112 protein-coding genes, 2 pseudogenes and 1 other annotated feature (2 of these 115 running past the window's edge) are annotated in these 115,343 nt (G+C 32.7%); of the genes and pseudogenes, 53 read left to right on the forward strand and 61 right to left on the reverse strand.

What is annotated here, in order from left to right:
- The 18 genes from HMPREF0391_RS01990 to HMPREF0391_RS02075 form a co-directional block, all read right to left on the reverse strand.
- Positions 1-711 carry the 5' portion of an ABC transporter permease gene (locus HMPREF0391_RS01990; RefSeq protein ID WP_002835179.1) on the reverse strand. It extends 207 nt beyond the left edge of the window, so 711 of the gene's 918 nt are visible here — the first part of the coding sequence; it begins with the start codon at positions 709-711; its stop codon lies off the left edge, out of view.
- A gap of 9 nt (positions 712-720) precedes the next feature.
- A complete protein-coding gene (locus HMPREF0391_RS01995; protein WP_002835180.1) occupies positions 721-1,647 on the reverse strand; it encodes an ABC transporter permease in 927 nt (308 codons plus the stop codon).
- 103 nt (positions 1,648-1,750) lie between these two features.
- On the reverse strand, positions 1,751-3,403 hold the full coding sequence (locus HMPREF0391_RS02000) for a peptide ABC transporter substrate-binding protein (RefSeq protein ID WP_002835181.1): 1,653 nt from the start codon (positions 3,401-3,403) through the stop codon (positions 1,751-1,753).
- Between the two features lie 537 nt (positions 3,404-3,940).
- Complete coding sequence (locus tag HMPREF0391_RS02005) at positions 3,941-4,957, reverse strand: threonine aldolase family protein (protein WP_002835183.1); 1,017 nt, start codon at positions 4,955-4,957, stop codon at positions 3,941-3,943.
- An 89-nt stretch (positions 4,958-5,046) separates the two neighbouring features.
- The gene (locus HMPREF0391_RS02010) at positions 5,047-6,807 is read right to left on the reverse strand and encodes a DUF4153 domain-containing protein (protein WP_002835184.1); all 1,761 of its coding nucleotides are present in this window, start codon (positions 6,805-6,807) and stop codon (positions 5,047-5,049) included.
- Between the two features lie 145 nt (positions 6,808-6,952).
- Positions 6,953-7,369, reverse strand: coding sequence for a methylated-DNA--[protein]-cysteine S-methyltransferase (locus HMPREF0391_RS02015; RefSeq protein WP_002835185.1), 417 nt, complete (start codon positions 7,367-7,369; stop codon positions 6,953-6,955).
- Positions 7,370-7,402: 33 nt separating this feature from the next.
- Positions 7,403-8,101, reverse strand: a complete 699-nt coding sequence (locus tag HMPREF0391_RS02020) for a hypothetical protein (RefSeq protein WP_002835186.1) — start codon at positions 8,099-8,101, stop codon at positions 7,403-7,405.
- Positions 8,067-8,954 carry a hypothetical protein gene (locus tag HMPREF0391_RS02025; RefSeq protein WP_002835187.1) on the reverse strand — a complete coding sequence of 296 codons (888 nt, stop codon included), beginning with the start codon at positions 8,952-8,954 and terminating at the stop codon, positions 8,067-8,069. The genes HMPREF0391_RS02020 and HMPREF0391_RS02025 overlap by 35 nt, the downstream gene beginning before the upstream one ends.
- A gap of 8 nt (positions 8,955-8,962) precedes the next feature.
- Positions 8,963-9,475 (reverse strand): phosphatidylglycerophosphatase A, encoded by a 513-nt coding sequence (locus tag HMPREF0391_RS02030; protein ID WP_002835188.1) that lies wholly within the window; start codon positions 9,473-9,475, stop codon positions 8,963-8,965.
- A gap of 57 nt (positions 9,476-9,532) precedes the next feature.
- Positions 9,533-10,465: an ABC transporter ATP-binding protein gene (locus HMPREF0391_RS02035; RefSeq protein WP_002835189.1), complete on the reverse strand. Its 933-nt coding sequence runs from the start codon at positions 10,463-10,465 to the stop codon at positions 9,533-9,535.
- Complete coding sequence (locus HMPREF0391_RS02040) at positions 10,462-12,057, reverse strand: ABC transporter permease (RefSeq protein ID WP_002835190.1); 1,596 nt, start codon at positions 12,055-12,057, stop codon at positions 10,462-10,464. The genes HMPREF0391_RS02035 and HMPREF0391_RS02040 overlap by 4 nt, the downstream gene beginning before the upstream one ends.
- A gap of 78 nt (positions 12,058-12,135) precedes the next feature.
- The gene (locus HMPREF0391_RS02045; protein ID WP_002835191.1) at positions 12,136-13,209 is read right to left on the reverse strand and encodes an ABC transporter substrate-binding protein; all 1,074 of its coding nucleotides are present in this window, start codon (positions 13,207-13,209) and stop codon (positions 12,136-12,138) included.
- Positions 13,210-13,314: 105 nt separating this feature from the next.
- Positions 13,315-14,037, reverse strand: a complete 723-nt coding sequence (locus tag HMPREF0391_RS02050) for a hypothetical protein (protein ID WP_230454530.1) — start codon at positions 14,035-14,037, stop codon at positions 13,315-13,317.
- Between the two features lie 111 nt (positions 14,038-14,148).
- Positions 14,149-16,488, reverse strand: a complete 2,340-nt coding sequence (locus HMPREF0391_RS02055) for a cell wall-binding repeat-containing protein (RefSeq protein ID WP_002835193.1) — start codon at positions 16,486-16,488, stop codon at positions 14,149-14,151.
- Positions 16,488-17,603 carry a YibE/F family protein gene (locus HMPREF0391_RS02060; RefSeq protein ID WP_002835194.1) on the reverse strand — a complete coding sequence of 372 codons (1,116 nt, stop codon included), beginning with the start codon at positions 17,601-17,603 and terminating at the stop codon, positions 16,488-16,490. Before HMPREF0391_RS02060 ends, HMPREF0391_RS02055 begins: the two co-directional genes overlap by 1 nt.
- A 102-nt stretch (positions 17,604-17,705) precedes the next feature.
- On the reverse strand, positions 17,706-18,845 hold the full coding sequence (locus HMPREF0391_RS02065; RefSeq protein ID WP_002835195.1) for a YibE/F family protein: 1,140 nt from the start codon (positions 18,843-18,845) through the stop codon (positions 17,706-17,708).
- A gap of 112 nt (positions 18,846-18,957) precedes the next feature.
- The gene (locus HMPREF0391_RS02070) at positions 18,958-19,461 is read right to left on the reverse strand and encodes an iron hydrogenase small subunit (protein ID WP_002835196.1); all 504 of its coding nucleotides are present in this window, start codon (positions 19,459-19,461) and stop codon (positions 18,958-18,960) included.
- Between the two features lie 36 nt (positions 19,462-19,497).
- Positions 19,498-21,072, reverse strand: coding sequence for an ATP-binding cassette domain-containing protein (locus HMPREF0391_RS02075; protein ID WP_002835197.1), 1,575 nt, complete (start codon positions 21,070-21,072; stop codon positions 19,498-19,500).
- Positions 21,073-21,295: 223 nt separating this feature from the next.
- Here HMPREF0391_RS02075 and HMPREF0391_RS02080 point away from each other — a divergent pair, with 223 nt between their 5' ends.
- A complete protein-coding gene (locus tag HMPREF0391_RS02080; RefSeq protein WP_002835198.1) occupies positions 21,296-22,738 on the forward strand; it encodes a threonine synthase in 1,443 nt (480 codons plus the stop codon).
- Between the two features lie 91 nt (positions 22,739-22,829).
- Complete coding sequence (locus tag HMPREF0391_RS02085) at positions 22,830-23,981, forward strand: iron-containing alcohol dehydrogenase (RefSeq protein ID WP_035109115.1); 1,152 nt, start codon at positions 22,830-22,832, stop codon at positions 23,979-23,981.
- Positions 23,982-24,013: 32 nt separating this feature from the next.
- Here the strand turns inward: HMPREF0391_RS02085 and HMPREF0391_RS09280 are convergent, their stop codons facing one another.
- Entirely contained in the window at positions 24,014-24,511 is a 498-nt protein-coding gene (locus HMPREF0391_RS09280; protein ID WP_080545246.1) for an ATP-binding cassette domain-containing protein, read from the reverse strand.
- 330 nt (positions 24,512-24,841) lie between these two features.
- Between HMPREF0391_RS09280 and HMPREF0391_RS02095 the strand changes: the two genes are divergently transcribed.
- From HMPREF0391_RS02095 to HMPREF0391_RS09290, 15 genes are all read left to right on the forward strand, one after another.
- Positions 24,842-25,156, forward strand: a complete 315-nt coding sequence (locus HMPREF0391_RS02095; protein WP_000420682.1) for a YdcP family protein — start codon at positions 24,842-24,844, stop codon at positions 25,154-25,156.
- Between the two features lie 15 nt (positions 25,157-25,171).
- On the forward strand, positions 25,172-25,558 hold the full coding sequence (locus HMPREF0391_RS02100; protein WP_000985015.1) for a YdcP family protein: 387 nt from the start codon (positions 25,172-25,174) through the stop codon (positions 25,556-25,558).
- 28 nt (positions 25,559-25,586) lie between these two features.
- Entirely contained in the window at positions 25,587-26,972 is a 1,386-nt protein-coding gene (locus tag HMPREF0391_RS02105; protein WP_000813488.1) for an FtsK/SpoIIIE domain-containing protein, read from the forward strand.
- Positions 26,973-26,974: 2 nt separating this feature from the next.
- Positions 26,975-27,127: a hypothetical protein gene (locus HMPREF0391_RS02110; protein ID WP_000879507.1), complete on the forward strand. Its 153-nt coding sequence runs from the start codon at positions 26,975-26,977 to the stop codon at positions 27,125-27,127.
- 22 nt (positions 27,128-27,149) lie between these two features.
- Positions 27,150-28,355, forward strand: coding sequence for a MobT family relaxase (gene mobT / locus HMPREF0391_RS02115; protein WP_000398284.1), 1,206 nt, complete (start codon positions 27,150-27,152; stop codon positions 28,353-28,355).
- A gap of 42 nt (positions 28,356-28,397) precedes the next feature.
- A complete protein-coding gene (locus HMPREF0391_RS02120) occupies positions 28,398-28,619 on the forward strand; it encodes a hypothetical protein (protein ID WP_001009056.1) in 222 nt (73 codons plus the stop codon).
- A gap of 116 nt (positions 28,620-28,735) precedes the next feature.
- Entirely contained in the window at positions 28,736-29,233 is a 498-nt protein-coding gene (locus tag HMPREF0391_RS02125; protein ID WP_000342539.1) for an antirestriction protein ArdA, read from the forward strand.
- An 88-nt stretch (positions 29,234-29,321) separates the two neighbouring features.
- Positions 29,322-29,714 carry a conjugal transfer protein gene (locus HMPREF0391_RS02130; RefSeq protein WP_000723888.1) on the forward strand — a complete coding sequence of 131 codons (393 nt, stop codon included), beginning with the start codon at positions 29,322-29,324 and terminating at the stop codon, positions 29,712-29,714.
- The gene (locus HMPREF0391_RS02135) at positions 29,698-32,145 is read left to right on the forward strand and encodes an ATP-binding protein (protein ID WP_000331160.1); all 2,448 of its coding nucleotides are present in this window, start codon (positions 29,698-29,700) and stop codon (positions 32,143-32,145) included. The genes HMPREF0391_RS02130 and HMPREF0391_RS02135 overlap by 17 nt, the downstream gene beginning before the upstream one ends.
- Before the next feature lie 2 nt (positions 32,146-32,147).
- On the forward strand, positions 32,148-34,325 hold the full coding sequence (locus HMPREF0391_RS02140; RefSeq protein WP_000804748.1) for a CD3337/EF1877 family mobilome membrane protein: 2,178 nt from the start codon (positions 32,148-32,150) through the stop codon (positions 34,323-34,325).
- Positions 34,322-35,323: a lysozyme family protein gene (locus HMPREF0391_RS02145; RefSeq protein WP_000769868.1), complete on the forward strand. Its 1,002-nt coding sequence runs from the start codon at positions 34,322-34,324 to the stop codon at positions 35,321-35,323. The genes HMPREF0391_RS02140 and HMPREF0391_RS02145 overlap by 4 nt, the downstream gene beginning before the upstream one ends.
- Positions 35,320-36,255 (forward strand): conjugal transfer protein, encoded by a 936-nt coding sequence (locus tag HMPREF0391_RS02150; protein WP_001224320.1) that lies wholly within the window; start codon positions 35,320-35,322, stop codon positions 36,253-36,255. Before HMPREF0391_RS02145 ends, HMPREF0391_RS02150 begins: the two co-directional genes overlap by 4 nt.
- 244 nt (positions 36,256-36,499) lie before the next feature.
- Positions 36,500-36,616 carry a tetracycline resistance determinant leader peptide gene (locus tag HMPREF0391_RS09285; RefSeq protein WP_001791010.1) on the forward strand — a complete coding sequence of 39 codons (117 nt, stop codon included), beginning with the start codon at positions 36,500-36,502 and terminating at the stop codon, positions 36,614-36,616.
- 15 nt (positions 36,617-36,631) lie between these two features.
- Complete coding sequence (gene tet(M) / locus HMPREF0391_RS02155) at positions 36,632-38,551, forward strand: tetracycline resistance ribosomal protection protein Tet(M) (RefSeq protein WP_000691736.1); 1,920 nt, start codon at positions 36,632-36,634, stop codon at positions 38,549-38,551.
- 118 nt (positions 38,552-38,669) lie between these two features.
- Entirely contained in the window at positions 38,670-38,837 is a 168-nt protein-coding gene (locus HMPREF0391_RS09290; protein WP_000336323.1) for a cysteine-rich KTR domain-containing protein, read from the forward strand.
- Positions 38,838-38,896: 59 nt separating this feature from the next.
- Here HMPREF0391_RS09290 and HMPREF0391_RS02165 read toward each other — a convergent pair whose 3' ends face one another.
- Positions 38,897-39,250, reverse strand: a complete 354-nt coding sequence (locus HMPREF0391_RS02165) for a helix-turn-helix transcriptional regulator (RefSeq protein WP_001227347.1) — start codon at positions 39,248-39,250, stop codon at positions 38,897-38,899.
- A gap of 504 nt (positions 39,251-39,754) precedes the next feature.
- Between HMPREF0391_RS02165 and HMPREF0391_RS02170 the strand changes: the two genes are divergently transcribed.
- The gene (locus HMPREF0391_RS02170) at positions 39,755-40,177 is read left to right on the forward strand and encodes a sigma-70 family RNA polymerase sigma factor (RefSeq protein ID WP_000804599.1); all 423 of its coding nucleotides are present in this window, start codon (positions 39,755-39,757) and stop codon (positions 40,175-40,177) included.
- Complete coding sequence (locus tag HMPREF0391_RS02175) at positions 40,174-40,404, forward strand: helix-turn-helix domain-containing protein (RefSeq protein WP_000857133.1); 231 nt, start codon at positions 40,174-40,176, stop codon at positions 40,402-40,404. The genes HMPREF0391_RS02170 and HMPREF0391_RS02175 overlap by 4 nt, the downstream gene beginning before the upstream one ends.
- A 224-nt stretch (positions 40,405-40,628) precedes the next feature.
- Here the strand turns inward: HMPREF0391_RS02175 and HMPREF0391_RS09540 are convergent.
- Positions 40,629-40,877: pseudogene (locus HMPREF0391_RS09540) on the reverse strand (hypothetical protein).
- On the opposite strand from HMPREF0391_RS09540, the gene HMPREF0391_RS02180 reads away from it, so the two are divergent.
- Both HMPREF0391_RS02180 and HMPREF0391_RS02185 read left to right on the forward strand, forming a co-directional pair.
- Positions 40,861-41,064 (forward strand): excisionase, encoded by a 204-nt coding sequence (locus tag HMPREF0391_RS02180; protein ID WP_000814512.1) that lies wholly within the window; start codon positions 40,861-40,863, stop codon positions 41,062-41,064. The pseudogene HMPREF0391_RS09540 and the gene HMPREF0391_RS02180 overlap by 17 nt on opposite strands.
- Before the next feature lie 81 nt (positions 41,065-41,145).
- Positions 41,146-42,363: a tyrosine-type recombinase/integrase gene (locus HMPREF0391_RS02185; RefSeq protein ID WP_002835202.1), complete on the forward strand. Its 1,218-nt coding sequence runs from the start codon at positions 41,146-41,148 to the stop codon at positions 42,361-42,363.
- Positions 42,364-42,524: 161 nt separating this feature from the next.
- Here the strand turns inward: HMPREF0391_RS02185 and HMPREF0391_RS02190 are convergent, their stop codons facing one another.
- Both HMPREF0391_RS02190 and HMPREF0391_RS02195 read right to left on the reverse strand, forming a co-directional pair.
- The gene (locus HMPREF0391_RS02190) at positions 42,525-43,580 is read right to left on the reverse strand and encodes a hypothetical protein (protein ID WP_002835203.1); all 1,056 of its coding nucleotides are present in this window, start codon (positions 43,578-43,580) and stop codon (positions 42,525-42,527) included.
- The gene (locus tag HMPREF0391_RS02195; RefSeq protein ID WP_002835204.1) at positions 43,573-45,114 is read right to left on the reverse strand and encodes an ABC transporter ATP-binding protein; all 1,542 of its coding nucleotides are present in this window, start codon (positions 45,112-45,114) and stop codon (positions 43,573-43,575) included. Before HMPREF0391_RS02195 ends, HMPREF0391_RS02190 begins: the two co-directional genes overlap by 8 nt.
- A 112-nt stretch (positions 45,115-45,226) precedes the next feature.
- On the opposite strand from HMPREF0391_RS02195, the gene HMPREF0391_RS02200 reads away from it, so the two are divergent.
- Positions 45,227-46,135 carry a DMT family transporter gene (locus HMPREF0391_RS02200; RefSeq protein ID WP_002835205.1) on the forward strand — a complete coding sequence of 303 codons (909 nt, stop codon included), beginning with the start codon at positions 45,227-45,229 and terminating at the stop codon, positions 46,133-46,135.
- A gap of 2 nt (positions 46,136-46,137) precedes the next feature.
- Here HMPREF0391_RS02200 and HMPREF0391_RS02205 read toward each other — a convergent pair whose 3' ends face one another.
- The 6 genes from HMPREF0391_RS02205 to HMPREF0391_RS02230 all read right to left on the reverse strand — a co-directional run bounded on the left by HMPREF0391_RS02205 (position 46,138) and on the right by HMPREF0391_RS02230 (position 52,953).
- On the reverse strand, positions 46,138-47,607 hold the full coding sequence (locus HMPREF0391_RS02205) for an ATP-binding cassette domain-containing protein (protein ID WP_002835206.1): 1,470 nt from the start codon (positions 47,605-47,607) through the stop codon (positions 46,138-46,140).
- A 288-nt stretch (positions 47,608-47,895) separates the two neighbouring features.
- The gene (locus HMPREF0391_RS02210; RefSeq protein WP_230454531.1) at positions 47,896-48,666 is read right to left on the reverse strand and encodes an ABC transporter permease; all 771 of its coding nucleotides are present in this window, start codon (positions 48,664-48,666) and stop codon (positions 47,896-47,898) included.
- Between the two features lies 1 nt (position 48,667).
- Entirely contained in the window at positions 48,668-49,438 is a 771-nt protein-coding gene (locus HMPREF0391_RS02215) for an ABC transporter permease (protein WP_002835209.1), read from the reverse strand.
- Positions 49,435-50,352, reverse strand: a complete 918-nt coding sequence (locus HMPREF0391_RS02220) for an ABC transporter ATP-binding protein (RefSeq protein ID WP_035109139.1) — start codon at positions 50,350-50,352, stop codon at positions 49,435-49,437. The genes HMPREF0391_RS02215 and HMPREF0391_RS02220 overlap by 4 nt, the downstream gene beginning before the upstream one ends.
- A gap of 149 nt (positions 50,353-50,501) precedes the next feature.
- Positions 50,502-51,314, reverse strand: a complete 813-nt coding sequence (locus HMPREF0391_RS02225; RefSeq protein ID WP_002835212.1) for a hypothetical protein — start codon at positions 51,312-51,314, stop codon at positions 50,502-50,504.
- A 19-nt stretch (positions 51,315-51,333) separates the two neighbouring features.
- Positions 51,334-52,953 carry an ATP-binding cassette domain-containing protein gene (locus HMPREF0391_RS02230; protein WP_230454532.1) on the reverse strand — a complete coding sequence of 540 codons (1,620 nt, stop codon included), beginning with the start codon at positions 52,951-52,953 and terminating at the stop codon, positions 51,334-51,336.
- Positions 52,954-53,084: 131 nt separating this feature from the next.
- On the opposite strand from HMPREF0391_RS02230, the gene scfA reads away from it, so the two are divergent.
- The 7 genes from scfA (at position 53,085) to HMPREF0391_RS02255 (ending at position 57,915) form a co-directional block, all read left to right on the forward strand.
- A complete protein-coding gene (gene scfA, locus HMPREF0391_RS09300; protein ID WP_002835215.1) occupies positions 53,085-53,234 on the forward strand; it encodes a six-cysteine ranthipeptide SCIFF in 150 nt (49 codons plus the stop codon).
- 148 nt (positions 53,235-53,382) lie between these two features.
- The gene (gene scfB, locus HMPREF0391_RS02235; RefSeq protein WP_002835216.1) at positions 53,383-54,741 is read left to right on the forward strand and encodes a thioether cross-link-forming SCIFF peptide maturase; all 1,359 of its coding nucleotides are present in this window, start codon (positions 53,383-53,385) and stop codon (positions 54,739-54,741) included.
- A complete protein-coding gene (locus tag HMPREF0391_RS02240) occupies positions 54,734-55,978 on the forward strand; it encodes an aminotransferase class V-fold PLP-dependent enzyme (RefSeq protein ID WP_002835217.1) in 1,245 nt (414 codons plus the stop codon). The genes scfB and HMPREF0391_RS02240 overlap by 8 nt, the downstream gene beginning before the upstream one ends.
- Positions 55,979-56,038: 60 nt before the next feature.
- A complete protein-coding gene (locus tag HMPREF0391_RS02245) occupies positions 56,039-56,395 on the forward strand; it encodes a GntR family transcriptional regulator (RefSeq protein WP_002835218.1) in 357 nt (118 codons plus the stop codon).
- Complete coding sequence (locus tag HMPREF0391_RS02250; RefSeq protein ID WP_002835219.1) at positions 56,392-56,919, forward strand: ABC transporter ATP-binding protein; 528 nt, start codon at positions 56,392-56,394, stop codon at positions 56,917-56,919. The genes HMPREF0391_RS02245 and HMPREF0391_RS02250 overlap by 4 nt, the downstream gene beginning before the upstream one ends.
- Positions 56,919-57,086, forward strand: coding sequence for a hypothetical protein (locus HMPREF0391_RS09545; protein ID WP_002835220.1), 168 nt, complete (start codon positions 56,919-56,921; stop codon positions 57,084-57,086). The genes HMPREF0391_RS02250 and HMPREF0391_RS09545 overlap by 1 nt, the downstream gene beginning before the upstream one ends.
- Positions 57,079-57,915, forward strand: coding sequence for a hypothetical protein (locus tag HMPREF0391_RS02255; RefSeq protein ID WP_002835221.1), 837 nt, complete (start codon positions 57,079-57,081; stop codon positions 57,913-57,915). The genes HMPREF0391_RS09545 and HMPREF0391_RS02255 overlap by 8 nt, the downstream gene beginning before the upstream one ends.
- Before the next feature lie 30 nt (positions 57,916-57,945).
- Here the strand turns inward: HMPREF0391_RS02255 and HMPREF0391_RS02260 are convergent, their stop codons facing one another.
- The 5 genes from HMPREF0391_RS02260 to pfkB form a co-directional block, all read right to left on the reverse strand.
- Positions 57,946-58,497, reverse strand: a complete 552-nt coding sequence (locus tag HMPREF0391_RS02260) for a chromate transporter (RefSeq protein ID WP_002835222.1) — start codon at positions 58,495-58,497, stop codon at positions 57,946-57,948.
- Positions 58,484-59,047 carry a chromate transporter gene (locus HMPREF0391_RS02265; protein ID WP_002835223.1) on the reverse strand — a complete coding sequence of 188 codons (564 nt, stop codon included), beginning with the start codon at positions 59,045-59,047 and terminating at the stop codon, positions 58,484-58,486. Before HMPREF0391_RS02265 ends, HMPREF0391_RS02260 begins: the two co-directional genes overlap by 14 nt.
- A gap of 93 nt (positions 59,048-59,140) precedes the next feature.
- On the reverse strand, positions 59,141-60,007 hold the full coding sequence (gene fba, locus HMPREF0391_RS02270) for a class II fructose-1,6-bisphosphate aldolase (protein WP_002835224.1): 867 nt from the start codon (positions 60,005-60,007) through the stop codon (positions 59,141-59,143).
- 52 nt (positions 60,008-60,059) lie between these two features.
- Positions 60,060-61,931, reverse strand: a complete 1,872-nt coding sequence (locus HMPREF0391_RS02275) for a PTS fructose transporter subunit IIABC (protein WP_002835225.1) — start codon at positions 61,929-61,931, stop codon at positions 60,060-60,062.
- Positions 61,921-62,844 (reverse strand): 1-phosphofructokinase, encoded by a 924-nt coding sequence (gene pfkB / locus HMPREF0391_RS02280; RefSeq protein ID WP_002835226.1) that lies wholly within the window; start codon positions 62,842-62,844, stop codon positions 61,921-61,923. Before pfkB ends, HMPREF0391_RS02275 begins: the two co-directional genes overlap by 11 nt.
- A 70-nt stretch (positions 62,845-62,914) precedes the next feature.
- Between pfkB and HMPREF0391_RS02285 the strand changes: the two genes are divergently transcribed.
- Positions 62,915-63,553, forward strand: coding sequence for a Maf family protein (locus tag HMPREF0391_RS02285; protein WP_002835227.1), 639 nt, complete (start codon positions 62,915-62,917; stop codon positions 63,551-63,553).
- Between the two features lie 11 nt (positions 63,554-63,564).
- On the forward strand, positions 63,565-64,002 hold the full coding sequence (locus HMPREF0391_RS02290; protein ID WP_002835228.1) for a DUF523 domain-containing protein: 438 nt from the start codon (positions 63,565-63,567) through the stop codon (positions 64,000-64,002).
- A gap of 215 nt (positions 64,003-64,217) precedes the next feature.
- Here HMPREF0391_RS02290 and HMPREF0391_RS02295 read toward each other — a convergent pair whose 3' ends face one another.
- The 5 genes from HMPREF0391_RS02295 to HMPREF0391_RS02315 all read right to left on the reverse strand — a co-directional run bounded on the left by HMPREF0391_RS02295 (position 64,218) and on the right by HMPREF0391_RS02315 (position 69,184).
- Positions 64,218-65,243, reverse strand: coding sequence for a YeiH family protein (locus HMPREF0391_RS02295; protein WP_002835229.1), 1,026 nt, complete (start codon positions 65,241-65,243; stop codon positions 64,218-64,220).
- Positions 65,244-65,348: 105 nt separating this feature from the next.
- Positions 65,349-66,890: an ABC transporter ATP-binding protein/permease gene (locus HMPREF0391_RS02300; protein WP_035109145.1), complete on the reverse strand. Its 1,542-nt coding sequence runs from the start codon at positions 66,888-66,890 to the stop codon at positions 65,349-65,351.
- A 46-nt stretch (positions 66,891-66,936) separates the two neighbouring features.
- Positions 66,937-67,800, reverse strand: coding sequence for a lipoyl synthase (gene lipA / locus HMPREF0391_RS02305; RefSeq protein WP_035109146.1), 864 nt, complete (start codon positions 67,798-67,800; stop codon positions 66,937-66,939).
- Positions 67,793-68,755, reverse strand: a complete 963-nt coding sequence (locus tag HMPREF0391_RS02310) for a lipoate--protein ligase (RefSeq protein WP_002835233.1) — start codon at positions 68,753-68,755, stop codon at positions 67,793-67,795. The genes lipA and HMPREF0391_RS02310 overlap by 8 nt, the downstream gene beginning before the upstream one ends.
- Positions 68,756-68,764: 9 nt before the next feature.
- Positions 68,765-69,184: a PPC domain-containing DNA-binding protein gene (locus HMPREF0391_RS02315; protein ID WP_002835234.1), complete on the reverse strand. Its 420-nt coding sequence runs from the start codon at positions 69,182-69,184 to the stop codon at positions 68,765-68,767.
- A gap of 145 nt (positions 69,185-69,329) precedes the next feature.
- Here HMPREF0391_RS02315 and HMPREF0391_RS02320 point away from each other — a divergent pair, with 145 nt between their 5' ends.
- From HMPREF0391_RS02320 to HMPREF0391_RS02340, 5 genes are all read left to right on the forward strand, one after another.
- Positions 69,330-69,800 carry an acyl-CoA thioesterase gene (locus HMPREF0391_RS02320; RefSeq protein ID WP_002835235.1) on the forward strand — a complete coding sequence of 157 codons (471 nt, stop codon included), beginning with the start codon at positions 69,330-69,332 and terminating at the stop codon, positions 69,798-69,800.
- Entirely contained in the window at positions 69,797-72,043 is a 2,247-nt protein-coding gene (locus HMPREF0391_RS02325; RefSeq protein WP_002835236.1) for an ATP-dependent DNA helicase, read from the forward strand. Before HMPREF0391_RS02320 ends, HMPREF0391_RS02325 begins: the two co-directional genes overlap by 4 nt.
- A 78-nt stretch (positions 72,044-72,121) precedes the next feature.
- Entirely contained in the window at positions 72,122-72,382 is a 261-nt protein-coding gene (locus tag HMPREF0391_RS02330) for a hypothetical protein (protein WP_002835237.1), read from the forward strand.
- Positions 72,382-73,710, forward strand: a complete 1,329-nt coding sequence (gene rlmD, locus HMPREF0391_RS02335; protein ID WP_002835238.1) for a 23S rRNA (uracil(1939)-C(5))-methyltransferase RlmD — start codon at positions 72,382-72,384, stop codon at positions 73,708-73,710. The genes HMPREF0391_RS02330 and rlmD overlap by 1 nt, the downstream gene beginning before the upstream one ends.
- Positions 73,711-73,880: 170 nt before the next feature.
- On the forward strand, positions 73,881-74,405 hold the full coding sequence (locus HMPREF0391_RS02340) for a GNAT family N-acetyltransferase (RefSeq protein ID WP_002835239.1): 525 nt from the start codon (positions 73,881-73,883) through the stop codon (positions 74,403-74,405).
- Between the two features lie 175 nt (positions 74,406-74,580).
- Here the strand turns inward: HMPREF0391_RS02340 and HMPREF0391_RS02345 are convergent, their stop codons facing one another.
- Together HMPREF0391_RS02345 and HMPREF0391_RS09550 are read right to left on the reverse strand one after the other, a co-directional pair.
- Positions 74,581-75,219, reverse strand: coding sequence for an Abi family protein (locus HMPREF0391_RS02345; protein ID WP_230454545.1), 639 nt, complete (start codon positions 75,217-75,219; stop codon positions 74,581-74,583).
- Positions 75,220-75,259: 40 nt separating this feature from the next.
- Complete coding sequence (locus HMPREF0391_RS09550) at positions 75,260-75,535, reverse strand: Abi family protein (protein WP_002835241.1); 276 nt, start codon at positions 75,533-75,535, stop codon at positions 75,260-75,262.
- A 295-nt stretch (positions 75,536-75,830) separates the two neighbouring features.
- Between HMPREF0391_RS09550 and HMPREF0391_RS02350 the strand changes: the two genes are divergently transcribed.
- The 12 genes from HMPREF0391_RS02350 (at position 75,831) to HMPREF0391_RS02400 (ending at position 84,563) form a co-directional block, all read left to right on the forward strand.
- Positions 75,831-76,223, forward strand: coding sequence for a ferritin family protein (locus HMPREF0391_RS02350; protein WP_002835242.1), 393 nt, complete (start codon positions 75,831-75,833; stop codon positions 76,221-76,223).
- 71 nt (positions 76,224-76,294) lie between these two features.
- A complete protein-coding gene (locus tag HMPREF0391_RS02355; RefSeq protein ID WP_035109149.1) occupies positions 76,295-76,606 on the forward strand; it encodes a hypothetical protein in 312 nt (103 codons plus the stop codon).
- 14 nt (positions 76,607-76,620) lie between these two features.
- Entirely contained in the window at positions 76,621-76,764 is a 144-nt protein-coding gene (locus tag HMPREF0391_RS09415) for a hypothetical protein (RefSeq protein ID WP_002835244.1), read from the forward strand.
- 678 nt (positions 76,765-77,442) lie between these two features.
- The gene (locus HMPREF0391_RS09555; protein ID WP_002835245.1) at positions 77,443-77,700 is read left to right on the forward strand and encodes a hypothetical protein; all 258 of its coding nucleotides are present in this window, start codon (positions 77,443-77,445) and stop codon (positions 77,698-77,700) included.
- A gap of 63 nt (positions 77,701-77,763) precedes the next feature.
- On the forward strand, positions 77,764-78,204 hold the full coding sequence (locus tag HMPREF0391_RS02365) for a GNAT family N-acetyltransferase (protein ID WP_002835246.1): 441 nt from the start codon (positions 77,764-77,766) through the stop codon (positions 78,202-78,204).
- A gap of 162 nt (positions 78,205-78,366) precedes the next feature.
- A complete protein-coding gene (locus HMPREF0391_RS02370; protein ID WP_002835247.1) occupies positions 78,367-79,743 on the forward strand; it encodes an ATP-binding protein in 1,377 nt (458 codons plus the stop codon).
- Positions 79,744-79,836: 93 nt separating this feature from the next.
- Positions 79,837-80,244 (forward strand): nuclear transport factor 2 family protein, encoded by a 408-nt coding sequence (locus tag HMPREF0391_RS02375; RefSeq protein WP_035109150.1) that lies wholly within the window; start codon positions 79,837-79,839, stop codon positions 80,242-80,244.
- A 9-nt stretch (positions 80,245-80,253) separates the two neighbouring features.
- Positions 80,254-81,120, forward strand: coding sequence for a hypothetical protein (locus tag HMPREF0391_RS02380; RefSeq protein WP_002835250.1), 867 nt, complete (start codon positions 80,254-80,256; stop codon positions 81,118-81,120).
- Positions 81,121-81,144: 24 nt separating this feature from the next.
- Positions 81,145-81,561: a hypothetical protein gene (locus HMPREF0391_RS02385; RefSeq protein ID WP_035109152.1), complete on the forward strand. Its 417-nt coding sequence runs from the start codon at positions 81,145-81,147 to the stop codon at positions 81,559-81,561.
- Positions 81,562-81,570: 9 nt separating this feature from the next.
- Positions 81,571-82,110, forward strand: a complete 540-nt coding sequence (locus HMPREF0391_RS02390) for a DUF3783 domain-containing protein (RefSeq protein WP_002835252.1) — start codon at positions 81,571-81,573, stop codon at positions 82,108-82,110.
- Positions 82,111-82,261: 151 nt separating this feature from the next.
- Positions 82,262-83,002 carry an ABC transporter ATP-binding protein gene (locus tag HMPREF0391_RS02395; RefSeq protein ID WP_035109155.1) on the forward strand — a complete coding sequence of 247 codons (741 nt, stop codon included), beginning with the start codon at positions 82,262-82,264 and terminating at the stop codon, positions 83,000-83,002.
- On the forward strand, positions 82,989-84,563 hold the full coding sequence (locus HMPREF0391_RS02400; protein ID WP_002835254.1) for a hypothetical protein: 1,575 nt from the start codon (positions 82,989-82,991) through the stop codon (positions 84,561-84,563). The genes HMPREF0391_RS02395 and HMPREF0391_RS02400 overlap by 14 nt, the downstream gene beginning before the upstream one ends.
- A gap of 59 nt (positions 84,564-84,622) precedes the next feature.
- Here the strand turns inward: HMPREF0391_RS02400 and HMPREF0391_RS02405 are convergent, their stop codons facing one another.
- The gene (locus HMPREF0391_RS02405; RefSeq protein WP_035109158.1) at positions 84,623-85,720 is read right to left on the reverse strand and encodes a glycerol dehydrogenase; all 1,098 of its coding nucleotides are present in this window, start codon (positions 85,718-85,720) and stop codon (positions 84,623-84,625) included.
- 160 nt (positions 85,721-85,880) lie between these two features.
- On the opposite strand from HMPREF0391_RS02405, the gene HMPREF0391_RS02410 reads away from it, so the two are divergent.
- Together HMPREF0391_RS02410 and HMPREF0391_RS02415 are read left to right on the forward strand one after the other, a co-directional pair.
- On the forward strand, positions 85,881-86,447 hold the full coding sequence (locus tag HMPREF0391_RS02410) for a helix-turn-helix domain-containing protein (RefSeq protein WP_035109160.1): 567 nt from the start codon (positions 85,881-85,883) through the stop codon (positions 86,445-86,447).
- Positions 86,411-87,265, forward strand: coding sequence for an IS3 family transposase (locus HMPREF0391_RS02415; protein ID WP_035109162.1), 855 nt, complete (start codon positions 86,411-86,413; stop codon positions 87,263-87,265). Before HMPREF0391_RS02410 ends, HMPREF0391_RS02415 begins: the two co-directional genes overlap by 37 nt.
- A 63-nt stretch (positions 87,266-87,328) precedes the next feature.
- Here HMPREF0391_RS02415 and HMPREF0391_RS02420 read toward each other — a convergent pair whose 3' ends face one another.
- The 3 genes from HMPREF0391_RS02420 to cysK all read right to left on the reverse strand — a co-directional run bounded on the left by HMPREF0391_RS02420 (position 87,329) and on the right by cysK (position 89,829).
- Positions 87,329-88,330 (reverse strand): hypothetical protein, encoded by a 1,002-nt coding sequence (locus tag HMPREF0391_RS02420; protein ID WP_002835259.1) that lies wholly within the window; start codon positions 88,328-88,330, stop codon positions 87,329-87,331.
- A gap of 91 nt (positions 88,331-88,421) precedes the next feature.
- Positions 88,422-88,946: a serine O-acetyltransferase EpsC gene (gene epsC / locus HMPREF0391_RS02425; protein WP_002835261.1), complete on the reverse strand. Its 525-nt coding sequence runs from the start codon at positions 88,944-88,946 to the stop codon at positions 88,422-88,424.
- Complete coding sequence (gene cysK, locus HMPREF0391_RS02430; protein WP_035109164.1) at positions 88,933-89,829, reverse strand: cysteine synthase A; 897 nt, start codon at positions 89,827-89,829, stop codon at positions 88,933-88,935. The genes epsC and cysK overlap by 14 nt, the downstream gene beginning before the upstream one ends.
- A gap of 108 nt (positions 89,830-89,937) precedes the next feature.
- Here cysK and HMPREF0391_RS02435 point away from each other — a divergent pair, with 108 nt between their 5' ends.
- Positions 89,938-90,603: a Crp/Fnr family transcriptional regulator gene (locus tag HMPREF0391_RS02435; protein WP_002835263.1), complete on the forward strand. Its 666-nt coding sequence runs from the start codon at positions 89,938-89,940 to the stop codon at positions 90,601-90,603.
- Positions 90,604-91,584: 981 nt separating this feature from the next.
- Here HMPREF0391_RS02435 and fusA read toward each other — a convergent pair.
- The 9 genes from fusA to HMPREF0391_RS02480 form a co-directional block, all read right to left on the reverse strand.
- On the reverse strand, positions 91,585-93,642 hold the full coding sequence (fusA, locus tag HMPREF0391_RS02440; RefSeq protein WP_002835264.1) for an elongation factor G: 2,058 nt from the start codon (positions 93,640-93,642) through the stop codon (positions 91,585-91,587).
- A 296-nt stretch (positions 93,643-93,938) separates the two neighbouring features.
- Complete coding sequence (locus tag HMPREF0391_RS02445; RefSeq protein WP_002835265.1) at positions 93,939-95,054, reverse strand: 5-methyltetrahydropteroyltriglutamate--homocysteine S-methyltransferase; 1,116 nt, start codon at positions 95,052-95,054, stop codon at positions 93,939-93,941.
- Between the two features lie 24 nt (positions 95,055-95,078).
- Positions 95,079-95,921: a MetQ/NlpA family ABC transporter substrate-binding protein gene (locus HMPREF0391_RS02450; protein WP_035109166.1), complete on the reverse strand. Its 843-nt coding sequence runs from the start codon at positions 95,919-95,921 to the stop codon at positions 95,079-95,081.
- Positions 95,922-95,932: 11 nt separating this feature from the next.
- Positions 95,933-96,589, reverse strand: a complete 657-nt coding sequence (locus HMPREF0391_RS02455) for a methionine ABC transporter permease (RefSeq protein ID WP_002835267.1) — start codon at positions 96,587-96,589, stop codon at positions 95,933-95,935.
- Positions 96,589-97,593, reverse strand: coding sequence for a methionine ABC transporter ATP-binding protein (locus tag HMPREF0391_RS02460; RefSeq protein WP_002835268.1), 1,005 nt, complete (start codon positions 97,591-97,593; stop codon positions 96,589-96,591). The genes HMPREF0391_RS02455 and HMPREF0391_RS02460 overlap by 1 nt, the downstream gene beginning before the upstream one ends.
- Positions 97,594-97,643: 50 nt before the next feature.
- Positions 97,644-97,904: a binding site (T-box leader), on the reverse strand.
- Positions 97,905-98,005: 101 nt separating this feature from the next.
- Entirely contained in the window at positions 98,006-99,073 is a 1,068-nt protein-coding gene (locus HMPREF0391_RS02465) for a hypothetical protein (protein WP_002835269.1), read from the reverse strand.
- Positions 99,074-99,078: 5 nt separating this feature from the next.
- Positions 99,079-101,607, reverse strand: a complete 2,529-nt coding sequence (locus HMPREF0391_RS02470; RefSeq protein ID WP_002835270.1) for a ribonucleoside-diphosphate reductase subunit alpha — start codon at positions 101,605-101,607, stop codon at positions 99,079-99,081.
- Positions 101,608-101,775: 168 nt separating this feature from the next.
- Complete coding sequence (locus HMPREF0391_RS02475; protein ID WP_002835271.1) at positions 101,776-102,381, reverse strand: hypothetical protein; 606 nt, start codon at positions 102,379-102,381, stop codon at positions 101,776-101,778.
- 2 nt (positions 102,382-102,383) lie between these two features.
- On the reverse strand, positions 102,384-104,069 hold the full coding sequence (locus tag HMPREF0391_RS02480) for a hypothetical protein (protein ID WP_002835272.1): 1,686 nt from the start codon (positions 104,067-104,069) through the stop codon (positions 102,384-102,386).
- A gap of 191 nt (positions 104,070-104,260) precedes the next feature.
- Here HMPREF0391_RS02480 and HMPREF0391_RS02485 point away from each other — a divergent pair, with 191 nt between their 5' ends.
- The gene (locus tag HMPREF0391_RS02485) at positions 104,261-104,950 is read left to right on the forward strand and encodes a DUF554 domain-containing protein (RefSeq protein WP_035109168.1); all 690 of its coding nucleotides are present in this window, start codon (positions 104,261-104,263) and stop codon (positions 104,948-104,950) included.
- Between the two features lie 826 nt (positions 104,951-105,776).
- On the opposite strand, the gene HMPREF0391_RS02490 is transcribed toward HMPREF0391_RS02485, so the two are convergent.
- The 3 genes from HMPREF0391_RS02490 to HMPREF0391_RS02500 form a co-directional block, all read right to left on the reverse strand.
- Complete coding sequence (locus HMPREF0391_RS02490) at positions 105,777-105,980, reverse strand: hypothetical protein (RefSeq protein ID WP_035109206.1); 204 nt, start codon at positions 105,978-105,980, stop codon at positions 105,777-105,779.
- Positions 105,981-106,943: 963 nt separating this feature from the next.
- Positions 106,944-107,288: a PqqD family protein gene (locus HMPREF0391_RS02495; protein WP_002835276.1), complete on the reverse strand. Its 345-nt coding sequence runs from the start codon at positions 107,286-107,288 to the stop codon at positions 106,944-106,946.
- On the reverse strand, positions 107,275-109,203 hold the full coding sequence (locus HMPREF0391_RS02500) for an OPT family oligopeptide transporter (protein ID WP_035109210.1): 1,929 nt from the start codon (positions 109,201-109,203) through the stop codon (positions 107,275-107,277). The genes HMPREF0391_RS02495 and HMPREF0391_RS02500 overlap by 14 nt, the downstream gene beginning before the upstream one ends.
- Positions 109,204-109,419: 216 nt before the next feature.
- Between HMPREF0391_RS02500 and HMPREF0391_RS02505 the strand changes: the two genes are divergently transcribed.
- Positions 109,420-110,025, forward strand: a complete 606-nt coding sequence (locus HMPREF0391_RS02505; RefSeq protein WP_002835278.1) for a hypothetical protein — start codon at positions 109,420-109,422, stop codon at positions 110,023-110,025.
- Positions 110,026-110,388: 363 nt separating this feature from the next.
- On the opposite strand, the pseudogene HMPREF0391_RS02510 reads toward HMPREF0391_RS02505, so the two are convergent.
- From HMPREF0391_RS02510 to HMPREF0391_RS02530, 4 genes and pseudogenes are all read right to left on the reverse strand, one after another.
- A pseudogene (locus tag HMPREF0391_RS02510) lies at positions 110,389-111,602 on the reverse strand (IS256 family transposase).
- A 598-nt stretch (positions 111,603-112,200) separates the two neighbouring features.
- Positions 112,201-113,484, reverse strand: a complete 1,284-nt coding sequence (locus tag HMPREF0391_RS02520) for a hypothetical protein (protein ID WP_002835281.1) — start codon at positions 113,482-113,484, stop codon at positions 112,201-112,203.
- 2 nt (positions 113,485-113,486) lie between these two features.
- Positions 113,487-114,785, reverse strand: a complete 1,299-nt coding sequence (locus HMPREF0391_RS02525; protein WP_002835283.1) for a type IV secretory system conjugative DNA transfer family protein — start codon at positions 114,783-114,785, stop codon at positions 113,487-113,489.
- A 12-nt stretch (positions 114,786-114,797) separates the two neighbouring features.
- Positions 114,798-115,343: the 3' portion of a hypothetical protein gene (locus HMPREF0391_RS02530; RefSeq protein WP_002835284.1), read on the reverse strand. It continues 204 nt past the right edge of the window; only the last 546 of its 750 coding nucleotides appear in the window; the start codon falls outside the window, past its right edge — the gene reads right to left on this strand; its stop codon occupies positions 114,798-114,800.

Here is a 115,343-nt window from a genome sequence, read left to right on the forward strand (position 1 = left end):
AAATATATATCCTGGAATATCAAATGAAATTGATACAAGTATTACGTTCAAAGTATTTGGAATAAGGTGTTTGATAATGATGTCTTTGTTGCTTACTCCCAATACACGAGCTGCCATGATATAGTCTTGTTCTTTTAATGAAAGAATTTGACCTCTTACAAGTCTTGCAAGACCACACCATCCTGTGATAGTCATGGCTAAGATAAGTGTACCTACACCATTTGAGTTTAATGCTAATCTTAAAATAATTACTAATAATAGATAAGGAATAGAAATCAAAATCTCTACAATTCTCATCATTATTGTGTCAACTCTTCCACCAAAGAATGCAGAAGCTGCACCATAAATAGAACCTATAACAGTACCAATAATAGCACCTGCAAGACCTATTATGATGGAAATTCTACCACCTCTCCAAATTCTTGTGAAGATATCTCTTCCAAGTTCGTCAGTACCGAACCAGAATTTTGAACTTGGTGATAAGTTAATATCTCCAACTAATTGTTCGTGAGAGTATCCTGTTAGCATTGGTCCGATGATAACCATTACAATTAAAAATACTAATATAATAAATGCAACTAAAGCTGCCTTGTTTTCTTTAAATCTTCTCCAAGCGTCAGACCAGTATGTTACTACAGGTCTTGCTATAAACTCAGATGTTCTATCGTCATCTGTTAGTCTTTGAAATTTGCTTTGATCTATTTTTTCCATACTAATCCCCTAATCTACTATTTTAATTCTTGGATCTGCTATTCCGTATAAGATATCTACAACTAATTGAGAGATTAAGAACAAGAATGCATAGAAAATTGTTGTACCTATAATCATAGGATAATCTCTGGCAGTTATAGAGTTTACAAAGTAGCTTCCTAATCCTGGTATAGAATACATACTTTCAATAATGAAAGATCCTGTAAAGATACCAACGATTTGTGGTGCTATTATTGTGATGATAGGAAGTATAGCATTTCTGAATACGTGTTTTCTAATTACATTGAAGCCTGATACACCTTTTGCTTTTGCAGTTAGTATGTAGTCTTCGTTTAAAACTTCCAATACATTACTTCTCATGTATCTAGCATAAGTAGCTATTGAACCAAAGCATAATGCTATTGAAGGCAAAATTGTATACTTGATTTCGTCTCCGTAGCCTGAAGTTGGAAACCAATTTAGTTTTACTGCGAAAGCGTATTGTAAAAGAGCCCCCAAAATAAATACAGGTATCGTAATACCCAAAATAGCTAATACACTGATAATATAATCTGGCACTTTACCCCTGTTTAAGGCCGCAAGAATACCAAAAATAATACCAATAGTAATACCTATTACCATGGCTTGTCCACCAATTCTTCCAGATACTGGAGCAGTTTGAGCGATTGTAGCTTTTACTTCTCTACCTGGATATTTGTATGAAGCACCTAAATCTCCATGTAATGCATTTTTCAAAAATATTGCATATTGTGTTGATACTGGTTTATCCAAACCATATCTAGCTTTATAATTTTTTATTGTTTGCTCTGGAAGAGTTTTACCCATAGCAGACAATGGATCCCCTTGAATATTATGCATCAAGAAGAATGTTGCTGTTGTGATTACAAATAATGTAAGCACCATATACAAGATTCTCTTTATAAGATATTTTAACATGAGTCCTCCTATATACAATTAGTAGGCTGTTACAAATTATTTGTAACAGCCTGCCATTTTGATATGTACCCTCTTTACTGGACATCCAGTAAGGAGGGTATTTTTATTTTTTTTCTAAATAAGTGTCTTTGTATCCTGCTGTTGAGAATTGGTTTAAGTTAATATTCTTTACATAATCTTGATAGTACATGTTAGTAGTACCAGAAATGATTGGGATAATAACTGTTTCATCAGCTAGGATTTGTTCAGCTTTCTTATATAATTCAACTTGTTTGTTTTTGTCTTTTTCTTTGGCAGCGTCTCTGATTAATTTATCGTATTCTTCGCTCTTCCATCCAGTTCTAACTGCGTTAGCACTTGAAGTGAATAGAGACATCATTGCTGATGGGTGGTTGTAGTCAGCAGTCCATGCTAAGTAACCCATTTGGTAATTACCTTTGTTGATTTTACCAGAAAGGATAGCCCATTCCATCATTTCCAATTTAACCTTAACACCAAGTTTGTTTTGGAAGTTTTGTTGGAAATATTCACCGAATTTTTTCAAGTCTGGTGAGTTAGTCATAATTAAGCTTACTTCTAATTTAGATGGATCTGGATCCATTCCTAATTCTTTAAGACCTTCAGATAATAAAGCTTTTGGATCGCCTAATTTGTCAGCCATTTCTTTAACAGGGTTTCCTGCCATATCTCTGTATTTCAAATCTTCAATTGTAATAGCTTTTGGTACCCAGAAATAAGCTGGAGCTGATTTTCCTTTAAGAACTGTTTCGTTGAAGCCTTCTCTGTCTAAAGCGATGTTGAATGCTTGTCTAACTTTTTTGTTCTTAAATAATTTATCTTTGTGGTTAACTGCGAAGTAATCTACTGCTGGAATATCAATTTTTTGAGTCTTAGTGCCTTCTCTCTTATCAAACTTAGAAGTCCATTCTGGTTTGTTAGTACTTACACTCATAACTTCTCCAGATTGGAAAGCGTTCATCATTGTGTTTGTATCAGTGATTACTCTGATGTTTACTTTTTCTAATTTAACTTTGTCTTTGTTCCAGTAGTCTGGGTTCTTTTCAAGAACTAATTTAGAGTTGTGAGTCCATTCAGTTAATTTGAAAGGTCCGCAACCTACGATTGTGTTAGCTTCAGAACCAAATTGTTCACCGTGTTTTTCAACTATGTCTTTTCTTTGTGGGAAACATACTCTGAAAGGTACGATGTTAATGAAATATTGTGCTGGGGCACTTAATTTGATTTCCAATGTTTTATCGTCAAGTGCTTTAACTCCTAATTTATCTAATGGAGCTTTTCCTTCGTTAACTTCTTGGAAGTTAGCGATATCAGCTAATAAGAATGATGAACCAGAACCTGTCTTAGGATCTGCTGTTCTCTTAATACCATATTCAAAGTCTTTTGCTGTTAATGGTTGACCATCTTCCCATTTTAAACCATCACGTAATTTGAATGTGTAAGTCATAGCATCTTCAGAAACTGTCCATTCTTCAGCTGCTGCTGCTTCTGGTTTCAATGTTAAATCTTCGTTTTGAACCAATCTGATAAGTGGTTCATATACGTTATTAACAACTGTATTACCATAGCTGTCGCTACCTTTTTGAGCATCGATAGAGTCAGGGTCTGCACTTAAGAAAGTATTATATACTGTGTTTTCTCCTTTTTCTCCACCTTTTGAGCCTCCATTTCCACATGCTGTACCAGCAACCATAAGGCCGGCTAACATCAAGGCAACAAACCTTTTCTTGTTTCTCATTTACAATTCCTCCTTAAATATTTTAATCATATGAGAAAATCCGAATTAATCGTGAATACATATTTGAAAATATATAAGTTCTAGTCTTCACGTTTTTCGTAATTTCATTATAACATGAATTTATGAAAATGATAACATAAACAACGTTTTTTCAAAATATTTTAATATTATATTGTTATATAATTATCTTGTTCTGTTTTTTTATAAATTTTTTCGTTTTAATTTATCTTTACAGTATTGTATACTTTTCGTAATAATCGCTATTTTATTGAAATATTGTTTTCATAAATTTCTCATTTGATATTTGTTATCATGTCCGTTCTGAGTGAAATATTTTTACATTTTTTGGCGATATTTTTATTATTTTTGTGTGAAAAATTTAATAAACGGATTTAAACAAATAAAAGATGAGATATTTTAGGAATTTATACCACAAAAGTATTTAGTAGTTTTTTGTAAATCATTGTAACTTTTTTGTAATATTTTTTTATTTTTAAAAAATCTCTATTAAAAAAGCGACCATTTAAGGTCGCAATTTTATAAGTCATTTATCAATTCATCTACCATGTGCTCTTCCGTAGACCATGATGTACAAATTCTTACATTTATGTAATCATTTGTTTTGTAATTTTCGCAAAAATTATATTTGTGTTTTAATCTGTGGTATCTTTCATAATCCATGTTTACGAATATTGTATTGGTAGTAGATTGAGTAGCTAACACATAGTTTTGTTCTTTTAATCTTCGTCTGATTCTGTCAGCCTGTTCATCTGCTTTTTCAGCTAATTTGAAAATTAAATCATCAGTAAATAATTCTCTAAATTGAATTCCCAAAAATCTGGATTTGGCAATCAACATTCCAGAGCCTTTAATGTAGTTTTTAAAATGAAGCTTGAAGTCATCGTTGTTTAATATCAACGCTTCTCCAAACATAGCCCCGCATTTTGTTCCTCCTACATATGTCGCATCGACAATATCACAAATTTCTTTTAATGTTAAATCATTATTTTTTGCAGCTAATGCATATGCAAGTCTTGCACCATCCATGAATAAATACAGTCCATGTTTGTCGCAGACTTTTTTTATTTCCATAAGTCTTTGTTTAGTGTAGATTGTTCCCGATTCTGATGAATTGGTTATGTAAACCATTTTTGGAATTGGTTTGTGAAAATATGCAGGATCATTCATTCTTTCTGAGACGAACTTGTCTATTACTTCTGGAATTAATAATCCATCTTCATCTTCTACTATTTCTATTTTGTGACCAATATCTTCAATAGCCCCTGTTTCTAATGTATTAATGTGAGCATTATCACATGCGATAACACTTTCAAAAGGTCTTAGCGATGTTTTGATAACAAGTTTGTTACAAGCTGTAGAACCATGTAGGAAATAAACGTCTTGATCAGAAATCTTTTTTCTGATAAGTTCTTTTGCTTGATGAGTGTATTCATCGTTGCAATAGCCTTGTTGTTGAACCATATTGGTTTCTTCAAGTGCTTTTATGATATTTGGATGAACTCCTTCTAGATAATCACAGTTAAAATTATACATAATTTTTCTCCTCAATCGACAATAATTAATTTGTTAAAATACAGATTTATTATAACACTTGATAATTTTTTGTAAAGAATATTATTCACTTATTTTGTGTATAAGCATTTGATGTAATATGTCATTTTTTGTCCATTATCATAAATGCATTCCGCTCTTTCAAGTATCGTCTTGTATTTACGATTGTTAATTACACCTTCATCTTTTATTAAATTGTCAGGATCTTCTGTGTTAATATCAGGACCTTGTAGATTCCACAATTCTTCTAATCTGTTATTAAATATTTCTATGTTGAATTTGCCAATTGTTTCATTTTTGTATTTTATAACAACAATATTTGATTTTTTGGAAAACGTAACGTTTTGATTTCCTAAATTTTCGATATTTTGTGTGTTGGAATCGTATTGAAATTGAATATTTTCCAATAAACGGTCGTAGTTTGTCGTATTAATTTCTAACCTATCATTGACAAAGGATCTGATTTGTCCGTATAGTGACTCAAATTCGTTTCCTCTGAATCCAAATACACGATTCATATCCTCTTGTGAAGTTGTAAATTTATCACCCAAATAAGGAAGTTCTTTTGCGCTATGTTTGACTACAAAATAGTCAAGTTTGTCTTTTATTTCCTTTATTTTAGCTGGATTTACATTGCTTTGAGGTTTTATTTTGCCATCTACAAGCAGATTTTCTTCAACTAGCATTTTTTCTAATTTGGCTTTTTGGTCTATTCTACTGATATTATATGCAGAAAGAGGTCCCACCGAAGAAATCAATGCCAATATCAAAAACGTCGTCGGTATCGTGATGTATGTCTTCTTGTTGAAGAATAAATAGTAAATCATTGATATAACAATGAATATTCCGCCAACTACCACAAGATATCTTTCTTCCGTAACTCCATAATATGATATTCTGATTCCTATTGAGTAAAACATCATAACAGAAAGTATCAATAATATTATAGGTTGAATTTTATTGTAAACATTTATGAATTTGTCTTCTACAGTTTTTAATATGAACAAGACCACTACTGAAAGCAATCCATACCACAAAATAAGATTTGTGATGATATTGTTAGGTATCGTCTTTAAAACTACTACCTTTATTATATATAGAAGTAAAATAAAACCGTATATCAAAAATATCGGAGCAATAATTCTCGTAAATAAAAACTTAAAAGGCAAAAGCCATTTGATTTTTAGATTTTCGTCACTATATTTCAACGGGAATTTTGATAAAATTATAGATGCATTTAGCAATAGAAAAATTACCGCTGCACATGATACTATGACATTGCTAAGATTAAATTGTAGTTTGAACAGTTCCTTTGTCGTGAACAAAATGGCAACAATTCCTATAAAAATCGTCACGCAATAAATCAACGATTCTATTATTGATAAAACTATTTTAACTGCGTAATCAGCATAGTCAACTCTCACATTAAAGTGTCCTGCTACAAACATTCCAACAAAAAGCGTAACAAATAATCCAATCTGAGTGATTTGATTTCTAAGTACGAAGGACTTATCTACCTTTATTATTAGGAAATAGCACACTAATCCCATAATCACTGAAACAATTGTATATACCAAAGCTTTTTTGCCCTTGGTGATTTCTATGTTTTTGTCAGTGATTATCAGCTTTACAATCATGTAGCTCATCGCAAAATAAAGCAAAGAAATAAGTAAATCCGCTGTTAAAGTGCTATTTAATGCACCGATTTCGATATACCATATCCCCATAATTGCAAATATCGTAGCAATAAATATGGCAAGTAATACCATTGGATATAGCTTTATTGTTTTCTTTAAGTTTTTAAGTTTCGATTTAAAAATATCTAACCTCATAATTTCCTCCTGCTTTTCTTAATTATATCACGACAAATATCTTAAAAATCGCTTAAAAACATTTGTTGCAATTTCGTAAACATTGCTCAAATATTTACAAAAGGTTTGTTATTTTGTTCCAAATCTAATAAATACTTTTTCTTTTCTATTCCAAATTTATATCCAGTAAGAGCATTGTTTTTCCAATCACTCTGTGGCAAGGTACTAAAATCATCAAATCGTTTGAGCCAACAGCTCTTCCAACTGCTCTTGCTGATGTTTTAGTGCTGTAGATTTCTTCGTATTTTTCTTTGATGTCGGTATATGTTGCAATCATTCCATACGGAATTTCACACACTAACTTCAATATCTTAGTTGTGTAATCTGATTTATCGATTAATATATCGTCAAATTGCCCTGTAATTTTACCCGAAAAATAATCGTCTAAATAATTCTTACATTTTTCAATTATTTCATCATTCCCCTGTTCTACAAAAAAATCTGTAAATTCACATTTTGTTATATTTTTTCCGTCACTTTCGATAAGAATATTTCCTAATTTTGATTTGTAAATATCTCTCATATAAAAAGCTCGGATAAATCCGAGCCATCTCCTTTATTTTACATTTAAGCTTTTGATGAAGTTAGTAAATAATACAGACAATATAAGTGCTATTACTCCAACTCCCAAATAGATATACATGTTAAGTCCACTAAATAATTTGAATGCTGATATCAAATATTTTGAGAAAAATACATTTACAGCGACTACAATAGCTGTAAATAAAATAAATATTTTCACAGCTCCAAATTTGTAAGCTAAAAATATTAAGGACGTGAATGCTAAGCTACACAATGATGAAATCACAAAAACTATAGGCATATATGATAATAAAGATCCTTTTGTGTAGATTCCAATCTTGTCGTAATATGTTTCTATCTGTCTAGCATGCAATAATCCCGACATTATCCTTGTCAAATAAATTATTCCAATTATCACACCAAAAACTAATGCCACATTGAAAATTCTTTCAAATATTGTAGCTTTTTTGATTTGTTTTCTGTGGTATGATGATTCGATATTTATTCCAAAATCTTGAAAATAATCCTTACTTGCTATTAATAAAAAGTAGAAGGTGTTTAACAAAAACATTGGCACAACGTAAGTGAACAATGGTAATTTGCTAAAATCGAATTTCCAAATTTTAAAATAAGAAAGTCCTCCTATTATAGCCAATATTACAACAGACACGAGAAGAGTGTAAAATAAATAAGATATACTAGCCGATAGCTTCTGTCTTAACAGTCTTTTCATAATTTCCCTCCTCAATCATTGTAATTAGTTCGTCTAACGGTAATTGTTTTACTACACATCCGTTATTTTCAAGTAAAAGGCGTTCATCTTCGTTGATGCTATCAAACATTTTTATTTCATCTTCGAGTCCATCAGAAGTTCTAGTCAATATTCTCTTGTAATTCATCGCCGATATGATTTCTTTTGGTCCACGAATCACCTTAGCATTTGTCAGTATATTGTGCTTGGAGTCTTTGAATTTAATTCTACCATCTTGCATTAAAATCAAATAATCGAAGAACACTTCCTCTACTATTGGCGATGAAATCAAAACCGTATTTCTGATTAATTCTTGTCGTTTTTTCATAATGTCAATAAATTCCAATGAAAGCTTCCTATCGGCTATTTCAAAGTTTTTAAGAATTACTATCTTTTTGTTTGTAGCCAAAGCAGCCGTCATCAACACAATATTGCAGTAATCTTCCTTCAAATCTTCTAACCTTGCAAACTCGTCAATTGCAAAACCTTTGAGTACAGAATCTACAAATTGTTCATCGAAATAAGGATTCAACTTCTTTTTTAATTTAAGATACTTTTTCACTTTCATTGATGAGTTGTAATCTTGTAAAAATGTTGAAAATTCTACTTCATTTGTTAGTTTTGGAGTCTTAAGTACATTTTCTTTGTCTTCGAAACCATACAAAAACTCCCCATTGTATTTAGTTGTAAAAGATCCTAAAATATCAAACAATTCATCAATATTTTTGTCGTGACCTGTAAACAAATATATGTAACCTTCTTCTATTTCAAGGCTACAATCCAAGTCAATTTTTTTGAATCTTCTTTTTTTGTTTATGTTATCTATCGTATACATAAAATCTCCTATTTAAATCTCGAATGAGATAGTCTACTTGCCGCAGCCGCTGCAATCGCAGCCACTATATCATCCAAAAATGTGTTAACACAATCAGTTTTCTCCACATCTAACTCTTTGATAATTCCGATTTTTTCCTTATCCAAATACCCAAAATTAGTGAAACCTATTGACCCATAAACGTTTATAATCGACAAAGCCAACACTTCGTCAATTCCATAAAGGCTCTCATCAGATTCAATAATTTTTTGAATTGGATCATCAAACAGTTTCTTATCACAAGCTTTATCAATTGCAATTCCAGTTAAAACGCATTGTAGCACTTCTCTTTTTTCCAAAACTTTCTCCACATTTTCAATGCATAACTCCATTGTCAAATTAGGATAGTATTTTTCTTGTAAAGTGAACACTATTTTTGCAATTTCTTCTATCTCAACGCCTCTTTCTTGTAATTGGCGAATCGTAATCTCTTTCAATTCTTGAATAGTATAAGGATATTCAGAAACTTTTTTTCTACCCATGTTGCCTCCTTTATTTTTCCCTATACTATATTTTACCCAAATTTCAAGCGTTTTACTCTAATTTGTCGGTAATTTTCTTTTAGAATATATAACTTTTACTTTATCTCCAATTTCATTTTTAAAATCATTGTTGAGCATATAAGAATCGATAGTTTTGTCATCTAATTGTATCTCAACTTTTACGCTTGAGCCTTGGAACACAATATCCTTGATAATACCATCTTCTCCTTGGTCTGAAATTTTTACATCTTCTGGTCTAACGTAATATCCTTCAAAAATATTTTTATCACCGATAAAATTCAACACGAAATTATTTTTCGGATTTCTGTAGATATCCAAAGGATAGGAATGTTGTTCAATTTTACCTTTATTCATCAAAATAATATCGTCAGCCAATTCAAAAGCTTCATTTTGATCATGAGTTACAAAAATCATCGAAGTTCCCAAATTTTTTTGGATATTTTTTATAAGAAGTCTCATGCTAACTCTCAATTTTTGGTCCAAGTTACTCAAAGGCTCGTCCAATAATAAAAGTTTCGGACTCAAAACCAATGACCTCGCAAGGGCAACTCTTTGTCTTTGACCGCCAGATAATTCATCAATCATTTTTTTCTCATGACCTTTTAGGCCTACCAAATCTATCATTTCGTTGACCTTTTTCTCAATACTAGATTTGTCCATGTTTTTGAATTTCAAACCATAAGCGACATTTTTGAACACATTCATGTGGTAAAAAAGCCCATAAGATTGAAATACAGTTGTTATATCTCTTTTTTCTGCTGTCAAACGAGTGATATCTTCTCCATCCAAAATAATTTGTCCGGAATTTGGCTTCACAAAGCCACCTATCATGTTTAGTATCGTGCTTTTGCCACAACCTGAAGGCCCCAAAATACACAACATTTTCCCTTTTTCCAAATCAAATTCCACATTATCGACTACTGTTTTATCTTCGTAAATTTTAGTAAGGTTTTTAACACTCAAAATCATTTTTTATCTCCTATTTTTGTTAACAAATAATATCCACCGTTTACAACAAGACATATCAAAATTATTATTAACGCAATCACTGAACCTATATTGTAATTGCCACTGTTTATAACATCAAACATCACAAGCGTTAAAACTTTTTGACCTGGATAAACCAAGAAAATAATAGAACCTATTGTAGTCATAGTAGCTGTGAATGCGTTGATAAATGTCACTGTAAATCCTTTTTTGGTAAGAGGAAGCACAATATCTTTAAAAACATAAATAAAATTTGCACCCAAATCCTGTGCAGAATTAATTTCATCTTCACTGATTGATAATACGTGACTGTTCATAACTTTTGTTGAAAACGGCATTTGTTTGAATAAAACATTCAAAACCACAATTGCACTCGTTCCTACTAAAAGCAATGGTTTGTGATTGAATGCCAATAAATATCCCAACCCAAAGAAAGTTCCTGGCAAAATATATGGCAAATTTGAAATATAATCTGCAACTTTAATCACCTTACTCTTCTTAATTATAGAATAGTATGCCATCAAAAGCCCTATCATACTTCCAAAGAACGCACTAATCAAAGAGTACACAATACTTCTTGTAATTGTGTTTGTAATGTAAGATTTGGAATTTCTGAAGTTTTCCAAAGTAAATATAAGTTCGTTGTTTTTCATTTTCGTAAATGCTGACAAAATAATTGACGCATATTGAATCACAAGCCAACTCAACAAAAACACACTAATAACACACAAGAAATAAAATACAGCAGATTTTTTGTCAATAATTGCACTTTGTGAAGAATTAGAATTGATATTGCTTTTTCTCATAGACTTCGAATAAATGATAAACATAATAACAGAAGGAATCAAAATCATTATATTGATAACTGCCGCAGTTTTAATATCTCCTTTGCTAATGACCGACATGTATCCTTCACTTGCCAGAACGTTAAACTTACCACCTATAATTGCAGGAGTTCCAAAATCCGCAATCGAACGAATAAATGTGAGAAAAAACACAGAAATCAATGTATTTTTTAATTGTGGAATTAAAATATCGATTACTACATGGTTCGTATTCGCCCCCAAATCAATTGCTGAATTGATAGAAGCTGTATCCAAATTATTAAGATAAGATATAACCATTAAACAACTCAACGACAAAAATCCCAAAGTTTCCATTAATATAATTCCCGTCATTCCATAAGGATTGGTGTTTAATTTCAACAAATTGTACGTGATGAACCCTCTTCTACCGAATAAATTTATGTAAGACAAACTTGTTACAAAAGGAGGCGTAATCATCGTCACCAATAAAATTGCACTGATGATTTTTTGATGGATTTTACCACTCAAAAAGCAATACAATCCAATTATTGCAGAAAAAACAGTCGTTAAAACCGATACAATAAAACCAACAGTAATTGAATTCACAAACAGATTTTTGTTCTCTTTAAATACATTTAATATAAAATCTATTGAATTGCCTCCATCTGCAGTGAATGCTTCTTTAAATACATACAAAAATGGAAGTCCAATAAAAACGAATATGAGTAGGAAAATTATGTATTTAATAAATTTATCTAATATTTTCATAATTTACTCCATTTAAAACAAGCACCCGTTAAGGTGCTAGTAAAATGGGAGAAACCTGATAGATTTCTCCCTATTAAATTACTTATTTTTTACAAATTCTGAGAATTTATTTAAAATAGCTTCTCTCTTTTCACCAAAAGTAGACAAATCTTGTTTGATTAAGTTTTCTTTTTTCAACCCTAAATCAAGACCTTTGATTCCATCTTTAACCATTTGGTTAGAATCTTTTCCGTCTATTTCTGCTAACATTTGTAAAGATTCATCTTCTAACATGAAATCGATGAATGCTTTTGCAACTTCAGTGTTAGGTGAATTTTTGAAAATAGCTACTCCTTCTGGAACCCATGGAATACCATCTTCAGGATAAACAACAGTTAAGTTGTTATCTTTTGCTGTATCAAACGCTGATTTGTCAACTGGAATAATACCAATTCCAAATTCTCCAGCTGCTGTTTTTTCTTGAGGATCTTTTCCTCTTTTGCCGTAGAAGCTAATATTATCATTTAATTTAGATAAATAATCCCAACCTTTTTCTTCGCCGTATTTGTCCAATAATCCTTTAACTGCTGCGTAGTTTGTACCAGAGATTGAAGGATCGCTCATGATTACTTCGCCTTTGTATTTTGGATCTGCTAATTCATCCCAAGTTTTTGGAACTTCTAAGTTTTTAGATTTTAATACTTCGTTGTTTGCTAAGAAACCAACAACTGTGATTCCTTTTGATAACCAATAACCATCTTTGTCTTTGTAATCGTCTGGAATTTGTTTCAAAGCTTCAGATTCATATTTTTCTAACATATCGTCTGATTTAGCTTTCATGAAAGCGTCGATTCCGCCTCCAAACCATACATCAGCCATTGCTTTACCTTCAGCCTTAGCTCTCGATAAAACTTCACCACTTGACATAGATAAGAATTCAACCTTAGCTCCTGTTTTTTCAGTGAACTTGTCAAATAATTTTACGTATTTGTCGCTTGTAGCAACAACGTTCAAAGTTTTACCTTCAAACTTTTTAGCGTCGTCTACTTTTTCTTCAGTTTTTGTAGATTCTTTTGATGTTGTTTCTTTTGAATTATCTTTTGATTGACAAGCAGTCAACGCAAAAATTAACATTAAAGAAAGACTTAACATCTTTAAAAATTTGTTTTTCATAATCCCTCCATATTTTTTAATTATATCATTAGATAGTATATATTATTTTGAAATATTTTACAAATACACAAAATGACTCCAATTTTTGGAGTCATTTCGTGTAAATTATTTCTCAATATATGATTTTATAAAGTAATTTCCGTCCTTATTTTCAAGTGTAAGAGTCGCATAGTTGTTTTTTAATACCAAATCATTTCCCTTAATTTCTCCTTCATTTGGATAAAAAGTGCCTATCGCAACATCGCTTACAAATGTATAATAAGCGTTGTTTTCTTTCAAATACAAGCATTTTTCTTTGTTTTTAACATCGTCTGAAACAATTCCTGCGTATTTTTCCAACGTAGCATCTACAAGATTCTTGTCGATTTCTACAAGTGGCATATTTTTGCTTGAAAATTCAAATTCTGAAAAACTATCTAGTTTTTTCAATTTTTCTATTATAGCTTTATGCTCATCTGAATTTTCTTCATAATTTTTCGATGGAAAATATTTGATAAAACCATCCAAATCTATTTCTTTTGGATCGTTGTAACTTCCTGCCTTGAAGAAATTCGAAGTTATGTTTTTAATTTCATCAAATTCTGATCCAGGCCTTTTCTCCACAAAAACTTTTTTAATTTGATTTACCTCGTCATCTGTAAGCTTTCTATCTTTTCCTGATTTTATTCCTTTAAAAGCTTCTTCAAAGTAATTTCCAACCCATTTTTGTTGTTCTTCAGTTAGTTTTATTTCTTCTTTTTCAGCATTATTTTTACTACAAGATGCTAGAAAAATTATCGCAAATAATAAAACAACCGAAAATTTTAAAAATTTATGTAATCTTTTCATACATACTCCCCCTTTATTTGGTTTATTTATACCCTGATTTTTAAAATTCATAACAAAAATATCCCCTCAATATAAATTGAGAGGATACCTAAAATTTAGAAGTTTATGGGATTACTTTATGATACTTGTTAATTGAGTAATTACATCTTCAGATACTGATTTTTCTCCACCAATTACATAAGATTTGTTGAATTTAGTATCTTTGATGAATTGTTCTGCGTTTTGTCCTAATTTGTCTTTGTTAGTAAGAAGGATTGCGCCTTTTTGTTTTGCTGAGAATGGTGCTGCAACTAATGCATCTGCAAAGTTTTCTCCACTTGCTACTACGACAACTTCTTTTGCTCCAGAATATTTTGCAAGAAGAATACTTGTTTCGTATCTGTCAGCTCCGCCAATTCTGTTAACTGTAGCATTGGAGATTTTTTTGATGTTGGCTTTTGTGCTTTCAGATACTGATTTTTCACGACCAGCTATATTTATTAATGATGCTTTTGATGATTTGATAACATCTTCAACTGATTTGTCGATAGCGTTAACTCTTACTAAAAGTATTGGAGCTTTGTCTTTTTCTGCTGCGTTGTTAAGTGATAATGCATCGGCATAATTTTCACCACTTGCGATTTCTAATGTTGTTGTCTTATCGTCGATAAGTTTAGCTGCGATTTGTGCACTTGTTTTGTATCTGTCAGCTCCAGAAAGTCTGTCAACTTTGAAATTTCTCTTTTCTAATTCTTTTTTCAATCCTTCATCTACAGATTTTTCTCCACCGATAATAGTGATTTCTTTTGCTTTTAATCTAGCAATTTCACTCATTACTTCTTTACTAATTGAGTTAGAAGATACATACAACAAGGATGCGTTGTTTGCTTTTGCAAATGGAGCAGCCGTCAAAACGTCAGAATAATTATCTTGGTTAGCTAATACGACTTTGTTAGTTCCTTCTTTGAACATTTTCTTAGAAACTTCGATAGCTGTTTGTACTCTGTTTTCTCCAGAAATTCTTTGAACATTTTCATTTGTAGTGTTCGCAGTTGATTTTTCGATCTCAACTTGATCAACAACTTTTAATGAATCTGTTTCATATGTTGTGGCTACAATTGATTTGTCAGTCACTTTAACTTCTGTGAAGTTTGGTTTGTAATGTTGGTCTCTAACTGCCATGTAGTCTTTGAATTCTACTAAATCATAGTGTTTTGAACCTGATGCAGAGTTTGCAGTTAAATATAATTGTCCTTTTGGGTTTACATATTTTGATGGAACTTTACCTTCTTCTTTTGATTTGTCAGTAAAGTTTCTTTCGCTTTCAATAGCTACTCCGCCATTCATCATTCTACTTCTTGTGTAAACGTGGTCGTGACCAGATACTATTAAATCAATACCGTATTGTTTCATCAATGCTGGATATTCCGCTCTTCTCTTGATGATATCGTCGTCATTCGCATGAGTCGCTGCAGAATAAATAGCGTGGTGGAAACCAACTACTTTCCATTTGATGTTTTGATTTTTTGTCATTTCAATTGCTTTTTCAATTGTAGCTTTGTGTTCAGCAGTATTCATGTTGTTAGAATTTAATTGAATGAATAACGTATTATTGTACACGAAATAATAGTTGGAACCTGCTTCTGTTTTTCCTTCAGCTTGAAGGTTAGGAAGTGCAAAGTGTTGTGAATAAGAATTTGCTTGTGAATCGTGGTTACCAATTAACGTTGCAAATGTAATTCCTTTTGCGTTTTCTCTTTCAATATATCCACTGTATTCTAATTCTGATTTAGATGTATATTCGTTGACTTGGTCTCCCAAACTGTACAAGAAACTCATTTGTGGAACTTGTTTTTTGATAGTTCCCAATGCTTTTTCCCATTTGTCTCTGTCTGCGTAGAATTTACCGGCACCAATTTGAGGGTCCCCTGCTAATACAAATGTAAAGCCTCCTTTTGGTTGAGTTGTAAATTCGAATACTTGAGATTTTTTGCCATTACCATTGTAAACTCTGTACATGTATTTAGTGTTTGGTTTCAAGTTTTTGATATTTACTTGAGAGTTTGACATATCTTTAAGTTCATACAAATCTTTTAAAGCTTGATCTTTCTTATCTTTTTCGATTTTTACTTTTGCGTTTGATTTGTCATTGATATCAAATGTTGTGTTCTTGTCAGAAGTTACAGCTTTGATTTTCGTTGCATTTGAAAAATCTTTTTGATCATTTGCTTCTACTATTTCCAAATAACCTTGTTCTTTGCTCTTGCTGTACCAAGTGAAGTTTCTTTCACTTTGGTCTTTACCTATAGTCAAGATTGGAAATCTTATTTGAGATTCTTCTTGAGTTTGTGTTGCTGTTGTGCTAACATCATTTTTTACATTAGTTTCAGCAAATGTAGTTGTGTATGTAGCTGTTGTAGCTATAGAAAATACCATACCCAGTGCTAATAACGCTTTTGCCGTTTTGTTCATTAATTTTCCCCCTTAAGATTATATATAATTGATGAGAATAATGATGTCACTGGCACCATTATAATCACAACGACCGTACCTATCAGCCCTTTTGTGATTTCTACTGAAAAGAAATCAGAATTTACAAGCTGATTAAAACTTACTCCATGCGATATCAAAACCATAATCGTCACTAGAGAAGACCCTATAAATGCAAACACCAAAGTGTTTACCATTGTTCCAATAATATCTTTACCTATATTCATTCCGCTTTGAAAAAGCTTCCTGCTATCCAAATCTGTATTTAATGATTTAATTTCTTTCAAAGAAGATGAAATCGACACACTAACATCCATTGAAGCACCAAGAGATGCTATGGAAACTGCAGAGAATAATAAGTTCTCAATCCTAAGTCCCCATGTTTTTCCTACCAAAATCAAAGTTTCTACATTTTCCATATTGTGTCCAGAAACATACAAAACTTTTCCAATGATTTTGACCATAATTGCCGCTATCAAAAATGAAGTTCCTATCGATATCATATTTACCAAAGTCATTTTACTGTATCCATACAACACCACTAGAGAATAGACTGCACACAAAATTACCGTTATAATCGTAACCAAAATATTATTGTATCCATTCATCAAAAGCGCCACATCAAAAAATAAAATTATATAAATACTTACAAATAAAGCTATCGCACTTTTGAAGCCTTTTATCCCAGCAATCACAGCCAAAAATATTACAAATAATGCTATAATCACAAAAATTCTTATACTTCTATCGTAGTTGTACACGGAATAGTAATAATCATCAGTTGAACCTGAATTTTGATTTTGAATTAGAATAACATTACTTCCTTTGTGAACTTTAATGCTGTGTGTGTTCACAAGTTCGTTATCCAACTCCACAACTTTTCCAGTTTTTAAAATCTTAGCTTTAATCTTCTGAACGCCGACAGGTTTAGAATTGTCCGGATAATCTAGCGATTCATCCACAACTTCCACAACCTTCGCCCTCAGATATTCCACACCCTTGTAACTAATCAAGCTTTCATTTACATCTAGCTTTCTATTCAAAAAGAAAATTCCAATCAATAGCAAGATTAAAATTACATTAACAATTTTCTTCAATATTTCATCACCAAATACATTGTACGATTAAAATATTAAATTTATGTTTTTCAAAGTTAATAAAATGTAAAAATTTGTTAAAAAAACATTAAAAAAAGCATATCATTTGATATGCTTATAAAAACTATTCTCATTGTATATTTTCGATGCAATAAAAGAAGTCACTGGAACCATTATAATCACAACGCTTATTCCAATTAACGCTTTCGTAATTTCCACCGCAAAAAAATCAGAACTCACAACTCTATTAAAAGTATTTGTTCCGTGCAATATAAAAATCATTATGCTCACAAGTGATGATCCAATAAATGCAAATACTAATGTGTTGACCATTGTTCCAATAATATCTCGACCAATACTCATCCCACTTTTAAATAATTTTTTACTCGATACATCTTTATTTAACGACTGAATTTCTCTTAATGCAGAAGCTATCGATACACTTACATCCATTGACGCTCCCAAAGCTGAAATAGCAACAGTGGAAAACAGTAAATTTTCGATATTTAATTTCCATACCTTTCCTATCACAAGTATCAATTCCCCGACATTTTCCAGATTATACCCCGAAATATTAAGTCCGATACTCATTAGCTTAACCAAAATACTCACAAATACAAATGATACCGAAACAGAAATCATATTGATTAAACTCATTTTAGAATAACCATATAAAATCAAAGTGGAATATATTGTGCACAAAATCACAGTTAAAATTGTAATCACAATATTATTAAATCCATTCATGATAAGCGAAATATCAAAAAACAAAATTATGTATATACTAATCACAAGAGCAATCGTGCTTTTTATTCCTCTACTTCCTGCAACAAGTGCTATGAAAATTATAAATATCCCTATCCATAAGATTGTACTAAAACTTCTATCGTAATTATACATCCTGTAAAAAGTTTCAGAATTGTGATGAGGATTTCTACTTTTCGCCAGAATCACCTTGTCGTTCTTTTTTACTAAAACACTATGCGATGCTTCTAGTTTGTTCTCCACATCCACAATTTCTCCAGTTTTTCTAATTTTCGCTTTGATGTTTTGTATTCCTACAGGTTTTGAATTATAAGGATAATCCAGCGTTTCATCTACAATATCTACTACAGTAGCTTTTACATAATCAAGTTCAATTCCATCATAGCTTACCAAATGGTCATTATTTCCCCATTTTAAATTTATTATAAAAATCAGGGCCAAAATCAATCCCAAAAATATATTACAAATTTTTTTCAATTATTCACCAACTCCATCTATATATAATACTATAATTTTTTTAGTTTGATAATTGGTTTTAATAAAAAAGTTCCTCGGCAATCGCCAAAGAACTTTTTCAAAAATTATTCAATTAATATTTTGCTCTTGAAGAATATTCAGTGTGAAGCAAATGATGTGCTTTTTCTGAACCAGGAGCATCCAAATACTCATTGTAAATCTTTTTGATAGATTTATTTTCGTATGATCTTCTGATTGGTTTGTCCCTGTCTTCTTTATGAATAGCATTCATTCTCTTTTCTAATTTCGAAACATTCCCTCTAAGAAGTGGTTGTCCAGCTCCACCGATACATCCACCAGGGCACGCCATGATTTCTATAATATCGTAGTGAGCTTTTCCATCTCTGATGCTTTCCAAAAGCCTTCTAGCATTTGCGAGTCCACTTGCAACAGCAACTTTAACTTCTTTTCCTAAAATTTCTATTCTGGATTCTTTGATGCCTCTCATTTCTTTAAGTTCTTCGAACTCTAATTGTTTAAGGTCATCACCAGTTAACATATTGTAAGCAGTTCTTACAGCAGCTTCTAATACAACACCACTTGATCCGAAAATCAATAAAATATTAGACAGAATCACATATTAAAAACGAGCTAAATTTGAATCAGCTCGTTTTTATTTTACATGCATTGTTTTGTTGCAATATTTTTGTACTTTTTTATCGTGGCTAATAATGAACACGATTTTATTGTCGATATCTTTAATAAAATTCGAGAAGAAATCTTCCTGTGATTCTGAATCCAAGTTGCTAGTTATTTCGTCAAAAATATAAACATCAGCATCTCTCATAAGACTTCTAACGATGGATACTCTTTGTTTTTCTCCTCCAGACAAGTTTTCTCCATTTGCCAAAATTTCCGAATCCAGGTTTTTATTCTTCAATACAGGCTTCAAAACATCCATTGACAATATTTTTTCATCGATAGATTTGTCTTTGACTGTATCCACCAAAATATTTTCCCTCAGACTTGCAGGAATGATAAGTGGATTTTGTGGAACGTATGCGACTTTTTCTCTTAATTCATCCAAAGATAATGAATTGACTGACTTTTCGTTAATAGATATTCCATCAACATCTCTAATATTCAACAACGAGCGTAGAAGTGTACTTTTACCAGCGCCACTTTTTGCGTCTATGTATACGATATCTGAAGGATAAAATTCTTCATTAATTTCAAATTTGAACTCAGTATCCAAAATATTCACAACTGGATTTTCAAATTTAACTTTGCTTATTGTATTTTCAATTGCAACGCCATTTTTGTTTTCCAAATTATCTAAAATATTTTCCTTATAAAATCCAGAATCCACCTTCAAATTCGTTAAGTCGATATTTACTCCATTTAATGAATACAATGAGTCGAAGAATACATTGATTACCAAAGTAAACACCACAATTGAGTATAACTTAGCATTTCCAATCGTAACATTATAACTTATCCATATCAACAAAGCGTTTTGCACAAGCTCGTTAAACATTCTAATACTACTACTTGCTGCACCTGCGAATTGATTAACGCTTTTGTGTGCTTCAAAAATTTCCACGATTTTCTTGTTGATAAGATTATCAAAACCATCAAACTTGGAGTATTGTTTCAAAAAATCTGGATTACTGTAAATATTATTAAAATCTTGGTAGTTTTTGGAAGTAATTGCAGATAGTGATACGCATTTTTCAGATAGTTTTTTATTGATTAATTTAAATCCGAAAAATGTAAATGGTATTATCGCTAATAAAATCAAACCATAATAAATATTTTGAATAGAAACAAAAATCAAAGCTCCAATAATTATCAAAATCGAACTAACCATTGTGTTTACATCGTCAATCAAAAAACTGTAAATAGAATTAGTCAACTTAGAAATCTTCGTAATCAGTGAATTGTTTCCCAAATTAATCATAGTGTCGTATTTCACATGAAATAAATCCTGCATAAAATTATCTAAGTTTTCTGAATTCACATTCACCGCTACTTTTTCTTTTAACAAAATCAGCCCTATTTGAATAAAATAATTTAACACCATTATCCCAAACAATAAGTACAAATCACTTCTTTGAATGTTGGTAATATCTCTGAAGATCTTGTTACTTAAAAACGGTACGGACAGCGTCGCCACAACCATAATTAAACTCATAATCAAAGATACTGCCATAAACTTGATGTTCTTTTTAAGAATTACTTTTATCATAATTCCCTCTCTCCTTCAATTTTATAATTCTTACCCAAAGCTACAATCAATTCTATTAATTAGAAAACGCTTTACTATTATTATACTCTTCAAAAACAAATAAACAATAGTTATAAGCTTCTCGTTATATTTTCGGCATTTTTTACTCAAATTTTATCGAAATTTAAAAAGATTAACTTAAATCTCATAAAATGATATAATTAGAATAATATTAGGAGGAAATATGAAATTTATTAGCACTAGGGATAATTCAATAACTATCGATTCTCAAGAAGTAATCTTCAATTGTATAAATGATGATATTTACGTTCCTTTGAATTTAGATAATTTGTACGATATTGATGTGCTTAGAGATATGACATATAACGAACTTGCTATATATATTTTGAAGCATTTTTTAACTGATATTGACGAAGATTCAATATCAAGCATTGTAAATAACGCTTACGATGGAGATGAGCCTAATGTTTTTTTGAGAAAAACAAATGATAGATGTTACGTTGAACTTTTCAACAACAAAAGTCTGTCTTATAGGGACTTGTCATTGAGTATTATCTCTAAATTTATAGATATTAATTTGAATAATAATGAAGATGTGAAAAACTTATATCTGTTCACAGCTTCCACTGATATCTCTGTGTCTACGATTGAGAATTTCAAAAAGATGAACACAAAAGTTTTCGTGTTTTACCCAAATAATATCTCAGATATCGAAAAATCAAAATTATTATCCACACTTTCCGATAATGTCTGTGCAATTGGCGTAGATGGTGATTTTTATAAATGTAAAAAATTGGTGGATAGTTTGATAAATGATTCTGATATAAAAGATTTGATTGCACAAAAAGAATCGGTGATTTCTACGTGCAATTCTTTGAATATAATCAGAGTTCTCACTCAAGTTATTTATTATTTTTACAGTTATGTGACAATGGTAAAATACGGAGAGATAGAAGCTGGAAAAAGAATCAACGTAAGTATTCCTACGGAAAATTTCGGCAATATAATGGCTTGTTTCTATGCAAAAAGAATGGGACTTCCTATTAATAAAATAATTTGTGCAACAAAAAGTCCATTGTCTTTCAAAAAATTCTTGGATACGGGAGAATTTGTCTATGACGAAGTTTTCGGTGAAGAATCCACATCATTTGAAAGATTGGTCTTGGCGAATATTGAAAGATTGTTACATCATTTGATAAATAATCAAGATAGAATAAGAGAGATTTACACAGATTTTAGAGAAAAAAATAAATTCACTTTATATCCTGAAGAACTACAAAAATTGAGTTGTATTGAAACGTACAGCTTGACAAGTGATGAGGTTAGTCAGAAAATTTTGAGATTATTTTTGGAATGTCAGTATCCATTATCCCCTCAAACTGCAATGGCTTCTCTTGCTTACGACAAATATGTCATCGATTCTTATGATTACACGCCTTCAATAATTATGGCTACAACTTCTCCATATTCATCTACAGATAAGCTTTTGAAATCATTTGGATACAATGAAGATTTGGATATAAATATGGCATTGGAAAAACTAAACTCCTTTATAAAATCGCCTATTCCCGATAATTTACAAAACATCAAAAAAGTTGACACTACAATTTTCGATTCATCAGAAATCAAAAATATGATTTACAAAAAAATACAAGAAATGAATTAAGCGGCGTAACTTTACGCTGCTTTTGTTTTAAATACGCAATTAACGGATATATATTTATATGAGTAAATTTGAAATAAAACAAGGGGGCATTATGAACAATTTTACATTTTACAATCCAGTAAGAGTACATTTCGGTAAAGGTCAAGTTACAAATCTAGCCGATGAATTAAAGGATTACAATAAAATTTTAGTAACTTATGGTGGAGGAAGCATCAAGAAAAATGGCGTCTACGATGATGTTATGAAAAATTTGAAAGGCAAAGAAGTTTTCGAACTTTCTGGAATCACTCCAAACCCAAGAACTGACAAAGTTTATGAAGGAATCAAAATCTGCAAGGAAAATGACATTGATTTTATTCTAGCTGTCGGCGGCGGATCTACATTGGACTGCTCAAAAGCAATCGCAATGGGTGCAAAAACTGATGAAGATTTCTGGGATTATTTCTTCGAAGAAAAAAACAAACCAACAGACGCTATCAAACTGGGAACAGTAATTACAATGGCTGGAACTGGTAGTGAAATGGACGGTAGTTGTGTAATTTCCAATATAGAAAGAAAGAAAAAATACGGCTACGGGCACAGATTATTGTATCCAGTATTTTCAATAATCGACCCAACATACACATATTCACTTCCAAAATATCAATTAATCAGTGGAACTTGCGATATGTTCAGCCACATAATGGAAGAATATTTTTCAGAACCAGATTACGAAAACACAACAGATAATATATCAGAAAGCTTGATGAAAACTGTAATCGACAGTATCAGAGTAGCTCTCAAAAATCCTGAAGATTACCAAGCTAGAAGCAATCTAATGTGGGTAAGTACACTTGCAATCAACGGACTTACTGCCACTGGCAAAAGCTCAGATTGGCTAAGCCACAAATTGGAACACACATTATCCGCATATTTTGATGTAACTCACGGAATGGGACTTGCAGTAGTTCATCCAAATTATTTGAAATTTGTCTACAAAAATCATCTGGAAAAATTCAGAAGCTTTGCAATAAACGTGTGGAATATAGATCCAGAAGGAAAACCAGATGAAAAATTAGCACTAGAATCAATCGTTGCACTACAAAACTTCTTCAAAGAAATCGGAGCTCCAACTACACTTCGTGAACTTGACATTCCAAAAGACAAAATCAAAGAAATGGCTGAAAACACACCTGCATATAAAACAAGCTACTCTGATTTGTCAACATCAGACATCGAAACAATTTACAATAACGCATATTAAAACTAAAATCTGCCTTGAAACAGGCAGATTTTTTAGTGAGATAAAATTATTTCTTTATTGTAGTTTTTAATTATATTTTTATGGTCGACAAAAATAACTATTCCTTCAATTTCATCAAAAACTTTCAGAAATTTTTCGGTTGATTCGCTATCCAAGTGATTGAGTGGTTCGTCAAATATAAATATATTTGAGTTTCCTATTAGCGCCCTATCTAAAGTTATTTTGTGTTTTTCCCCACCAGATAGATCATTCACATTTGTTTTCATTAGTAACTTATTATCTGTGAATACAGTATCTATTTTTTTCTTCCCTAGGAAAATATTCTCTTTCACAGTAGTTGGAAAAACATAAGAGTTTTGACAAAAATAATTTATGTTGATATCCTTCGCATTATTTAACTCTGTGTTGTTAATACTAATATTTCCATTATAATCGGTATAAATGTTACTTAAAATTTTAATTAAAGTTGTTTTTCCAGTTCCATTTTCTCCAGATATTTTAACTTTATCTCCTTTTTTTAAATAAAAAATAGCATAAAAATCTAGTTATCCGCATAAAAACTGGACTTATCACACTTTATCAAGGTCAAAACCACTCAATTTACTACTAATTTACTACTTATGAATGAGCTTTGATACGACGATTTATCCTTGAAAAGTGAAGATATAAAGATACTTCCAATAAAATTTGAATATTTAATAGGTAGACACTTCAAAAAATGAGGTGTCTATTTTTTTACCCGATTTTGAAAGGAAGTGAACTTATGAAAACAAAAAATCAAGAATCAAAAGGTCGTTCCCCACTCTTTAAGACCATCAAACATTCATTCAGCCAATAAAAAAGAAAGGATAGGTAAAAATATGGAACTTAAATTTGTGATTCCCAACATGGAAAAAACATTCGGCAATTTAGAATTTGCTGGCGAGGATAAAGTCGTTCAGCGAAGAATCAACGGACGGCTAACTGTCTTATCAAGAAGCTATAATCTCTATTCTGATGTTCAAAGAGCAGATGATATTGTGGTGGTGCTTCCTGCTGAAGCTGGCGAAAAACATTTCGGCTTTGAGGAACGTGTGAAGTTAGTCAATCCACGTATTACCGCAGAGGGCTACAAAATCGGCACTCGTGGTTTTACAAATTACCTTTTACATGCTGACGACATGATAAAAGAATAAAGAAAGAGAGGAAAAATGATGAGATTAGCAAATGGCATTGTATTAGATAAAGACACGACTTTTGGAGAATTGAAATTCTCTGCTCTACGTCGTGAAGTGAGAATCCAAAATGAAGACGGGTCGGTTTCAGATGAAATCAAGGAACGTACCTATGACTTAAAATCCAAAGGACAAGGACGCATGATTCAAGTAAGTATTCCTGCCAGCGTGCCTTTGAAAGAGTTTGATTATAACGCACGGGTGGAACTTATCAATCCCATTGCGGACACCGTTGCTACTGCCACCTATCAAGGAGCAGATGTTGACTGGTATATCAAGGCAGACGATATTGTGCTGACAAAGGATTCTAGTTCATTCAAAGCTCAACCACAAGCAAAGAAAGAACCGACACAAGACAAATAGTCGCTAGGTAGAAAGGAGACTTTTTCGCATGAAACAGCGTGGTAAAAGGATTCGCCCATCTGGTAAAGATTTAGTCTTTCATTTTACGATAGCGTCACTCCTGCCTGTTTTCCTGCTGGTTGTCGGACTGTTTCATGTGAAGACAATCCAGCAGATCAACTGGCAGGATTTTAACCTATCACAAGCAGATAAGATTGACATTCCCTATTTAATTATCAGTTTCAGTGTCGCAATTCTTATCTGCTTGCTGGTAGCGTTTGTATTCAAACGGGTTCGCTATGATACGGTTAAACAACTTTACCACCGTCAAAAACTGGCAAAGATGATACTTGAAAACAAGTGGTATGAATCTGAACAGGTCAAAACAGAGGGTTTCTTTAAAGATAGTGCTGGTCGTACAAAGGAAAAGATAACCTACTTCCCTAAAATGTATTATCGACTTAAAAATGGCTTGATACAGATACGGGTGGAAATCACGCTGGGAAAATATCAAGACCAACTCTTACACTTGGAAAAGAAATTAGAGAGTGGCTTGTACTGTGAGCTGACGGATAAAGAGTTAAAGGATTCCTATGTGGAATATACTTTGCTCTATGACACCATAGCCAGTCGTATTTCTATTGATGAAGTAGAAGCTAAAGATGGTAAACTTCGCTTAATGAAAAACGTATGGTGGGAATATGATAAGCTCCCTCATATGTTGATTGCTGGTGGTACAGGTGGCGGTAAAACTTACTTTATACTGACACTGATTGAAGCCTTGCTTCATACAGATTCAAAACTGTATATTCTTGACCCGAAAAATGCTGACCTTGCGGACTTAGGTTCTGTGATGGCAAATGTCTACTATAGAAAAGAAGACTTGCTTTCTTGCATTGAAACATTCTATGAAGAAATGATGAAACGTAGTGAGGAAATGAAGCAGATGAAGAACTATAAGACTGGCAAAAATTATGCTTACTTAGGTCTCCCGGCACACTTCTTAATCTTTGATGAATACGTCGCTTTCATGGAAATGCTGGGAACAAAAGAAAACACCGCAGTTATGAATAAGCTGAAACAGATTGTCATGTTAGGTCGTCAAGCTGGCTTCTTTCTAATACTGGCTTGTCAACGTCCAGACGCAAAATATTTAGGCGACGGAATCCGTGATCAGTTTAATTTCAGAGTGGCTTTAGGTCGTATGTCTGAAATGGGCTATGGCATGATGTTTGGCAGTGACGTACAAAAGGATTTCTTCTTAAAGCGAATCAAAGGTCGTGGCTATGTTGATGTAGGAACAAGTGTCATATCAGAGTTTTATACTCCCCTTGTACCAAAAGGATATGATTTCTTGGAGGAAATTAAAAAGTTATCCAACAGCAGACAGTCCACGCAGGCGACGTGCGAAGCGGAAGTCGCAGGTGTGGACTGATCTTGCTGGCTGGTGTGGCAATAGCCACGCCAGCACTTAACCCCCCGTATCTAACAGGGGGGTACAAATCGACAGGAAACAGTCAAAAAAACATTAGAAAATCCTTTGGTTACAAGGGATTTACAAAATTTCAGCGTATGTCAAATGGGCTTTAAAAGTTGACATACGCCTTTTTGATTGGAGGGATTTTTACTGAATGAACAAACTTGGTTACAGCATTTAAAAGAAAAACGCTTGGCTTATGGACTATCTCAAAACCGTTTAGCTGTTGCGACTGGTATTACAAGGCAGTATCTAAGCGATATTGAAACAGGAAAAGTCAAGCCATCAGAGGATTTACAGCAGTCCCTTTGGGAAGCTCTGGAACGCTTCAATCCCGACGCTCCCCTTGAAATGCTGTTTGATTATGTAAGGATTCGCTTTCCGACAACAGACGTACAGCAGGTGGTCGAAAACATCTTACAACTGAAACTGTCCTATTTTCTTCATGAGGACTATGGTTTCTATTCTTATTCAGAGCATTATGCTTTAGGCGACATATTCGTCCTTTGCTCCCATGAACTGGACAAAGGAGTTCTGGTGGAATTGAAAGGTCGTGGGTGCAGACAATTTGAAAGCTATCTTCTGGCACAACAAAGAAGCTGGTATGAGTTCTTTATGGACGTTTTGGTGGCTGGCGGTGTGATGAAACGCCTTGACCTTGCCATTAACGATAAGACAGGGATTTTGAATATCCCTGTACTCACTGAAAAGTGCCAACAGGAAGAATGTATCTCCGTCTTCCGCAGTTTTAAAAGCTATCGCAGTGGCGAACTGGTACGCAAAGAGGAAAAGGAATGTATGGGAAACACCCTCTATATCGGTTCATTACAAAGTGAAGTTTATTTCTGTATCTATGAAAAGGACTACGAGCAGTACAAGAAAAATGATATTCCCATTGAAGACGCAGAAGTAAAAAACCGTTTTGAGATTCGATTGAAAAATGAGCGTGCCTATTATGCAGTCCGTGATTTACTCGTCTATGACAATCCAGAGCATACCGCCTTTAAAATTATCAATCGGTATATCCGTTTTGTAGATAAAGACGATTCCAAACCTCGTTCTGATTGGAAACTGAATGAAGAATGGGCTTGGTTTATTGGGAACAATCGTGAACGATTAAAACTAACCACAAAACCAGAGCCTTACTCCTTCCAAAGGACGCTGAACTGGCTATCTCATCAAGTTGCCCCGACCTTAAAGGTTGCGATTAAACTTGATGAAATCAACCAGACGCAGGTTGTAAAAGACATTCTCGACCATGCGAAACTGACAGACCGACACAAGCAGATTTTGAAGCAACAGTCAGTAAAAGAACAGGACGTGATAACAACAAAAAAATAACTCAAATACAAATTCATTGAATATAGAGAGGAGAACATTTTTATGAATTTTGGACAAAACCTTTATAACTGGTTTCTATCAAACGCTCAATCACTGGTGCTTTTAGCAATCGTTGTGATTGGCTTGTATCTTGGCTTCAAGCGTGAGTTTAGCAAACTGATTGGCTTTTTAATTATTGCGATTATTGCGGTTGGCTTAGTCTTCAACGCTGCTGGAGTAAAAGACATTTTACTAGAGCTATTCAATCGCATTATTGGTGCTTAAATAAAACCGTTCTTTTGTGGAATATAAGTGGTTTTCTTATGTTCCGCAAAGGAATGGTACACCAAACGAAGTGCGGTAGGGATTTTTGAATCTCTACAAAGAAAGGACGTGAATATATGGACGATATGCAAGTCTATATTGCGAATTTAGGCAAATACAATGAGGGCGAATTGGTCGGTGCGTGGTTTACCTTTCCCATTGACTTTGAGGAAGTCAAAGAGAAAATCGGCTTGAATGATGAATATGAGGAATACGCCATTCATGACTACGAGTTACCCTTTACGGTTGACGAATACACTTCCATTGGCGAACTCAATCGACTATGGGAAATGGTATCGGAATTACCCGAAGAATTACAATCGGAGCTATCTGCTCTGCTCACTCATTTTTCAAGCATTGAAGAACTAAGCGAACATCAAGAGGATATTATCATTCATTCCGATTGTGATGATATGTATGACGTGGCACGCTACTACATTGAAGAAACGGGTGCTTTAGGCGAAGTACCAGCTAGTCTTCAAAACTATATTGATTATCAAGCCTATGGTCGGGATTTAGACCTTTCAGGAACGTTTATCTCAACCAATCATGGGATTTTTGAAATCGTCTATTAAATCTGTCGGTACATTACTACTGGCAGATTTTCTATTTTACGGGGTGGCTCAATCAGCTACCCCTATTTTTTATGAAAGGATTGATTACATGAAGAAAATACGAAGCTATACCAGTATCTGGTCTGTGGAAAAGGTACTGTATTCTATCAATGATTTTAGACTTCCGTTTCCCATAACCTTTACGCAAATGACATGGTTTGTCGTGTCACTCTTTGCAGTGATGATACTTGGCAACTTGCCCCCTCTTTCCATGATAGAGGGAGCATTTCTCAAATACTTTGGGATTCCTGTGGCTTTCACATGGTTTATGTCTACAAAAACTTTTGATGGTAAAAAGCCTTATGGATTTTTGAAGTCTGTCATTGCTTATGCACTGCGACCAAAGCTGACCTATGCAGGAAAAAAAGTAACGCTTGGCAGAAACCAGCCACAAGAAGCCATTACAGCAGTTAGGAGTGAATTTTATGGCATATCCAATTAAATACATTGAAAACAATCTCGTCTGGAATAAAGACGGGGAATGTTATGCTTACTATGAGCTTGTTCCTTACAATTACTCATTTCTAAGTCCAGAACAGAAAATACAAGTGCATGATTCTTTCAGACAGCTTATCGCACAAAATCGTGATGGCAAAATTCATGCTTTACAAATCAGTACAGAATCCAGCATACGTTCTGCACAAGAGCGTTCCAAAAATGAAGTCACTGGCAAGCTCAAAGCGGTTGCCTATGACAAAATCGACCAACAGACAGACGCTTTAATATCCATGATTGGCGAAAATCAAGTGAACTACCGTTTCTTTATCGGCTTTAAGTTGCTTCTCAACGATCAGGAGTTTTCTATGAAAAGTCTTACCGTTGAAGCAAAAAATGCTTTGTCTGATTTTGTCTATGATGTGAACCATAAGCTGATGGGCGATTTTGTTAGTATGAGTAATGATGAAATCCTGCGTTTTCAGAAGATGGAAAAGCTCTTAGAAAATAAAATCTCTCGTCGTTTCAAAATCCGCAGGTTAGATAAGGACGACTTCGGCTATCTGATTGAACACCTTTACGGACAGACAGGCACTGCCTATGAAGAGTATGAGTACCATCTATCAAAGAAAAAGCTGGATAATGAAACGCTGATTAAATACTATGACTTGATTAAGCCTACTCGCTGTTTGGTGGAAGAAAAACAGCGATATTTGAAAATCCAGCAGGAAGATGAAACCGTCTATGTAGCTTACTTTACCATTAACAGCATTGTCGGAGAACTGGACTTCCCGTCCTCTGAAATCTTCTACTACCAGCAACAGCAATTTACATTCCCGATTGATACGTCAATGAATGTGGAAATTGTAGCGAATCGTAAAGCCCTATCTACTGTCCGCAATAAAAAGAAAGAACTGAAAGACTTGGATAACCACGCTTGGCAAAGTGATAATGAAACCAGCTCCAATGTGGCGGAAGCTCTGGAAAGTGTGAATGAGCTGGAAACCAATTTAGACCAAAGCAAGGAATCTATGTACAAGCTGTCTTATGTGGTAAGGGTATCAGCAAATGATCTTGACGAACTCAAACGTCGTTGTAATGAAGTGAAAGATTTTTATGACGATTTAAGCGTAAAACTGGTACGACCATTTGGGGATATGCTCGGCTTACATGAAGAATTTTTACCTGCCAGCAAGCGTTATATGAATGATTATATTCAATACGTGACCTCTGATTTCCTCGCTGGTTTAGGTTTTGGTGCTACTCAAATGCTGGGGGAAAATGAGGGGATTTATGTTGGCTACAGCTTAGATACTGGACGCAATGTCTATCTGAAACCTGCTCTTGCCAGTCAAGGGGTTAAGGGTTCAGTAACCAATGCGTTAGCGTCGGCTTTTGTTGGTTCGCTGGGTGGTGGTAAATCCTTTGCGAATAACCTTATCGTCTATTATGCGGTGCTTTATGGGGCACAAGCAGTGATTGTAGACCCAAAAGCAGAACGTGGCAGATGGAAAGAAACCTTGCCAGAGATTTCCCATGAAATCAATATCGTCACTCTGACTTCTGATGAGAAAAACAAAGGCTTACTTGACCCTTATGTGATTATGAAAAATCCCAAAGATTCTGAATCACTGGCTATTGATATTCTGACATTCCTTACGGGGATTTCCTCTCGTGATGGGGAACGCTTCCCAATCCTTAGAAAAGCCATTCGTGCAGTAACCAATAGTGAAGTACGAGGGTTGATGAAAGTGATTGAGGAATTACGGGTTGAGAATACGCCACTAAGTACCAGTATAGCCGACCATATCGAAAGTTTTACAGACTATGACTTTGCACATTTATTATTCAGTAATGGTTATGTGGAGCAGTCTATCAGCTTAGAAAAACAACTGAACATTATACAGGTTGCGGACTTGGTACTTCCCGACAAGGAAACTTCCTTTGAGGAATATACCACTATGGAGCTTTTATCCGTTGCTATGCTGATTGTCATTAGTACCTTTGCTTTAGACTTTATCCATACAGACCGAAGCATTTTCAAGATTGTAGATTTAGACGAAGCATGGAGCTTTTTACAGGTAGCACAAGGAAAAACACTATCTATGAAGCTGGTTCGGGCTGGTCGTGCTATGAACGCTGGGGTATATTTCGTGACCCAAAATACAGACGACCTCTTAGATGAAAAACTGAAAAATAACCTCGGCTTAAAATTTGCATTTCGTTCCACTGACCTTAACGAGATTAAAAAGACCTTAGCCTTTTTTGGTGTAGACCCAGAGGACGAAAACAATCAGAAGCGATTGCGTGATTTGGAAAACGGGCAATGCCTTATCAGTGATTTATATGGTCGTGTCGGTGTGATACAGTTCCACCCTGTATTTGAAGAACTGCTCCATGCCTTTGATACCAGACCACCTGTGCGAAAAGAGGTGTAAATGTGAAACCATCAATAGTAAACAGAATAAAATCAAACTGGACGCTGAAACGTCTAGGTAAAGTGGCAATGACAGTGGCTTTCACACTTGTGATTGCCATTTTTCTTTTAGCCATGCTGGGAACGGTGGTTCAAGCTGCGGGCTTGGTAGATGATACGGTCAATGTGGCAAATGAATACAGCCGATACCCACTTGAAAACTATCAACTGGATTTTTATGTGGATAATAGCTGGGGCTGGCTTCCGTGGAACTGGTCGGACGGGATTGGAAAACAGGTCATGTATGGACTATATGCCATTACCAATTTTATTTGGACAATCAGTTTGTATGTTTCCAATGCGACAGGTTACTTAGTACAGGAAGCCTATTCCTTAGACTTCATTTCCGCTACAGCAGATTCCATTGGTAAGAATATGCAGACCTTAGCTGGTGTGAGTGCAAACGGATTTTCAACAGAGGGTTTCTATGTTGGATTCCTCTTACTCTTGATTTTGGTTCTTGGGGTTTATGTTGCCTATACGGGACTGATAAAGAGAGAAACCACAAAGGCAATTCATGCCATTATGAATTTTGTGCTGGTGTTTATCCTATCGGCTTCCTTTATTGCCTACGCTCCCGACTACATTAAAAAAATCAATGACTTTTCATCAGACATCAGTAATGCCAGTTTATCACTTGGCACGAAGATTGTCATGCCCCATTCCGATAGTCAAGGCAAGGACAGCGTGGACTTAATCAGAGATAGCCTGTTTTCCATACAGGTTCAGCAACCGTGGCTACTGCTTCAATACAACAGTTCAGACATTGAAAGTATCGGTATTGACCGTGTGGAAAGCCTGCTCTCCACCAGCCCAGATTCCAACAATGGCGAAGACAGAGAAAAAATTGTTGCGGAAGAAATTGAAGACAGAAGCAATACCAATCTAACCATTACAAAGACCATTAACCGTTTAGGTACAGTCTTCTTCCTATTTGTCTTCAATATTGGGATTTCCATATTTGTATTCCTATTAACAGGAATCATGATTTTCTCGCAGGTACTTTTTATCATCTATGCTATGTTTCTGCCTGTGAGCTTTATTTTAAGCATGATTCCATCATTTGATGGTATGTCAAAACGAGCCATAACAAAGCTCTTTAATACCATTTTGACACGAGCTGGAATCACATTGATTATTACGACAGCATTTAGTATTTCAACCATGCTCTATACCTTATCGGCTGGTTATCCGTTCTTTTTGATTGCTTTTCTACAGATTGTGACCTTTGCAGGAATCTACTTCAAGCTGGGCGATTTAATGAGTATGTTTTCTCTACAGAGTAACGATTCTCAAAGTGTGGGAAGTCGTGTGATGAGAAAACCTCGTATGCTTATGCACGCTCACATGCACCGTCTACAGCGGAAACTTGGACGTTCCATGACTACTCTAGGGGCTGGGTCTGCCATTGTTACAGGTAAAAAAGGACAGTCGGGTTCGGGGAGTTCTGCAAGGACACAAGCAGATCACTCCCGACCAGACGGAAAGGAAAAATCAACACTTGGAAAACGTATCGGTCAAACCATCGGTACAGTAGCTGATACCAAAGACAGAATGGTAGACACTGCTAGTGGTTTGAAAGAACAGGTTAAAGATTTGCCGACCAATGCAAGATATGCAGTATATCAAGGAAAATCCAAAGTAAAAGAGAATGTCCGTGATTTAACCAGTAGTATTTCTCAAACCAAAGCGGACAGAGCCAGTGGACGCAAGGAACAGCAGGAACAAAGGCGAAAAACCATTGCGAAGCGTCGCTCTGAAATGGAACAGGTCAAACAGAAAAAACAGCCTGCTTCTTCTGTTCATGAAAGACCGACTACAAGACAAGAACAATATCATGATGAACAGACCTCAAAACAGTCTAATATTCAGACTTCATATAAGGAATCTCAACAAGCCAAACAAGAGCGTCCAGCAGTTAAGTCCGATTTTTCAAGTCCAAAAGTGGAACGCCAAGGCAATACCGTTCAAGAAAAAACCGTTCAAAAGCCAGCAACTTCAACCACTACAGCAGATAGAACTTCACAACGTCCAATCACAAAAGAACGTCCGTCTACTGTTCAAAGAGTACCACTACAAAATACAAGAAGTAGACCACCAATCAAAACCGCCACCATTAAGAAAGTCGGTAAGAAACCATGAAGTTGAAAACTTTAGTGATTGGTGGTTCTGGATTATTCTTGATGGTCTTCTCACTGCTTCTGTTTGTTGCCATTTTATTTTCAGATGAACAGGACAGCGGAATTTCCAATATTCATTATGGAGGTGTGAATGTTTCCGCAGAAGTGCTGGCTCATAAGCCTATGGTAGAAAAATATGCCAAAGAATATGGCGTTGAAGAATATGTCAACATACTTCTTGCGATTATACAGGTGGAATCGGGCGGTACTGCGGAAGATGTTATGCAGTCCTCGGAATCCCTCGGTCTTCCACCTAATTCATTGAGTACAGAAGAATCCATTAAGCAAGGTGTGAAGTATTTCAGTGAATTATTAGCCAGTAGCGAAAGGCTCAGTGTAGATTTAGAATCGGTTATCCAGTCCTACAATTATGGTGGTGGTTTCTTAGGGTATGTGGCTAATCGTGGAAATAAATATACCTTTGAACTGGCTCAAAGTTTCTCAAAAGAGTATTCAGGTGGCGAAAAAGTGTCTTACCCCAATCCCATAGCCATACCTATCAATGGGGGCTGGCGATACAACTATGGCAATATGTTTTATGTGCAACTGGTAACGCAGTATCTTGTCACAACAGAGTTTGATGATGATACGGTACAAGCCATCATGGACGAAGCACTGAAATATGAGGGCTGGCGATACGTTTACGGTGGAGCTTCCCCGACTACTTCTTTTGATTGTAGCGGACTGACACAATGGACGTATGGAAAAGCTGGAATTAACTTACCACGAACCGCACAACAGCAATATGATGTGACCCAGCATATCCCACTATCGGAAGCACAAGCTGGCGATTTGGTTTTCTTTCATTCTACCTATAACGCTGGCTCTTATATTACTCATGTTGGGATATACCTTGGCAATAACCGTATGTTTCATGCAGGCGACCCAATCGGTTATGCCGACTTAACAAGCCCCTACTGGCAACAGCATTTAGTGGGAGCAGGACGAATCAAACAATGAGAAAGGAAGATTTAATGATGAAATTTAGAAAAAATCAGAATAAAGAAAAACAGATACCAAAGGAAAAGAAACCTCGTGTCTACTATAAGGTCAATCCTCATAAAAAGGTTGTGATTGCCTTGTGGGTACTTTTAGGGCTTAGTTTCAGCTTTGCGATATTCAAGCACTTTACAGCTATAGATACTCATACTATTCACGAAACAACTATCATAGAAAAGGAATACGTTGATACTCATCATGTAGAAAATTTTGTAGAGAACTTTGCGAAAGTCTACTATTCATGGGAGCAATCCGATAAGTCCATTGATAATCGAATGGAAAGTCTAAAAGGCTATCTGACAGATGAACTTCAAGCTCTCAATGTTGATACAGTACGCAAAGATATTCCTGTATCGTCTTCTGTAAGAGGATTTCAGATATGGACGGTAGAGCCAACTGGCGACAATGAGTTTAATGTAACCTACAGTGTAGACCAGCTCATTACAGAGGGAGAAAATACAAAGACCGTCCACTCTGCTTATATAGTGAGTGTCTATGTAGATGGTTCTGGAAATATGGTACTGGTTAAGAATCCGACCATTACCAACATACCTAAGAAATCAAGTTATAAACCAAAAGCCATTGAAAGTGAGGGGACGGTTGATTCCATTACAACCAATGAAATCAATGAGTTTTTAACGACGTTCTTCAAGCTCTATCCTACAGCGACAGCCAGTGAACTTTCCTACTATGTGAATGACGGGATATTAAAACCAATCGGAAAAGAGTACATCTTTCAAGAACTGGTAAATCCTATTCACAATCGTAAGGATAATCAAGTCACGGTATCGCTGACAGTGGAGTATATCGACCAGCAGACCAAAGCAACGCAGGTATCTCAATTTGATTTGGTACTTGAAAAGAACGGGAGTAATTGGAAGATTATAGAATAACAAATATTGGTACATTATTACAGCTATTTTGTAATCACGTACTCTCTTTGATAAAAAATTGGAGATTCCTTTACAAATATGCTCTTACGTGCTATTATTTAAGTATCTATTTAAAAGGAGTTAATAAATATGCGGCAAGGTATTCTTAAATAAACTGTCAATTTGATAGTGGGAACAAATAATTGGATGTCCTTTTTTAGGAGGGCTTAGTTTTTTGTACCCAGTTTAAGAATACCTTTATCATGTGATTCTAAAGTATCCAGAGAATATCTGTATGCTTTGTATACCTATGGTTATGCATAAAAATCCCAGTGATAAAAGTATTTATCACTGGGATTTTTATGCCCTTTTGGGTTTTTGAATGGAGGAAAATCACATGAAAATTATTAATATTGGAGTTTTAGCTCATGTTGATGCAGGAAAAACTACCTTAACAGAAAGCTTATTATATAACAGTGGAGCGATTACAGAATTAGGAAGCGTGGACAAAGGTACAACGAGGACGGATAATACGCTTTTAGAACGTCAGAGAGGAATTACAATTCAGACAGGAATAACCTCTTTTCAGTGGGAAAATACGAAGGTGAACATCATAGACACGCCAGGACATATGGATTTCTTAGCAGAAGTATATCGTTCATTATCAGTTTTAGATGGGGCAATTCTACTGATTTCTGCAAAAGATGGCGTACAAGCACAAACTCGTATATTATTTCATGCACTTAGGAAAATGGGGATTCCCACAATCTTTTTTATCAATAAGATTGACCAAAATGGAATTGATTTATCAACGGTTTATCAGGATATTAAAGAGAAACTTTCTGCCGAAATTGTAATCAAACAGAAGGTAGAACTGTATCCTAATATGTGTGTGACGAACTTTACCGAATCTGAACAATGGGATACGGTAATAGAGGGAAACGATGACCTTTTAGAGAAATATATGTCCGGTAAATCATTAGAAGCATTGGAACTCGAACAAGAGGAAAGCATAAGATTTCAGAATTGTTCTCTGTTCCCTCTTTATCATGGAAGTGCAAAAAGTAATATAGGGATTGATAACCTTATAGAAGTTATTACTAATAAATTTTATTCATCAACACATCGAGGTCCGTCTGAACTTTGCGGAAATGTTTTCAAAATTGAATATACAAAAAAAAGACAACGTCTTGCATATATACGCCTTTATAGTGGAGTACTACATTTACGAGATTCGGTTAGAGTATCAGAAAAAGAAAAAATAAAAGTTACAGAAATGTATACTTCAATAAATGGTGAATTATGTAAGATTGATAGAGCTTATTCTGGAGAAATTGTTATTTTGCAAAATGAGTTTTTGAAGTTAAATAGTGTTCTTGGAGATACAAAACTATTGCCACAGAGAAAAAAGATTGAAAATCCGCACCCTCTACTACAAACAACTGTTGAACCGAGTAAACCTGAACAGAGAGAAATGTTGCTTGATGCCCTTTTGGAAATCTCAGATAGTGATCCGCTTCTACGATATTACGTGGATTCTACGACACATGAAATTATACTTTCTTTCTTAGGGAAAGTACAAATGGAAGTGATTAGTGCACTGTTGCAAGAAAAGTATCATGTGGAGATAGAACTAAAAGAGCCTACAGTCATTTATATGGAGAGACCGTTAAAAAATGCAGAATATACCATTCACATCGAAGTGCCGCCAAATCCTTTCTGGGCTTCCATTGGTTTATCTGTATCACCGCTTCCGTTGGGAAGTGGAATGCAGTATGAGAGCTCGGTTTCTCTTGGATACTTAAATCAATCATTTCAAAATGCAGTTATGGAAGGGATACGCTATGGTTGCGAACAAGGATTATATGGTTGGAATGTGACGGACTGTAAAATCTGTTTTAAGTATGGCTTATACTATAGCCCTGTTAGTACCCCAGCAGATTTTCGAATGCTTGCTCCTATTGTATTGGAACAAGTCTTAAAAAAAGCTGGAACAGAATTGTTAGAGCCATATCTTAGTTTTAAAATTTATGCGCCACAGGAATATCTTTCACGAGCATACAACGATGCTCCTAAATATTGTGCGAACATCGTAGACACTCAATTGAAAAATAATGAGGTCATTCTTAGTGGAGAAATCCCTGCTCGATGTATTCAAGAATATCGTAGTGATTTAACTTTCTTTACAAATGGACGTAGTGTTTGTTTAACAGAGTTAAAAGGGTACCATGTTACTACCGGTGAACCTGTTTGCCAGCCCCGTCGTCCAAATAGTAGGATAGATAAAGTACGATATATGTTCAATAAAATAACTTAGTGTATTTTATGTTGTTATATAAATATGGTTTCTTGTTAAATAAGATGAAATATTCTTTAATAAAGATTTGAATTAAAGTGTAAAGCAGGAGATAGTTATTATAAACTACAAGTGGATATTGTGTCCTGTATGTGGAAATAAAACACGATTAAAGATAAGGGAAGATACTGAATTAAAAAAATTCCCCCTCTATTGTCCGAAATGCAGACAAGAAAATTTAATTGAAATAAAGCAGTTCAAAGTAACTGTGATTACAGAGCCAGACGCAAAGACGCAGAGCCGATAAAATGAGATTAATACAATCTCATTTTATCGGCTCTTTCCGTTATGTATGGATTCTTTTAATTAGTCTTCGATGTTTCTTGCTTCGTTGATACCGCTGGCTAAAGATTCCATTAAGGATAGTTCTTTGTCTGTAAAGCTATCCATGTATTTCTCTATCTGTAATCGTCGGGTGCTTTTTACCAAGTTATTAGCAGGTAAGAAAAATTCATCAACGGAAACATGAAGTAACGATACAAGGTCATAAAGAACTTGTATGCTGGGGTGTTGCCCCTTATTTTCAATATTAGTTAAGTAACGTGGGTCAATTTCAATCAATGCTCCCACTTGTTCACGAGTTAAACCTCGTTTCAATCGAGCTTCTTTAATGGCTAAACCAAAGGCTCTAAAATCATATTTATCTTCTTTTTTACGCATAGTAGACCACCTCTATACATTTTACTGTTCCTATTGAATTAGAAACAGGTATAGAAAAACATGTTATATAGTTTATAGGTTCATATTTAATAAAAAGCACTACTAAACGCCAATAAAAAAAACCGTTATATGGTAGTGCTATTTATGCTGTTAAAATATTGTATCTTACTTCCAAATGGCGGTTTGTTGGAGGTCAAAGTCGCCATGAAGTATATCACATACAATCAAGTTCCCCACATTGAGTATTTATCAAAAAAAGTCGTCTATCTGCAATAGATAAGTACGTCCACCAATGTGGTTTTATAAATCATATAGATAGAAAAATAAAAGCATGTAAACAGAGAAATCAATCTGTTTGTGTGCTTTTTTGGTTATTCAGAACTTTTTTACAAAGTTTATTCATCAGTAATGCAACAAATCCCCCTTTCACATTGGGACTAAGAGTGAAAGGAGATAAAAGAGCAAGGCTCACTTCCTTTCCTAGACAGAAAGGGGGTGAGAAACATGAAACCATCTTTTTTTCAGACCACAATAGAAAATCAGTTTGACTATATCTGTAAACGTGCTATGGAAGACGAGCGAAAGAATTATCTGCTTTATCTTTCAAGGATCGCAAAGCGTGAAGTGTCCTTTTCTGATGTTGGCGATTATCTTGTTAGCCAGTTTGCGACAACAGATAACTATTCAACTGACTTTCAGATTTTTACACTCAATGGAATATCAGTTGGTGTTGAAAATGATTTATTGAGTGAAGCATTACGTGAGTTGCCAGACAAGAAACGTGAAATTCTACTGCTGTTTTACTTTATGGACATGAGCGATTCAGAAATTGCAGACCTGTTGAAATTGAACCGTTCTACTGTCTATCGGCATAGAACCAGTGGACTAGCCTTAATCAAAAAGTTTATGGAGGAATTTGAAGAATGAAAACACAATATCCTATGATTCCCTTTCCTCTCATTGTAAAGGCAACAGATGGCGATACAGAAGCGATTAACCAGATTCTACATCATTACAGAGGGTACATAACGAAACGTTCCCTACGACTTATGAAAGATGAATATGGCAATCAAAGTATGGTCGTTGATGAAGTCTTACGTGGAAGAATGGAAACCAGACTGATTACAAAGATTCTGTCATTTGAAATTAAGTAATAACCTCTCTCTTTTCGTGGAAGCGTGCCATACTATTCCACGCTTCCCGAACAGGGAGGTTTGTTATTCCATCAAAGCATATTGAGCTTTCAATGTGTTTTGATAGGCTAACGAGCCATTGTTCTTTGAAAACTGAATAAAAGTAATTGAATACGTTTCGATAAGAAAAGAGCCAACGGAGCTAACCGCCATGACCTATATTCTAAAGATAGCGAGCGTTTCAGTTAGTGTTCCGAAAAACAATCTTTAGCAGGATTGCCAGCGACGACTTTCTTATCGTGATAATGATACTCCCATACAGTCAATAGTCCGAGCGTTAAAAGCGTCGCAGGCAATGAGTATGGCTACATGAGAACCATGCAGGGGTGGAACTCCCGTGAGCTTTGCTAGAGCTGTTCGATTGCTTGTAAAACAACTTTTATGAAATCCAATAAGTGATTTGGAAAGGAGGATTTTATGAAGCAGACTGACATTCCGATTTGGGAGCGTTATACCCTAACTATTGAAGAAGCGTCAAAATATTTTCGTATTGGCGAAAACAAGCTGCGTCGTTTGGCAGAAGAAAATAAAAATGCAAACTGGCTGATTATGAATGGCAATCGTATTCAGGTTAAACGAAAACAATTTGAAAAAATTATAGATACATTGAATGCAATCTAGCGTAGCCAAAGGGTCTTGTATATGATAAAATAGTATTAAGTCGTATCAGGGCTCTTTCCATAATGGAAAGGAGCAAATGCCATGTCAGAAAAAAGACGTGACAATAAAGGTCGAATTTTAAAGACTGGAGAGAGCCAACGAAAAGACGGAAGATACTTATACAAATATACAGATTCATTTGGAGAACCGCAATTTGTTTACTCGTGGAAACTTGTGGCTACAGACAGAGTACCAGCAGGAAAGCGTGATTGTATCTCACTTAGGGAGAAAATCGCAGAGTTACAGAAAGACATTCATGATGGTATTGATGTTGTAGGAAAGAAAATGACACTCTGCCAGCTTTACGCAAAACAGAACGCTCAAAGACCAAAGGTTAGAAAAAATACTGAAACTGGACGCAAATATCTTATGGATATTTTGAAGAAAGACAAGTTAGGTGCAAGAAGTATTGATAGTATTAAACCATCAGACGCTAAAGAATGGGCGATTAGAATGAGTGAAAATGGTTATGCCTATCAAACCATCAATAACTATAAACGTTCTTTAAAGGCTTCATTCTACATTGCGATACAAGATGATTGTGTTCGGAAGAATCCATTTGACTTTCAACTGAATGCAGTTCTTGATGATGATACTGTCCCTAAGACCGTACTAACAGGAGAACAGGAAGAAAAACTGTTAGCCTTTGCGAAAGCTGATAAAACCTACAGCAAAAATTATGATGAAATTCTGATACTCTTAAAAACAGGTCTTCGTATTTCAGAGTTTGGTGGTTTGACACTTCCAGATTTAGATTTTGAGAATCGTCTTGTCAATATAGACCATCAGCTATTGAGAGATACTGAAATTGGGTACTACATTGAAACACCAAAGACCAAAAGTGGTGAACGTCAAGTTCCTATGGTTGAAGAAGCCTATCAAGCATTTAAGCGAGTGTTAGCGAATCGAAAGAATGATAAGCGTGTTGAGATTGATGGATATAGTGATTTCCTCTTTCTTAATAGAAAGAACTATCCAAAAGTGGCGAGTGACTATAATGGTATGATGAAAGGTCTTGTTAAGAAATACAACAAGTATAATGATGATAAGTTACCACACATCACTCCACATAGTTTGCGACATACATTCTGTACCAACTATGCAAATGCAGGAATGAACCCAAAAGCATTACAATACATTATGGGGCATGCAAATATAGCCATGACGCTGAACTATTACGCACACGCAACATTTGATTCCGCAATGTCAGAGATGAAACGCTTGAATAAAGAGAAGCAACAGGAGCGTCTTGTTGCTTAGTAGTACAAATGAATTTACTACTTATTTACCACTTCTGACAGCTAAGACATGAGGAAATATGCAAAGAAACGTGAAGTATCTTCCTACAGTAAAAATACTCGAAAGCACATAGAATAAGGCTTTACGAGCATTTAAGAAAATATAAAAAGATAATTAGAAATTTATACTTTGTTTATAATAAAATTTACAGGTTTTAAAATATTTTTGTCATTTACCGTGTAACTTAGATTTTCAGCAATAATTTCAATATGATTTGTTTTATTATCAAAATTCTTCTTTTGAGAAATATCTGAATAAAATTTTCCAACATTAACTTTTAAACTTTTTAATTGAATAAATGAGTCCACGGACTTTTTCACACAATCAAAAAATTTATTGATAACAACAGACATAGCTAAAACTTTTATTATTGAATTTATGCCTATAATTTGCTTAGAGCATAGAATAATTCCAAATCCCACTACTAGTATTAAAAACAATCCATCTGCTAAATTTCTTACTGCGTTTTGAGTTTTTGTATACATTTCTCCTCTTGCTACTTTATCTTTCACAAATTCATCAAATAATTCTTTGTATACCTGTATGAATTTTGCGTACAAATTATTAAATTTCAACCAATCTTTTTCAAAAGAGCAAGAAAATAATATTTTTCTTTCATTTTCTTTAAATGTATATTTATCTCTTGTATATTCAGAAACTTCATTCTTAAAAGTAGTAAATGATACAAATCTTAAAAATCCCATAGCAACTATGAATATGAAATAATAAATTGGTAATTCTTTCAAGCTTATTATCAAAATTAAAACTATTATTAAAGCTTCTGAAATATTTTGAAATGCCCATATAAAGTTCAATCTAAGCATAGTTGCTTCTTTTTCTATAATATTGTCAAATTTATATGATTTTATTTCTCTTAAAATACTTTCATCAAATTTTAAGTATTTGTCTATTAGCAAATTTTCGTGAGTAAAACTATTTTTCAGGATAATTTTATTTGATAAAATCTGAAAAATAGGTATCAAAACTACAGTAATCAAAATAGCAATGAGCAACTTATATATTGAAGATTTCATCATTTTTATATCTGAATTCAATACTGCAGATGTAAAAGTTCCCAAAACAGTCGCTATGAAAACTGCTGACACATCTTGAATTATATTGCTAATCAGTCCTAATATTGCGCCAAGTCTCATAGACTTGAATAAATCCTTATACATAATTATCACCGCTATCTAAATCTAAAGTTTTATTGCATATTTTATTTAACCTTTTATCATGACTAATTACAATCATTTCTCGTGAATCAGATCTTAAAATACCGATTAGTTTTTCCACTGATTTATCATCTAAATGATTTGTCGGTTCATCTAACAAAAGTATATTCTTATCAGATGCCAGACAAACTGCTAATGCGAATTTTTTCCTTTCTCCACCTGATAATTCATCTAAGTATTTACCCCAATCAAGCTCCTTAATCCCAAAATAATTGCAGAGTTCTTGGACTTTTTTAACGTATTCTTTTCCTTCAAGCATACCCATAATCTCTCTCATTGTAAAAGAAATACATAAATCATTTTGATTTAAATAACTTATAAGTCTTTCTGGAATATCTCTAATAACCAATTTGCTATTTGAGTGTAAAAGTCCTAAAATCAAATTGAAAATGGTTGTTTTCCCTTTGCCATTACTCCCAGAAATTAGAATTTTATCTCCTTTTTCTAATTTAAGATTTGTTCCATTTAAATTTTGACAAAAATCTAAATCTTCAATTTTTAAATCTATTAGAGAATCAGTATCTGAAACTGTTACATCGTTACTATTAATATCTTTATTTAAAATATTATTTATTCTAGTTTTTGATACATTGAATTCTTGAACCTTCGAAATATATTTTGTTATATTCTCAAAATTGGAATAAAACGTACTCAGTAACATAATCATAAACACCGAATCAGCAATGGTAATTTCCTGATTATAGATTGCTATACCTATAATTGCATAACTAACTATTTTTAAAATCAAATCTAACAGAGAATACATAGCATTTTCAAGAGCAAATGCAATTTCAGCCTTAGTACCAGCATTTACATTCAGTTCATCTAAATTTCTTTTATTTTTAAAATACCAATCAGTCGCATTAAAAGTTTTCAAAACATCTCTTCCTTCTGATGCTGAAATAATCCAGTTAGTAGTATCTTGTTCTATTTTTCTAGTATCCATGTAAATCTTATATAAACTATTTTTAGTAATTATTGGCGGTATTATTTGCAAAATAGCTAATAAAACAAAAATAAAAGTCACCTTATAACTTAAAACCAAAAATGAAATAAGTACCATCGCAAAAATAAATAATGAAGAAAAAAATTCTACTAAATATTCAAACCTAAAACTTGCTACGATGTCGCTATCCTTATCTACAATTTGCAAAACTTGCTCTCCTGTCAATTCGAACAATAATTCTTTTCGTAAATTGTAAATATCTCTAAGTATGTTGTTTTTTAACTGAAATTTTAATTGATGTTTTATCAATTCTATTCTATAAGGTATTAGTTTTTCTAATAAAAACTTCACACCAAATACTAGTATGATAATTAACATAGTTTTTATTGTATTTTGAAATTCTACTGTTTTGAGTTTTACAAATTCGTCTGCAAAATTTGATGTAATTACAGACACTAAAAAATCAAGCACAAAAATAAATACATAAAACAAACTTGAATAAATAAAATATTTCTTCGCTTTAGTTTTCATATCACAAATTCCTCTCTTTTTTGATTATACCACCTAATAAACTCTTGCGAAATAGAATAAATTTCAATTCTACATTGTTTTATGATATCATTTATTAATACGGAGGTAATAAATGAATAATAGAACTAAAGGTATTATAGCAATATTATTGTCAGCATTTGGATTTGCTCTTATGAATTTATTCATACCACTTGCTGGAGATTTGCCAACTATACAAAAAAGTTTTTTCAGAAATTTGATTGCTTTTTTGGTGGCATTCGCGCTTTTATTGAAATCAAATAAAAAAGAAGAAGTAAAAGAACTTCACGATATTAAATCAATCCCATGGAAAACTTTGATTTTGAGAGCAAGTTTGGGTACTGCAGGAATTTTTTGTAATTATTACGCGTTGGATCATCTTTTCATTTCAGATGCATCAGTTCTCAACAAACTCGCTCCTTTTGCGACTTTGATTTTGTCTTGGATTTTCCTAAAAGAAGATTTGAGAAAGGAACACATAATTTCGATTTTGATAGCATTTGTAGGGGTTTTATTCGTTGTAAAACCTACACTACAAATCCAAGAAATCCTTCCATATTTAATAGGAATTTTGGGTGGAATTTGTGCAGGTGGAGCTTACACTTGCGTTAGAAAATTGAACACTCTAGGAGTGAATAGTTCGTTTATCGTTGCTTTTTTCTCAGGATTTTCGAGTATAGTATGTATTCCTTTTATGATATTTAATTTTGTTCCAATGGGAACATCATCAATCCTTGCTCTTATCGGCGTTGGACTTGCAGCCCTTATCGGACAATTTGGAATAACATTGGCTTACAAATTCGCTCCTGCTTCTGAAATTTCAGTGTTTGATTATTCGACGATAATTTTTACAGGATTGTTCGGATTTTTATTCTTACATCAAATTCCTGATTATTTAAGTATAATCGGATATATTTTAATATTCAGTGGAGCTTTGATTAATTTTATGAACAATCGAAGAAAACAAAGAATGCTAATAAATGAAAAATCTGCACGAGTATAATCTCATGCAGATTTTTTTAAAAAATACATTTTCTTATTTTTTATCATATTAATAATTTCGCTATCATGCGTAATCAAAATCACTATTTTCCTTTTAAAATACAACTCATTTATCATATTCGCTATTTTGATTTTATTTTCTTCATCCAAAAAATTAGTAGGTTCATCTATTATATAAACACTCTTATCCGTATTTAATGCTAACTCTATTTGTGCTTTTTTCTTTTGTCCAGAAGAAAAATTTATTTTATCAGATAACAATCCAAAATTAGATATATTATAATCAGATGATATGTACACCATATCATAGTAGCTCTCTTTTAATATTCTTCCATTTATTAATATATCTCCATTGTATCTATCAGTATAATTCAAAATAGATTCTATCACAGTTGTTTTTCCTACACCATTATCTCCAGAAATTATATTTATATTTTTATTATCAAATTTCATAGAAATTTTTTCATTTAATACTTTCCCTTTATTACTCAAACATTCAAAATTCACCAATTCTATTTCTTTTATAATATCATAATTGTATCTTGTTTTTTTTACTTCCATAAAATTCATAAAACTATTTATTGCTGGCTTTGCTGTTAAATATTGATTTCTTATGTCAAACAAATATTCTACTGGTGTCCAAAATCTAGACACATAAAGTTGTGTAGCATAAAAAGTACCTATTGTAATCATATTTCTATACACATAATATCCAGAAATCAAATACATAGAAATTATTACACCATTTAAAACAAAATAAATCATCATATTATTTACAAGAGATTCTAATTTATATTTTTTATTTAATGTATTTTTATAATTTTCTAATAAAATTTTTATATCAAACATCTGTCTTTTTTTTAAAAGTCTTTCTGACTTTGTAATAGAATATTTATCTAGCAGATATCCCTTAATATCTCTATTATTCGTTAAATCCTTTTCCGAATAATCTGAAATCAAATAACCTAATTTATATGATATATATGCACCTACTGGGACTACAATTATCATAACTAATGCTAAGCTAATAGACAATTTTAACATTATTAAAAATATTGCTATCATAGTAATAATAGAAAATACAATACTAACAGGTATATCTACAATAAAGCCTTTTATTAATGTAAGATTATTTGTTATTTCTTGATTAATCCTATCTCTATTAATTGAATGTTCTTTTACTCTATATGTATCCAAATTTTCATTTACCTCTTTGAAAATATTAGATATTGCTGATGTTTCTACTTTTTTACTGAAAATATCAAATATATAAGATACAACCTGAGTTAATACAAATAAGAAAACATCTATCAGTCCAAAAATCAACATATTATTAAAATTTTTATTCATTGCATTATCTATAAACTTTTTTGCAACAAGTGGAGATACTAAAAACAAAATTTTTAATAGACCATTTATCAAACAATAAATGGCAAGGCTTTTATTTGAAACATATCTTTTTAATTTCAACATTATTTATCATCTCCAATGCGTTTTTATTTAATAAAGTATAACTCTTGTACTCATTATAAAAAAGAGGAAACATTTTGAACTGATTCCCAAAAATTAGATATAAAAACAATTTCAAGAATATTCGCTCATTTTGATACGTACCTTCTTTTTATATTTTAATATTTAAGCTCTTTTTGGACATTTATCTTTTCTGCCACTGCTATCTTCTCTTAATACTGTAAACATAAATAATCTCACCGTCATTAATATTTACAGTATCATATAGATTATTTAATGTCAAAGACAGATTTAACCACCTTGTGATTCGTAATGTTTTATTCCTCTTCTCCACATAAAATAAATTATTACGGAAAAAATCACGATGTAAATTACTTGTTCCAAAATCAAAGCTTTCATATTGTTTGAGTTAATTATGTTTGCAGGGATATAATAAATTCCGGCAAGTGGATTGTGTTGTATAATTTCAAATTTGCCGGAGAAAAATGCCAATGGAACTACTTCTCCTGAAAATATTGCCAGAATATACCAGAAAATATCTCTGAGACTAAGTACAGATTTTAACCAAAATGTTAGTAATCCTAAAATGCATAGCACTTGGAACATCAAACAAAATCCTAGAAACAAGGATATTATAAAATAACCAAGTGATGCAAATGAAAACTTGTCAAAATACAACTGAACTGCTATCCAAAAAGCTATGCCCAAAGGCATTGATATTACAACTCTTCCTAGAGATATGCAAAATCTAGTAAGAGGATAATAAATTGGCTTAGTTATCAGAGTATCAATATTTCCCGAATTTATATCTTGAAATATGTAATAAGTTTCAGCCATTGTATTTGATATTGAATTTTTCACTACCAAAATCGTCATGAAATACGCAATTACATCGTCAAAATTCATTCCTGCTATATCAGCTTGTTCTTTCATTATGAATTTCCACAAAAAATAATAAACAATTATTGTAATTGGTATATAAAATATGGAGGAAACAAAAGAAATAAAGTATTCTTTTGAATTTAGGTATTCTATTTTCAAAGACGCTAAGTATTTTTTCATTCTAACCTCCATTTGAAGAATATCTTCTAAGCCCACGATTGTACACAATGTATAAAACCATCAAACTCACTGCTAAAAAAATTAATATTAGAGGAAAATATCTAGTAGGTTTTCCGCTTAAAGCTAGTGTTGGAACAAATGCTATCAATGAAACAGGAACTACATAAGTCAGAAATTTTCTCAAAAAATTCGGAAAAATTGTAGTGGGATAATTTTTTGAAAAATTAAAATTGAAAATCAAATCCCTTAATGTCGATATTTTTTCAAATCTTAAACTCAGCATCGTTATTGTCGCATAAATCGTTTGATAATACACGTTCCCTATTACTAAAAGAATTATCATCTTTAATACAGCTACAAAAGAAATCGCGATATCAAATTTCACTACTACCAAAATTATTCCAACAATTCCAAGCACTAGTTGTTCAATGAATGCAACAAGAGGAATATTTTCTATCATTATCATAAACAAAGTATTTTGAGGGCGATACAAATACCTATCCAAACTTCCGTCACGCACTAACCACTCAAAATCTCTGAGTCCGAAAAACATTTCTTCGATGGCTGACGATAACATCCCGACCATTGCCAACAAATATATGAAAGATTTGTCGTATCCAAAAGAATCTACATTGTCAAATAACACAACCCAAAACAAAATTGTCGACAATAATTGGAAAAGGCTGTGAAAAAATATCATGATTATTTCATTTGGATAAGCAAACATCTTTTTCAGAGCGATTCTTAGAGAACAAGCAAATAATTTCATCATTCAACCCTCAATTTAGTTTTCAAAACATCTTCCAAGCTCAATTCTTCGATGGTGAATTCGGACTTAGAAAAGTTTGAAATATCTACACTATTTAACTGATCGGTTGTCAATAAAACTGTCGCCTTCTCATTTTCGATGTCTGGATTAAAATCCTTCAAATACTCAACGTATTTAGAAGATACGGTTAGTTTTCTGTACTTATCTCTATCCAAAAATTTATTGCACCTTCCATCGTAAATCACTTCTCCATGATTTAGCACTATAATTCTAGGGCAAAATTTATCTATATTTTCTATCTCATGTGTGGTCAATATGATCGTAGAATTGTATTTTTGGTTTATCATATTCAAAAACTCAAATATATTTTCTTGAACCACAACATCAAGACCAATAGTAGGCTCATCCAAAAATATTGTTCGCGGCAAATGAATAAGGCTCACCGCCAATTCACACTTCATCCTCTGACCGAAAGACAATTTTCTTACAGGAGTATGTAAAAGTTGCGAAAGTCCAAGAACTTTATCAAATTCTTGTAATCTTTCCTCAAAATCCTCATCTGAAATTTCATAAACTTCTTTGAAATACTTGAAAGATTCTATCACATCAATATCGTAAAACATACACGAACGTTGTCCCATTGATACTCCAATCTCATTCAAGAATTCCTTTTTCCTATCAGACGGAGTGAATCCATTCACTTTTATGAAACCATCCGTTGGATACAAAATTCCCGTCATCATTTTAATCGTAGTAGTCTTTCCAGCTCCATTAAGCCCTATGAGTCCGACTCTTTCTCCATCTTCAATTTTAAAAGAAATCTTCTTCACTGCATTCACGATAGTTCTTTCTTTGTTTAATAAACTTTTTCTCTTAATTATTTCATAATCTTTTTTCAAGTTGTTTATCTCTATCATATTCCGCTCCATAATTATACTCTCAAATATAATTATAGAGCATATCCTAAAAAAAACAATTTCCTATAACAAATATGCAATAAAAAAACGCGAAATTAATCGCGCAATTTTAATCAATTTTCAATTTGTAACAAACTATACAATATATTCTATATCGCTCCAAGTGTTATTAGAAATACTTCGATATAAAGCAATGCGATATATGATTTTTGAAATTTTATCCTTGAAGCAAATCCCACAATACAAAATATCGACCACATTTTTAAAACATTAACTGTAACCGCAGGATCACTTGCTTGTAGCACAACCTTTATGCTAAGAAATATACTTACCAATAATATTGAGAATTTAAGTACATCTCCAAGTCGAAATAGCGAATCTTTTAATTTGGTGCGGTTATTAAATATTAGCTTCCCGTCTATTACTACTGCTTTTCCTGAAAAATAATCGTGCAAATCTCCAATAAAATAAATCAAAAAATTAATAATTAGAGAAATACAAACTCCCACATTCAGACTGTTTAACACTAAGTTTGTGTTTTGTGGCCATAATATATTCAAAGCCACACTAATCACAGAAATAATCAATAATATACTGATAAATGCTACAGATTTTTTAATGGAAACTGCTTGGAGAGCATTTTGCTTTTTTAAAATGGATTCTAACTCCGTATCCTCCTCAGAATTATTTGCAAATACAACATACACATTATTTTCATAAATGATCTGAGAATTAGTTTTCATGATTTGTATTTTTTCATCTATATTTTTATCCAAGCGCTTACGTAAGACACAATAAGATTGTGGGGCTTTGTTTTCATCATAGCGAAACTTCAGTATATCCAAAAAACTTCCCACTGCACCACAAAAACTATAGCCTTTTATTGATTGTTCTTCCAAATATTTAGTCAATGCTGGTGTTTCATAAAATTGATAGTTGTTATAAGTGTTTTTAGTTCCCATATCATTACCCTCTTTTAGTTTACATTGTAACTGGTACTAATTTCCCGTCTTCTAATTTTAAAACACAGTCGCTCATTTCAATAGCTTTACTTGTCAAATGATGTGTGATTGCTATTACTGTCAAATCTTTTTTCGAAAGTATGCATTCTTCAACAATATCTACACTGTGTTTATCCAATGAGGATGTCGATTCGTCTAATAAAATACAGTCGAAGTCTTCATTTAGTAGTCTTGCAATGGCTATTCGTTGTTTCTCTCCACCTGAGATAGACTTGTCTTCGCTGGAGATTACAGTGTCAATTCCTTTTGGTTTGGAATTAATCATAGTATTTAATCCCAATTGTTCAATGATTGTTTTATCTACAGGTCTGTTGTCATACAAGGATATGTTGTCTTTGATGCTTGCTGTGAATATTCCAGTGTCTTGTGTTGCAAATCCGATTTTCGAATAATATGTGCTATCTGTAATATTCAAAATATTTTTATTGTTAATCTGAACTACTCCTTCGGTTGCTATTTCTTGTTTTTGCAAAATCTTGAATATAGTTGATTTACCCGTTCCACTTTCTCCAATAATAATGTATTTTTTGCCTTTTTCAAATGTAAAATCCAAATTTTTCAAAACGTATTTGTCACTTGTTGGATATTTGAACGAAATATTGTTTAATTTCAAATTATTAAATTCGAATTCATCTTCTACTTCAACAGGTTTTTCTTCAGAGATGAAATTTATAACTTTGTTTTGGACTGGCTTTGCTGATTTGAAACTTGTCATTATATCTGTGAAATTTAACAACGGTCCTGTCACATAAGCCATAAGTTGACTTGATTCTATTACTTGACCAATGGTTATTCTGTCTTTAAATACTAGCCAAATTCCGACCAACATACAACCCAAATACATTGCCAACGAACTAGCAAATGATAAAACGTAAATAGTTTTGCTCAAAGTTTCCTTAGTATTTGATGCGTTACGATATTCAATGGATTTATCTTGATTAATTTTTTTAAAAATTATTTCTCTTTTGAAAAACTTAATCAAATTAAAATTATTCACGAATTCTTGCAAACTAGACGTGTATTCATTTCTTATATTCATAAGTTCTTCTTGTCTTTTTTCGATTAATTTTTCGAAAATAAATGGAACTGCTAATTGCACCACAGAAAATATTATTATTGTGATTGCCATTATTATGTCGATTTTGACAAGCAACACTAAGGATATTACGAAATTGAGAATTTCATGATATGAAGACACCATATTCTTGAAATAATCCATCTTCAAATCTTCCAAATCATTCAAAAACATTGATATATAATATCCACTATTTTGTTTGGATATTTTGATTAGAGATTCGTCTGTTAAACTGTTGAACAAATCATTTCTAACATTATATATACAATTATTCGTAAGTTCTACTGTGCTTTTTCGATATAATAAATCGGAAATACTTGCAAAAATTATGTACAACACAGAAATTAGAATTAGTCTGGGCAAAAGTTGTTCTTCTCCATTAGTTCCTGCATCTGTTATAATTCTTAAAAGCCACGCCAAGCCAATATCAAACCCAACGGCAATTGGCGCTGTAAGAAGTGTTAAGTAGAATAATTTTTTATTTTGCGTAATGTACTTGAACATTTTCATCATTCCTTTAAATTAAATATATCACTTGTTTTATGTTTATGCAATCCTTTTTTTTATTATTCAACATGATTTTATTTCGCACATTTTTTCTAAATTTATGATATAATTATTTTGAGGTGAATATTATGGAAAAACATATTAAAACTTTAACACCTAACACTTTGAAAGAATCAGCTTGCAAAGGTGGTTGTGGTGAATGCCAAACTTCTTGCCAATCAGCTTGCAAAACTTCTTGCACAGTTGCTAACCAAGAATGTGAAAACGAAAATAGATAATCTTGTTTACATAATGATTGAAGACTTTTAAGTTAAAATCAGATATGCGATTATTAAATCAATGCCACTCTTTTGAGTGGTTTTCGTTTTTTATTGACTTAATTCGGAATTTTCTATAAAATAGTACGGTAGCTGAAAGGAGAATTATATGATACATAAATACAAAATGAATGGCCACAACATTGTTTTAGATGTAAACGGTGGAAGTGTCCATGTTTTTGACGACATAAGTTACGATGTACTTGATTATTACAAAGATTTAAGTGCAGATGAAATAGTAGAAAAATTAGATCAATATCCTGAAGAATCTGTCAGAGATTCTATAAAGGAAATTGCAGAATTGGAAAAAGCGAATATGCTTTTTTCATCGGATGATTATCTTCACATTGAAGATTTCAAAAAAAGAGAACCTGTGTTAAAGGCAATGTGCCTTCACGTTGTTCACGATTGTAACTTGAAGTGCGAATATTGTTTTGCTTCACAAGGTGATTTTGGTGGACACAAAGCCTATATGACTGAAGAAGTCGGCAAGAAAGCTTTGAAATATTTGGTTGACAATAGCGGTTCAAGAAAATTCTTGGAAGTGGATTTCTTTGGTGGAGAACCTTTAATGGATTTCGAGCTAGTGAAGAAATTAGTAAAATACGGCAATGAAATAGCCGATGAAAAAGGTAAGAAATTCAGATTCACAATAACTACTAACGGCGTTTTGTTGGACGATGACAAGATTGATTTTATCAACAAAAATATGCACAACGTAGTTCTTAGTCTTGATGGTAGAAAATCTGTCAACGATAATATGAGAAAAACTTTGAACGACAAGGGTTCTTATGATTTAATCGTTCCTAAATTTCAAAAACTTATTAAAGGAAGAAAAGGAAAATATTATTACGTAAGAGGAACTTTTACTAAAAAGAATTTGGATTTCTCAGAAGATGTAAAACACTTCAAGGATTTGGGATTTGAATTGTCAAGTATCGAACCTGTTGTAGACAGCGATTATGACGATTACGCTATTACTAAGGAAGATTTGGACACTGTTTTGAATGAATACGAAAAATTGGCAGTGGATTATGCAAAGGATCAAGTTAATGGTTCTAACTTTAAGTTCTTCCATTTTATGGTTGATTTGACTCAAGGTCCATGTGTAATAAAAAGAATGCAAGGTTGTGGAGCTGGATGCGAATACATTGCAGTAACTCCAGAAGGAGATATTTATCCTTGTCATCAATTTGTCGGCAACGAAAAATTCAAAATGGGAAATATTTTAGATGAAAATCTAACTTTACCAGAAGATTTGCGTGAAGAATTCTTGAATTGTCACGTATTTACAAAAGAAGATTGCAAAAATTGTTGGTGCAAATTCTACTGTTCTGGTGGTTGCCATGCAAATGCGTACAATTTTAATCACGATATTTACAAGCCATACGAATTGGGTTGCGCAATGCAAAAGAAACGTACTGAATGTGCAATTATGGTAGAAGTGGAGAAAATGTTGAATGCGTAATTTGTATGATAATCTGATAAATAGAAAAGAAAAAGTAAGCTTTCACATGCCTGGCCATAAGGGCAAGACGTTGGAAGGTATGAACGATTTTCTTGAAAATATTTTGAAGATTGATGTGACAGAATTATCTGATACAGATGATTTGTACCATGCAAATACTATTATAGCTGAGGGCAGGAATAATCTTGCCCTTTTTTCGCATGCAAAATCATCGATGTATCTTGTCAATGGTTCAACATCTGGAATTGTCGCAAGTATAATGAGCGTATTAGATGAGAACGAAAAAATTTTGGTAGAGAAAAATTGCCACAAATCTGTCATCAACGGTGTACGACTTGCTCGTGGAAAATCTGTGGAAATAGACTGTGATGGAGTGTGTGAACAAGAAGTATTGATAGAAAATTTGAAGAAAGATTCATCCATCAAAGCAGTTCTCATCACACGCCCCAATTATTATGGGATTTATCAGCCAATCGAAAAACTTGTAGCATATTGTCACGAAAATAATATCAAAATTATTGTTGATGAAGCACACGGAGCACATTTCGCACTGGACTGTTTCGACAAAAATGCAATGCAACTAGGTTGTGATATTTCTATTAATTCGTATCACAAAACGATGCCAGCATTCACGCAAACTGCTGCAATTAATTTCAATTGTGAAGATGAATTGATAGATAAAACTATAAGTAATCTACAAATGATTATGACATCTTCCCCATCGTATATTTTCATGACATCTGTGGAATATGCAATAGATTATTGCGCTAAAAATGAAAGCAAATACGCTGAATTAAAAGAAATAATAGATTGGTTTTATAGTGAGATTGAAGGCTTGGATTATATTAGAAAAGCTCCGATTCAAAAAAATTGCAAGAGAGATTTTACAAGAATTGTCCTTCAATGTGACAACCCAAGCGATGTCAATGAGCATTTGATAAAAAACGGAATTTATCTAGAAATGATTGACGACAAAAACTTGGTTTTGATTTCAACGATTGCCGATGAGAAAAAAGATTTTGAAATTTTGCTGGAAGCTCTTCGTTCATATAAAAAATCAGATTCTACGAAAATTTACAAAACGTACGATTATTTACTGAACAAAAAAATCGCCAATGATATCGTGATTTATCCACCAGGAAAAATTTTTGCTAAGAAAAATTCCACAATTAATCAAGAACAAATCGATGAGCTGAACGATTTATCATCAAAGGGCGTAAATATTTTATTAAAATAGCTTGACTTTTTTATTGTAACGGTGTATTATTGTTATAGAACAGATTAGAAAGGAGATAATATGCAATTTGATGATAATAAACCTATCTACATTCAAATCGTAGATTATTTTAAATACAAAATAATTAGGCAAGATTTAAAGTCTTCTGATAAAATTCCTTCTGTCAGAGAAACTGCGAAAGAATTGAATGTAAATCCTAACACAGTTCAACGTGCTTATGCAGAGTTGGAAAGCTGTGGAATTACTATGAGTAAACGAGGACTTGGTTCATTTGTCGATGTAGACGAGGATAAATTAAAAGCTTTGAAAAATGATATGGCACAACAATTGGTAGACGATTTCTTAAACGAAATGTATCAAATGAATATGCCAAAAGAAAAATTAATGGAACTTATAGATGAAAGGTGGAAAAAATGAGCGTACTCGAAATAAAAAATTTGTCGAAAAAATACGGCAACAAACAAGCACTTAAAGATGTATCATTTACAGCCGAAAAAGGAGAAGTCATCGGACTTCTAGGTCCAAATGGTTCTGGCAAGACAACTTTAATCAAAATTTTAGCTGGAATCATAAAAAAATACGAGGGAGAAGTGAAGATTGATTCGCAAGATGTAAATTACAAGACAAAAGAGTTCGTAAGTTATTTGCCGGACAGATTTTTCCTTGACCCTAACCTAACAATCGCCCAAACACAAGCATTGTTCGAAGATTTTTATTCCGATTTTGATTCAGAAAAATTCACTAGCTTTATCGAACAAATGAGTTTGGACAAGAAAATGAAGGTCAGCAATCTATCAAAAGGTATGACTGAAAAGTTGAACTTGGCACTTGTATTGTCGCGTCACGCTAAGCTTTTCATAATTGACGAACCAATCGCAGGAGTTGACCCTGTAGCACGTGAACAAATTTTGGATATAACATCGACCCTGATTCTACTCTAGTGATTACTACTCACTTGGTTAGAGATATTGAAAGAATTTTCGACAGAGTTATCATGCTCAACAAAGGTTCTGTGGAATTAAATGATAGCGTAGAAAATTTGAGATCAACTTACAACAAAGGCATTGAAGATGTGTACAAACAAATTTTTGGAGGTCACTATGCTTAAACTTTTAAAACACGATTTGAAAAACAACTTGAAATTATGCTTGATATCATTATTTGTAGGATTATTAGGAAACAGCTTGTTATATGCGTTATTTAAAAATTCAATAATCGTAAATTCTCAAACGATGGGATTTGTCGAAATGCTTTTCTTGATTTTATGTATTCTTGCAGTATTCGGAAGTTTCTTGGCATTAGCTGTACAAATAGTCATGGTATTCAGACGCGATTATTATTCCGACAGAGGATATTTGATGTTCACTCTTCCTGTTAAAAGCAACGACATTTTAATGAGTAAACTTCTATTCGCTCTTATATGGACAGTAATATTTGCAATAGCATTTTCTTTAATAAACTTCTTGGGAATGTATTTTGTCGGTGAATCGAAATTCTTAGAAATGATTAAATTGGCAATGAACAATCCTTACTACCAAGTAACACCATTTACAATTATATCAATGGTAATATATTTCTTGTGCAGTTCATTTATTGGATACATTGTAATGTATTTCTCAATAGTTGCTACAAAATCATTGTTCCCATCAAATAAAACTGGTTATTCATGGATTATAATTATGATTGTGATTAACGTGGTTATATCTTTAATTGACCAAGAAATATTCCTAAGAGTTCCTTATCTAATTTCTTATATTGGAGAAGGAATTGTAAATGCGAAAGATGTTGTCCTTGCAGATCCTAGTGATACAATTACGATGAACACATTCACAAAAATAATGGGAATACCAATTTCAAGCAGTATTATTTGGATATTGACAGGACTTGGCTTATACCAAGCATCAATAAAAATGATGGACAACTCAATAGATATTTAAACGACAAAAAGCCTCATATTGAGGCTTTTTTTAAATTACAAATTGATATATTAGTCCAAGCGTTGCGCACACGCCGATTATTTTAATGATAGAAACTTTTTTATAATACATTACAAATCCCACGACAAATGAAACAACTGCAATAATGTTGATATTTGTCAAATTGAATTTGCCATTAAATACTGCTGATTCGAACAAATCAATAAAGGCAATGAATATAAGTGCTGCGACTGCAGGTTTGATTCCTTTTAATATATAATCCAAAAACTTTAATTCTTTTCCCGAGAAAATCAACTTGGATAATGGGAGTAGAATTAATAGCGCAGGAAACACCAACCCAGTTGTAGCGACAACAGCGCCCAACACAGAATATATTTTCATTCCTACAAATGTCGCAGAATTTATAGCTATTGGTCCTGGTGTCATTTGCGAAATCGTAAGTACGTCTGTAAGTTCTCTAAGACTGATCCATTGATTTTCATTTACAACAAAATTCGTGATAAGTGGAAGTGTCGCATATCCTCCACCAAAAGCGAATAACCCTACTTTGAAAAACACCCAGAATAATTTAATCAAAATCATATTTGCCACCTATAATCTTTGAATACATCACTCCGATACAAGCACACGCAAGTAAAATTATCGCAACATTTATGTTGAACACAAACCCCATTACAAATGCTAAAATCATTATTCCAATTCCAAGCGCTCTGTCTTTTTTCAAATTTGATTTCGCCAAATCCACAACAGTTAAAAGTAATATTGCACTTATCGCACCACTCATACTAATGAGCATCATATTGATAAATGGATTGTCGTGAATTTTGTTGTAAATCAAACTTACAATCGAAATAATAACCAAACAAGGAAGAGTCGCAGCTAACACGCTTACGATTGCTCCTTTTGTTTTGTTAATCCTGTATCCCAATAAAATTGACGTGTTAATAGCCATCGCTCCTGGACAACTTTGTGCCAAGGCGATTATTTTCATCATTTCGTCGTCGTCAATTATTTTTTTGTTTTTAACAAACTCATCTCTAATAATAGGAACTATTGTATATCCTCCACCAAACGTCACGGCATTAATTTTCAGAAGAGTTTTAAATAAGTCAATGTTTTTCAAATTTATCACCTAGATAATATTATCCTATACAATAAAAAAATTTTCAAATCAAAAAACCGAATCTAAATTAATAGACTCGGTTTGATTTTTGATTTTTTCGAATTAGTTTGCTTTGTCGATTGATCCAAAAATTTCCATTTTTTCTTTAACTTTTGCTTTGATTGCTTCGTAACCTGGTTTCAAAACTTTTCTTGGATCGAATCCTTTCTTTTCTTTGTCTTTGTTTTCTTCGAAGTATTTTCTAGTTTCTTCTGTAAATACGATTTGGCATTCAGTGTTTACATTGATTTTGGATACTCCAAGGCTGATTGCTTCTTTAATCATATCAGTTGGAATTCCTGTTCCACCATGAAGAACTAGAGGCATTTCTCCGATTTCTCCTTTGATTTCTCCAAGAGCATTGAAGTCTAATCCCTTCCAGTTTTCTGGATAAACTCCATGGATATTACCAATTCCTGCTGCCAAGAAATCTATTCCCAATTCAGAAATTCTCTTACATTCATTTTTGTCGGCGATTTCACCTTGACCGATTACTCCATCTTCTTCTCCACCGATAGCTCCAACTTCTGCTTCAACGCTTATTCCTTTTGAATGAGCAAGTTCAACTATTTCTTTTGTTTTTTCTATATTTTCATCGATTGGATATTTAGAACCATCAAACATTACTGAAGTAAATCCTGCTTCGATACATTTTTTTGCACCTTCGAATGATCCGTGATCTAAGTGGATTGCTACAGGAACTGTTATGTTTAATTCTTCAATCATTCCTTTAACCATTCCTACAACTGTTTTATATCCGCCCATATATTTTCCAGCGCCTTCGCTAACTCCCAAAATAACTGGTGAGTTGTTTTCTTGTGCTGTTTCCAAAATAGCTTTAGTCCATTCTAGGTTGTTGATATTGAAATGACCTACTGCGTATTTTCCTTTTAATGCATCTTTTAACATTTTGTCTGCTGCTACTAACATAATTTCCTCCTTGAAAATTTGAAAATTTGTAAATTACAATATTATTATAACATTATTCTGCTTTTTGTTTCCACAATCCATAAATGATTGCTGAAACCAAAGAGCCAACCGCTACAGATAATACGAAGAACAACGCTTTATCTACAGATTCCATAGCTGGTAAAATGAAAATTCCTCCGTGTGGTGCAGGTGATTTTACTCCAAATGCTTGTGTAAGTCCACCGGCGATTGCACTACCAATTACAGATGACACAATCACTCTCAATGGGTCTTTTGCCGCGAAAGGAATCGCTCCTTCTGTGATAAATGATGCGCCCAAAATATAATTAGTTACGGCTGATTTCTTTTCTTTTTCGTCAAATTTATTTTTGAATAGACTTGATGCGATGGCTATTGCAAGAGGTGCAACCATACCACCAGCCATTGTTGCTGCCATGAATGCTCCGTTACCTGTGTCTGTGAAAACTCCGATTGAGAAAGTATAACTTGCTTTGTTAACAGGACCACCCATATCCACACTCATCATCGCTCCAAGCAATGCTCCAAGTAAAATTGAGTTTGTAGTTCCCATATTTGCCAAAAATCCGTTGATTGCTTTGTTAATTGTCGTAAACACTGGAGATATTACGAAAATCATACCCAAAGATGTTAATAGCAATCCAAATACTGGGAAGATCAACATTGGTTTTGTTCCTTCAAGTGATTTTGGAAGATTTTTAGTGATTTTCTTCAAGAATAAAATTACATAACCTGCTAAGAAACCACCTAACAATCCTCCCAAAAATCCTGCGCCTTGACCTGCAATGAAACCTGCAACCATACCAGGCATCAACGCTGGTCTATCGCCAATACTCATCGCAATGTATCCTGCCAAAATTGGAATTAAAAATCCAAACGCAGCTTTTCCGCCTACGGAGAATAAATTGTAAATTGGTGAAGTATCTGAGAAAAATCTTTCAACCAAGAAAGACAACGCCAATAAAATTCCACCACCAACTACAAATGGCAACATATGACTTACGCCATTCATAATATCTTGGTATAATTTTGATTTCCAATTTGTCGTTTCTTCTTCAACTTCTTTTGATTCTGACTCATCTGCGTGATAAATCTTCGCTTTGCCCTCTACTATTTTTTCAATCAAATCTTTTGGATTTCTAATAGCATCGGAAACTGGACATTCAATTACATTTTTCCCATTAAAACGTGCAGTTTCCACTTTTCTATCCGCAGCTATTATAATTCCCGTAGCTTTTTCTATGTCGTCAGAGTTTAATTTGTTCTTAACACCATCAGAGCCATTTGTTTCGACCTTGATGTCAACGCCCATTTTAGCCGCTTGTTCCTTCAAGGCTTCTTCTGCCATATAAGTGTGTGCAATTCCCGTTGGACACGCAGTTACAGCTAATACGAATGGTTTTTCTGTATAAATCGAACTAGTTTCTACTGGTGCGACTTTTGGTTCAGATTCTTCTACGTAATCATCAATTGTCTTGTAAACATCTTCTGGAGTTTCGCTAGATTTTAATCTATCTATAAATCCTTCTTTTAATAAAAGCTTGGACAACTTCGCCAAAGTTTCAATGTGCATTTGGTTTTGTCCTTCAGTTGCAGCAATCATGAAAAATATATAAGTATCTTCTCCATCCAACGCTTCATAATCTACACCATTTGTACTTCTCGCAAACACAATCGCAGGTTTATTCACTGCAGATGTTTTTGCGTGAGGCATAGCAACCCCTTCTCCAAGACCTGTCGAAGATTCCAACTCTCTTTTCATAATTTCAGATCTAAATTTTAGTACGTCGTTAATAATATTGTTTTCGTACAATTTTTCGATCATTTCATCTATAACATCTTTTTTAGTTGTAGATTGAAGATTCATAATCATTAGATCTTTTGAAAGCAAATCTTTAATTTCCATTATTTTCCCCCATATTTATTATTTTTAATTTGCCAAAAATTTCATTTATTTGATTCTTTTCTCCCATATCATATGAGAAAACAGTCGCAGTCGCACTTGCTACAGCCATTTTGAACATATCCTCTTCACTCATTTCGTTCAAATAAGCGTAGATAAATCCAGCAACCATGCTATCTCCTGCGCCGACGCTGTTGATAACTTCGCCCTTTACGATAGGAATGTAAAAAGAATTATTTGCACTCACAAAAATCGCGCCATCACTTCCCAAAGAACATATCACATACTCTGCTTTTGGAATCATAGTCGATTTTATATACGAAATGATTTCTTCTTTTGAATTGAATTTCTCTCCGTAAATTTCTTCTAATTCTGCTTGGTTAGGCTTTAGCAACAAAGGATGATAATCCAAGCTTTTCAATAAAACATCCCCTGTAGTATCCAAAGTAAATCTAGTATTTGGCGATAATTTTTTTATCATCTCAATGTAGATATCCTTGTCCATATTCGCTGCAACAGATCCAGAAAAAGATACGATTCCGCCATCAATTCCAGAAAGTTTTTCATAGAAATCTTCCAATTCATCTTGTGAGATGTCAGGCCCTGGTGCATTAACTTCTGTTTCAGAATCCATTTTTAGTTTTACATTAATTCTGTTGTTTCCTTTTATTTTTGTAAAATCGTGAAGAATTCCAAGCTCATCTAATAATTTTTCGATGTAGTCCCCTGTGAATCCTCCCAAAAAACCAATATTTTTGGATTTCACATCCAAATTATGTAGCAATTTGCTAACCATAATTCCTTTTCCACCGGCGTAAAGCTCCGTTACTTTCGCCCTATTTGTTTCTCCATTTTGAAAATCATCCAATCGCATTATGTAATCAATCGATGGATTTAATGTCACTGTATATATCATATAATCACCATACTATATATACCCATTTGACACATTATTAAAAAGATAAGACAATATATTTGGTGATAAAATGAAATACGTAAAAAATGTTACAAAAATCGGAAAATTAGGCAAATTTAATAACGTAATTTTGGTTAGCAAATCTCCAAGAAGAAATGAATTATTGAAAAATATCTGTGATTTTGAAAGCATTTCGACAGATATTGATGAGAGAAAAATCGAAGAATTGGCCTATGAAAAATACAAAGACAGAGATTTACTCGAAAAGCTCGCTCTTGTTTGCTGTGAAATATCCAAATCAAAGATTCTTCCATTAGAATTAAAAGAAAACACGCTCTACATTTCTTCTGATACAATCGTAATTAACGACGGGAAAATTTTGAACAAGCCAAAAGACTATGATGAAGCATTGGACATGTTAACATCATATCTTGGAAAAGTTCACAAAGTTGTGACATCTGTTTGTTTGAAATCAAAAAACTATGAAGAAATATTCTACACTTTTAGTAACGTAAAATTCTCAGAAAAAACAGACAAAAATATCCAATTACTAAAAGATTACATCGACGAAGGCACAGTTTACGACAAAGCTGGTGCGTACGGAATTCAGGATTTGAATCCAGTTCTTATAGAATACATCGAAGGTGATTTGAACACTATAATTGGCCTTCCAGTTAGTGAAATTAATAAAAGAATTAGCGATAAATAAAGGAGACAAATATGCAAAATGTTTTAATTAGCGCTTGTTTATTGGGAGTTGATTGCAAATACAATGGTTCCAATAACAAATTAGACGATGAAATTATTCATTCACTCAAAGACAAATACAATTTGATTCCAGTGTGTCCAGAAATTATGGGAGGATTACCAACGCCAAGAAATCCTGTTGAGATTAAGGATGGAAAAGTTTTTGATTATGATGGAGAAGAATTCACAGAAGAATTTGAAAAAGGAAGCGACGAAGTGGTGAAATTAGCAAAATTATACAACCCTACAATCGCCATTTTAAAAGAAAATTCTCCATCTTGTGGATCCAATTATATTTACGATGGAACTTTCAATAACAAAAAAATTAAAGGAATGGGAATTGCTGCACGAAAACTTTCAGAAGAATATGTGAGATTATTCAACGAAGAAAATATAAAAATATTACTGTAAAATATAAAAATATTACTATTTGTTTGATTTTTTTAATTTGATAATCATTTTTAGTTGACAATTAGAAATAACGTAGTATAATGATAATAGATATCAATTTATATCAAACAAACCCCTTGTAAGATAAAATTGTACTTAAGAAATCGCGGCTCCCCCTAAAGCCGTGATTTTTTTTCATGAAAAAAGCTATGCAAAGTTTTTGCATAGCTTTTGTTTTATATTAGTCCAAGTGCGAATTGCATTGCAATTGAAACTATAGTTATCCCAATCCAGCAACAAAATCCAAGTAAGATTGGTTTGCCGCCTGTTTTTATTAATTTTACAATATCTGTTTTAAATCCAATTGCAGCCATTGCCATTACTATGAAAAACTTCGACAATTCTTTTAATGGATTGAAAACTTTCGCATCTACTCCCATTTTCAAAGCAACTGTAGTTATAATACTTGCAAGAACGAAATACAAAATAAACATAGGAAATATTTTTTTAAGTTCAACTTTTTCTGATTGTTCTTGTTTTTTAGTTCTCAAATACGACAACACCAAAGTGATTGGAATAATCGCCAATGTTCTAGTCAATTTTACAGTAACAGCTTTGTCCAATGTTTGTGTTCCCAAATTATATAATCCATCCCAAGTTGCAGCGGCTGCCGTTACCGATGATGTATCATTTACCGCAGTTCCTGCAAAAATTCCGAATGCTTCTCCCGAATGAGTTGAAAATCCAATAACACTTCCCAATAACGGAAATATCAACGCAGCGATTACATTGAAGAAAAATATTACAGAAATTGCTTGTGCAACATCTTCATCATCAGCTTCTATTACTGGAGCAGTCGCTGCAATTGCAGATCCACCGCAAATCGATGATCCAACTCCTACTAATATTGCAATGTTTTTTGCAATATTCATTTTCTTTGCAAGTACATAAGAAATTATTAAAGATGTGGAAATAGTTAGTACGATTATTGGCAATGATTGTTTTCCAGTCTCCATAACAACTGCCAAATTCATACCAAATCCAAGTAAAATTACTGCATATTGCAATATTTTTTTCGATGCAAATTTCATTCCGACTTCAAATTGTGATTTGTCTTTAATAATATATCCCATTACAATTCCAACCAAAATCGCTAGAACTGCACCACCAATTACAGGGAATTTCTTCCCTAATAAGTGGCAAGGAATTGCTATTAAAAGACACAGTATTAATCCTTTATAATGTTTCTTTAACCAATTCATAATTCCTCCAAAAATTTAATTACCTATATATTTTAACTCAAAAAATATTAATGTAAAGTTTCACAAAAAAACACCACGATAAATAATTTACCGTGATGTTCGTATTTATTCTTGAACTAACAAATAGTCGCTGTCGATATTTTTCACATATAACACTTCGTCAAATTTTTCTTTGATAAATGGATGAATGTTCTTTGCGCAGTAGATTGATCCATTGAATCTCAAAATAAAATCTTCCAACAAAATATTGCCAGTATTTTCGTCCAAATTCTCAAACAAATTAACTACCATGTTGAATTCAGAATCTTGATTGATTATTCTCTTGTATCTGATCAAATTCTTGTCTCTATCACTGTATTCAGAATATCTTTGTTTTGAAGTCAATTCTTCATCAAATATTTTTAACAATGGAGGAATTTTCTTATCTGGAAAAGAATTGAACAATGTGACATTGTTTCTGAAATCAGTGTCGAAAATATAACTTTCATCGTAAGTTACAAGCATATTAGAAGACAAATCAAACTCTTCTATAGGCTCATTGTTTACCAAAATCATTCCGCTTTGTGGAGACAACGTCTGAATAAATGATTTTGCTAGTAAGTTTACAACTTCGTCATTATCGCAAATAATTAAGTATTTTTTGTCAGTGTAAAATGTGTAGTTGATTTTAACTTTAACATTTGAAGAATATAATTTTACATCTCTGAACTCAATGTCTTTTATATGGTCTACAATTTTATCTGGTTTTTCTTGATTTCCGAAAATTTCTTCCATTTCAAAAACTTTTTGTTCAGATTGCACAATCATCGAACGTTCTTTTACGATTTTTTTAATCATATGGTGAAGCAACATGATTGAACTGATAAGAATTATAACTTCACCAGTTTTGATGTTTGGTTGTTTAATAATGTAAATCAAACTGATTATAAAATACACTCCGATAAATAATAATTTTAGGTTGTATTTTGTTAGTTCTTCCTTGTCAAGTTCGATAACTTTTTCTGATATGTCTTCAATTAATTTACTGTGAACAACTTCAAGTGCTTTGTTAGCCTTTGAGTTGATTACTTTCTTGGAGTTAAGCATATCATCAAGAAAATACACGTATCTTTTTCTCAAATTCGATGTATTTGTTTTCTTTTCTAAAATTGATTTGTCGATTCTCACATTAATTAAACTGAAAATCAACACTCCCACAGTTATAATTGACACTGGAATGAATGACACGCAATATCCTGCTGTTATAAAGACTACAGCCAATAAAATTGCGTCAGATATCAACTCCAATGTCGGAATAACGTAATATTCCTTTAAGTAAAGTGATGTCGATGTTATGTCGTTCGAAAAAGTTTTTTCTTTTTGTTGTATTTCGTAAAAGTTTTGTGAGATTACGTTGTGAAACAAATCTTGTTTAAATCCTTCTACAAACAAAAGTCCCATGTTGTAAATCGTTCTGTCCTTGAGATAATTTATTCCTGCGAACAAAATCAACGACGCACTAATTACAATCAGTGTGAATGTCTTGTTTTGAACTTCAAATAATCTTTTAGTAAATACAATCGCTACCGCTAAAAAACACGACAACAAAATTGTCAGTAAAATTTGCATCAGCAAATTGATTTTCTCTCTAAAAATGTACTTATTCATATATTCCCTCATATAATACAAAATAGAGCTTGCGCCCTATTTTGCATTACTCATTTTCTTTTTGTTCTAATGATTTAAATACATTGCCTGCATTGTAAGAACTTCTTACAAATGGGCCGCTTTCTACGTGTTTGATTCCGATTGATTCTCCGTATTTTTTGTATTCTTCGAATTCTTCCGGAGTAACATATCTGTCCAACTCTGCATGTTCTAATGTTGGCATCAAATATTGTCCAATTGTAACTATATCGACTTTTAATTCGTTCAACTTATCTAACATTTGATGAACTTCTTCGTTTGTTTCGCCAAGTCCAACCATAAATCCAGACTTAGTTACAAGTCCTTTTTCTTTTGCGTATCTTAAAACTTCGAACGAATTGTCCAAGTTACCTTGTGGTCTCATTTCTTTGAAGATAGAACGAACTGTTTCAACATTGTGATTTAATACATCTGGTCTTTCATCAAAAACAATATCCAACAATTCATGCTTTGCGTGCATATCAGGAATTAAAACTTCAACCAATGTTCCTTCGTTGTATTTTCTAATTTCCTTGATAACATTTTTGAATTGAGTTGCACCTTCATCTTTCAAATCATCTCTGTCAACCGAAGTAATAACTGCGTATTTCAAACCTAGTTTTTGCACAACTTTTGCAACATTTTCAGGTTCTTTTTCATCAACAGCTCTTCCTCTTCCAGTAGTTACGTTGCAATATCTACAGTTTCTAGTACAAATATCTCCTAAAATCATAAATGTAGCTGTACGTGATTCGTAGCATTTCATTCTGTTAGGACAATTTGCTTCCTTACAAACTGTGTTCAATTCAAATCCATCTACTAAACTTTCTACTTCGTGAAGGTTTTGGCTACCTTCTATCTTTACTCTCATCCATTTTGGTTTTCTAATCAAATATATCACCTAAAAACACTTTCTCATCCATTCCCACAATGTATTCACCGATATTTACATCGTTCAAAACATTGTGGAAACCATCTATTGTCATAGCCTTTCCAACAAACATATCGCAAAATTCTGAAATATCTTTGTTTGAAAAGAAATCCCCTTCTATTTTGAAACTATCGATCAAATTATCCTTGATGTTGTAGCTGTATTCCACAACTCCAAACTTGTGCTTTCTTTGATAATTTGCAGTAGTTTCTCCTTTTGAATAAATAAAATCTTCATTTTTAAATAAATCAATGTATTTATTCACTTCTTCTTTTTCAGAATCGTTAAGCACGTATTCTTCTAAGTTATTATCTTCAATGATTCCGTTTTTAATTTTATTGAAAAACTCATCGTATTCCATATCAATCATATCATTAATAGTTGTGATTCTGGATTCTACCGATTTGATGGCTTTTCCTTCGAATTTTATTTTTTGCGGAGTAAGTGAATTCATCATCTTTTCGACACCAATATCGAAAAGAATTGTACCATGATGAACAACCATGCTGTTTTTCATATATTGTGCGTTACCACTTATTTTCTTACCATCAATCAAAATATCATTTCTACCGCTGAATTCTGGATTAAGTCCCATTTTTTTCATTTGATTGATAATCATATTGGCAAAATGTTTGAAGTCATTTGCGTAGTTTTGACTTTCAATGAAAGTGTATTGCATGTTTTTTTCATCAGTATATATGCAGCCACCGCCAGACAATCTACGAACTAGATTAATTCCATTTTCTTCTGCGTATTTTAAGTTAATTTCTCTGTAAATGTTCTGATTTTTGCCTAGTAAGATTGAATCCTTATTTCTCCACAAAATGAACACAGGAATGTTGTGCTTTGCGAAAAAATATTCCACCGCAAAATTATAATACGGATCTACGCTGTCATTATTAAAATAATATTTCATTTATCTCCTTTAAATATCGTATAAATTTAAACCTGTTTCAGAATCTTTGAATCTATCAACTTTTTCGTCTATTTTATTAATTATGATTTCACAAGTTGCCGATATGATAGCCTCGTTCAAATGTCCTCCGTGAACATTCAAATTCTCATCTGCAAATGTAATGTGCATGTGCAAATAAGGTTTGTCATTCATAGTAGAGATATTTCCAAGGATGCTCGTGATTTCCATCTCACCTGTGAAATTTTTCTTAGTGTATTCTTGTTTTTCAACACTGTATAATCCCACAGTTATATTATCGCTAGCACCAATACCAGAAATAGAACCATTTTTTAGTTGAAGTTTTTCAACTAATTCGAATAATTTTTCTACAACGTCTTCGCCCTTTTCAATTCGGACTAAAACATTATCATAATATTCTCTATATTTCAAATCATTAACCTCCTGTAAAGTTCATACAATCTAATTATACATTTAATTTCTTTTTGTTTCAATTTATAAATCGCACGTTTGATTTCATTTTCCCGAAAATAAAATTTTATACTATAATAGAAGTAGCAATTAAAAGGTGGATAATATGAAAACAAAACAAGATACAAAAACAATTGTAAAATTCAGAGCAAACGGTGATATGGGAAATTTTTATGGGCTTCTTCACGGAGGAGAATTGTTCAAAATGATGGACACAATCGCAGGTGTATGTACGAGAAGATTTTGTTCCAATAAAACATTGACCAAGGCCGTAAATAATCTTACATTCAACGCTCCAACAAAGCTAGGAGAAATCATAAAAATCACAGCGATTATAGATTACGTCGGAAAAACTAGCATGGAATGTTTCGTTCGTGCAAAAGTTGAGGGCACAGATATCATAAAAGCTTCGGGATATTTCACAATGGTGAGTGTAAATGAAGAAGGCGAATCTGAAATTGTAAATGAAAAAATCGAATACGTAACAGACGAGGATAAAATGTATCGCGATTTGGCGATTGAAAGAAGGAAAATTTACAAGGAAGTAAATTTGCTTCAACAAAATTATAAACTATGAAAAAAGAAATCAAACTTTCTGTCAGAGATTTGGTTGAATACACTGAACGAAGTGGCGACATAGACGATAGGTTCAGAAATGTGTTCGACAGAGCAAAAGAAGGACAGAAAATCCACAAAATGATTCAAAAAGAATACGATATTGGATTTTTGCCGGAAGTTACTCTCAAAAACACTACCCTCTACAAATCGGTAAATTACATCGTAGAAGGAAGAGCTGACGGAATAGGAATAAAAAATGGGAAAACTTTAATAGATGAAATAAAATCAACTACGCGTGACTTGGAAGAATTGGAATACAATTCGAACAAATATCACTGGGCGCAAGTAAAATGCTACGGGTATTTTTACGCTTTGGACAACGATTTGGAAGATATTGATTTGCAACTTACTTATTATCAAACTGATACCAAAAAAATCAAATTTATCAGGCAAAACTTTACTTTTGAAGAATTGAAGGAATTTTATTTTTCGTTGTTAGAAAAATATTCCGTGTTCACAGAATTAATCACACAACACATAAAAAATCGCGACGAATCCATTCAGAACTTGTCATTTCCATATCCTGCGTTTAGAGCTGGGCAGAAGTATCTTAGCCAAAACGTATACTCTGCAACCAAGCAGGGCGTGGATTTGATGGTGGAAGCTGCAACTGGTATCGGCAAAACTATTTCTACGCTTTTTCCTTCGATAAAAGCTATGGGAGAAGATTTGACGGACAAGATTTTTTATTTGACTGCAAAATCCACTCTCAAAAAAGCCTGCAACGACCAATTATATTTGATGAAACAAAAAGGTTTGATAATAAAATCAGTCGAAATAATCGCAAAAAACAAAGTCTGCATCAATAATGAAGTGAAATGCAATCCAAATGATTGCGAATTTGCGAAAGGTCACTACGACAGGGTGAACAAATGCATTCTTGATATGCTTGAGAACGAAGATATTATAGTGGAAGAAATCATCAAAAAATACGCATTCAAATACAGAGTGTGTCCGTTGGAGTTGGAGCTGGATTTGTCCAATTTCTGTGACATTGTGATTTGCGATTACAATTACGTTTTTGATCCGGTAGTTTATCTGAAAAGATTTTTCGAAGTTCCTTATCTGAGAATGTCGCTATTGGTCGATGAAGCGCATAATTTGGTGAGTCGTGGGCGTGATATGTATTCGTATTCATTGAGTTTCAATCAACTTATGGACTGTTGTGATGAGCTTGTAGATGATAAAAAAGAACTCAAAATCAAACGCAATTTGAAGAAAATCGCTCAGCAAATAAAAGACGAAGCTTTGGGAAAACCAGTCAACACTTACGAGGATTTGTCGGTTGATTTGATTGATTATTGCGTCCGATGCAAAGAATCTATGACGAAATTCTTGGTAGAAGATAAGGACAAGCCGTACTACGACAAGGTATTGGATGTGTATTTTGAAATCAATAAATTTTTGAAGATTTCTGATTACTACGACGATTCTTTCGTCACTCTGATAAAATCAGAAAACGATGATGTCATTTACAACATCATGTGCTTGAACACGCACAATATTTTCAAAAATATTTTGAAAAAGTGTAAATCAAATGTGTTTTTCTCAGCGACTTTGTCTCCTATGACCTACTTTGCAGATGTATTGGGCTTGGAAAAATTCTACAACATAAGATTAGAATCTCCTTTCCCAAAAGAGAATTTGAAAGTAAATCATATCAACATTTCCACAAGATTCAAAGACCGCGAAGATACGAAATATAAAATTGCAGAAATCCTTCGAAAAATCAACGAAAAGCCTGGAAACAAGCTCATATTCTTCCCTTCTTATTCGTACTTGGAATCTGTGTATGAGATTTGTGGTTTCGATATTTTAACACAAGAAAGAACGCTTACCGATATGGAAAGGTTGGAATTTTTATCCCAATTTACAACAAGTTCAAACATAATGGCGTTTTGTGTTTTAGGTGGAGTTTTCAGTGAGGGCGTTGATTTGAGCGGCGACAGATTGAATACTGTAGGAATAATTTCTGTAGGTCTTCCTGGAATTAGCGTAGAAAATGATTTGATCAAAAAATATTTCGACGAAAATGGAAAAAACGGATTCGATTACGCTTATGTGTATCCAGGAATGAACAAGGTACACCAAGCTGGTGGAAGATTGATTAGAACAGACACAGATACGGGAGAATTATTTTTGATTGACGATAGGTTTGATTCATATCCTTACAAATCACTTCTTCCGAATAGCTGGAAATAATTTTTTTGAGAAAAAAACAATTCGATATGGTAAAATTAATTTAATCCCAATGGGAAATTTAAAAATGAAGGTGAAATTATGTCAGAACAAATAGAATTTAGATTTGATACACAATTATTAATAGCAGGAGAAAACTTATCAAGCGATACAATTAGTGAATATATCACAGAACATTTCAAGGGCGATTGCCTTTTGGTTGTAGGTGGCGATGATTTGATTAAAATACACTTCCATACTAATGAACCTTGGCAAGTATTGGAATACGGACAATCAATCGGAGATATTCACGATATCGTCGTAGAAAATATGCAAAGACAAGCAGACGGTCTACAAGGATAATGAAAAAAATTTTAGAGGCAAAAGTAGAATACAATGTATTTCCCAACAAGGGAATTTGCAAAATAGACGATAATTTGTATTCTATAAAAAACACAATTCAAGGACAAACAATCTCTTTTCAACGAAAAAGAAAGAAAAAGGGATTTATTGAAGGAAAACTAGTTGAAAAATTAGAAAACTCCCCTCTTGAAACTATTGAAGGTTGTCCTGTAAATGAAAGATGCGGCGGTTGTATTTATCAAAAATTAGAGTATGATGTGGAGTGCGATTTGAAGAAAAAAACACTCACTGAATTGTACAAAGATATTTACGATGAGGATATTACTTTTCATCCATCGCCTATTTTACAAGGCTACAGAAACAAAATGGAATACACTTTTGGAGATAGTGTCAAAGGTGGTCCACTTGTTTTGGGACTTCACACTAAAAACAAATTCTACGAAATAACAGACACCGTAGATTGCAATATAATAGATGAAGGCTTCAACAAAATCAGACAAGCTGTTCAAGAATATTTTCGCGACAAAAATTACGAATTTTTCAAAAAAATAAAACATACTGGACTTTTGAGACACTTCATAATCAGAAAAAGTTTCAGTGAAGATGAGTACATGATTAATTTGGTAACCACAAGTGATGAGTTTGATGTGAATGATTTCGTCGAATTTGCAAAGCAAATCGACAACAGAATCGTGTCGATTTATCACACAATTAACGATAATATTTCTGATGCGGTAATTGTCGACAAATTAGAATTGTTGTACGGCAAAGAATATTTGACAGAAAAAATAAACGGATTGGAATTTAGAATATCTCCATTTTCATTCTTTCAGCCAAATCCAGCACAAGCAGAACAAATTTATAACAGAGCCTTGGAATTGGCCGGAGATTTGTCAGGAAAAAACGTCTACGATTTGTACTGTGGAACAGGAACCATCGCACAAATTTTTGCAAAAAAAGCTGAAAGCGTAATCGGAGTCGAAATAGTTGCTGAAGCAGTCGAAAAAGCACAAGAAAACGCAGAACTAAACGGATTGACTAACACAGAGTTCATATGCGATGATTGCTTGAATTTTATGGAAAAAGTTGAGAAAAAAGACGTAGTAGTTCTCGATCCTCCACGAGATGGAATTCATCCAAAAGCAATCGATAGATTAATCGACATCAATCCCGATAAATTCATCTACATTTCTTGCAATCCCATAACACAAAGAATGGATTTGGACAAATTTATCGAAAAAGGGTATAAAATCAAGTCATTGGAGTTCTTCGATCAGTTCCCAAGAACTTACCACTGCGAAGCTGTTGTGCTGTTGGAGAAAAAGTAGAAAAATCTGAGCGCTTGAAATCAATATATTATTGATTTTGTGGATTTATTATTAAAAGCTTAGTATTTTGAAATTAGTGGTCGAAAATTTCTTTCAAATTCTTGTTTTTAACTACATTTTGGATATTTAGTAGGTTGTGTGCATGGTATGGATGGAATTAAGGAAAATATATGAAACTAAAATTAATTAAACTAACTAAAGAGTATGAATTAAAGCTTGGTGAGATGATCGATGAATGGAAGATTGACCAAGAAATGAATAACACAAACACTTCTCCGTGGTCAATATTTAAAAATGATTACCATGATTTTGACTATTATCTAAATAACTTAGAAATAAAATCTAAAACTGAAAATAAAGTTCCAGATTCAGTTTTCTTCCTTTTAGATGAAGAAAGAGATAGACTTTTAGGAGCTGTAAATATTCGCCACTATTTAAATGAGTCACTTTTGAAAGAAGGTGGACATATTGGAGATGGAATAAGACCCAGTGAGAGAAGAAAAGGCTATGCCACAGAAATGGTAAGACTAGCTTTGATAGAGTGTAAAAATTTGGGAATTGAAAGAGTACTTATGATTTGTGATAAAGAAAATATCGGATCAGCTAAGTCTATTATTAAAAATTGTGGAGTACTTGAAAATGAGTTTGTTAACTCAGATGGTAAGACAATTCAAAGATATTGGATAGACAATTAATTGTGTTTAAAAGTACAGCGTAAAACTACAATATAACAATAAAAAATTTATATTTAAATTTAAAACCCGGCTTTATCACAATTGATAATTGTCGGGTTTTTGTATAGTAGAACTCTAGTTAATATTAAATGCCAAATCCATGAATGAAATTATCATCATCAAATACTATATTTTTTTATTTCAAACTATTATCGCTAAATCCTGAAATTCTAAAAAAATAATCAACAGATATACTTTTAAATTTTCTCCTGTATTTGCTTTTAATATTTGCTAATGCTGCCACTAAATACTTGTATTCTTCTTTAGGAATTACTAGTTTAAGAACTAAAATTAAGTCATGCAAATTTTTACCTGTATATTTCTCATCAAAAAACTTTTCAAAAACAGCCGTTTGCCCCATTTTACTCAAAGAGAAAGAATACATTACTTCATCGTGAGCACAAACATTTCTAAAAAAATTGCAGATTTTAATTATTTCTGTAAGTTCTGTCTTACTAATTTTTTCTTTAGATTTATAGCTTTCCTTGTATCTTTCACCAAAATCTCTAGCAATCATATTTTGAAGTGACTCATCAAGAGAGTTGTAGAAATAAGATATATTTCCTAAAGTAAGGAAGTTTACAAGTACCCAAAGAGGTATACTGTCATGTTTTTTTATATAATGTTTAATCGGTTTCTTACCGTTTAAATTCTTATTCTCTCTACTTATAGTATTGGACAAATTTGCTATTGTTTTTAATACATAATTTAATTGGTGTTTTGAGTTTGAATAATTTTCGATTTGTAGGTAAGGATACAATCCATCTCTATGTATATCCGAAAAATGATACGCACATGAAGTTTTTAAAAGCTTTTCAAAACGAAGTAATGAAAAAAAAAACTACTTCCTTCAATTCACGATCCATTTCGTGCAGGTAAAAAATTTCTTGAAAACTACTACCATCCTTATATTTATCTTCATCTTCAGTTGAAACCTTAAGGTCCAAGAATGGAGTTTTATATCCATTAATCAAATTATAGTAATTCAATTGTGATAAAATAATTTTAGCATTATCTGGATTATCAATATTTAGACCTCTTGAAGAAAGAATTTCAATTTGCTCATCATAAGTTTTAAATGGCTTGCTCATGTATCCACCTCACAAAAAATGCCCCGCCACGTATGGCAAGGGCTTGTTCCTTATATATATTATAGTAAAAAATTTACGTATAGTCAATTATAACTGGTTAAATAGTTCAATTAAAATCTAATACATTTAAAATGTATTGCCAAACAAGAATAAAAAATTTACAATCAATGAATCAATTGCCTTTAAATACATAAATGGAATTATTACCACTAAATATTTATGGTAAAATTAAATTAACTAAAAAATTATTCTATGAATTTAAGGGAACTAATCGAATCTAAAAAAGGAGAAAAAAATGAATATAACACAAAAAGATATGAAAATACTATTGAAATCTCAACAAGGCGAATTGGATGTTGTGTTAATGTATCGTGCACTTGCAGATACTGTAAAGGATGCAAATGACCAAGAAACTTTTCGTAAGCTTGCTACAGAAGAAGGTCATCATGCATCGGTATTCCACAAGCTTACAAAAGAAAATTTGAAACCTAAAAAAACCAAGGCGATAATTATTCCTTTGCTTTATAAGATAATAGGAAAGAAAAAATTATATAAACTAATTGCAAACGGTGAATACAATGCTGCTAATACCTATGCACCAGTTGCTGAAAAATTTCCAGAAATAGAAAGTGTCAAAAACGATGAAAAAAGACACGGTGATATTGTAAACTCATTAATTAAGAATTAATTTGGATTTTGATAAATAATACTATTAGCGTTATAATATATGTAAAAAAAAGTAAAAACAAGGAGCAATTTATGAAAAAAGAAGATTTTACAGAAAAAGAACAAGCAGAAATTGACAGAGGACTATCTTCAGCAGAAATCACTGACAAAGAAGCTGCAGATAAAATATTAGAATTAGTTCCAGATGGATGGATCAAAAAGATTCCATTTTTTGTAAGAAAACACTCAACGACTAAAACAATCGAAAGAATAGCCAATCAATACCCTGAACTTTACGCTGTAGCAAAGAGAGAAGGAGAACTTCCTGAAAAAGAAAAAGACGAATTGCAAAAAATCATTACAGATATTTTTAAGGAAAAAATGGCAAAACACAATATAAAATAATTAGAGAATTTCCTATGGAAACTATAATAGTCAATGAAGCAATCAAACTTGTTCCCTATTTCGAAAATTATGAGACTACTTTGAAATGGTATGAAGATAAGGATGTGTGCAAACAAGTCGACAACATTGATTTCGTATACGATATTGATAGGCTTTAAAAAGAGATATTTGAACACAAATTAAAAGCGACGAACTTGTCGCTTTTTTTGTTGCAATAATTTACTAAACTATTGCAAAACTTTTCAACTCATTATTATATTGATATTTTTAATGCAACATCGTAATATGCAATATCATAATATTGCATTGTCTGATATGCTTTTAAATTCTTATACGAACTGAACCTACCGTAAACATAAAGGCAGATAATTGAGATTATGTAGAAAAAATAGATGGAGTTATAGATACAATCATGTTTCTTGAATTGGCAATGAGATGCGATAATGACATAATTAAGTCCGTATATGATGATATAAGTCTTTTGTAATTTTTTTATTAAAGCTTGTAATCTGTATAAAATATTTATTGAATCGGAATTTAAATAATGCTAAAATAAAAATCAAGGAAGATATAATAATAGTTGGAGTTTTTCTTTGCGCCAGAAGTAATACCTGCTATATAAGGGGTGCTTTATTATAATAGATTATTTCTTAAAATTAGAATATAATGCTAAAAACATTATAGTATTAACATTAGAAAAAGACTCTCAAGATCTTGCAATAATAGTTTATGAAGATTTAAATAGAGCAGAAAATATAAATATTGATTTTCCGTATTATAAAGAACAAATAGAAAGTGTTCCTGAATACATTGATAAAAGAAATCTTGTTTCTATAATGATATTTCCAATTTTTAATTTAGCTAAAGCTAAAAAGCTAGAAGAAGAAATAGAATCTGTAGCTGATTATTATATCGAACATAGAGGGAAAATTAATACAAAGATAAATTGGATTTACGAAAAAAAAGTTACAGATTTATACAAGACTATAGATACTAACAAAATAAGTTTATTAAAATATTTATTTGAATTTTGTGAGAATAAAACTTTAAAGGATAATATAAAAAGTTGTGATTTTTCTCACTTAAATCAGTGATACAGCATCCACAAAAGTATGTACTTTATTTTTTTATATCTACATTAAAAAAGGAAAATTAACATGAACACAATTACCGTAAATGAAAACATCAAACTTATTCCCTATTTTGAAAATTACGATACTACTTTGAAATGGTACGAAGATAAGGATGTGTGCAAACAAGTAGACAACATTGATTTCGTATACGATGTTGATAGGCTTCAAAAAATGTACAATTACTTGAATACTCATGGAAAGTTGTTCTACATTGAATACAATAACGAATTAGTTGGAGATATTTCCTTGACTGATGACAATGAAATAACAATAGTTGTGTGCAAAGAGTTTCAAAACAAACACATTGGTAGAAATTGTGTCAAAAAGATTTTGGAATTAGCAAAAGAAAATGGATTAAAATCTGTCACGGCAAATATCTACGCTTTTAATCATCAAAGCAGAAAAATGTTTGAAGCTGTAGGTTTTAAGCAAATCGATGAAGAATTATTTGAATACAAATTTTAAGCGACTAACTTGTCGCTTTTTTTGTTGCAAAAAATTACTAAACTATTTCAAAACTTTTCAACTCATTATTATTTTGATTTTTTTAATGCAATATCGTAATATACAATATCGTAATATTGCATTGTGCGATATTGTGTTTTATAATAGAGATGAGGTGAGAGTATGAAATTTATTGGTCGTGATAATGAACTAGAAAAACTAAATACAGAATTTTCTAAGGAAAATTTTTCCATGTGTGTAATTTATGGTCGAAGAAGAGTCGGGAAAACTTATTTGATTCAAAAATTTATGGAAGAAAAAGCTGGATCGTATTTTGTCGGTGTAGAATCTGATAAGTTTATCAACTTGAATCATTTATCACAATCAATTTATAAGGCATGTGATTATGATGAAAATTTACCTGCATTTATTGATATTGATCATGCTTTTAGATTTTTATTCGAATATTCCGTGAATCACAGAATTGCGTTCGTTATTGATGAATATCCATACATTGCTGAGTCCTTCCCATCAATTTCCTCAGTTCTTCAAAATTTGATTGATGAATATAAAACTACAAGCAAATTGTTTTTGATATTATGTGGTTCATCTATGAGTTTTATGGAAAACCAAGTTTTAGGATATAAAAGCCCTCTTTATGGAAGAAGATCAATTCAACTTAAAATCAATCCTTTTTCATATAAAGAATCTGCAAAATTTGTAGAGAATTATTCTAATAATGACAAGGCAATTGTTTTTGGATTAACTGGCGGAGTTGCTGAATATCTAGTTTTTTTTGATGATTCCATTAGTTTACAAGAAAATATAATCAATAATTTTCTGTCTGTTCAAGGTAGATTATACGAAGAACCTTCTAATTTATTGAAACAAGAACTCAGGGACCCAAAAAGATACAACGATATTTTGTATTTGATTTCCCATGGACATAACAAAGTATCTGAAATATCTAATAAATTAGGTGTGCAATCTGGCTCAATCAGTCCTTATCTTGAAAGTTTGATAGAACTTGGAATTATTGAAAGAAAAACTCCTGTAACTAATCGCAAATCCAATCGCCCTATTTATTTGATTAAAGACACGATGTTTAATTTCTGGTACAAATTTGTACAACCTAATCTCAATTTGATCAACCTTGAATTAGGTCACAGAGTATACTCAGAAAAAATAGAAAATTGCATAAATGATTATATGGGTAAAATTTTCGAAAAAATCTCAATAGAATACTTGGAATACAGAATAATATCTGGAGATTTGAGCTTCTTACCTACCGATTATGGAAATTGGTGGGGTAATGATTCTCTTCGTAAAAAACAATCGGAGATTGATATATTAGCTTATGACAGTGAAAATTATCTGTTCGTGGAATGCAAATGGAGAAATGGACTTTGTCCGAAATCTGTACTCAATGAACTAATTGAAAAATCGAAAATATTTAACAGCAACCAAAAATATTACTGGATAGTTAGCATGTCTGGTTTTGAAGATTTTTCGTACGATGACAATGTTGAGCTTATTACGTTAGATGATCTGTACGCTTAGTTTTATGTGATAATGTACAGGCTAAATTACCGTAATTTATTTGATTTGTGGTATCATTAATGTATGACAGAAATCTTTTTAAGGGAGATTATGATGAATAATAGAGAATTAATTATAAAATTGTGGTTTAAAATGTGGCTAGAACAAAAAGACTTTGGAATAGATAACATTTTTGCTGATAATGTTGTCTACACAGAATGTTGGGGTCCAAGGTACTCAGATAAAAAAACTATAAAGATATGGTTTGATGAATGGAATACTCGCGGTAAGGTTATAAAATGGGATATTTTACAAATATTTCATCATGAAAACCAATCAGTTGTTCAGTGGATTTTTGAATGTAAAATGAGTAACGGTGACATTTCAAGTTTTGAAGGAATTTCGCTTATTTTATGGAATGATTCAGACAAAATTATTGAACTAAAAGAATTTCAATGTGATATCAACACCTACAATCCTTATGAAAATGGAAAAACACCTAAATTCAGGGATGATTTCTAATGATAGTATATGTTAAGAGAAGCGACTTTAAAAGATATAGAAAAGTATTTGAACTTTTCATATAATTTATCACAAGATTTGACAACTTCAGCATTTCCAACTTATTTGGATGGTATCAAGACTAAAAATGATTTTTACAAATCAGCATATTCATCATTTTCGAAATCAAATTCAAAAATACTCTTATTTATAAATAATGATGAAGTGTTAGGTTGGATTGATTTTTATTGGATTGAACAAGACCATTATTTAGGTTTTAATGTATTTAATATTCAAAATAATCAACAAGAAGCTATTGAAGAATTTATTGAATTTTCAAAATCCAGATATCCAAACTATACGATTTATTTTGGTTTCCCTTCAGATAATGCACTAAGTATTGAGTATTTAAAAAGTATAGACTCGGAAAGAATTGACGAAAACTACGTATACACTTTAAATTTTGAAAAATATTCTCCTTTAGAATATGATGGAGACATAGTTAGTATTAATATTGAGAATTGGAATGATTTTCGAGATTTACATGATAAAACAAGTGATATTTACTGGAATTCCGATAGGCTTTTCAACGCTTTAAATTCAAAGTCAAATAAGAAATGGAATATTTTTTTATATTACGAAAAAAACATTTTAAAAGGATGTATTTATTTTGTGTACACGCCTTTACTAATGGAAATTTTTGGGATTGATTATAAGGATGATTTTGACGAAAATATCATGCGAAGTTTATTGATTAATTGCTTGAACGTATCAAAATCAGATAATCAAAAACATACTACGTTTTTTGTTGAAGAAAAAGAAAGAAAAATAGTTGAAAGTGTTGGTTTTAATTTCGTAGCAAAGTATGAATTATATACTATTAATTTAAGCGATTAAATGTATAATTTTAAGGAGGTTTTTATGCTTGAGTTTTTGAAAAAAGGAGTTTTTAAGGGAACTGATGAGTTTTTGGAACAAAAGAGTAAATTGATTTTAAAAACTTCGGAAAAAACATTCGACTCTCCCCCTTTTGATAAGGTTATAGATGAGATAGACAAGATTTCAGAGGATGCGCTTAGAAATTACAAGGAAGTGAGATCTGGTAAGAAGACTTACTTTTTCTCGTTGGAATTTGTGGGTAAAAGTTTCATTCAAGCGACTTTTATTCCTGCAGCAGATGAATGTGTCTATCATATTGAATATATGAAGGATATCACTGATAATTTGGTGAAGTGTGTCGATGATGTGAGTGTCGAAGACACTAAGGATTTGTTCAAGGACTTTTATGATGAAAAGCCTTTGAGTGATGATTTTGATTGGGAAGATATGAATATTTAAGGAGGTTTTATGGCTAGATCGATTTTAATTTACAATATGCCTGAAAATATTAAAGAATTTTTGAAGATTGAATCTGAAAAACACGATTTTGAAATAATTGAATGTGACGATTCTGATTTGTGCACTAAAATATCTGTGCTTTTAAAAGAAGAAGACGGTGACAAAATTGAGTGTGCTGAAGAAGGTGTGGATATTAATTTTCTAATGATTAATAAGTTCAACAATCAAATTTTGAATAGATTTTTGAAGGATATGCAACGTGAAAATGTCTACATTCCAAACAAATGCGTGACAACTGAGCACAATATTAATTGGCCACTTAAACAACTTCTTTTGGAAAATAAAGAAGAACACGAAGTGATGATGATTTACAAGGAACTTGCAGCTCTTAGGTCACAAGCTATCCAATTGTACAAAGAAAATGACGATGATGAACTTTACGAAACTATCACCGAAGTCACTGAGTATATGCAACCAAAAGAATTTGAAAAGGATGAACTTATCAGAAGATTCAACCACTTAAAATCAGTTATAGAAAGAATTGGCTAGATTTATTTAACTCATAGTCAAAGTAACAAACCCTCATGCTGTGAGGGTTTTTTTACGTATTAGAATTAGCAATAGCTAATTCTTTTTTATTTGACAGGATATCTATAGTGTGTTACGATTATGATACAGTATGATACAAGAGGAGGTATTTATGATTACTTTTGAGAATGTGACAAAAAAATACGACAGAAAAATTGCTTTGGACAATTTGAATCTTACAATTAACAGCGGAGAAATCTTCGGTCTTATCGGCCATAACGGAGCTGGTAAATCAACTACGATAAAATCTTTGGTTGGTGTTATAAAACCTGAAGAAGGTACTATCAAGATCGATGGCGTCGATGTAAGAGAAAATCCAATGGAAGCTAAGAAAAAAATCGGATACGTGTCTGACAGTCCTGATATGTTTTTGAAGATGACTCCTTACGAATTTTGGAGATTTGTCGGAACGATTTATGAAATTGAAGAAAACAAATTCAACGCTACTTGCAAGATGCTTTCTGAAAAATTTGATTTGACAGAATTTTTCCAACCTATCGAGTCTTTTTCACATGGTATGAGACAAAAAGTTTTCGTAATAGCTGCTCTATTATCTGATCCAGACGTGTGGGTATTGGACGAGCCGTTGACTGGACTTGACCCACAAAGCTCTTACAATTTGAAAGAAATGATGAGAGAACACGCCAACAAAGGAAATACTGTTTTGTTCTCCACTCATATTTTGGAAATTGCAGAAAAACTTTGCGACAGAATCGGAATTTTGCAAAAAGGAAAACTTATATTCTTGGGTACTGTTCAAGAATTAAAAGACTTGCATCCAAATCAATCCTTGGAAGAAATTTATCTTGAAATGATAAAATCACACGATGAGGTTCCAAATGAACAAGACTAAATTAAAAGAATTGATGAAAATCGACTTGCTGAATATCAATCCTATGCTCACAGGCCAAATCAGACAGAAGACCAAGCCTGCGGATAACAAAAGTATTTACAAGAAAATTATCAGGCAATATATAATGTCCGCTGTGATGATGATTGTAATTTACGGCCTTATGTTCGGACTTATATTTGATTACAGCAAAGCACCTAAGATGTACGATTTGTTCGTATTTTACTTGGTGATTTTGGGAACTTTGCAAAACTTCATCAGCGTATTCAATCTGTTTTATGAAAACAAGGATTCGTTGAAGATGTCCTACTTCCCAATCAGCCAAAAGGAAATGTTCATATCCAAAACTTTCTTGACGATGTTAAGTTCATTGACAGTACTAAGTCCGATTTTGTTGTTGTCGATAAAATTTTTCATTGATTTCAAATTCAATATATTCTTGGCGATTTTGTACGGAATTTTGAATTTCGTAGTTTTATTTGTTTTTACAATAATTTTGAATATTGTCGTTGCAGAACTTTTGGTGAGAACATCCGCATTGTACAAATTCAACACGCAAATAATGGTTGGACTTAATATCTTTATTCAAGTCGTTGCCGTAGTATTTGTGATTTTTATTCAAAACTCAAACATCATGAAAAATGCCACAGGGCTTGGACCTATTTCAGGATTACTTCACAAACCAGTTTCGGCGATTATTTTTATCGCTATATTGGCAGTTGTTGAGATGATTCTAGGGAAGGCAATCTTAGAGTTTGCATCTAAGAACTTGTACGAACACATGAGCGACATTCAAAACAGGAAAAATTCAGTTAGAAGAACAAAAGTTGACAAAGAACCAAGCAATATCGGCAAAGAAATGTTCAAATACAACAAAATGCTTTTGAATGATGCTACAACTATCACATCTTGTATTTTATTCCCAGTAATGTTTCCAATAATAATGACATTTACTAGCGCAACTAATATGAGAAGTGAAATTGGGACGAATTTTTCCGATTTGCAATCACTTGCAGTAGCACTTAGCATTTCATTTATGTACAGTGTGTTTATTGGACTATTTCCTATGAACCTACAATCGATAATAGTTTCATTAGACGGACAAAATCACGATTATTTGATGAGCCTACCAATGAGCAAGAAAACTTATTTGAATGAAAAAGTAAAATTCTCATTTATAATAATGGGCGTGTTGTCTGCCCTTGCAATATTAGGATTTTCGATATTCTTCAGAGTAAAAGTTTATTTCATAATACTTGCAATCTTGTTGAATTTATTATCGATATTCGTATTTTGTAGATTCAAAGTCGCAGGAGACTACAAACACAAATACGTGAATTGGTCGAGCATTTCAGATATAATGAACAGACAATCCAAATTCGCCTACGTTATTAAAATGATGGGACTTTCATTTTTGACAATAGCAATATTCTCATTTGTAATGTTTAGCATACAATCAGCTCCTATTAAATGGATTCTTATGGGAATATTAATTCCATGGGCATTAATATTAGTAGGAATTGAACTTTACAATCAAATCAGTTTTTGGAGAAAAATAAAATAGACTCAAAAAATCATCCTCTTTTTAAATTTGAGGATGATTTTTTAGTGTGCTATTTATTTCTAGAATCTTTTGTGTTCTTCGTAGTATCTTGTACCCAAAACATCAGCTGTCAATACGAAATCTCTTAATCTTTCTGGATTGATTTCTCCAACTACGTTGTGAATAGTTTCTCCTTCAACACAGGCTTTTTCGCAACCTACCATAATATTTTCGGCTTTTATATTCATATCATTCAAAGTGATTGGAAGTCCAACTTTGTAGCAGAAATCCATTACCTTCATCAACTCATCTTTTGGAGCTGATTCCATCAACAATTGCACAATCGTACCAAAAGCTACGATTTCTCCGTGCATTGCAGAAACGCCTTCTATTTCAGTAAATCCGTTGTAGATAGAATGTGCCGCTGCAAGTCCGCCATTGTCTGCCCCAACACCACTTAGATAAGTTGCTGCTTCAATAACTTTTTCAACAGATTCGTTCAACAAATGATTTTCCACAGATTTCTTGGCGATTTCTCCATGTTCAAACAAAATCTCATTGCACAATTTACAAAGAGCCATCGCTGATTCACTAATTCCACCATTTTCAAGTGAAGGCGCATCAACTTTTTTGCAACTTCTAGCTTCGTAGTAAGTTCCCAAAGCATCTCCCATTCCTGCAACCAAAAATCTAACAGGAGCGTTGGCAATTATTGTAGTATCCACGATTACCATGTTAGGATTATCTGGATAGAAAATATATCTGTCAAATGTGTGATCGTCATTGTAAATAACTGAAAGTCCAGTACATGGAGCGTCAGTCGCTACAACTGTAGGAACTACCAAAACTGGTTTGTTTTCATAAAACGCCGTAGCCTTTGCAGTATCAATAGCAGATCCTCCACCAATTCCAACAACCGCATCGATTTTTTCATCAACGACGATTTTTCTCATTCTCTCGATTTCTCCATTAGAAGAAATTCCAGAGAAAATTTCATATTTTCTGAAAGCGTCAGTTCCTTCAAAACTTTTTTCTATTTTTTCTTGGCAATCATTCAATCCTCTTTTTGAAGATACGAACAAAAACCTGTTTCCATAATCTCTTGCATATTTGGCAAATTCGTTCAAAGCGTCTTTGCCTTGAACGTATTTTTGAGGTGTTCTAATTAATTTTAGCATCATATTCTCCTTTCGTGATTTTGATAAACAAGGTTATTTATTTAACATTTATGTCCAAATAACCTCTAAAATATTTATACCCAAATAGAAAAAACAAAAACAGCGACAAACTTTTGATATGTACCCTCTTTACTGGACATCCAGTAAGGAGGGTATTTTTATGAAATATAGTTATGAATTTAAAAGAGAATGTGTGCAGTTGTATAGAGAAGGTAAATGGCCTAATACACCTGAAGGAGTTAAAGAAAAGAGATTTCATGACACAATTAAAGAATGGTTTAAGTTAGAAGAAAAGCATGGTCCAGAAATTTTAAAACATGGAAATAATATCGAGTGGACAACTGATGAAAAGCTAGAAGTGGTCAGCAAAGTATTAGCTGGAAACACAATAGGTTCTGTAGCAATTGAAATCGGAATTAATCGTGGACAACTTTATTCATGGGTTAACAAGTATAAAAATTATGGATATAATGGTCTTGTAAATAGAAAGAGAGGTTGTAAATCTAAAAATACAAGCATGAAAAAGAAAAATATCCATAAGCCAAGGAAACTTAATGAATCTGAAAGAGAAGAGCTCATAAGACTTAGAGCGGAAAATGAATATATAAAAGCAGAAAACGAAATAATAAAAAAAGAGATCGCCTTGAGAGAAGAACGTTACGCTGCGCAACTCAAGGCGAAAAAGCAGCGATTGTCAAAGAACTTAAAGAAAAAGGATACAGACTAAACTATCTTTTAATAGCGATTGATTTGCCAAAATCAACATACTACTTTGAACTGAATAAAGTGGATAAGATAAAAGTTAAGAATCGCCCTATCGCAGATAAAATAACCGAAATATTTAACTTGCACAAAGGAAGATATGGTGTAAGAAGAGTGTATATGGAGTTAATAAATCAAGGGTATGTAATAAATCATAAAAAAGTTCAAAAGATCATGCATGAGCTAAAACTATTTGGGAAAAGGTCTAAAGAGAAATATCACTCATATAAGGGAAAGATAGGTAAAGTTGCAGATAATATCATCAATAGAGAGTTCAAAGCAGACAGACCTTTACAAAAATGGACCACGGATGTATCTGAATTTAAATTTTCTTGGGGTAAATGCTACATATCTCCAATACTTGATATGTATAGCAATGAGATTATCTCATATGACTTATCTCTAAGTCCTAATTTAAAACAAATATCGAATATGTTAAGAAAAGCATTTAGCAAATTTCCAAAATTAAATAACTTGATACTACACTCAGATCAAGGTTGGCAATACCAACATAAATATTATGTTAATGAACTAAAAAAACATGGTATAAGACAATCAATGTCAAGAAAAGGGAATTGTTACGATAATTCTATTATGGAAACATTCTTTGGAAGATTAAAAAATGAAGTTTATTATGGCTGTGAAAAGAGCTATAGCTCCTATGAAGAATTTTCTAAAGCAATAGAAGAATACATCTATTATTACAATAACGAAAGAATTCAATCAAAAACAAAATGGATGCCACCTACAAAATATAGGTTAGCATCCACTACAACTAATTAATTAAATATTGTGTCCAGTTTTATGGGTACACATCACTTTTCTCGTTCATCGCTATTTGTTAATTTATTTTGGTTGAATGTAGTCTACTAAGAAAAGTTTTTCTGTTCCATCACTTGTAACTCTTACAACTACATCTTCTTGATCTTTATCATTGTATTGTCTAGTTAATATGATGTCTCCTTTTTTAAAGCTAAAATTATACGGAAAGTATTGATTGTAACCTGTTGTCGTAAAATTTTTGAAGTATTCCGTATCTTTAATTCGGTATAATTTTTCGTGAGAATATCGAGAGTACTTGTGGCTTATAATTCCATAATAATCCGCTTCAAATTCTCTTCCATTGTATGTGATTTTTTCTGTTGAGATTGGTTTAAGGTTTTTACTTTTCAACAAATTAACTATGTGAAGATTTTTAATTTTATCTTGTATAATCTTCGTCATATAATCGTTAACATAACCTACCCCGTCTATATGTGCCAATCCAAAAAATCCAATAACATCTCCTTTTGTCCTATTATATGTATCCATAAAATTTTCAGCCATCATTTTATCTCTGTACTCACTAGCTTTTAAATGATCAACTTTTTCTTTGCCATAGAAATTCTTGCCTTGTTCTATCGCCCTCTCAGTAAGTTCGATGTCTTCTTTGTCGCCCTTTTCTTTTGCTAATTTTAGGTAATCCTTACCTATGCTATCATAAGCATGTCCCACATCGACACCGTAGAATATAATATCATTCATTTCTTTCTTAATAGTTTTATAAAATTCAATATTGTAATCATAATCATAATTTCCGTATTTTTTAAAAAAATCAAACATTTTGTTTAAATACTCATCATTGTCTGATTTCATCCACAAATTAAGATATTGTGCACAATAATGAGGAGACTCTAGAAAATAATTCCTGCCACCTTTTTTGTAGTAATCTCTCAAAATGTTTAACTCTTCGTTATAAATAGGTTTTATATCGTGATCTTCTCCATACAAATACACTTCTCTTTTTCCAATGCTGCATGAGCACAACATTAAAAGCACCATTACAATTGCAAATATTTTCTTTTTCATAAATTCCTCCTGCTTGCTTATACATCCATTTTATCACAAAACAAAAAATCTCCTCAGCAAATTTTGTTTGCCGAAGAGATTTGTATTCATATTAATGGTGTCTTATTATTTTTGCAGGCATTCCAACTGCTGTGCAATCACTTGGAACATCACTCAAAACAACTGCACCTGCGCCGATTTTCGCACGATCTCCAATTTTAATCGGCCCTAAAACAGTCGCTCCAGTTCCAATTACAACATTATCACCTACAATCGGATGACGTTGGTGCTCCTTTTCGTTGCCAGTACCACCAAGCGTTACATTATGGTAGAAGTGGCAATTATCACCAACAATCGCAGTCTCACCAATCACAACTGCCATCGCATGATCTATGAACAGATTCTTGCCGATTGTCGCTCCTGGATGAATTTCAATTCCTGTTTTGCGCCTCGCTCTTTGTGAGAAAAACCTCGCTAGAGTTGTGTGCTTTTTTCTGTAAAAATAATTTGCAATTCTGTGATAAATCAATGCCCTCACGATTGGATACATAAATATCGCTTCAAATTTCGTGCGACATGCAGGATCTTCTTGTAAAATAAAATCACCGTATTCAGATAATCTTTTAATTAGCCTCATTTTTAAATAATTCAGTCGACAAGTACCTTTCTCCAGTGTCTGGAAGAACAGTAACTATCGGACCATCAACTTTCTCTAACATTTTTAAAGCGCCAAATACATTTGCGCCCGAAGAAATCCCCACCAAAAGTCCTTCTTCTTTTGCAAGTCTCCTTGCCATATCCAAAGCATCGTCACCCTTAACAGTGATTACTTCGTCTAACATATCCCTATCCAAAATTTCTGGAACAAAGTTTGCTCCAATTCCTTGGATTTTGTGTCCACCAGCCTTTCCAGTGCTCAACAACGCTGATTCTTCTGGTTCAATTGCCCATACAGCTACATTTTCATTCTTTTCCTTTAAGAAATGACCAACACCTGTTACAGTTCCACCTGTTCCTACACCAGCAATAAATCCTTTAACTTCTGGCAATTCGGAATAGATTTCAGGACCTGTGTATTTTTCGTGAGCCAAAGTATTATAAGGATTTGCAAATTGATTTAGCATAAAATATTCGCCAGTAGCTTCCAATTCCTTCGCCTTATCAACAGCTGTTTGCATACCACCTTCGCCAGTCAAAATAATTGTAGCACCATAAGCTTGCATCAATTTGCGTCTTTCGATAGACATCGATTCTGGCATCACAATTGTAACATCGTATCCAAGATTTTGACCAATCATTGCAATAGCAATACCAGTATTACCACTTGTTGGTTCAACAATCTTCATTCCTGGTTTTAATGAGCCATCATCAATAGCTCCTCTAATCATTTCAAGAGCTGCTCTGTCCTTGATTGAACCAGTTGCATTTTCCTTTTCAACCTTAACATAAATGTTTCCATTTCCTATGTTTTTCAATCTAACAAGTCTTGTATCTCCAATAGTATCTAAAATATTTTTCATTTTTCTCTCCTTTGTTTCCATATATCATAAACCACATTTGATTTTATGTCTATAGTTTAATATAATTTAATAAAAAAGTACGTTGTTATAACAACACAAGAGGTAGAAATGGAAATATTAAAATCAGAATTATTCAAAAACTTCTCACAACAAGAGATCAATCAACTATTAAACTCAAATTTTATTTACCAAAAATCCTACAAAAAACACCAATACATTTACAAATCTGGAAACACAACAGACACATTTGGACTAATACTCAAAGGAAAAGTTAGATTAGAAATCACAAATTATTGGGGAAGTAGAATGATACTTTCAAACAGAAACAAATTCCAAATAATCGCAGAATCCTACGCAATCAGTGGCGAAAAATTAATCATAGACGTTGTCGCAAGTGAAGACTGTGAAATCCTGTTTATAAACACAAACCAAATTTTCGCAAATCACAACGACTACAACCACAAATTAATCAAAAATCTGCTACTCATACTATCAAACGATAACTATTCACTATCACAAAAACTTTGCCAATCCTCCTTCAAAAAAATTCGACAAAAACTATCCGTCTATCTAAGCTCAGTCGCACTAAAAAAAGAAACCAACCAATTCGACATACCATTTAATAGACAAGAACTTGCAGATTACCTAAACGTCGACAGAAGCGCACTATCAAAGGAACTAATGGAAATGAAAAAAGAAGGACTACTAGACTACAACAAAAACCACTTCTCACTCTATAAAAACTTCAACGAAGAATACTTTTACGTAATCTAGTCCCGTCTACTCTCCCTGAATCTGATTAAGCGGATTTTTTCTAATTTGTAATTCAGCTATCCCTCAGCTAACTCTACCAATCTGACGAAATCTCTTAGCAAAAACTCGTATGTAAGCAAGTCTCCCCATTCTCACGAAATCTCTTAGCACTTCGGCAAACTATCGAAGCTTAAGAATATCATACGAAAAAAATTTTGCTGATTTCAAATCGAAGGGCTCCGGCTAAAATTTAACCGCTTGAGCGCCAGCGAGCTTTAAATTTTAGGAGACCGAGATTTAGAAATCACAAATTTTTGTAGTCAGATATTCGATAGCGAGATGTTTGCTCGTACGTTAGCAAGCCCTTCCCATCTGACGAAAGCTCTTAGCAAAATCATCAATGTAAGCAAGTCTCCCATTCACGCGAAAACTCTCAGCACTCCGGCAAACAATCGAAGCTTAAGAATATCATACGGAGAAAATTTTGCTGATTTCAAATCGAAGGGCTCCGACTAAAATTTAACCGCTTGAGCGCAATCGAGCTTTAAATTTTAGGAGACCAAGATTTAGAAATCACAAATTTTAGTAGTCAGATATTCGATAGCTAGATGTTTGCTCGTATCTCAGCAAGCCTACCAATCTGACGAAATCTCTTAGCAAAAATTCGTATGTAAGCAAGTTTCTTATTTTCGCGAAATCTCTTAGCACTCTAGCAAACTATCGAAGCTTGAGAATATCCTCTGGAGAAAATAATCATAAATTCAAGTGAAGTTAGCCGTTAAAAAATTGTGCTGTCTGAGTGCGCAGCACGAGTTCACAATTTTAGGCTAACGAGCTTAGAATTTATTTATTTTCGTAAGCGAGATATTCGATAGCGAGATGTTTGCTTGTATCTAAGCAAGCCCTTCCCATCTGACGAAAACTCTTAGCACAAGCTCGTAAGTCAGCAAGCTTTTTGCCACGAAAAAATGCCCCTATCACACGATAAGGGCATCTCCAAATTTATTGTTCTTTAATTATTTCTTCTGTAACATTTGAAGGAACTTCTTCATATCTTACGAATTCCATTTCAAATTCTCCCCTTGCTTGAGTCATTGATCTCAAATCAATTGAGTATTCGAACAATTCTTTGTGAGGAGCTTCTGCGATTACGATTTGGTTACCGTCTTCGTCAGATTCCATTCCCAAGATCTTACCACGGCGTTTGTTCATATCTCCCATTACATCTCCCATGTATTCTTCAGGGATTTTGATTGTAACCTTCATAATAGGTTCCAACAAAATTGGCTTCGCTTCTTCGATACCTTTTTTGAATGCGATTTGAGCTGCGATTTTGAATGCCATTTCGTTCGAATCTACTGGGTGATATTTTCCATCGTAAAGTATAGCTTTGACACCAACTACAGGATATCCTGCCAAAGGTCCCTTTTCCAAGGATTCTTCCAAGCCTTTTTCAACTGCTGGGAAGAAGTTTTTAGGAACAGCTCCACCGAATACTTCTTCTTCAAATACGAATGTTTCTTCGGAATCTGTCAACGGTTCAAATCTGATAAATACATCAGCAAATTGTCCTGCACCACCAGATTGTTTCTTGTGTTTTCCTTCGACATCTGATTTTGCCTTGATAGTTTCACGATATGCAATTCTCAATGGAACAACTTCTGTTTCTACTTGGTATTCGTCTTTTAATCTGTCCATCATTACTTGAAGTTGAACATTGCCACGTCCACCGATTAATAATTGCTTAGTTTCATTATTTCTTTCAGATACAAATGACAAATCTTCAGTTTGCAATTTAGTTAATGCTGTTGAAATCTTATCATCATCTGATTTTGATTTTGGTTGAATAGCAAAGAATAATGTTGCAGGTTTTAATTTCAAACGTTTGTAAACAGTTGGATCATTCTTATCAGAAATAGTGTCTCCTGTTTCTGTTTCAACTAATTTACTAATCGCACCGATGTCACCTGCGTGAACTTCATCAGTCTTGATTTGTTCCTTACCACGCAAGAAGAATAAATCACCAATCTTTTCTTCAACTTCCTTGCTTGAATTGTATAATAAAGTATCTTTGGTAATTTTACCTGAAATTACCTTGAAAATCGAAATCTTTCCAACAAAAGGATCCACAATTGTCTTGAATACAACTGCACTCATTGGTTCATCAACAGAGAATTTACGTTGCTTGTCGTCAGCATGTCTGAAGCCGTATTTTGCTCTTTCGTCATCTGGTGTTGGCATGTATTTTTCGATGATTTCTAATAAAACATCAACCCCAACTCCTGTAAGCGCACTTCCTGCGATAAGTGGTACACAAGTACCTTCAAGTAAAGCTGATACCAAAGCTTTTTTGAATTCTTCGTGTGTAAATTCTTCTCCGTTGAAATATTTTTCCATCAATTCGTCGTCTGTTTGAGCGACAACTTCACAAATTTCATCGAATACAACATTAACTTCGTCCACTCTGTCTTCTGGAATAGGAACTTCCTTGAATTCGAAACCATTGTACTCAAAAGCTTTTTTGTCGATAACATCGATAACTCCCTTGAAATCTTCGCCTTCACCAAGAGTCAAAGTAAATGGAATGATGTTATTGCCAAACTTAACGTGCAAATCACTAACGCATTTGTTAAAATTAGCATTTTCTTTTTCCATTTTATTTACGAAAATAATTCTTGGAAGATCGATTGATTGAGTGTAGCGAAGAACTTTTTCTGTTCCTACTTCTATACCGTTAACAGCATCGATAACAATAAGCGCTGCTTCTGATGCTCTTAGTGATTGATACACTTCTCTTTCGAAATCAAAATAGCCCGGAGTGTCTATGAAATTGATTTTTATGTCGTTGTGTTCGATTGGAATAACAGAGCTGGATATAGAAATACCCCTCTTCATTTCTTGCTTAGAATAGTCAGAAACTGTGTTTTTGTCCTCAACTTTTCCGACTCTGTTAATCACATTGGTTAAGTATAGGCATGCTTCAGTGAGTTGAGTTTTTCCACTTCCGCTATGCCCAACCAAGCTAAGATTTCTAATTTTGTTTGTTGGATAAGATTTCATAATTGTGCCTCCTATTATTTATAAGAAAACATTTGCATTTTTGTTACATAGTTTATTAAACAAATTTGATAAGTAAATTTGCAAAACAACATTTATAATATCGTTTGCAAAATGACCGCAACGTTTCTCTTATATTATTAAAATATATATACCCAAAAATCAAAAATCCTAACAATTTTTACAAATATTATTAAATCCCAGAAAACTATTCCCAAAGTTATGATGTCTAAATGCGCAAAAAATTACAGGCAACTTTCATTGCCTGCAATTTATAAAAATGAGATAGATATGATTACTTATTTTCCCCAAACTTTTTCAGCTATTTTCTTAATGAGTTTTAGTTTTTCCCATTGTTGTTCAATCGTCAATATGTTTCCATTTTCGTTAGATGAGAATCCGCATTGTGGGCTCAAACACAATCTATCAAGAGAAATGAACTCTGCTGCTTTGTGAATTCTAGCAATTATTTCTTCTTCGTCTTCTAGCTCTCCTCTTTTTGATGTGATAAGTCCAAGAACAACTTTTTTATCTCCAGAAACGTATTTTAATGGTTCAAATCCACCGGATCTTTCGTCATCGTATTCAAGATAGAATGCATCTACATTTTCTTGTGCAAATAATATTTGTGCTATTTTGTCGTAAGCACCACTTGCTGCGTAAGTTGATTCGTAATTTCCTCTGCAAACATGTGTTGTTATTGTCAAATCTTGAGGTCTATCTTCAAGTGCTAAGTTGTTGATTCTCAAATATCTGTTAGCTTCATCATCCAATGAAACTGATTCACCGTATTTTCTGTTGATATAATCAGAATCTACTAACATTCCCCATGTGCAATCGTCAAATTGTATATTTCTGCATCCTGCATCGTACAAATCCTTGATAACTTGTTTGTAAGCCCTCGCAATATCTTGTTCCAACTTTTCGTAATCTGGATAGATTTTGTTAGTTATCTTTGCATTATCTTCTCTAAATAATTCTACAAGTAATTGCGCTGGTGCAGGTATTGTTTGTTTCGCAATTGTATTGTCGTCTTCAAATTGTTTTACGAATTTAAAATGTTCTACGAATGGATGATTTTCGCCTGTGATTTTTCCTTCAACTTGTACTGATGTGTGATAAGTTTCCTTTCCGTGGAAGTAGTATCCATGATCAAGCTCAACTCTTTTTATTCCGTTAAGTCCCCAGAAGAAGTCTAAATGCCAACTTTTTCTTCGAAACTCTCCATCAGTTATTACGTGATAGCCCAATTCCTTTTGTTTATCGATTAATTTTTTGATGCATTCATCTTCTATTTCTTTTAATTCTTTTTTTGTGATTATTTCTTTTTCAAAGTCTGATCTAGCTTTTAGTAATTTTTCATCTCTCAAGAAACTTCCTACATAATCATATCTAAATGGTACGTGTAAACTCATTTTCAATCTCCCCCTTAATATTTCCTATTTTGCTGGTATTATTTCTCCATCGAATTTTTCTTCGATATATTTTCTAACTTCGTCTGATTCAAAAGCTTGTAATACTTTCTTGTAAGTTTCGTTGTCTTTGTCTTCTTCTCTTGCAACTATAATATTTGCAAATGGGTTTCCTTCTGATTTTTCGATTGCAATTGCATCTTTCTTTGGTGATAATTTTGCTTCTAGCGCAAAGTTTGAATTGATTACAGCAATCGCAGCGTCTTCGTATGCTCTTGGAATTGTTGCTGCTTCAACGGCTGTGAATTTCAAGTTCTTTGGATTTTCTGCAATATCTTTTTCAGTAGCTTCTAATCCTGCGTTTTCTTTTAATTTGATTACTTTGTTATCTTCTAATATTTTTAATGCTCTTGCTCCATTTGTAGCATCGTTTGGAATTATAACTTCGTCTCCGTCTTTTAATTCATCTAAAGATTTGTATTTTTTAGAATATATTCCCATTGGTTCCAAGTGAACTGCTCCCAATGATACTAATTTTGTTCCTCTTTCTTTGTTGAAGTTTTCCAAGTAAGGAACGTGTTGGTAGAAGTTCAAGTCGATATCTTTTTCTTGAAGTGATGTGTTAGGTGTTACATAATCATCAAATTCTTTAATTTCTAGTTCAATCCCATCTTTTGCCAAGATTTCTTTTGCTTTTTCTGCAATTTCTTTGTGAGGTGCTGGAGATACTCCAATTACAACCTTCTTGTTTTCTGTAGTTTGTGATTCTTGTTTTGCACTTTGTCCGTCTTCTTTTTTGCTTTCTTTTTTAGCACATGATGTTAATACCAATGCTAATGCCAATACTACTAATAAAATTTTCTTTTTCATTTTTACCACTCCTATATGTTTTTTTTGTTTAATTTATTTGAAATTTTTGTACCTGATATTTGTACAATTTCAACCAAGATTATAATTACAACTACTGCCCACAATAATACTTCTGTGTTAAATCTGTCGTAGCCGTATCGTTTTGCCAAGGCTCCCAAGCCTCCTCCACCGATTGTTCCTGCCATTGCAGAATATCCAATCAATGTGATCATTAAGTTTGTTATCGCCAACACCAATTGCGGCAATGATTCTGGAATCAAAACTTTTGTCAATATGTTAAAATTACTTGCCCCCATTGATTTGGATGCTTCGATGATTCCTCTGTCCACATTCAAGAATTCTTGTTCAAATAATCTCGCCAAAAATGGAATTGCACCGACTGTCAATGGCACGATAGATGCAGATGTTCCTATTTTGGTTCCGACGATTAACTTGGATAGTGGAAGTAATACTATCATCAATATGATGAATGGAAATGATCTTGTAATGTTAACTATAACATCCAACACCGCGTATAGTTTTGGTTTTGGATTAAGTCCCGATTGTCCAGTTGTATATAAAATAAGTGCCAATGGAAGGCCAAATAAAATTGTGAAAAACGTGCTTACTAAAATCATATACAACGTCTCGCCTGTTGCTTCAAGCACCAAATTTAGTAAATCATCCATTATTTAACCTCCTCTACTCTAATATCATTTTCTGTCAAAAAGTCTTTTGCTTTTTGTATATTTTCCTTCTGTCCGATAAGTTCAACAACTGTGTATCCAACTCCTGTGGATTGAAGTTTGTTGATATTTCCAGATATAATGCTGAAATCTATCCCAGAGATTCTCGCTGCTTGTGATAATATCGGTTTGTTGTAAGACTTCTTGGAATAAGTTAATCTAACGACATCTCCCTTAAAATCGTCAGTTATTATCTCTTCTTCATCCTCTTCGACAAGCTTTCTGATGAAGTTTCTAGTAACATCTGTTTTTGGGTTTTTGAATAATTCTTCGACAGAATTTTCTTCGATGATTTTTCCATTTTCCATCACTGCTATTCTGTCACAGATGTCTTTTGCAACTTCCATTTGATGAGTTATCATTATTATCGTCGTTTTGTATTTGTCTACTGATTTTCTCAATATTTCCAAAACTTGTTGTGTGTTTTGTGGATCAAGTGCGCTTGTAGATTCATCTGATAAAATCACCTTAGGATTTGTGGATAATGCTCTTGCAATCGCTACTCTTTGTTTTTGTCCACCGGATAATTGGCTAGGATAGCTTTTTGCTCTGTCTCTAAGTCCAATGAAATCCAGTAATTCGTTAACTCTTTTTTCTATTTCATTCTTTGGAATGTTTTGAAGCTTCAAAGGATATGCAATGTTTTCGTAGACGTTTTTTTGATTAAATAAATTAAAATGTTGGAAAATCATGCTGATTTCTTTTCTTGCTTCCAATAATTCCTTTTGCTTTAATGATGTTATGTCAACATCATCTATTATTACCTTTCCACTTGTTGGTTCTTCCAATCTGTTTAGAAGTCTTACAAGTGTTGATTTACCAGCTCCTGACAAACCAATTATTCCGTAAATTTCACCCTTATTTACTTTGAAACTTACATCATCAACTGCATTAAATTCTTTCTCACTTGTATTAAAAGTTTTTTTCAAATTTAATACTTCAATCATAATCTCACCTCATTTTTGTAATAAAAAAAGCCCTTATGTGACATTCATCACATAAGGGCGAATATATCCGCGTTACCACCTTATTTTTAAATACATATATGCAAATATACAAATATGCATTTTCTCATTGTTCAGTACGTATTCATACCTAGCACAAGATATCGGATGCAACCGGAAAAGTTTAAAAGCAAATGCTATTCGACTTTTCTAACTCCAAGACCATTTTCAACAACTATTCTTTATCTCATTTCACCAAACTGAGACTCTCTGTAAAAGCATTCATCGTTTACTCTTCTTATCAACGTTAATGTTTATTTGTTTTGCTTATGGATATATAATACAAGCTCAAAAATCTTTTGTCAAGCTTTTTTTGAAATTATTTTGAAAAAATTTTTACAAACTTTGTTTATTACTACTTAAAGTATGGATTTTTGCGTAAATTATCCAATAATTTATCGTAAGTTGTCCAACCCAATCCTAGGTCAGAATATTTTGCGTAAGGGTTGTCTATGCTGTAATGTCCATCGCAGAATCCTTTGTTAACCAAAATCGGTTCACGAACTTTTGAATATCCAGTGTATAGTTGGTTTTTGCCACGTTCTACTTCTGGTAATTTCTCCATTATAAGTTTCGGTCTGTTTTCAAATCCGTAGTCTTTTGCGTTCTTGTGTGAAATCGTAGAGTGAGTAAAATCCAAGAAATACATCTTGCCATTTAATCTTGCTCTGTCGATCGAATGGTTACGATATGGATTGGAATTTTTGTCCAATTCATCGTCAGGCAATGAATCTACCCACCAAATTTCAGAATAAATTCCACAATTATTTAGCACATCATTGGCAAGTTCGCTGAACGAATTGCAAGTTCCCTCTTTGTTTAACAACAAATCACAACCAAATGTCGATGAAAGTTGTGGATCGTATCTGTAATCGTCAATCAAAACTTTTGCCAAATTTTTCACCGTTTCAAAATCATCCTTGCCTTTTACTTTTTCTGACAATTCGTTTAGTTTGTCGATATATTTGTAAGTGAATTCCAAGCTATAAGGCTCATCTCTGAAATCTTCGTTCAACACCGATTTTAATTTCATGGAGAAAATCGGCTTACCGATTGAAGACTCCTTCACAAATTTCATATCTCCAACCACCAAATTATCTTCGGCAGTTTTCTTGTCGTTCTTGTCGTATTCATTCATAAAATTTTCGACTTGCGATTTGTCATTGCCCAAGAACACAAGCTCTTGTTTGCCACGTGTTTCGTGCAATTTTTTGATAACCTTGATTAATTTGTCCTTCGAGTCCACATACTCATCGTAATTTATCGAAGAATCAATCTCACTTGGCTTTTTGCCATTCAAATCGTCTTTTAGTTGAACTTGCTCTACGGGTGGTTTTTCTTCCACTTTTTCTTGTTTTTTGTTACAACTTGTAACTCCAAGTACAAGCGCTAAGCTCAACATCACTGATAATAATTTTTTCATAAAAATTATGCACTGCAGCTATCGCAGTCCTCCACTTCTAATGATTTACTTCTAACATAATAGATGGATTTGATGCCTTTTTCCCAAGCTCTGATGTAGATGTTTAGTATTGTTCTCATCGTGTAATCAGTCGTGATATAAATGTTGACCGATTGTCCTTGGTCGATGTGGCGTTGTCTGATACTTGTCGCATCTACAGTTATATTTTGATCCAATTCGTGTGCATTTTCGTACAACCAGAATGTTTGTGGACTAAGTCCTGGTGCAACACGTGGGACAATTGTACCCTTCTTTTCTTCAAGGAAATATCTACTCATAACTGGATCCACTGCTGCAGTAGTTCCTGCGATTATCGAAGTTGAACCAGTTGGTGCCACTGCCATCAAGTAACCATTTCTCATTCCGTTTTTCTTGATATCGTGATACAATTCGTTCCATTTTTCAGAATTGTAATCTCTTAATTTGAAATATTCACCATTTTCCCAATCAGAACCTTCAAAATATTCGTAAGATCCCTTTTCCTTGGCGATTTTATTACTTGCTTTGATAGCGTAGTAATTGATTTTTTCGTACAATTTATCTGCAAATTCCAAATGCTTTTCAACATCTGAATACATAATATTATTTTTTACCAAACAGTGATGATAACCACTTGTTCCAAGTCCGATTGGACGGTATTTTTTGTTAGTGTACTTTGCGTATTCCAATGGATAGAAGTTCAAATCAATAACATTGTCAAGTCCTCTAACTGCTGTTTCCACAACTTCCTCTAATTCTTCGTCGTTGTTCACGTCGATATTTCCCAAAACAAGAGAAGCAAGATTACACACAACAAAATCTCCCGGTTTTGTTTTCGTAACGATAATATCGTCTCCGTCTTCTGTTTCGATAGTTTCACTGATAGAATGAATTTCGCTCATATTTTGCATAATTTCTGTACACAAATTAGAAGAATAAATCATTCCCTTGTGTTTGTTAGGATTCATTCTGTTTACAGTATCACGGTTGAATGTGAACGGAGTTCCTGTTTCTGTCCAGGATTTTATGATAAGTCTAACCAAATCTTTTACTTTTATGCTACGTCTGGAAATACTTTCGTCAAGCACACATTCGTTGTATCTTTTTTCCCATTCGTCCCCGTAATAATCTTCCAAATTATATCCTTTTTTCACAGAGATTTCGTGTGGGTCGAACATATACCAAGTTCCGTCGATATCGTCACGAACCATCTTCCAGAACAAATCAGGATAGCAAACAGAAGGGAACACATCGTGTGCTTTCATTCTGTCATCACCGTTGTTTGTTCTAAGTTGCAAAAATTCCAATATATCCTTGTGCCATACATCCAAGTACACAGCTACAGAACCTTGGCGCACTCCCAATTGATCCACTGCAACAGCTGTATCATTTGCAAGTTTAATCCATCTGATAACTCCACCTGCAACACCTTGGAAACCACGAATGTCGGATCCATTTGCACGAACTTTTCCGAAATACAATCCCATTCCACCACCATGCTTAGAAACTTGTGCGAAATTATTTATCGAACGATAAATTCCTTCCAAAGTATCAGGAACAGTGTCTATAAAACAGCTTGACAATTGATTGAATGGTTTTCTGGCGTTACTCATCGTAGGAGTTGCCACAGTCACTTTCAATGTGGACAAATTATCGTAGATCTTCTTTGCCCAATGAATTCTATCCTTTTCTTTAAGTGCCAAATGCATCGCAATCCCCATGAACATTTCTTGTGCAGATTCCATCACTCTGTTGTCATGAGTTTTAATCAAATATCTCTTTATAATCAAATCCAAAGCACTGAATGTGAATAACTTATCCCTATCGTCATCAATGTATTTTTCCAATTCGTCAATATCATCATCAGTATACACTTCTCTGATGTATGAACCATACAATCCTCTCTCATCCAAAAACTTAATCTTTGATTTAAAATCTTGAAGATCGTATTGAACTTCTAACTTCTTAATATTTTGTTTCAAATTATAATTCATAAACAACGATGCAATATATTCCCAATTTGGAGCTTCCTTACTAACAAGTTCCCCAGAAGCTTTGGACAATAAATTCACCATATCGTATTGTGACAGATTAGGCTTAACAAATGATTCGAACTTCAAATACAAATTCTCAATCGAATACCTAGTAGAATCGTAATGTTCTTGAATATATCTAATGATTTCGATGACATCTTCATCTGTGATAAATCTTTCGAACTCTTCGATAACTTTTCTGTCTGTGGTATGTTTTGCACGATACAAAATAAAAGATTTTACAACCTTGTATTGACCGTGATCAATCAAAGTCAATTCCACCAAGTCTTGGATTTCTTCCACAGTGACCACATGATTTTTCGGATACTTGTTCACAATAGTGTTTTCAATTTCTTGTGCCATAGCTTCCAGTTCATTTTCCTCTGCGTAAATTCCTACAGAAGCATAAGCTTTTTTCATGGCTAATTTTATCTTCGACCTATCAAAATCGACAATATTGCCATCTCTCTTTTTTATTTCCATTATTACTCCCTTTTATCGTGTATATAGTGGATTATAAAAACCCAACTACAATTTATAGTATTAATTCCTATTAAATATTACCACAAATCTAAGTGAAATAACACTGAAAATATAGTATTAAAATTTTTCAAAAAGCTAAAAATATATAATTTTAATAAAATGTTCAAATCATTTTACATCAGAAATGGTACTCTTGCCTAGCTTTAAAATCGGTAAATCATCAACTAATTTTTTCTTCTTGTCACACAAAATAATATAGTTGATATTCTTCTCATCAAACATTTGAGTAAGTTTTCTCATGTTTTTCTTAGCAAAAATTTTTGTGTAATTATTGTAATTTTTTATAATCACAAACTGACTCTGCGCCAACACAACCTTCGCATAAAAAAGTTTGATGATAGTATCATTATCACATTCTTTTAACTTATTATCCAAATCCACATTCAGACTTTCATTCAAGCTCTGAATTTTTCTGTAAATTGTCACAGGAGACATCTTCATTGAACGCAACACCAACGACAAATTATCGTACACATTCAAATGAGGATACAACATAAACTCATCCACAACATAAAATCCACGGTACTTCGATATCACATTGTTTGAAATCTTTCCATCTATTAACATCTTCCCATTTGCGTATTTTACATTCATTAATACAGCTATGAACTTATCCAAAGTTATTTTATTTGAAAAAATCTGACAATTCTGAGAGATTTTCCCTGTCAAATTTTCAAAATAATTCGTACTATAATTTTCAAATACAATATCCATAACTACCTTCTAACCCTAATCTTAGTTATAATATCCCAACACAAATTGACAACAGAAAATATCGCCACAATTATAAAACCTATCAAGTAATAATAATTACTGTTAAGCTTTCTTACAAAAAATATGAGAATATCCATAGCGCCTTCATTGTAAATATCGATCATGTGAGAAAAATACACTCCAGTGAAACAAAACATCACATAAAAAGCCATAAAATTCAACAAAATCGTAATCAAATTAACCTTATTAGAATAAATCGGAAAAACAACCCATCTATAATACTCAAACTTGTTCATATCGTCATTGTGCATCAAATAATTGATATTATTAGAGAAAAATCCTATTCTTTGCATAGAATACACGTTATAAGCTGTTAGCGCACCTATAAGTAACCAAAAAGTCAACCAGAAAATTAGCATCAAACTTTGATCGTGAAGTACGTATTGGTTGAAAATTCCAAATATTTTCGTAAACACAAAATCATTTGGAAACATCAGCAATACAAACAGTGATGCAATTGACAATATACACATGAAAAGATTCAATTCCTTGTCAACTCTGGAGAAAATCCTCCACACAATCAAAGATACAATCTCTCCAATCGAAAACACCATCACACTAAGTAGAGCACACGCACACACTATCTTCAAATCAAACTGAATATAAAATCGGTCGTTATTTTTCAGAACAAATGTCAAATCCTCTCCCAAAACAGTTGCAATCACAACAAAAATATTAAAAACGGCAACTATTCCACATATTACCCAGTAAATAAGTTTAATATTATTAATGAAAAATCCTTTAACCTGTAATTTAATGTTTATAATCGACTCTCTAAAATTATTCGGACGAATTCCTTTATTAATATCTCTGACGATTTTTTTATAATTTACTATATTGATAATTTCCAAAACCACCAATATGCCAATCATAAGCTCATCCAGTTTATCGATATGCGTATCTCCAATGAGAATGAACACACTCGCCAAAAAAATTGCAATCATAATCAAAAACTTATACAGTTGGTTGAACTGAAGCTGACCCACACCAGGAATTAAATATAAAGCCTTGAATTTTGTATCGTAATCTTTGGAATCAACCTTCATATTTTTTCTCAAATCGTACAAATCACGCCTAAGCTTGTTCACCTCAGTATTTATTCTCTTTTTGTACACTTGCTTCAGACTTCTCTTAACACTGTACAAATACACGCTATCCTTTGAATACTCACTTATTATGAACTCCCTTTTATTCTTAGATTTAAGATGAGCTCTTTTGCTTTTCTTATCCTTGTCTTTTGAATTATCGCGTGAAAATTTATAACTCTCTACAATTTTCTTCAAATAAAACCTAAAATTAAATCCTTTTTCTATATCTCCAGAATTTTTGATAGCATCGTCCAAAAAACTCATATCATTTTCCATATCTTGAAAAATCTGAATGATTTCATCGTATCTTTCTTCTACAAGTTTATTTTTAGTGTATATGTAATTATATTGGGAAGATACATCCTTATATTCCTCATAAAAATCAATCTTAGATTGAGATATGAATTTTTCCACAAGAACCCTATTTAACAAACTGTCATTGTGATGAGGAAGACTGTGCTTAAATCTAATGACAGAATTATCCAGTTCTTTGAGGAAATTTATCTCTTTAGTTTTGATTAATTCGATTTTTTCGTTCATATCGAACTCCTAAATTTTACAAATTATTGATATATTTTTGCTCATTTGATATGTAGCTTTTATGTGTATTATCTTTTTGTGATATTATATTTACATATTTTTACCACTTTCAAATATTACATTGTTAATTAATAAAAATATTACTTTACAAATTGAATAAAATATATTATCATATTTCGTGGAGGATTATGATGTTTTACATATTAATAAATGTTGTAGCGGTTGCAGTCGCAGCCCTTTTGGGAAGACTTTTGAAATCTTTCCTGCCTAAAAAACTAATAAAAAGTATAATGGACGTTGTCGCCGTTTGTATATTAATAATGGGAATACAAGGAAGTGTCAAAACAAATAATTTTATTTTTATGTTGATTTCCTTAGTTATCGGTGCTATAATAGGTAACGGTCTTGATTTGGACAAGAAATTAGCCAACCTTGTAGAGTATTTACAAAACAAAGTTCCAGACTCATCTGGCTCGTCCATGAAAGGCGCCATTGCATTAATAATGCTACAAAATATCGGATCATTGGCAATCCTTGCTCCATTGAATTTAGGATTAAGTGGATCCGCCGACATAATGCAATTTAAAATAATATTAGACAGTATAACAACATTTTTGTTCTCAGCAACATACGGATTCACAGTAGCACTGTCCGGAGTTGTAGGACTTGTGATGAACACACTAATATTCTTATTATCAACATCACTAAGCAAAGTCTTAGTACCAGAAGTAATTGATAACATTTCAGTAGTAGGATCATTGTTGATAGTCCTACTTGGTATAGATATGCTAGAAATCAAAAAATTCAAAATCATGGATTACATTCCAGCAATATTTATTCCAATATTTTGGTTCATCATCAAACAATTACTTCACATCTAAATTAGTTAACAAGTTAGAGGGGAAAACTCTCATGCCTTCAAAATTTTCCAGAGTTGACTCCCCTTACTCCTTTCTTATATGGCGCATGATTTTAAATCATGTGTTTTTTTTATTATACCTCATTTCAAGAAATTTCAAACAAAATCAATTTTTTTCAAATTTTTTTTAATTTTTTTCAAAAAAACTTCAAAAAAGTGTTTAAAACATTTTTCAGTGGGTATATATATACTACAATAAAAGATATCTAAATTGTAGAGCACAACTGTTACTTTAGTTTATTGATTCCGATGAAAAGGATATATAAACAAAAATCGCAGGAATACTACCCGTTTTATTTGAAGACAAATAAAACTAGAACCTTTAAACATTTAAACTTAAAACATTTAAATTTAAAATTTTATCCTAAGTATCGAAAACTTTAGTTAATTAAAGATTTAAAGATTGATTCGTTATATCTTGAAAAGCAAGTTTATCTGATAGATTACTATTAAGGAGTGGATAAGGAAATGATCGAACCAAAATTTCAGTTTAAGTGCAGTTTGCTCGGAAAATAAGAGTTGTTTCAGAAGATGGAAAATGACTCTTATTTTTTTGTGTCCATTTCTCCCCCCTGAGTTTAAACAGGCTATCTGTTTTGGATAATTTCAGCTTCTTCTCGCCATCACCTCACGGTGATAGCCTTGCAAGTTGTTATGAAGTTCGTCGCAAACTACGCCCTACGTGAACTTTCACCACAGACTAACGACATGCCCGTCATAATAAAAAAAGAGTCAGGGTTTTAGATTCACCCTAACTCATATTTTATACAATCTTCAACGAAGACTATCTATTTTCTATTTTCATATCCTATAGAGAAAAATAGAATTGATATAGCTACTAATGTTATTGATAAAGGCAGCGCCCTAGCAATTAATGCTTCTGCAATATAATTACCAAATACAACTTCTTTTATTGTATACATGAGGATTAATGCAAAAATTACTCCCAAACAGCATTTACAAATATAAACAATGTTTCTCTTATTTAACATTTTACTTACCTCCCTTTCGATTTTATTAAACCTGTCTATCGAAAAGTAATTAGTCTCCGTTTTTATACCTCTGAGGATTATTATAGTTCATAAATACCCCCTTTACACAATGTAATCATATAATTGTTAACAACAATTATGGTCATGACACTTATATGTTTCTTCTCAGTCCAAATCGAAAACCTGATACATACAAACTCCTAAAGGTTTCCTATATTCTTCAATTCTGTTATTCAAAATACCGTCCTGTTTCTTTTGGTTAATTTAAGTTTACCATAATTATTTTTATTGTCAATAAATTAATGTTTAATGACTTTTTTGTCGGTTACACCTCATATAGTTCCTACCCCTGAATCTCACAGCTAATTTATTCTTATCATTTTCTATCCTTGTCCAGCAATCTCAAAATCAGCGAAACCTTCTAGCAAACAATCGAAGCTAAGAATATCATACGGAGTAAATAATCATAAATTCAAGTGAAGTGAACCGTTAAAAAATTGTGCTGTTTGAGTGGGTAGCACGAGTTCACAATTTTAGGTTCACAAGCTTAGAATTTATTTATTTTCGTAGTCTAGATATTCGTGCGAGATGTTTGCTATTAGTCTGACCCTTGCGTGTCTTGCAACTGTCTTCTAGCGAAATCTTTGCACCATTTTTTATTCTTGTCTTGCAATCCCCAACACACGCGAAACCTTAGAGCAAACGATCGAAGCTAAGAATATCATCATATAAAATTTAATGCTTCTTATGAGCGACGCTTCGAACGATGAAATCTTCATTTCATCTTATTAAAAGAAGATTTCTGAAGTGAGGCTGAGCGAGTGAGAACATTAAATTTTACCCAGGATATTCGTGCGAGGTGTTTGCTATGGTCTCAACCCTTGCGTGTCTTGCAACTGTCTTCTAGCGAAATCTTTACACCATTTTCTATCCTTGTCCTGCAATCCCCATAAAAAAGAAGCCTTATTCAGACTTCTTTTTGAGTTTAACAATATCATTGTTGTATAAAATTTGTATGAATTGAGATAGTCTCTCATATAGAGGTTCTACCTCATCTCCGTATTGTTCTTTTAATTTATTCCCAATCTCTATGATGTTTGCTTTGCCATCAATCATTCTGAAAACATCACTGCCGTAACCTTCAAGCTTGATGTTGGATTCTTTTGGCGTAAAGAACATCTTTTGAGCAATCTTATCAAAAATATGATTGTGTTTCTTTTTCAAGTACACTAGATCATTTTTCTCATAAAACTCTATTTTTTCGTTGACCTCAGGAATAAATTCTAGAAAATTTTTATTTCGCTTCATTAGTATTTACGTTCTTGATACAAGTTCTAACTAAAACTGCTAATAATAACAAGAATACTATGATTGATCCAATTGTACCAATGTTGAATTTTGAAGATAAATCAAGAACTTCAGCTAATGTCTTGTCGCCAACTTTGATGATAGCAAATGCAGCAAGTAAAATACCTACAACACCTTCACCTGCGATAAATCCAGATGTGAACAATACACCATTTTCTTCTTGTTCTTTTCTTAATTCTTCGTTTTTAACTTTTCTCTTGTCAACAAATAATCTGATTAAACCACCAGTCATGATAGCTGTAGAAGTATTGATTGGTAAATACAAACCTACTGCAAATGGTAATACTGGAATTCCTAAAATTTCAACAACAACTGCAATGAATGCTCCTGCGAAAACTAATCCCCAAGGAAGCGATCCACCCATTACACCTTCGATTATAAGTTTCATCAACATACCTTGTGGTGCAGGAAGTTCGTCTGTTCCATATCCCCAAGATGAATCTAATAACCATAAAATAGCTCCGATTACAAGTGCAGATACAGTAACACCGATTAATTCACCGATTTGTTGTTTGTATGGAGTAGCTCCAACCAAGAAACCAGTCTTTAAGTCTTGTGAAGTATCCCCTGAAATAGCAGCGATAACACAGATTACAGTACCAATTGAAATAGCCATCATCATACCATCATGACCAGTATTTCCCATAGCCTTGATCAACAATGAAGTTATCAATAAAGCAGCAATAGTCATACCAGAAACTGGGTTGTTAGAAGATCCAATAAGACCAACCAAACGAGATGATACAGTTGCAAAGAAGAAACCAAATACAACGATAATAATTGATCCAATAGGACCAACTGGAATAATTGGTAAAATAGCCATTACAACTGCGATAGCAAGAATAGATATTCCTATGAATTTCATACTCAAATCTTTTTCAGTACGAAGAACTGAATCTGTACCCAAACCTTGTGATTTGTAGTCTTTCATAGCATCTCTGAAAGTTCTAATAATTAGTGGCAATGATTTAATTAAAGATATAATACCACCAGTAGCTACAGCACCAGCTCCTATATATCTTAAATAAGTACCCCAAATATCTTTTACAGTCATAGCAGAAATAGCCTTATCTGCAGCACCGATTATGTTGTCTCCACCGAATAATTTCATAAGTGGCATAATAACTAACCAACCTAAAGTTGCACCACTTAGCATATATCCAGAAATCTTAGGACCACAAATATAACCAACACCTACCAAAGATGGAAGTGGGTCGATACCGATACCAGCACCTGAGAAAGATTTAACTGTAATTTCTTTTGATAATGAAGATGGGAAAATCTTCAAACCATCAGCAAAGAATTTGTATACAGCAGCCAAACCTAAACCCTTGAATACAAGCTTAGCCTTGGATCCACCTTCTTCACCTGCTAATAAAACCTCTGCACAAGCAGTTCCTTCTGGATATGGAATAACCCCGTGTTCCTTAACTATTAAAGCATTTCTCAATGGAACCATGAATAAAACCCCTAGTAAACCACCAATAAGAGTAATAACCCCTATTTCGATTAATGATGGAGCTGGTTCATTCCATTCCTTCATCCAAATAAATAATGCTGGCATTGTAAAGATAGCACCTGCGGCAACTGATTCCCCTGCGGAACCTATAGTTTGAACGATGTTGTTTTCCAAAATAGAATCCCTCTTGAAAATCAATCTGATAACTCCCATTGAAATAACTGCAGCAGGAATTGATGCAGATACTGTCAAGCCAACTCTAAGACCTAAATATGCATTAGCTCCACCAAATACAATTGCCATGATAATACCGAAAATAATAGAGAATGGTGTAAGCTCTGGCAAGACCTTATCGGCCGAAATAAAAGGCTTAAAGTCATTATTATTGTTACTCATAAATATACCCTCCTTTTTATATATATAAATTAACAAAATCATTATACCAAATTGAATTTATTTTGTCAATAATATTTATTGCTTTACACTTAAATACTCAAAGAATTATAAAAATATTTAAGAAACAAATATCTGAACTTTTCTACTAAAATAGTTTGAATTTTCCCAAATTAATAGTATAATAAAAGAGTTGGAATAAATTAATTGGAGGGAATTATGAAAAAGAAATTTTTAACAGTATTATTAGTATTATCAATGGTTGTATTAGCCTCATGTTCTAATCAAAAAGGATCAGAATTAGAAAGCAAATTAAAAGAAGTTGAAACTGACAAGAAATTTGCATTAGAAAACTTAAACGATGCTAACAACAAAATCAAAGAATTGAATGCAAAAATTCAAGAACAAGAACAAGGTTATAGCTCAAAAGTATTAGTAAATGATCTAACAGCAGAAATGAGCAATGAACAATTACAAAAAGTATTGCAAAACACAATCGCTTACAAATTGACAGCTGATGATCAAGAATTAGCACAAGAAACAACAGTTGAAGTAGCAGAAATGCCTAAAACATTAAACTTCATCGTACAAATTCCAGAAGACTTAAAATCATCAGAAAAAGCAAAAACAATCTTGAACTTACAAGCACCAAAAATCAATGTAAATGGTAAAGCAGCACAAGTTGAAGAACAAGAAGAACACGACGCAATAAAATACGTAGTAAACTTAGAATCTGCAGGAAAAGAAGCAAAAATCGATCTACCACAAGACATAAACGCAAAATTACAAAGACCAAACCAACAACTTGTAATCAAAGCAAAATAAAACAATTAGCCACTAGATATGAACTGACCCACAAAAGTTAGACATAAAAACTAACTTAAGGAGATCAGTTTGGGTATGTGAAAAGTTTTGTGTATCGGCTCCTCCTGATAGGTTGTGAGCTGATATTTTTTTGATTTTAAAAAAATATACTTTTATTACTAAAATCTGAAAGTTCAGATATTTGTAACCTAATTTTGGCACAATTAAACTAAAAGGTCAAGATTTTTATAAAAATCTCCATTTTTGCCTAATTATATTTCTTAAAAATTTGAAGATTTCTGTCAAGAGCTGGTCGTCAGACCAGGGCTATGTCTTTACTCTTGATTGAATGATTCAAATTTTTTATTATTTTTATGGCAAAATTTAGATTCTGCCTTCAAAAAATATTGATAGTTGTGACAGTATTTGATCCCATCCTCTTATTTTACTTGTCCATTTACTTGAAGCATCTACCATCGCTAGATACAAGCTTTTTTGTAGGGCGTAGTCGCTTGGAAATATTGTTTTGTTTTTTGTTACTTTTCTAAGTTGTCTATTAAAGTTTTCTATGCTATTTGTTGTATATATTAGTTTTCTTATTCCTTCTGGATATTTAAAATATGTTGATAATTCAGCCCAGTTATTTCTCCATGAATTTACACACATTTGGTATTTTTTGCCCCATTTTTCTTCAAATATATCTAGGTTACTTAGTATTAGTTTTTCTGTTGATGCTTTGTATACTGTTTTTAAGTCTTTCATTAACTCTTTTATATCTCTATATGATACGAATTTTGTTGAATTTCTTATTTGATGAATTACGCATTTCTGAATTTCTGTTTTTGGATATACACTTTCTATTGCTTGGCTAAATCCTGATAAATTATCTGTTGAAACTATTAATATATCTTCTAATCCTCGTTCTTTTAATTGATTTAATACCAATAGCCAGTATTTACTTGATTCATTTTCTCCTACCCACATTCCAAGGATTTCTTTGTATCCTTCGGTATTATATCCTAGTGCTATATATACTGCTTTTTTTACTACTATGTTATTTTCCCTTACATGATAGTGTATTGCATCTAAAAATACAAATGGATATACTTTTTCTAAGGGTCTATTTTGCCATTCTTCAATAGTTGGTAGTATTTTATTTGTTATTTTGCTTACCATGGATTCTGATATTCCAAATCCATAGATTTCTTTTATGTGTGTTGATATGTCCCTTGTTGTCATTCCTTTTGCATACATAGATATTATTTGGTTTTCTATGTTTAATATGTCTTTTTGATATTTTTTCAATGCTTGTGGCTCAAAGGATCCTTCTCTGTCTCGTGGTATGTTTAGGTCTATGTTTGCGTATGATGATTTAACTGTTTTTTACTTGATCCATTTCTTGTGTTTAATGACAGTGGGTTTTCACCATATTCATAATCTAGATGTTCATCTAACTCTGCTTTTAACATTTGTTCCATTTTGTCTCCTAGAAAATCTTTTAAGGCTTCTTGAATATCTCGTACTGTTTCTGGTTGATACTCTTCAATTAACATCTTGGATATTTTGTTGAGTCTTGTTTCTGGTCTTTTTCTTCGCATTTTAAAATCCTCCTGATTATTATTATATCAGGAGGATTCTATACACAAACTATTTCACAGTCTCTGTAAATAAAAAAATAAAATTAGTACGAAATCGATTAAATTCATAACTTCCTATCTGTTAATTTAGTATTTATAATAGATTTAATCTAAATTTACTATAATCTTTGTCTTTTGTTAAATATAAATAAACAAATTCAATTTTTCATTGCTATGTTAATATCCTTGACCTTGAATAACTTGAATAATAACTAAGTAATATATCCAATACATCCAAATTTTATGGCATTTTAATAGAATCTTCATTAAAATTTACAGAAAATTCTAATAAAATTTATTTACTATACTAATTTTTTTGTTACTAATGATTTACTAAAAAACTCACTAAATATATTATAATACTATCTACTCATTTTAACATCAGCAACTTGCATTTAGAATTCACTATAGATTTATTCTATATTTTAAAATAAATCTTATAAATCTCTACTAATTGTACGAATATTTGTATAGTAACATTTATATTTATCGAAAATATTTTAAAAATAATGGATAATATCTCCTTCTCTACCTAATAATTTGTTTACTTAATTGCAGCTCAAACTGTTTGATGAGGAATAATGTTAGCTGCACACCCCTTTACTAATCTGGATTTATAACCATCAAAAAAATAGAATTCTCCTCTATTTAATTTTTTTATATCTTCTGGACTTAGAATATAATCCTTATCTTCTGAATAAGTAAAAGTATTTGTGCTATTAAAACCTGGTATTATTTGTGACCATTTATGGATATTGTGTCCTGATGAACTGGATTCTGAAATCTTTGTTTTATCATATTTTCCGAAAAACTCTGCCCATTTTGTTCTTGATATTCCTGAAGAATGGTTGAATAGTAGGTAATTATGACAAAGTCCTAATACGGATTCATATATTTGGACATCATTAGCGCAAGCTGAAAAGAAATCAGATTCTCCAATCATAAAACTTGTATTAGGCTTTGGTTTTGATAATATTTCTGTAAGAACTTCACCTTTTGTAAGTGATATATCATCAATTACAACAGCAAAGCCTCCATACTTATAAAGTTCATTTAGTTCTGATAACAAAAGCCTTGTATAAAGAGATTCTGATGAGCTTAGCAAATCTACACTTATAACTTCGTATCCTTTGTTATATGCAGATCTTAGAGACTCTTGCTTTTTTGATAAACGATTGCTCAGTATAGGACTCATTTCAATTGAAAGATTATTTAAAAATATTTTAATATTTCCAAGTTCTTTTCCTCCAGATGCTAAATAAAATTGGAGATCTTGTCCTACTTGTGGACTTATTTGACCTTGGTTAACCGCTGATTGAACTTTAGAAACCAAACTACCATGGGGGCATTTAAAAAAGGCTGGCAAGGACGGATTTCTCTTTGCTATCATTAAATACTTCGCCATTCCCTCGAAGTATAGACTTATAGAGCTAGACAAATTAAAATCTTTTTTGCCTACATCTGATAAAATTTTTGATATTACACTGGAGTCATTTTCTATAAAAGGATCATAATTAGCTTGATTTTGAATTTGTCCTAGATTTCTCCTTGAAAATAAAATTGAATTGCTATAATTAGCTAGAATCTCATCTTCCAATTCTAAATTATAATTGTGTAATAAAATAACAGGGATATTATATTTTTTAATCATGGTAATATAGGCCATTATAGCTGCGTTTCTTTCGTCTTTGCTAGCACCAGATACAACAAAATTGCTTGCACTAGAGCTGTTTTCGAAAAGCTCGTCAAAAGAAATAGACCTATAATTTTTAATGTTTTTCTTCCTATTATTTTTGAAGTCTATGTTTTTTTTCTTTAAATAATTAATTAATTTCCAAATCATTTTTACCTAAAATCATCAAACTTAAATATAAAAGGTTGGCTAAAGGGTAGCCCAACTATTGCTTGGCCTACAGGAAGAGAGTTTTGATGCCAGTCTTCTACTGTTTGCCCCAATCTTTTTTCCTCTACCATAGTAAGGTCAGACTTCTGGTAGTCTTCTATAATGAGATTTTTGCCATAAAGGTTGCTAACATATTCCCTTGAGGCCATATCATTTGTCCTGAAAGAGATAAGCGTTGAAAAACCAGCCATTATATTCATAGCCCTAGATTCTCCATATATATCTACCAACTGTTCTATGCTTTGAATTCCTGCCAAGATTTTTAGACCCATGCTTCTGCCGAAGTTGACACCGTCTTCTATATGTTCTAGTAAAGGTATAAGCTTAAATTCGTCACAAATCAAATAAACATTTCCAGTTTTTTGATTTCTGGACATGGCTTCTTTGAGAGCTTGGTCAAAACATAGCCTATATATAGGCGTCAAAGAGTTGCCCTTGGCTAAATCATATTCTATAAATAAAGTTTTTCCGCCCTTGTTTCTGACAAAATTTCTTATAGAAAAATTTCCTTTTTTTGCAAAATTGCCAACAAAAATATCTCTAACAACAGAAAACATTTCTGAAAGAACACCCTGACTTTGCGGACCAGGGTAGGAAATATAAGAATTGACTGCTACCAAGTCTTTGTGACTAGCCAGCATGGCTTTGACCTTATTTTCATCACAAGAATCTAGGAGGCTTCTCAGTTCATTATTATAAAACATCTTTTTTCTGACATTTTTATCTTGGACACCTGCTCTGGTAAGGGATAAGAGTATGGACGATAAAACATCACTAGCAGCATTTGGGAAAAAGGCATTGGTTGTGTTCTTTACCCTCTCTTTAAATAATGACTTGCAAATCTCATTGCAATTTTGCTTTATGTGTTCATCATCAGTCCCGTCTGCTAGGATATCCCTAAAAATATTCCATTTTGATGATGTGTCTGTAATATTATCTATAAACAAATCACCATTTTCAAAAAACCTTTGGATATAATCTCCCTTGGTGTCAAAAATTATCATTACATCTTCATTTGTCATTTGTGCTTTTAATTGTTTTATAATATGGAAAAAAAGGGTGGACTTGCCAGATCCAGTTGAGCCAAGCATCAATAAATGCTTGGATAATTGGTCTTCAGACATAGTAAAACTAGCCATCTTTCCATCCTTTTCTCCCTCAAATTTTAGAAAATTCGAACTATTATTTGTTACAATCTTATTATAGGCAACACTAGATCCGTATAAAATTTTAAAAGACATCACATGCTCCTATTATAAACCATAAGATTGGCCAATACCTATATCCTGTCCCTTGTCCTGGTCATTAGCCTTAGGTTGTATATTACTATTCCTACTTTCCCTATCAGCTAAAAAATCAAAGCCCTGATCTTTTTTATAGTTATTTCCATATTTTTGCTCATAGGAAGAGTTTATTTCATTTTTAATCTTCTCTTCATAGTTTTTTCCATATACCTGCTCTGCCTTTAGCTTATAATAATTGTTTTCTATGTCCCTAGTATGTTTATAATCGTATAGGTCCCTGTCTTTGACATTTGCGGTCATCTTGTCAAACTTGCTGTTGGCATATTCATAGGCATCTTTTTCTACTGGCTGAAACCTATATTTGACATCAGAATTCATACCATTAGGCTCTTGATATTGGTCAAAATTCCTTCGCCAATCACCTATTTTATTTACATCATCAATATTTCCTATATTGGCCCTGCCAACTATACAGTCATCTTGGAAAGCATGCCTACCCTCATGGATTATCGTATCGCAGTTGTCATAGCGCCTATCATCTTGCATGATCAGTCT

The organism is Finegoldia magna ATCC 53516 (genome assembly GCF_000159695.1).
GTDB lineage: Bacteria > Bacillota > Clostridia > Tissierellales > Peptoniphilaceae > Finegoldia > Finegoldia magna_F.

What these genes read in the sequence shown, in the direction of transcription:
- HMPREF0391_RS01995 (WP_002835180.1), bottom strand. Translation starts at nt 1,647, where the DNA reads ATGTTAAAATATCTTATAAAGAGAATCTTGTATATGGTGCTTACATTA.
- HMPREF0391_RS02000 (WP_002835181.1), bottom strand. Translation starts at nt 3,403, where the DNA reads ATGAGAAACAAGAAAAGGTTTGTTGCCTTGATGTTAGCCGGCCTTATG.
- HMPREF0391_RS02005 (WP_002835183.1), bottom strand. Translation starts at nt 4,957, where the DNA reads ATGTATAATTTTAACTGTGATTATCTAGAAGGAGTTCATCCAAATATC.
- HMPREF0391_RS02010 (WP_002835184.1), bottom strand. Translation starts at nt 6,807, where the DNA reads ATGAGGTTAGATATTTTTAAATCGAAACTTAAAAACTTAAAGAAAACA.
- HMPREF0391_RS02015 (WP_002835185.1), bottom strand. Translation starts at nt 7,369, where the DNA reads ATGAGAGATATTTACAAATCAAAATTAGGAAATATTCTTATCGAAAGT.
- HMPREF0391_RS02020 (WP_002835186.1), bottom strand. Translation starts at nt 8,101, where the DNA reads ATGAAAAGACTGTTAAGACAGAAGCTATCGGCTAGTATATCTTATTTA.
- HMPREF0391_RS02025 (WP_002835187.1), bottom strand. Translation starts at nt 8,954, where the DNA reads ATGTATACGATAGATAACATAAACAAAAAAAGAAGATTCAAAAAAATT.
- HMPREF0391_RS02030 (WP_002835188.1), bottom strand. Translation starts at nt 9,475, where the DNA reads ATGGGTAGAAAAAAAGTTTCTGAATATCCTTATACTATTCAAGAATTG.
- HMPREF0391_RS02035 (WP_002835189.1), bottom strand. Translation starts at nt 10,465, where the DNA reads ATGATTTTGAGTGTTAAAAACCTTACTAAAATTTACGAAGATAAAACA.
- HMPREF0391_RS02040 (WP_002835190.1), bottom strand. Translation starts at nt 12,057, where the DNA reads ATGAAAATATTAGATAAATTTATTAAATACATAATTTTCCTACTCATA.
- HMPREF0391_RS02045 (WP_002835191.1), bottom strand. Translation starts at nt 13,209, where the DNA reads ATGAAAAACAAATTTTTAAAGATGTTAAGTCTTTCTTTAATGTTAATT.
- HMPREF0391_RS02050 (WP_230454530.1), bottom strand. Translation starts at nt 14,037, where the DNA reads ATGAAAAGATTACATAAATTTTTAAAATTTTCGGTTGTTTTATTATTT.
- HMPREF0391_RS02055 (WP_002835193.1), bottom strand. Translation starts at nt 16,488, where the DNA reads ATGAACAAAACGGCAAAAGCGTTATTAGCACTGGGTATGGTATTTTCT.
- HMPREF0391_RS02075 (WP_002835197.1), bottom strand. Translation starts at nt 21,072, where the DNA reads ATGATAAAAGTAATTCTTAAAAAGAACATCAAGTTTATGGCAGTATCT.
- HMPREF0391_RS02080 (WP_002835198.1), top strand. Translation starts at nt 21,296, where the DNA reads ATGAAATTTATTAGCACTAGGGATAATTCAATAACTATCGATTCTCAA.
- HMPREF0391_RS02085 (WP_035109115.1), top strand. Translation starts at nt 22,830, where the DNA reads ATGAACAATTTTACATTTTACAATCCAGTAAGAGTACATTTCGGTAAA.
- HMPREF0391_RS02095 (WP_000420682.1), top strand. Translation starts at nt 24,842, where the DNA reads ATGGAACTTAAATTTGTGATTCCCAACATGGAAAAAACATTCGGCAAT.
- HMPREF0391_RS02100 (WP_000985015.1), top strand. Translation starts at nt 25,172, where the DNA reads ATGATGAGATTAGCAAATGGCATTGTATTAGATAAAGACACGACTTTT.
- HMPREF0391_RS02105 (WP_000813488.1), top strand. Translation starts at nt 25,587, where the DNA reads ATGAAACAGCGTGGTAAAAGGATTCGCCCATCTGGTAAAGATTTAGTC.
- HMPREF0391_RS02120 (WP_001009056.1), top strand. Translation starts at nt 28,398, where the DNA reads ATGAATTTTGGACAAAACCTTTATAACTGGTTTCTATCAAACGCTCAA.
- HMPREF0391_RS02125 (WP_000342539.1), top strand. Translation starts at nt 28,736, where the DNA reads ATGGACGATATGCAAGTCTATATTGCGAATTTAGGCAAATACAATGAG.
- HMPREF0391_RS02130 (WP_000723888.1), top strand. Translation starts at nt 29,322, where the DNA reads ATGAAGAAAATACGAAGCTATACCAGTATCTGGTCTGTGGAAAAGGTA.
- HMPREF0391_RS02135 (WP_000331160.1), top strand. Translation starts at nt 29,698, where the DNA reads ATGGCATATCCAATTAAATACATTGAAAACAATCTCGTCTGGAATAAA.
- HMPREF0391_RS02145 (WP_000769868.1), top strand. Translation starts at nt 34,322, where the DNA reads ATGAAGTTGAAAACTTTAGTGATTGGTGGTTCTGGATTATTCTTGATG.
- HMPREF0391_RS02150 (WP_001224320.1), top strand. Translation starts at nt 35,320, where the DNA reads ATGAGAAAGGAAGATTTAATGATGAAATTTAGAAAAAATCAGAATAAA.
- HMPREF0391_RS02165 (WP_001227347.1), bottom strand. Translation starts at nt 39,250, where the DNA reads ATGCGTAAAAAAGAAGATAAATATGATTTTAGAGCCTTTGGTTTAGCC.
- HMPREF0391_RS02170 (WP_000804599.1), top strand. Translation starts at nt 39,755, where the DNA reads ATGAAACCATCTTTTTTTCAGACCACAATAGAAAATCAGTTTGACTAT.
- HMPREF0391_RS02175 (WP_000857133.1), top strand. Translation starts at nt 40,174, where the DNA reads ATGAAAACACAATATCCTATGATTCCCTTTCCTCTCATTGTAAAGGCA.
- HMPREF0391_RS02180 (WP_000814512.1), top strand. Translation starts at nt 40,861, where the DNA reads ATGAAGCAGACTGACATTCCGATTTGGGAGCGTTATACCCTAACTATT.
- HMPREF0391_RS02185 (WP_002835202.1), top strand. Translation starts at nt 41,146, where the DNA reads ATGTCAGAAAAAAGACGTGACAATAAAGGTCGAATTTTAAAGACTGGA.
- HMPREF0391_RS02190 (WP_002835203.1), bottom strand. Translation starts at nt 43,580, where the DNA reads ATGTATAAGGATTTATTCAAGTCTATGAGACTTGGCGCAATATTAGGA.
- HMPREF0391_RS02195 (WP_002835204.1), bottom strand. Translation starts at nt 45,114, where the DNA reads ATGAAAACTAAAGCGAAGAAATATTTTATTTATTCAAGTTTGTTTTAT.
- HMPREF0391_RS02200 (WP_002835205.1), top strand. Translation starts at nt 45,227, where the DNA reads ATGAATAATAGAACTAAAGGTATTATAGCAATATTATTGTCAGCATTT.
- HMPREF0391_RS02205 (WP_002835206.1), bottom strand. Translation starts at nt 47,607, where the DNA reads ATGTTGAAATTAAAAAGATATGTTTCAAATAAAAGCCTTGCCATTTAT.
- HMPREF0391_RS02210 (WP_230454531.1), bottom strand. Translation starts at nt 48,666, where the DNA reads ATGAAAAAATACTTAGCGTCTTTGAAAATAGAATACCTAAATTCAAAA.
- HMPREF0391_RS02215 (WP_002835209.1), bottom strand. Translation starts at nt 49,438, where the DNA reads ATGATGAAATTATTTGCTTGTTCTCTAAGAATCGCTCTGAAAAAGATG.
- HMPREF0391_RS02220 (WP_035109139.1), bottom strand. Translation starts at nt 50,352, where the DNA reads ATGATAGAGATAAACAACTTGAAAAAAGATTATGAAATAATTAAGAGA.
- HMPREF0391_RS02225 (WP_002835212.1), bottom strand. Translation starts at nt 51,314, where the DNA reads ATGGGAACTAAAAACACTTATAACAACTATCAATTTTATGAAACACCA.
- HMPREF0391_RS02230 (WP_230454532.1), bottom strand. Translation starts at nt 52,953, where the DNA reads ATGTTCAAGTACATTACGCAAAATAAAAAATTATTCTACTTAACACTT.
- scfA (WP_002835215.1), top strand. Translation starts at nt 53,085, where the DNA reads ATGGAAAAACATATTAAAACTTTAACACCTAACACTTTGAAAGAATCA.
- scfB (WP_002835216.1), top strand. Translation starts at nt 53,383, where the DNA reads ATGATACATAAATACAAAATGAATGGCCACAACATTGTTTTAGATGTA.
- HMPREF0391_RS02240 (WP_002835217.1), top strand. Translation starts at nt 54,734, where the DNA reads ATGCGTAATTTGTATGATAATCTGATAAATAGAAAAGAAAAAGTAAGC.
- HMPREF0391_RS02245 (WP_002835218.1), top strand. Translation starts at nt 56,039, where the DNA reads ATGCAATTTGATGATAATAAACCTATCTACATTCAAATCGTAGATTAT.
- HMPREF0391_RS02250 (WP_002835219.1), top strand. Translation starts at nt 56,392, where the DNA reads ATGAGCGTACTCGAAATAAAAAATTTGTCGAAAAAATACGGCAACAAA.
- HMPREF0391_RS02255 (WP_002835221.1), top strand. Translation starts at nt 57,079, where the DNA reads ATGCTTAAACTTTTAAAACACGATTTGAAAAACAACTTGAAATTATGC.
- HMPREF0391_RS02260 (WP_002835222.1), bottom strand. Translation starts at nt 58,497, where the DNA reads ATGATTTTGATTAAATTATTCTGGGTGTTTTTCAAAGTAGGGTTATTC.
- fba (WP_002835224.1), bottom strand. Translation starts at nt 60,007, where the DNA reads ATGTTAGTAGCAGCAGACAAAATGTTAAAAGATGCATTAAAAGGAAAA.
- HMPREF0391_RS02275 (WP_002835225.1), bottom strand. Translation starts at nt 61,931, where the DNA reads ATGGAAATTAAAGATTTGCTTTCAAAAGATCTAATGATTATGAATCTT.
- pfkB (WP_002835226.1), bottom strand. Translation starts at nt 62,844, where the DNA reads ATGATATATACAGTGACATTAAATCCATCGATTGATTACATAATGCGA.
- HMPREF0391_RS02285 (WP_002835227.1), top strand. Translation starts at nt 62,915, where the DNA reads ATGAAATACGTAAAAAATGTTACAAAAATCGGAAAATTAGGCAAATTT.
- HMPREF0391_RS02290 (WP_002835228.1), top strand. Translation starts at nt 63,565, where the DNA reads ATGCAAAATGTTTTAATTAGCGCTTGTTTATTGGGAGTTGATTGCAAA.
- HMPREF0391_RS02295 (WP_002835229.1), bottom strand. Translation starts at nt 65,243, where the DNA reads ATGAATTGGTTAAAGAAACATTATAAAGGATTAATACTGTGTCTTTTA.
- HMPREF0391_RS02300 (WP_035109145.1), bottom strand. Translation starts at nt 66,890, where the DNA reads ATGAATAAGTACATTTTTAGAGAGAAAATCAATTTGCTGATGCAAATT.
- HMPREF0391_RS02310 (WP_002835233.1), bottom strand. Translation starts at nt 68,755, where the DNA reads ATGAAATATTATTTTAATAATGACAGCGTAGATCCGTATTATAATTTT.
- HMPREF0391_RS02320 (WP_002835235.1), top strand. Translation starts at nt 69,330, where the DNA reads ATGAAAACAAAACAAGATACAAAAACAATTGTAAAATTCAGAGCAAAC.
- HMPREF0391_RS02325 (WP_002835236.1), top strand. Translation starts at nt 69,797, where the DNA reads ATGAAAAAAGAAATCAAACTTTCTGTCAGAGATTTGGTTGAATACACT.
- HMPREF0391_RS02330 (WP_002835237.1), top strand. Translation starts at nt 72,122, where the DNA reads ATGTCAGAACAAATAGAATTTAGATTTGATACACAATTATTAATAGCA.
- rlmD (WP_002835238.1), top strand. Translation starts at nt 72,382, where the DNA reads ATGAAAAAAATTTTAGAGGCAAAAGTAGAATACAATGTATTTCCCAAC.
- HMPREF0391_RS02340 (WP_002835239.1), top strand. Translation starts at nt 73,881, where the DNA reads ATGAAACTAAAATTAATTAAACTAACTAAAGAGTATGAATTAAAGCTT.
- HMPREF0391_RS09550 (WP_002835241.1), bottom strand. Translation starts at nt 75,535, where the DNA reads ATGAGCAAGCCATTTAAAACTTATGATGAGCAAATTGAAATTCTTTCT.
- HMPREF0391_RS02350 (WP_002835242.1), top strand. Translation starts at nt 75,831, where the DNA reads ATGAATATAACACAAAAAGATATGAAAATACTATTGAAATCTCAACAA.
- HMPREF0391_RS02355 (WP_035109149.1), top strand. Translation starts at nt 76,295, where the DNA reads ATGAAAAAAGAAGATTTTACAGAAAAAGAACAAGCAGAAATTGACAGA.
- HMPREF0391_RS09415 (WP_002835244.1), top strand. Translation starts at nt 76,621, where the DNA reads ATGGAAACTATAATAGTCAATGAAGCAATCAAACTTGTTCCCTATTTC.
- HMPREF0391_RS09555 (WP_002835245.1), top strand. Translation starts at nt 77,443, where the DNA reads ATGATATTTCCAATTTTTAATTTAGCTAAAGCTAAAAAGCTAGAAGAA.
- HMPREF0391_RS02365 (WP_002835246.1), top strand. Translation starts at nt 77,764, where the DNA reads ATGAACACAATTACCGTAAATGAAAACATCAAACTTATTCCCTATTTT.
- HMPREF0391_RS02370 (WP_002835247.1), top strand. Translation starts at nt 78,367, where the DNA reads ATGAAATTTATTGGTCGTGATAATGAACTAGAAAAACTAAATACAGAA.
- HMPREF0391_RS02375 (WP_035109150.1), top strand. Translation starts at nt 79,837, where the DNA reads ATGAATAATAGAGAATTAATTATAAAATTGTGGTTTAAAATGTGGCTA.
- HMPREF0391_RS02380 (WP_002835250.1), top strand. Translation starts at nt 80,254, where the DNA reads ATGTTAAGAGAAGCGACTTTAAAAGATATAGAAAAGTATTTGAACTTT.
- HMPREF0391_RS02385 (WP_035109152.1), top strand. Translation starts at nt 81,145, where the DNA reads ATGCTTGAGTTTTTGAAAAAAGGAGTTTTTAAGGGAACTGATGAGTTT.
- HMPREF0391_RS02390 (WP_002835252.1), top strand. Translation starts at nt 81,571, where the DNA reads ATGGCTAGATCGATTTTAATTTACAATATGCCTGAAAATATTAAAGAA.
- HMPREF0391_RS02395 (WP_035109155.1), top strand. Translation starts at nt 82,262, where the DNA reads ATGATTACTTTTGAGAATGTGACAAAAAAATACGACAGAAAAATTGCT.
- HMPREF0391_RS02400 (WP_002835254.1), top strand. Translation starts at nt 82,989, where the DNA reads ATGAACAAGACTAAATTAAAAGAATTGATGAAAATCGACTTGCTGAAT.
- HMPREF0391_RS02405 (WP_035109158.1), bottom strand. Translation starts at nt 85,720, where the DNA reads ATGCTAAAATTAATTAGAACACCTCAAAAATACGTTCAAGGCAAAGAC.
- HMPREF0391_RS02410 (WP_035109160.1), top strand. Translation starts at nt 85,881, where the DNA reads ATGAAATATAGTTATGAATTTAAAAGAGAATGTGTGCAGTTGTATAGA.
- HMPREF0391_RS02420 (WP_002835259.1), bottom strand. Translation starts at nt 88,330, where the DNA reads ATGAAAAAGAAAATATTTGCAATTGTAATGGTGCTTTTAATGTTGTGC.
- epsC (WP_002835261.1), bottom strand. Translation starts at nt 88,946, where the DNA reads ATGAGGCTAATTAAAAGATTATCTGAATACGGTGATTTTATTTTACAA.
- cysK (WP_035109164.1), bottom strand. Translation starts at nt 89,829, where the DNA reads ATGAAAAATATTTTAGATACTATTGGAGATACAAGACTTGTTAGATTG.
- HMPREF0391_RS02435 (WP_002835263.1), top strand. Translation starts at nt 89,938, where the DNA reads ATGGAAATATTAAAATCAGAATTATTCAAAAACTTCTCACAACAAGAG.
- fusA (WP_002835264.1), bottom strand. Translation starts at nt 93,642, where the DNA reads ATGAAATCTTATCCAACAAACAAAATTAGAAATCTTAGCTTGGTTGGG.
- HMPREF0391_RS02445 (WP_002835265.1), bottom strand. Translation starts at nt 95,054, where the DNA reads ATGAGTTTACACGTACCATTTAGATATGATTATGTAGGAAGTTTCTTG.
- HMPREF0391_RS02450 (WP_035109166.1), bottom strand. Translation starts at nt 95,921, where the DNA reads ATGAAAAAGAAAATTTTATTAGTAGTATTGGCATTAGCATTGGTATTA.
- HMPREF0391_RS02455 (WP_002835267.1), bottom strand. Translation starts at nt 96,589, where the DNA reads ATGGATGATTTACTAAATTTGGTGCTTGAAGCAACAGGCGAGACGTTG.
- HMPREF0391_RS02460 (WP_002835268.1), bottom strand. Translation starts at nt 97,593, where the DNA reads ATGATTGAAGTATTAAATTTGAAAAAAACTTTTAATACAAGTGAGAAA.
- HMPREF0391_RS02465 (WP_002835269.1), bottom strand. Translation starts at nt 99,073, where the DNA reads ATGAAAAAATTATTATCAGTGATGTTGAGCTTAGCGCTTGTACTTGGA.
- HMPREF0391_RS02470 (WP_002835270.1), bottom strand. Translation starts at nt 101,607, where the DNA reads ATGGAAATAAAAAAGAGAGATGGCAATATTGTCGATTTTGATAGGTCG.
- HMPREF0391_RS02475 (WP_002835271.1), bottom strand. Translation starts at nt 102,381, where the DNA reads ATGGATATTGTATTTGAAAATTATAGTACGAATTATTTTGAAAATTTG.
- HMPREF0391_RS02480 (WP_002835272.1), bottom strand. Translation starts at nt 104,069, where the DNA reads ATGAACGAAAAAATCGAATTAATCAAAACTAAAGAGATAAATTTCCTC.
- HMPREF0391_RS02485 (WP_035109168.1), top strand. Translation starts at nt 104,261, where the DNA reads ATGTTTTACATATTAATAAATGTTGTAGCGGTTGCAGTCGCAGCCCTT.
- HMPREF0391_RS02490 (WP_035109206.1), bottom strand. Translation starts at nt 105,980, where the DNA reads ATGTTAAATAAGAGAAACATTGTTTATATTTGTAAATGCTGTTTGGGA.
- HMPREF0391_RS02495 (WP_002835276.1), bottom strand. Translation starts at nt 107,288, where the DNA reads ATGAAGCGAAATAAAAATTTTCTAGAATTTATTCCTGAGGTCAACGAA.
- HMPREF0391_RS02500 (WP_035109210.1), bottom strand. Translation starts at nt 109,203, where the DNA reads ATGAGTAACAATAATAATGACTTTAAGCCTTTTATTTCGGCCGATAAG.
- HMPREF0391_RS02505 (WP_002835278.1), top strand. Translation starts at nt 109,420, where the DNA reads ATGAAAAAGAAATTTTTAACAGTATTATTAGTATTATCAATGGTTGTA.
- HMPREF0391_RS02520 (WP_002835281.1), bottom strand. Translation starts at nt 113,484, where the DNA reads ATGATTTGGAAATTAATTAATTATTTAAAGAAAAAAAACATAGACTTC.
- HMPREF0391_RS02525 (WP_002835283.1), bottom strand. Translation starts at nt 114,785, where the DNA reads ATGTCTTTTAAAATTTTATACGGATCTAGTGTTGCCTATAATAAGATT.